The organism is Bacillus methanolicus, assembly GCF_028888695.1.
GTDB classification, from domain to species: Bacteria; Bacillota; Bacilli; order Bacillales; family Cytobacillaceae; genus Bacillus_Z; species Bacillus_Z methanolicus_B.
Window position 1 is genome coordinate 705,001 of the sequence record NZ_PNFF01000002.1, and the last position, 115,343, is coordinate 820,343.

Annotated in this window: 106 protein-coding genes, 18 tRNA genes, 3 rRNA genes, 9 pseudogenes and 3 riboswitches (2 of these 139 only partly in view); of the genes and pseudogenes, 110 read left to right on the top strand and 26 right to left on the bottom strand. The window is 39.8% G+C overall.

The window, feature by feature from the left end; translation table 11 throughout:
• The 8 genes from C0966_RS15150 to rocF form a co-directional block, all read left to right on the top strand.
• Window positions 1-45, top strand: a tRNA-Tyr gene (locus tag C0966_RS15150) (it extends 40 nt beyond the left edge of the window).
• 67 nt (window positions 46-112) lie between these two features.
• Window positions 113-187 (top strand) — tRNA-Gln (locus C0966_RS15155).
• A 6-nt stretch (window positions 188-193) separates the two neighbouring features.
• Window positions 194-266 (top strand) — tRNA-Lys (locus C0966_RS15160).
• Window positions 267-318: 52 nt separating this feature from the next.
• Window positions 319-393 (top strand) — tRNA-Gly (locus C0966_RS15165).
• Between the two features lie 3 nt (window positions 394-396).
• Window positions 397-472: transfer RNA gene (locus tag C0966_RS15170), tRNA-Ala, on the top strand.
• A 231-nt stretch (window positions 473-703) separates the two neighbouring features.
• A complete protein-coding gene (locus C0966_RS15175) occupies window positions 704-1,087 on the top strand; it encodes a GntR family transcriptional regulator (protein WP_274856539.1) in 384 nt (127 codons plus the stop codon).
• A 2-nt stretch (window positions 1,088-1,089) separates the two neighbouring features.
• The gene (locus C0966_RS15180) at window positions 1,090-2,196 is read left to right on the top strand and encodes a DUF1648 domain-containing protein (protein ID WP_274856540.1); all 1,107 of its coding nucleotides are present in this window, start codon (window positions 1,090-1,092) and stop codon (window positions 2,194-2,196) included.
• A gap of 306 nt (window positions 2,197-2,502) precedes the next feature.
• The gene (rocF, locus tag C0966_RS15185; protein ID WP_274856541.1) at window positions 2,503-3,399 is read left to right on the top strand and encodes an arginase; all 897 of its coding nucleotides are present in this window, start codon (window positions 2,503-2,505) and stop codon (window positions 3,397-3,399) included.
• Between the two features lie 132 nt (window positions 3,400-3,531).
• Here the strand turns inward: rocF and C0966_RS15190 are convergent, their stop codons facing one another.
• Complete coding sequence (locus tag C0966_RS15190; RefSeq protein ID WP_274856542.1) at window positions 3,532-3,690, bottom strand: aspartyl-phosphate phosphatase Spo0E family protein; 159 nt, start codon at window positions 3,688-3,690, stop codon at window positions 3,532-3,534.
• Window positions 3,691-3,868: 178 nt separating this feature from the next.
• On the opposite strand from C0966_RS15190, the gene sigW reads away from it, so the two are divergent.
• From sigW to C0966_RS15225, 7 genes are all read left to right on the top strand, one after another.
• Window positions 3,869-4,432 carry an RNA polymerase sigma factor SigW gene (gene sigW, locus C0966_RS15195; protein ID WP_274856543.1) on the top strand — a complete coding sequence of 188 codons (564 nt, stop codon included), beginning with the start codon at window positions 3,869-3,871 and terminating at the stop codon, window positions 4,430-4,432.
• A gap of 16 nt (window positions 4,433-4,448) precedes the next feature.
• Window positions 4,449-5,075 carry an anti-sigma factor family protein gene (locus C0966_RS15200; protein ID WP_274856544.1) on the top strand — a complete coding sequence of 209 codons (627 nt, stop codon included), beginning with the start codon at window positions 4,449-4,451 and terminating at the stop codon, window positions 5,073-5,075.
• A gap of 172 nt (window positions 5,076-5,247) precedes the next feature.
• Window positions 5,248-6,078, top strand: coding sequence for a diadenylate cyclase CdaA (cdaA, locus tag C0966_RS15205; RefSeq protein ID WP_274856545.1), 831 nt, complete (start codon window positions 5,248-5,250; stop codon window positions 6,076-6,078).
• Window positions 6,068-7,333 (top strand): CdaR family protein, encoded by a 1,266-nt coding sequence (locus C0966_RS15210; protein ID WP_274856546.1) that lies wholly within the window; start codon window positions 6,068-6,070, stop codon window positions 7,331-7,333. Before cdaA ends, C0966_RS15210 begins: the two co-directional genes overlap by 11 nt.
• 36 nt (window positions 7,334-7,369) lie before the next feature.
• Window positions 7,370-8,722 (top strand): phosphoglucosamine mutase, encoded by a 1,353-nt coding sequence (gene glmM / locus C0966_RS15215; protein ID WP_274856547.1) that lies wholly within the window; start codon window positions 7,370-7,372, stop codon window positions 8,720-8,722.
• A 472-nt stretch (window positions 8,723-9,194) separates the two neighbouring features.
• On the top strand, window positions 9,195-10,997 hold the full coding sequence (gene glmS, locus C0966_RS15220) for a glutamine--fructose-6-phosphate transaminase (isomerizing) (protein WP_274856548.1): 1,803 nt from the start codon (window positions 9,195-9,197) through the stop codon (window positions 10,995-10,997).
• A 135-nt stretch (window positions 10,998-11,132) separates the two neighbouring features.
• Window positions 11,133-11,297 carry a hypothetical protein gene (locus C0966_RS15225; protein WP_274856549.1) on the top strand — a complete coding sequence of 55 codons (165 nt, stop codon included), beginning with the start codon at window positions 11,133-11,135 and terminating at the stop codon, window positions 11,295-11,297.
• Window positions 11,298-11,800: 503 nt separating this feature from the next.
• Here C0966_RS15225 and C0966_RS15230 read toward each other — a convergent pair.
• The gene (locus C0966_RS15230; RefSeq protein ID WP_274856550.1) at window positions 11,801-12,532 is read right to left on the bottom strand and encodes a hypothetical protein; all 732 of its coding nucleotides are present in this window, start codon (window positions 12,530-12,532) and stop codon (window positions 11,801-11,803) included.
• Window positions 12,533-12,838: 306 nt separating this feature from the next.
• Here C0966_RS15230 and C0966_RS15235 point away from each other — a divergent pair, with 306 nt between their 5' ends.
• From C0966_RS15235 to C0966_RS15250, 4 genes are all read left to right on the top strand, one after another.
• A complete protein-coding gene (locus tag C0966_RS15235) occupies window positions 12,839-13,147 on the top strand; it encodes an AbrB/MazE/SpoVT family DNA-binding domain-containing protein (RefSeq protein WP_274856551.1) in 309 nt (102 codons plus the stop codon).
• Between the two features lie 29 nt (window positions 13,148-13,176).
• Window positions 13,177-13,605, top strand: a complete 429-nt coding sequence (locus C0966_RS15240; protein ID WP_274856552.1) for a PIN domain-containing protein — start codon at window positions 13,177-13,179, stop codon at window positions 13,603-13,605.
• A gap of 731 nt (window positions 13,606-14,336) precedes the next feature.
• Window positions 14,337-14,756 carry a GNAT family N-acetyltransferase gene (locus tag C0966_RS15245; RefSeq protein ID WP_274856553.1) on the top strand — a complete coding sequence of 140 codons (420 nt, stop codon included), beginning with the start codon at window positions 14,337-14,339 and terminating at the stop codon, window positions 14,754-14,756.
• A 761-nt stretch (window positions 14,757-15,517) separates the two neighbouring features.
• Window positions 15,518-16,279, top strand: coding sequence for an MBL fold metallo-hydrolase (locus tag C0966_RS15250; protein ID WP_274856554.1), 762 nt, complete (start codon window positions 15,518-15,520; stop codon window positions 16,277-16,279).
• A gap of 150 nt (window positions 16,280-16,429) precedes the next feature.
• Here the strand turns inward: C0966_RS15250 and C0966_RS15255 are convergent.
• The 4 genes and pseudogenes from C0966_RS15255 to C0966_RS15270 form a co-directional block, all read right to left on the bottom strand.
• Window positions 16,430-16,658, bottom strand: a pseudogene (locus C0966_RS15255) (MFS transporter); the annotation flags it as partial.
• 47 nt (window positions 16,659-16,705) lie between these two features.
• Window positions 16,706-17,437: a polymer-forming cytoskeletal protein gene (locus tag C0966_RS15260; protein WP_274856555.1), complete on the bottom strand. Its 732-nt coding sequence runs from the start codon at window positions 17,435-17,437 to the stop codon at window positions 16,706-16,708.
• 13 nt (window positions 17,438-17,450) lie between these two features.
• Window positions 17,451-18,161, bottom strand: coding sequence for a polymer-forming cytoskeletal protein (locus tag C0966_RS15265; RefSeq protein WP_274856556.1), 711 nt, complete (start codon window positions 18,159-18,161; stop codon window positions 17,451-17,453).
• A 3-nt stretch (window positions 18,162-18,164) separates the two neighbouring features.
• The gene (locus C0966_RS15270) at window positions 18,165-18,794 is read right to left on the bottom strand and encodes a YhbD family protein (RefSeq protein WP_274856557.1); all 630 of its coding nucleotides are present in this window, start codon (window positions 18,792-18,794) and stop codon (window positions 18,165-18,167) included.
• Between the two features lie 412 nt (window positions 18,795-19,206).
• Here C0966_RS15270 and C0966_RS15275 point away from each other — a divergent pair, with 412 nt between their 5' ends.
• The 11 genes from C0966_RS15275 (at window position 19,207) to C0966_RS15325 (ending at window position 29,201) form a co-directional block, all read left to right on the top strand.
• Window positions 19,207-19,350, top strand: a complete 144-nt coding sequence (locus C0966_RS15275) for a YjcZ family sporulation protein (protein ID WP_274856558.1) — start codon at window positions 19,207-19,209, stop codon at window positions 19,348-19,350.
• 78 nt (window positions 19,351-19,428) lie between these two features.
• Complete coding sequence (locus tag C0966_RS15280; protein WP_274856559.1) at window positions 19,429-19,533, top strand: YjcZ family sporulation protein; 105 nt, start codon at window positions 19,429-19,431, stop codon at window positions 19,531-19,533.
• Window positions 19,534-19,774: 241 nt separating this feature from the next.
• On the top strand, window positions 19,775-20,185 hold the full coding sequence (locus tag C0966_RS15285; protein WP_274856560.1) for a VOC family protein: 411 nt from the start codon (window positions 19,775-19,777) through the stop codon (window positions 20,183-20,185).
• A gap of 163 nt (window positions 20,186-20,348) precedes the next feature.
• A complete protein-coding gene (locus C0966_RS15290; protein ID WP_274856561.1) occupies window positions 20,349-20,480 on the top strand; it encodes a hypothetical protein in 132 nt (43 codons plus the stop codon).
• 545 nt (window positions 20,481-21,025) lie between these two features.
• Window positions 21,026-21,646 (top strand): polysaccharide deacetylase family protein, encoded by a 621-nt coding sequence (locus tag C0966_RS15295; protein WP_342456740.1) that lies wholly within the window; start codon window positions 21,026-21,028, stop codon window positions 21,644-21,646.
• A gap of 561 nt (window positions 21,647-22,207) precedes the next feature.
• Window positions 22,208-23,017 (top strand): alpha/beta fold hydrolase, encoded by an 810-nt coding sequence (locus C0966_RS15300; RefSeq protein ID WP_274856562.1) that lies wholly within the window; start codon window positions 22,208-22,210, stop codon window positions 23,015-23,017.
• 343 nt (window positions 23,018-23,360) lie between these two features.
• Window positions 23,361-24,827, top strand: a complete 1,467-nt coding sequence (locus tag C0966_RS15305) for a PTS mannitol transporter subunit IICB (RefSeq protein ID WP_274856563.1) — start codon at window positions 23,361-23,363, stop codon at window positions 24,825-24,827.
• 283 nt (window positions 24,828-25,110) lie between these two features.
• A complete protein-coding gene (locus C0966_RS15310) occupies window positions 25,111-27,234 on the top strand; it encodes a BglG family transcription antiterminator (RefSeq protein ID WP_274856564.1) in 2,124 nt (707 codons plus the stop codon).
• Window position 27,235: 1 nt separating this feature from the next.
• A complete protein-coding gene (locus tag C0966_RS15315; RefSeq protein ID WP_274856565.1) occupies window positions 27,236-27,673 on the top strand; it encodes a PTS sugar transporter subunit IIA in 438 nt (145 codons plus the stop codon).
• A 1-nt stretch (window position 27,674) separates the two neighbouring features.
• Window positions 27,675-28,832: a mannitol-1-phosphate 5-dehydrogenase gene (locus C0966_RS15320; protein WP_274856566.1), complete on the top strand. Its 1,158-nt coding sequence runs from the start codon at window positions 27,675-27,677 to the stop codon at window positions 28,830-28,832.
• Window positions 28,833-29,036: 204 nt separating this feature from the next.
• Window positions 29,037-29,201 carry a hypothetical protein gene (locus C0966_RS15325; RefSeq protein ID WP_274856567.1) on the top strand — a complete coding sequence of 55 codons (165 nt, stop codon included), beginning with the start codon at window positions 29,037-29,039 and terminating at the stop codon, window positions 29,199-29,201.
• A gap of 102 nt (window positions 29,202-29,303) precedes the next feature.
• Here the strand turns inward: C0966_RS15325 and istB are convergent, their stop codons facing one another.
• From istB to C0966_RS15340, 3 genes are all read right to left on the bottom strand, one after another.
• Window positions 29,304-30,050: an IS21-like element helper ATPase IstB gene (gene istB / locus C0966_RS15330; protein WP_274853113.1), complete on the bottom strand. Its 747-nt coding sequence runs from the start codon at window positions 30,048-30,050 to the stop codon at window positions 29,304-29,306.
• Complete coding sequence (istA, locus tag C0966_RS15335; protein WP_274853114.1) at window positions 30,047-31,606, bottom strand: IS21 family transposase; 1,560 nt, start codon at window positions 31,604-31,606, stop codon at window positions 30,047-30,049. The genes istB and istA overlap by 4 nt, the downstream gene beginning before the upstream one ends.
• Window positions 31,607-31,898: 292 nt before the next feature.
• Window positions 31,899-32,354 (bottom strand): hypothetical protein, encoded by a 456-nt coding sequence (locus C0966_RS15340; protein ID WP_274856568.1) that lies wholly within the window; start codon window positions 32,352-32,354, stop codon window positions 31,899-31,901.
• 338 nt (window positions 32,355-32,692) lie between these two features.
• On the opposite strand from C0966_RS15340, the gene C0966_RS15345 reads away from it, so the two are divergent.
• The 10 genes and pseudogenes from C0966_RS15345 (at window position 32,693) to kdpC (ending at window position 43,771) form a co-directional block, all read left to right on the top strand.
• A complete protein-coding gene (locus C0966_RS15345; RefSeq protein WP_274856569.1) occupies window positions 32,693-33,814 on the top strand; it encodes an IS110 family transposase in 1,122 nt (373 codons plus the stop codon).
• An 851-nt stretch (window positions 33,815-34,665) separates the two neighbouring features.
• Window positions 34,666-35,622, top strand: coding sequence for a DMT family transporter (locus C0966_RS15350; protein ID WP_274856850.1), 957 nt, complete (start codon window positions 34,666-34,668; stop codon window positions 35,620-35,622).
• 54 nt (window positions 35,623-35,676) lie between these two features.
• Window positions 35,677-35,782, top strand: a riboswitch (TPP riboswitch).
• A 92-nt stretch (window positions 35,783-35,874) separates the two neighbouring features.
• A complete protein-coding gene (gene tenI, locus C0966_RS15355) occupies window positions 35,875-36,504 on the top strand; it encodes a thiazole tautomerase TenI (RefSeq protein ID WP_274856570.1) in 630 nt (209 codons plus the stop codon).
• The gene (gene thiO / locus C0966_RS15360) at window positions 36,488-37,618 is read left to right on the top strand and encodes a glycine oxidase ThiO (RefSeq protein ID WP_274856571.1); all 1,131 of its coding nucleotides are present in this window, start codon (window positions 36,488-36,490) and stop codon (window positions 37,616-37,618) included. The genes tenI and thiO overlap by 17 nt, the downstream gene beginning before the upstream one ends.
• Window positions 37,619-37,622: 4 nt before the next feature.
• On the top strand, window positions 37,623-37,826 hold the full coding sequence (gene thiS / locus C0966_RS15365) for a sulfur carrier protein ThiS (protein WP_274856572.1): 204 nt from the start codon (window positions 37,623-37,625) through the stop codon (window positions 37,824-37,826).
• A gap of 1 nt (window position 37,827) precedes the next feature.
• Window positions 37,828-38,592, top strand: a complete 765-nt coding sequence (locus C0966_RS15370; protein ID WP_274856573.1) for a thiazole synthase — start codon at window positions 37,828-37,830, stop codon at window positions 38,590-38,592.
• Window positions 38,592-39,611 (top strand): thiazole biosynthesis adenylyltransferase ThiF, encoded by a 1,020-nt coding sequence (locus C0966_RS15375; protein WP_274856574.1) that lies wholly within the window; start codon window positions 38,592-38,594, stop codon window positions 39,609-39,611. Before C0966_RS15370 ends, C0966_RS15375 begins: the two co-directional genes overlap by 1 nt.
• Window positions 39,612-39,819: 208 nt before the next feature.
• On the top strand, window positions 39,820-41,361 hold the full coding sequence (gntK, locus tag C0966_RS15380) for a gluconokinase (RefSeq protein ID WP_274856851.1): 1,542 nt from the start codon (window positions 39,820-39,822) through the stop codon (window positions 41,359-41,361).
• Between the two features lie 494 nt (window positions 41,362-41,855).
• Window positions 41,856-43,186: pseudogene (gene kdpB, locus C0966_RS15385) on the top strand (potassium-transporting ATPase subunit KdpB); the annotation flags it as partial.
• A 29-nt stretch (window positions 43,187-43,215) separates the two neighbouring features.
• Window positions 43,216-43,771, top strand: a pseudogene (kdpC, locus tag C0966_RS15390) (potassium-transporting ATPase subunit KdpC).
• A 114-nt stretch (window positions 43,772-43,885) separates the two neighbouring features.
• Here the strand turns inward: kdpC and C0966_RS15395 are convergent.
• Window positions 43,886-44,902, bottom strand: a complete 1,017-nt coding sequence (locus C0966_RS15395) for a DUF3231 family protein (protein ID WP_274856575.1) — start codon at window positions 44,900-44,902, stop codon at window positions 43,886-43,888.
• A 237-nt stretch (window positions 44,903-45,139) separates the two neighbouring features.
• Between C0966_RS15395 and C0966_RS15400 the strand changes: the two genes are divergently transcribed.
• Window positions 45,140-45,607, top strand: coding sequence for a CBO0543 family protein (locus C0966_RS15400; RefSeq protein ID WP_274856852.1), 468 nt, complete (start codon window positions 45,140-45,142; stop codon window positions 45,605-45,607).
• Between the two features lie 275 nt (window positions 45,608-45,882).
• On the opposite strand, the pseudogene C0966_RS15410 reads toward C0966_RS15400, so the two are convergent.
• The 4 genes and pseudogenes from C0966_RS15410 to C0966_RS15425 form a co-directional block, all read right to left on the bottom strand.
• A pseudogene (locus C0966_RS15410) lies at window positions 45,883-46,933 on the bottom strand (ABC transporter permease/substrate-binding protein); the annotation flags it as partial.
• 57 nt (window positions 46,934-46,990) lie between these two features.
• Window positions 46,991-47,365, bottom strand: a complete 375-nt coding sequence (locus C0966_RS15415) for a hypothetical protein (protein WP_274856576.1) — start codon at window positions 47,363-47,365, stop codon at window positions 46,991-46,993.
• Between the two features lie 135 nt (window positions 47,366-47,500).
• Entirely contained in the window at window positions 47,501-48,880 is a 1,380-nt protein-coding gene (locus C0966_RS15420; protein ID WP_274856577.1) for a S8 family peptidase, read from the bottom strand.
• Window positions 48,881-49,030: 150 nt separating this feature from the next.
• Window positions 49,031-50,455, bottom strand: a complete 1,425-nt coding sequence (locus tag C0966_RS15425; protein WP_274856578.1) for an amino acid permease — start codon at window positions 50,453-50,455, stop codon at window positions 49,031-49,033.
• A 143-nt stretch (window positions 50,456-50,598) separates the two neighbouring features.
• Window positions 50,599-50,777, bottom strand: a riboswitch (Lysine riboswitch).
• A 335-nt stretch (window positions 50,778-51,112) separates the two neighbouring features.
• Between C0966_RS15425 and C0966_RS15430 the strand changes: the two genes are divergently transcribed.
• Entirely contained in the window at window positions 51,113-51,775 is a 663-nt protein-coding gene (locus C0966_RS15430; protein ID WP_274856579.1) for an SOS response-associated peptidase, read from the top strand.
• A gap of 123 nt (window positions 51,776-51,898) precedes the next feature.
• On the opposite strand, the gene mgtE is transcribed toward C0966_RS15430, so the two are convergent.
• The gene (gene mgtE, locus C0966_RS15435; RefSeq protein ID WP_274856580.1) at window positions 51,899-53,257 is read right to left on the bottom strand and encodes a magnesium transporter; all 1,359 of its coding nucleotides are present in this window, start codon (window positions 53,255-53,257) and stop codon (window positions 51,899-51,901) included.
• Window positions 53,258-53,647: 390 nt separating this feature from the next.
• Between mgtE and C0966_RS15440 the strand changes: the two genes are divergently transcribed.
• The 15 genes from C0966_RS15440 (at window position 53,648) to C0966_RS15510 (ending at window position 66,633) form a co-directional block, all read left to right on the top strand.
• The gene (locus C0966_RS15440; RefSeq protein WP_274856581.1) at window positions 53,648-54,424 is read left to right on the top strand and encodes a hypothetical protein; all 777 of its coding nucleotides are present in this window, start codon (window positions 53,648-53,650) and stop codon (window positions 54,422-54,424) included.
• Window positions 54,425-54,498: 74 nt separating this feature from the next.
• Window positions 54,499-54,682: riboswitch (cobalamin riboswitch) on the top strand.
• Between the two features lie 137 nt (window positions 54,683-54,819).
• The gene (locus C0966_RS15445) at window positions 54,820-55,797 is read left to right on the top strand and encodes an ABC transporter substrate-binding protein (protein WP_274856582.1); all 978 of its coding nucleotides are present in this window, start codon (window positions 54,820-54,822) and stop codon (window positions 55,795-55,797) included.
• Entirely contained in the window at window positions 55,760-56,818 is a 1,059-nt protein-coding gene (locus C0966_RS15450) for a FecCD family ABC transporter permease (protein WP_274856583.1), read from the top strand. The genes C0966_RS15445 and C0966_RS15450 overlap by 38 nt, the downstream gene beginning before the upstream one ends.
• Before the next feature lies 1 nt (window position 56,819).
• Window positions 56,820-58,286, top strand: a complete 1,467-nt coding sequence (locus C0966_RS15455; RefSeq protein WP_274856854.1) for an adenosylcobinamide amidohydrolase — start codon at window positions 56,820-56,822, stop codon at window positions 58,284-58,286.
• A complete protein-coding gene (cbiB, locus tag C0966_RS15460) occupies window positions 58,283-59,248 on the top strand; it encodes an adenosylcobinamide-phosphate synthase CbiB (RefSeq protein WP_274856584.1) in 966 nt (321 codons plus the stop codon). The genes C0966_RS15455 and cbiB overlap by 4 nt, the downstream gene beginning before the upstream one ends.
• On the top strand, window positions 59,223-60,299 hold the full coding sequence (gene cobD / locus C0966_RS15465; protein WP_274856585.1) for a threonine-phosphate decarboxylase CobD: 1,077 nt from the start codon (window positions 59,223-59,225) through the stop codon (window positions 60,297-60,299). The genes cbiB and cobD overlap by 26 nt, the downstream gene beginning before the upstream one ends.
• Window positions 60,281-60,889, top strand: a complete 609-nt coding sequence (locus C0966_RS15470) for a bifunctional adenosylcobinamide kinase/adenosylcobinamide-phosphate guanylyltransferase (RefSeq protein WP_274856586.1) — start codon at window positions 60,281-60,283, stop codon at window positions 60,887-60,889. Before cobD ends, C0966_RS15470 begins: the two co-directional genes overlap by 19 nt.
• Complete coding sequence (locus tag C0966_RS15475; protein ID WP_274856587.1) at window positions 60,855-62,366, top strand: cobyric acid synthase; 1,512 nt, start codon at window positions 60,855-60,857, stop codon at window positions 62,364-62,366. The genes C0966_RS15470 and C0966_RS15475 overlap by 35 nt, the downstream gene beginning before the upstream one ends.
• Entirely contained in the window at window positions 62,363-63,148 is a 786-nt protein-coding gene (gene cobS / locus C0966_RS15480) for an adenosylcobinamide-GDP ribazoletransferase (RefSeq protein WP_274856588.1), read from the top strand. The genes C0966_RS15475 and cobS overlap by 4 nt, the downstream gene beginning before the upstream one ends.
• Window positions 63,106-63,732 (top strand): histidine phosphatase family protein, encoded by a 627-nt coding sequence (locus C0966_RS15485; protein ID WP_274856589.1) that lies wholly within the window; start codon window positions 63,106-63,108, stop codon window positions 63,730-63,732. The genes cobS and C0966_RS15485 overlap by 43 nt, the downstream gene beginning before the upstream one ends.
• Window positions 63,684-64,124, top strand: a complete 441-nt coding sequence (locus C0966_RS15490; RefSeq protein ID WP_274856590.1) for a bifunctional adenosylcobinamide kinase/adenosylcobinamide-phosphate guanylyltransferase — start codon at window positions 63,684-63,686, stop codon at window positions 64,122-64,124. The genes C0966_RS15485 and C0966_RS15490 overlap by 49 nt, the downstream gene beginning before the upstream one ends.
• Window positions 64,125-64,137: 13 nt before the next feature.
• Window positions 64,138-64,722 carry a cob(I)yrinic acid a,c-diamide adenosyltransferase gene (locus C0966_RS15495; protein ID WP_274856591.1) on the top strand — a complete coding sequence of 195 codons (585 nt, stop codon included), beginning with the start codon at window positions 64,138-64,140 and terminating at the stop codon, window positions 64,720-64,722.
• Window positions 64,722-65,216: an ECF transporter S component gene (locus C0966_RS15500; protein ID WP_274856592.1), complete on the top strand. Its 495-nt coding sequence runs from the start codon at window positions 64,722-64,724 to the stop codon at window positions 65,214-65,216. The genes C0966_RS15495 and C0966_RS15500 overlap by 1 nt, the downstream gene beginning before the upstream one ends.
• The gene (locus C0966_RS15505; protein WP_274856593.1) at window positions 65,213-65,929 is read left to right on the top strand and encodes an ATP-binding protein; all 717 of its coding nucleotides are present in this window, start codon (window positions 65,213-65,215) and stop codon (window positions 65,927-65,929) included. Before C0966_RS15500 ends, C0966_RS15505 begins: the two co-directional genes overlap by 4 nt.
• Window positions 65,930-66,009: 80 nt before the next feature.
• Complete coding sequence (locus tag C0966_RS15510; RefSeq protein WP_274856594.1) at window positions 66,010-66,633, top strand: histidine phosphatase family protein; 624 nt, start codon at window positions 66,010-66,012, stop codon at window positions 66,631-66,633.
• Window positions 66,634-66,735: 102 nt separating this feature from the next.
• Here the strand turns inward: C0966_RS15510 and C0966_RS15515 are convergent.
• Window positions 66,736-66,822 (bottom strand): annotated as a pseudogene (locus tag C0966_RS15515) (AraC family transcriptional regulator); the annotation flags it as partial.
• Between the two features lie 662 nt (window positions 66,823-67,484).
• Between C0966_RS15515 and C0966_RS15520 the strand changes: the two are divergent.
• The 8 genes and pseudogenes from C0966_RS15520 to C0966_RS15550 all read left to right on the top strand — a co-directional run bounded on the left by C0966_RS15520 (window position 67,485) and on the right by C0966_RS15550 (window position 76,498).
• Entirely contained in the window at window positions 67,485-68,564 is a 1,080-nt protein-coding gene (locus C0966_RS15520) for a D-alanine--D-alanine ligase (protein ID WP_274856595.1), read from the top strand.
• A 74-nt stretch (window positions 68,565-68,638) separates the two neighbouring features.
• Window positions 68,639-70,024 (top strand): UDP-N-acetylmuramoyl-tripeptide--D-alanyl-D-alanine ligase, encoded by a 1,386-nt coding sequence (locus C0966_RS15525; RefSeq protein WP_274856596.1) that lies wholly within the window; start codon window positions 68,639-68,641, stop codon window positions 70,022-70,024.
• Between the two features lie 472 nt (window positions 70,025-70,496).
• A pseudogene (locus C0966_RS18700) lies at window positions 70,497-70,835 on the top strand (protoglobin domain-containing protein); the annotation flags it as partial.
• Between the two features lie 300 nt (window positions 70,836-71,135).
• Window positions 71,136-71,663, top strand: a pseudogene (locus C0966_RS18705) (methyl-accepting chemotaxis protein); the annotation flags it as partial.
• A 329-nt stretch (window positions 71,664-71,992) separates the two neighbouring features.
• Entirely contained in the window at window positions 71,993-72,718 is a 726-nt protein-coding gene (locus C0966_RS15535; protein ID WP_274856598.1) for an alpha/beta hydrolase, read from the top strand.
• Window positions 72,719-72,926: 208 nt separating this feature from the next.
• Window positions 72,927-74,393 carry a DEAD/DEAH box helicase gene (locus tag C0966_RS15540; protein ID WP_425535951.1) on the top strand — a complete coding sequence of 489 codons (1,467 nt, stop codon included), beginning with the start codon at window positions 72,927-72,929 and terminating at the stop codon, window positions 74,391-74,393.
• 196 nt (window positions 74,394-74,589) lie between these two features.
• The gene (locus tag C0966_RS15545) at window positions 74,590-75,069 is read left to right on the top strand and encodes a PH domain-containing protein (protein WP_274856600.1); all 480 of its coding nucleotides are present in this window, start codon (window positions 74,590-74,592) and stop codon (window positions 75,067-75,069) included.
• Complete coding sequence (locus tag C0966_RS15550) at window positions 75,062-76,498, top strand: PH domain-containing protein (protein WP_274856601.1); 1,437 nt, start codon at window positions 75,062-75,064, stop codon at window positions 76,496-76,498. The genes C0966_RS15545 and C0966_RS15550 overlap by 8 nt, the downstream gene beginning before the upstream one ends.
• A 115-nt stretch (window positions 76,499-76,613) precedes the next feature.
• Here C0966_RS15550 and C0966_RS15555 read toward each other — a convergent pair whose 3' ends face one another.
• Complete coding sequence (locus tag C0966_RS15555; RefSeq protein ID WP_274856602.1) at window positions 76,614-77,213, bottom strand: rhomboid family intramembrane serine protease; 600 nt, start codon at window positions 77,211-77,213, stop codon at window positions 76,614-76,616.
• Between the two features lie 113 nt (window positions 77,214-77,326).
• On the opposite strand from C0966_RS15555, the gene acpS reads away from it, so the two are divergent.
• The 14 genes from acpS to C0966_RS15625 all read left to right on the top strand — a co-directional run bounded on the left by acpS (window position 77,327) and on the right by C0966_RS15625 (window position 88,998).
• Window positions 77,327-77,686 (top strand): holo-ACP synthase, encoded by a 360-nt coding sequence (acpS, locus tag C0966_RS15560; RefSeq protein ID WP_274856603.1) that lies wholly within the window; start codon window positions 77,327-77,329, stop codon window positions 77,684-77,686.
• A gap of 283 nt (window positions 77,687-77,969) precedes the next feature.
• Window positions 77,970-78,983, top strand: coding sequence for a LolA family protein (locus C0966_RS15565; RefSeq protein ID WP_274856604.1), 1,014 nt, complete (start codon window positions 77,970-77,972; stop codon window positions 78,981-78,983).
• Window positions 78,984-79,180: 197 nt separating this feature from the next.
• On the top strand, window positions 79,181-80,341 hold the full coding sequence (gene alr, locus C0966_RS15570) for an alanine racemase (RefSeq protein ID WP_274856605.1): 1,161 nt from the start codon (window positions 79,181-79,183) through the stop codon (window positions 80,339-80,341).
• Between the two features lie 424 nt (window positions 80,342-80,765).
• Complete coding sequence (locus C0966_RS15575; RefSeq protein ID WP_003351271.1) at window positions 80,766-81,047, top strand: CopG family ribbon-helix-helix protein; 282 nt, start codon at window positions 80,766-80,768, stop codon at window positions 81,045-81,047.
• A gap of 4 nt (window positions 81,048-81,051) precedes the next feature.
• The gene (gene ndoA / locus C0966_RS15580; RefSeq protein ID WP_003348433.1) at window positions 81,052-81,402 is read left to right on the top strand and encodes a type II toxin-antitoxin system endoribonuclease NdoA; all 351 of its coding nucleotides are present in this window, start codon (window positions 81,052-81,054) and stop codon (window positions 81,400-81,402) included.
• A 476-nt stretch (window positions 81,403-81,878) separates the two neighbouring features.
• The gene (locus tag C0966_RS15585) at window positions 81,879-82,700 is read left to right on the top strand and encodes an RsbT co-antagonist protein RsbRA (RefSeq protein ID WP_274856606.1); all 822 of its coding nucleotides are present in this window, start codon (window positions 81,879-81,881) and stop codon (window positions 82,698-82,700) included.
• Window positions 82,682-83,053 (top strand): STAS domain-containing protein, encoded by a 372-nt coding sequence (locus C0966_RS15590; protein WP_425535959.1) that lies wholly within the window; start codon window positions 82,682-82,684, stop codon window positions 83,051-83,053. Before C0966_RS15585 ends, C0966_RS15590 begins: the two co-directional genes overlap by 19 nt.
• A 4-nt stretch (window positions 83,054-83,057) precedes the next feature.
• A complete protein-coding gene (locus C0966_RS15595; RefSeq protein WP_274856608.1) occupies window positions 83,058-83,459 on the top strand; it encodes an anti-sigma regulatory factor in 402 nt (133 codons plus the stop codon).
• A 10-nt stretch (window positions 83,460-83,469) separates the two neighbouring features.
• Window positions 83,470-84,480, top strand: coding sequence for a PP2C family protein-serine/threonine phosphatase (locus C0966_RS15600; protein WP_274856609.1), 1,011 nt, complete (start codon window positions 83,470-83,472; stop codon window positions 84,478-84,480).
• Between the two features lie 57 nt (window positions 84,481-84,537).
• Window positions 84,538-84,867: an anti-sigma factor antagonist gene (locus C0966_RS15605; RefSeq protein ID WP_274856610.1), complete on the top strand. Its 330-nt coding sequence runs from the start codon at window positions 84,538-84,540 to the stop codon at window positions 84,865-84,867.
• Complete coding sequence (gene rsbW / locus C0966_RS15610) at window positions 84,867-85,340, top strand: anti-sigma B factor RsbW (protein WP_274856611.1); 474 nt, start codon at window positions 84,867-84,869, stop codon at window positions 85,338-85,340. Before C0966_RS15605 ends, rsbW begins: the two co-directional genes overlap by 1 nt.
• A complete protein-coding gene (gene sigB / locus C0966_RS15615; RefSeq protein ID WP_274856612.1) occupies window positions 85,318-86,112 on the top strand; it encodes an RNA polymerase sigma factor SigB in 795 nt (264 codons plus the stop codon). Before rsbW ends, sigB begins: the two co-directional genes overlap by 23 nt.
• Entirely contained in the window at window positions 86,109-86,708 is a 600-nt protein-coding gene (locus tag C0966_RS15620) for a PP2C family serine/threonine-protein phosphatase (RefSeq protein WP_274856613.1), read from the top strand. The genes sigB and C0966_RS15620 overlap by 4 nt, the downstream gene beginning before the upstream one ends.
• Window positions 86,709-86,841: 133 nt before the next feature.
• The gene (locus tag C0966_RS15625) at window positions 86,842-88,998 is read left to right on the top strand and encodes a Tex family protein (RefSeq protein WP_425535960.1); all 2,157 of its coding nucleotides are present in this window, start codon (window positions 86,842-86,844) and stop codon (window positions 88,996-88,998) included.
• An 18-nt stretch (window positions 88,999-89,016) separates the two neighbouring features.
• On the opposite strand, the gene cmpA is transcribed toward C0966_RS15625, so the two are convergent.
• Window positions 89,017-89,130: a cortex morphogenetic protein CmpA gene (gene cmpA / locus C0966_RS15630; protein WP_003348416.1), complete on the bottom strand. Its 114-nt coding sequence runs from the start codon at window positions 89,128-89,130 to the stop codon at window positions 89,017-89,019.
• 95 nt (window positions 89,131-89,225) lie between these two features.
• Between cmpA and C0966_RS15635 the strand changes: the two genes are divergently transcribed.
• The 17 genes from C0966_RS15635 (at window position 89,226) to C0966_RS15715 (ending at window position 97,049) form a co-directional block, all read left to right on the top strand.
• The gene (locus C0966_RS15635) at window positions 89,226-89,699 is read left to right on the top strand and encodes a SprT family protein (RefSeq protein WP_274856615.1); all 474 of its coding nucleotides are present in this window, start codon (window positions 89,226-89,228) and stop codon (window positions 89,697-89,699) included.
• 414 nt (window positions 89,700-90,113) lie between these two features.
• Window positions 90,114-90,188: transfer RNA gene (locus tag C0966_RS15640), tRNA-Asn, on the top strand.
• A 4-nt stretch (window positions 90,189-90,192) separates the two neighbouring features.
• Window positions 90,193-90,283, top strand: a tRNA-Ser gene (locus C0966_RS15645).
• 15 nt (window positions 90,284-90,298) lie between these two features.
• Window positions 90,299-90,370 (top strand) — tRNA-Glu (locus C0966_RS15650).
• A gap of 77 nt (window positions 90,371-90,447) precedes the next feature.
• A tRNA-Asp gene (locus C0966_RS15655) sits at window positions 90,448-90,523 on the top strand.
• Window positions 90,524-90,583: 60 nt separating this feature from the next.
• Window positions 90,584-90,655: transfer RNA gene (locus tag C0966_RS15660), tRNA-Gln, on the top strand.
• Between the two features lie 185 nt (window positions 90,656-90,840).
• A tRNA-Lys gene (locus C0966_RS15665) sits at window positions 90,841-90,916 on the top strand.
• A 10-nt stretch (window positions 90,917-90,926) separates the two neighbouring features.
• Window positions 90,927-91,011 (top strand) — tRNA-Leu (locus C0966_RS15670).
• A gap of 61 nt (window positions 91,012-91,072) precedes the next feature.
• Window positions 91,073-91,158: transfer RNA gene (locus C0966_RS15675), tRNA-Leu, on the top strand.
• A gap of 57 nt (window positions 91,159-91,215) precedes the next feature.
• Window positions 91,216-91,292 (top strand) — tRNA-Arg (locus tag C0966_RS15680).
• An 11-nt stretch (window positions 91,293-91,303) separates the two neighbouring features.
• Window positions 91,304-91,380, top strand: a tRNA-Pro gene (locus C0966_RS15685).
• Between the two features lie 21 nt (window positions 91,381-91,401).
• Window positions 91,402-91,475 (top strand) — tRNA-Gly (locus tag C0966_RS15690).
• A 265-nt stretch (window positions 91,476-91,740) separates the two neighbouring features.
• Window positions 91,741-93,292, top strand: a 16S ribosomal RNA gene (locus C0966_RS15695).
• Window positions 93,293-93,445: 153 nt separating this feature from the next.
• Window positions 93,446-96,378, top strand: a 23S ribosomal RNA gene (locus C0966_RS15700).
• Window positions 96,379-96,597: 219 nt separating this feature from the next.
• Window positions 96,598-96,713, top strand: a 5S ribosomal RNA gene (rrf, locus tag C0966_RS15705).
• The 16S, 23S and 5S rRNA genes sit together here with 13 tRNA genes alongside, the layout of an rRNA operon.
• 157 nt (window positions 96,714-96,870) lie before the next feature.
• Window positions 96,871-96,944, top strand: a tRNA-Met gene (locus tag C0966_RS15710).
• A 29-nt stretch (window positions 96,945-96,973) separates the two neighbouring features.
• Window positions 96,974-97,049 (top strand) — tRNA-Asp (locus C0966_RS15715).
• Window positions 97,050-97,257: 208 nt separating this feature from the next.
• Here C0966_RS15715 and C0966_RS15720 read toward each other — a convergent pair.
• Window positions 97,258-97,587 carry an HXXEE domain-containing protein gene (locus tag C0966_RS15720; RefSeq protein ID WP_274856616.1) on the bottom strand — a complete coding sequence of 110 codons (330 nt, stop codon included), beginning with the start codon at window positions 97,585-97,587 and terminating at the stop codon, window positions 97,258-97,260.
• A gap of 518 nt (window positions 97,588-98,105) precedes the next feature.
• Between C0966_RS15720 and C0966_RS15725 the strand changes: the two genes are divergently transcribed.
• From C0966_RS15725 to tsaD, 5 genes are all read left to right on the top strand, one after another.
• Window positions 98,106-98,927 carry a helix-turn-helix domain-containing protein gene (locus tag C0966_RS15725; protein WP_274856617.1) on the top strand — a complete coding sequence of 274 codons (822 nt, stop codon included), beginning with the start codon at window positions 98,106-98,108 and terminating at the stop codon, window positions 98,925-98,927.
• A 253-nt stretch (window positions 98,928-99,180) separates the two neighbouring features.
• Window positions 99,181-99,636: a tRNA (adenosine(37)-N6)-threonylcarbamoyltransferase complex ATPase subunit type 1 TsaE gene (tsaE, locus tag C0966_RS15730; protein ID WP_274856618.1), complete on the top strand. Its 456-nt coding sequence runs from the start codon at window positions 99,181-99,183 to the stop codon at window positions 99,634-99,636.
• Window positions 99,633-100,337: a tRNA (adenosine(37)-N6)-threonylcarbamoyltransferase complex dimerization subunit type 1 TsaB gene (tsaB, locus tag C0966_RS15735; RefSeq protein ID WP_274856619.1), complete on the top strand. Its 705-nt coding sequence runs from the start codon at window positions 99,633-99,635 to the stop codon at window positions 100,335-100,337. Before tsaE ends, tsaB begins: the two co-directional genes overlap by 4 nt.
• Window positions 100,338-100,357: 20 nt before the next feature.
• Entirely contained in the window at window positions 100,358-100,813 is a 456-nt protein-coding gene (gene rimI, locus C0966_RS15740) for a ribosomal protein S18-alanine N-acetyltransferase (RefSeq protein ID WP_274856620.1), read from the top strand.
• Window positions 100,806-101,828 carry a tRNA (adenosine(37)-N6)-threonylcarbamoyltransferase complex transferase subunit TsaD gene (tsaD, locus tag C0966_RS15745; RefSeq protein ID WP_274856621.1) on the top strand — a complete coding sequence of 341 codons (1,023 nt, stop codon included), beginning with the start codon at window positions 100,806-100,808 and terminating at the stop codon, window positions 101,826-101,828. Before rimI ends, tsaD begins: the two co-directional genes overlap by 8 nt.
• Window positions 101,829-102,122: 294 nt before the next feature.
• On the opposite strand, the gene C0966_RS15750 is transcribed toward tsaD, so the two are convergent.
• Window positions 102,123-104,042 carry an ABC-F family ATP-binding cassette domain-containing protein gene (locus tag C0966_RS15750; RefSeq protein WP_274856622.1) on the bottom strand — a complete coding sequence of 640 codons (1,920 nt, stop codon included), beginning with the start codon at window positions 104,040-104,042 and terminating at the stop codon, window positions 102,123-102,125.
• A 141-nt stretch (window positions 104,043-104,183) separates the two neighbouring features.
• On the opposite strand from C0966_RS15750, the gene moaC reads away from it, so the two are divergent.
• A complete protein-coding gene (gene moaC / locus C0966_RS15755) occupies window positions 104,184-104,678 on the top strand; it encodes a cyclic pyranopterin monophosphate synthase MoaC (protein WP_274856623.1) in 495 nt (164 codons plus the stop codon).
• A 22-nt stretch (window positions 104,679-104,700) separates the two neighbouring features.
• Window positions 104,701-105,348: a redox-sensing transcriptional repressor Rex gene (locus tag C0966_RS15760; protein ID WP_274856624.1), complete on the top strand. Its 648-nt coding sequence runs from the start codon at window positions 104,701-104,703 to the stop codon at window positions 105,346-105,348.
• 92 nt (window positions 105,349-105,440) lie between these two features.
• Here the strand turns inward: C0966_RS15760 and C0966_RS15765 are convergent, their stop codons facing one another.
• Both C0966_RS15765 and C0966_RS15770 read right to left on the bottom strand, forming a co-directional pair.
• Window positions 105,441-105,641, bottom strand: coding sequence for a YdiK family protein (locus tag C0966_RS15765; RefSeq protein ID WP_274856625.1), 201 nt, complete (start codon window positions 105,639-105,641; stop codon window positions 105,441-105,443).
• The gene (locus C0966_RS15770; protein WP_274856626.1) at window positions 105,642-106,373 is read right to left on the bottom strand and encodes a CPBP family intramembrane glutamic endopeptidase; all 732 of its coding nucleotides are present in this window, start codon (window positions 106,371-106,373) and stop codon (window positions 105,642-105,644) included.
• 289 nt (window positions 106,374-106,662) lie between these two features.
• On the opposite strand from C0966_RS15770, the gene groES reads away from it, so the two are divergent.
• From groES to C0966_RS15785, 3 genes and pseudogenes are all read left to right on the top strand, one after another.
• Window positions 106,663-106,947: a co-chaperone GroES gene (gene groES, locus C0966_RS15775; RefSeq protein ID WP_003351248.1), complete on the top strand. Its 285-nt coding sequence runs from the start codon at window positions 106,663-106,665 to the stop codon at window positions 106,945-106,947.
• Window positions 106,948-107,036: 89 nt separating this feature from the next.
• A complete protein-coding gene (gene groL / locus C0966_RS15780) occupies window positions 107,037-108,659 on the top strand; it encodes a chaperonin GroEL (RefSeq protein ID WP_274856627.1) in 1,623 nt (540 codons plus the stop codon).
• Window positions 108,660-108,937: 278 nt separating this feature from the next.
• Window positions 108,938-110,154 (top strand): annotated as a pseudogene (locus C0966_RS15785) (ISL3 family transposase).
• On the opposite strand, the gene C0966_RS15790 reads toward C0966_RS15785, so the two are convergent.
• From C0966_RS15790 to C0966_RS15805, 4 genes are all read right to left on the bottom strand, one after another.
• Complete coding sequence (locus C0966_RS15790) at window positions 110,116-111,006, bottom strand: site-specific integrase (protein ID WP_342456741.1); 891 nt, start codon at window positions 111,004-111,006, stop codon at window positions 110,116-110,118. The pseudogene C0966_RS15785 and the gene C0966_RS15790 overlap by 39 nt on opposite strands.
• 117 nt (window positions 111,007-111,123) lie before the next feature.
• Window positions 111,124-111,348, bottom strand: a complete 225-nt coding sequence (locus tag C0966_RS15795) for an Arm DNA-binding domain-containing protein (protein ID WP_274856628.1) — start codon at window positions 111,346-111,348, stop codon at window positions 111,124-111,126.
• A gap of 12 nt (window positions 111,349-111,360) precedes the next feature.
• On the bottom strand, window positions 111,361-111,846 hold the full coding sequence (locus tag C0966_RS15800; RefSeq protein WP_274856629.1) for an ImmA/IrrE family metallo-endopeptidase: 486 nt from the start codon (window positions 111,844-111,846) through the stop codon (window positions 111,361-111,363).
• Between the two features lie 78 nt (window positions 111,847-111,924).
• Entirely contained in the window at window positions 111,925-112,188 is a 264-nt protein-coding gene (locus tag C0966_RS15805) for an excalibur calcium-binding domain-containing protein (protein WP_425535961.1), read from the bottom strand.
• A gap of 100 nt (window positions 112,189-112,288) precedes the next feature.
• Between C0966_RS15805 and C0966_RS18710 the strand changes: the two are divergent.
• The 4 genes and pseudogenes from C0966_RS18710 to C0966_RS15830 form a co-directional block, all read left to right on the top strand.
• Window positions 112,289-113,482 (top strand): annotated as a pseudogene (locus C0966_RS18710) (ISL3 family transposase).
• Window positions 113,483-114,129: 647 nt separating this feature from the next.
• Window positions 114,130-114,696 (top strand): tyrosine-type recombinase/integrase, encoded by a 567-nt coding sequence (locus C0966_RS15820; RefSeq protein ID WP_274856631.1) that lies wholly within the window; start codon window positions 114,130-114,132, stop codon window positions 114,694-114,696.
• Window positions 114,697-114,745: 49 nt separating this feature from the next.
• On the top strand, window positions 114,746-115,240 hold the full coding sequence (locus C0966_RS15825; RefSeq protein WP_274856632.1) for a cation:proton antiporter regulatory subunit: 495 nt from the start codon (window positions 114,746-114,748) through the stop codon (window positions 115,238-115,240).
• A 9-nt stretch (window positions 115,241-115,249) separates the two neighbouring features.
• Window positions 115,250-115,343, top strand: the 5' end (the start) of a protein-coding gene (locus tag C0966_RS15830; RefSeq protein WP_274856633.1) for a cation:proton antiporter. The gene runs 1,133 nt beyond the window's last position; only the first 94 of its 1,227 coding nucleotides appear in the window; the start codon lies at window positions 115,250-115,252; its stop codon lies off the right edge, out of view.

Consider the following 115,343-nt stretch of genomic DNA (forward strand, 5'->3'; position numbering starts at 1 on the left):
CCGCTCCCTCAGGGTTCGGCGGTTCGAATCCGTCCCCCTCCACCATTACATATAATCCAAAAATATGGACAAGTTAAAACTGTCCTCTTTAGTATGAGTTGAATCACACAAATGGGCTATAGCCAAGCGGTAAGGCAACGGACTTTGACTCCGTGATGCGCTGGTTCGAATCCAGCTAGCCCAGCCATTAATAGAGCCATTAGCTCAGTCGGTAGAGCATCTGACTTTTAATCAGAGGGTCGGAGGTTCGAGTCCTCCATGGCTCATCAAAACCCTGCAAAATTGTAGGGTCTTCATTCGATTATGAATAATTAAATTGCGGAAGTAGTTCAGTGGTAGAACACCACCTTGCCAAGGTGGGGGTCGCGGGTTCGAGTCCCGTCTTCCGCTCCATTCGGGGCCTTAGCTCAGCTGGGAGAGCGCCTGCTTTGCACGCAGGAGGTCAGCGGTTCGATCCCGCTAGGCTCCACCATCACTTTACATATGTTATCAAAGCTTCAGACCTATTTGGTTTGGGGCTTTTTTTATGTCAAAGTTGATATTTGTAAAAGATCAATGAGTTTGAGTTTTTTGTATTACGTTAAAGACAATATTGAAACTGAACGAAACAGAACAACATTGATCAAAACTTTTTATTATATTCGTTCTATACTTGTAGAACACTTTTGTTATAATAATAATAGAACAGTTAGGAGGAATTTATTTGTTCATTAAAATTGAACCGCATTCCGATATTCCTATTTATACACAATTGTCGAATCAAATTATCGAAGGTATTGCCAGTGGAATATTGAAAAGCGGCAATTCGTTACCGTCTGTTCGTTCGCTCGCAGCCGATCTCGGAGTGAATATGCACACCGTCAATAAAAGTTACCATGAGCTTGAGAAGAAAGGTTTTATTAAAATTGTTCCGAAATCTGGGGCAATTATCAATTCTCCTGTTGGAGGCGAACAGCGAGAAGTTCATGTTGAACGAATTGGAAATGAATTTAGGCCCATTATTGCTGAAGCACTTGCTCTAGGGATGAATGCTGATGAAATTCGCGAACAGATTTTATCTATCATTTCAGATATCCGGGGGGAGTAAAAATGATCTTACCAATTTTTCTTATCACAATTGGCTTTATCGTTATTCTGCAATCTGCTATTCCCTTTTTATTAAAACGAACAATTGCGTTTGGCGTTACAATTCCTGAAGGACATACGGATGATCGGACAATTGCTTCTTATAAAAAAATTTACTCAACTACTACTCTTCTTGTCGGTTTAATTTTGCTGGCTGCTTATTTCGTATGGACGAAATATGTAAATCCTACTGAAGAAAAGCTCGTCTTAACCGGGTTAGCAATTCAGTTTTGTGTCATTTTTGTAAGCATGGGCCTTTACTTTTTGTTCCATGCAAAAATGACTCGACTGAAACGGGATAATAAATGGGGGGCAAATTTGAAACAAGTAAAAATTGCAGATATCGCAATTCGGACGAAAGATGAAATGCTCCCTGAGTATGTATTCGCTATACCGATGGTCATTACAATCGGTCTTATTGCTTATACAGCAATACAGTACGATAACATCCCTGACAAGATCCCAACGCATTGGGGAGCCGACGGACAACCGGACGCATTTACTACAAAAACACCATTTTCATCCATTTCTCTTCTCTTCGTCCTTCTTATTATGCAGGCAATGATGCTCGGAATTAATGCAATCACTAAACAATCCGGTATTAATATAAGTGCGACAAGAAGCAATGCATCACGTGTACAACAGTTGTCATTTAGGAAATACACGAGTTGGTTCTTGTTCCTGTCAAGCGTCCTCTTAACTGTACTTTTTGGTTTTCTTCAACTAACGACAATACATGAAGGTATTGGTAATGAAGCATTAATGCTTGCCATGCCGATTGGTTTCTTATTGGTAAGTCTCATTGCTGCCGCAGTTTATGCGTTTAAAGTTGGCCAGAGCGGTTCACGTATCGATGTTGTACATGAAGACGAACCGGTTTCCGGGATAACGGATGTTGACGACGATAAATATTGGAAAGCAGGAATTTTTTATGTAAATAAAGACGATCCATCCATTTTCGTAGAAAAAAGATTCGGAATTGGCTGGACAATCAATTTTGCTCACCCAATCGGTTATCTTATTCTGTTTGGTCCGTTATTGCTCATTTTGCTCATCACTTTTCTTTTATGACGTACCAAACGGTGCTTTATTTTCACATAAAAATTTTTATCTATTAAATGAAAAAGGTCTTACTTTTGCAAAGAAGCGTGTCAAATAGGAAAAAAATCGTAATTTTTCAATCTCAGGTTCATAATGAGCTTGTGTTTTTTTGAGATACTCCTCCTCAGCCGTAAAACCAAATTGAAAACAATTGAAATCAGACTCTTTCGTTTATTTTTAAAATTGTGTATATATATTCACATTTTTGTCGAGTTGAGTCATTTTTATGAAAGCGGTTAAAATAGGTAAATAATAGGGATGAGGAGGTATCTGTTTATGAAAAAAATATCCATTATCGGCATGCCGATGGATTTAGGACAAATGAGACGCGGTGTTGACATGGGTCCAAGTGCAATGCGTTATGCTGGAATAAATGAAAGGCTAAGAAACTTAAAGTATGAGATAGAAGATCTTGGAGATATCCCAATCGGGAGGCCGGAAGTTGTACATCGATCAGATACGAACTTGCGCAACTTGGAGTTAGTAGCTGAAAAAAATGAAAAGCTGGCAGCACAAGTTGATGAAGTTGTTAGATCAGGGTCATTTCCGCTCGTGCTTGGCGGCGACCACAGCATTGCAATTGGTACATTAGCCGGGGTTGCAAAACATTATAAAAACCTGGGCGTAATCTGGTATGATGCACACGGGGATTTAAACACAGCAGAAACTTCACCTTCGGGGAATATACATGGAATGCCTCTTGCGGTCAGTATAGGGCTGGGGCATCCTATGCTGACGGAAATAGGCGGCTACAGCCCTAAAGTAAAGCCGGAAAACATTGTGATCATTGGTGCCAGATCTTTGGATGAAGGTGAGAGGGCTCTTATAAAAGAAAAAGGTATAAAAGTTTTTACCATGCATGAAATTGACAGGCTTGGCATGTCAAAAGTAATGGAAGAAACTATCGATTACTTGAAAGAAAAAACGGATGGAGTGCATCTTTCGCTTGACTTGGATGGATTGGATCCAAGTGATGCGCCCGGAGTCGGAACACCTGTTAACGGCGGAATCACCTACCGGGAGAGCCACCTTGCGATGGAAATGCTTGCGGAAGCACAGCTCATTACTTCAGCAGAATTTGTTGAAGTCAATCCAATCCTTGATGAAAAAAACAAAACTGCAACCGTTGCAGTTGCATTAATGGGCTCTTTATTTGGTGAAAAACTTTTATAAATAATTAAAAGGCTGACCTATAAGTACCTGTCCTTGGCTCCCCTGTTGCAGTTACTAAATATTGGAGAAACATTGATCATGTTTTCAATATTTAGTAACTTAGGGTGCCCGGCTCTCAGTTTTTGGTCAGCCTCACTTTTTTGCGGTTAAGAGGTAATATCGGTTAAGGAGCTTGTCCAATTCTGCACTTACTTCGATTACTTGCTGATTGGTCAAAGTAGAATGAGAAGCTAACTGTATCATTTTTCTTCGATGTGTTTCAATGTCTTCTAGTAATCTTTTGACATACATAAAACACTCCTCACTTCCTTCGTTAATTAGTCTTTTTATACCCTGTGGAAAATATTTTAAACATACTTCAGTAAATTTTTGTTAATATAAAATTGGTTGAAAAATTTTATATAAAAAGTGAAACCCTTTCCGCTATCGATTCGTATATCGTATAGCCGCATTAGAGCGGAGGTAACCAATGGAAGAGATCGTAAAGAAAAGGATAAAAGAAGTAATAAAAGGCGACCAAAATGCTTTTGGAGAAATCGTTGAACTTTATAAGGACAAGGTTTTTCAACTTTGTTACAGGATGCTTGGAAACAGGCATGAAGCAGAAGACATTGCTCAAGAAGCTTTTATTCGCGCATATGTAAATATTAACAGTTTCAACATAAATTTAAAATTTTCCACGTGGCTTTATCGAATAGCAACAAACCTGTGTATCGATCGTATAAGAAAGAAAAAACCGGACTACTATTTGGATGCAGAGGTTTCGGGCACGGACGGGCTTACAATGTATTCTCAAATTGCGGCTGATACAGCTCTTCCTGAAGAGGAGCTACAGAGTTTGGAGCTGCAGGAAACGATTCAAAAAGAAATTTCAAAACTACCCGAAAAATACAGAACGGTTATCGTATTAAGATATATCGAGGAACTTTCACTAAATGAAATCAGCGAAATATTAGATCTTCCGCTGGGAACGGTTAAAACGAGAATTCACAGAGGGAGAGAAGCGTTGAGACAACAGCTACGTTATGTTTAATGAGAGGGTGAGAGCTTTGAGTTGTCCAGCAGAGATTATTGAATATATGCATGAATACTTAGATGAAGTGATCTCAGCCGAGCATGAAAAAATTTTAAGAGAACATCTGCAAACATGCAGGGATTGTCAAACGCACTTTCATGAATTAAAAAAAGCGATTGCTCTAGTGCAGAGCACCTCCAATATAAAGGCACCTCCCAATCTTACGGCAAATGTGATGGCAAGATTGCCAAAGGAAAAGAAAAAAATTGGAGTGCAGCGCTGGTTCCGTCATCACCCTTTATTAACAGCTGCCTCTTTATTCTTCGTTTTAATGGTGGGAAGCCTTTTCTCAGCATGGAATGATCATCAATTTTCCGTTTCGAAGCAGCCTAATCTGAAAGTTGAAAATACTACAGTGATTGTTCCAAAAGGCGAAGTAGTTAAGGGAGATGTCGTTGTAAAGAATGGAACTTTAAAAATTGAAGGTGAAATACAGGGGAATGTGACAGTAATAAATGGAGAGAAGTATCTTGCTTCTGCCGGCCATGTTACAGGAGAGATTACAGTAGTTAATGAAATATACGAATGGTTATGGTTCCAAATAAAGAAAACAGGCAAAGATGTTATCAATATATTTGATGAAGAAAATGACAAAAATTAAAGCCACTCGAATAAGGGTGGCTGATTTTTTTAAAACTATTTTCAGCAGTAATTATTAAGAAATCATATAGCCGTATTATTCTTAAAAGCTTTTTGATTTATGGTATAATATGAGAGTTACATACGATACTTAAGCGGCCTAAGCTTTTTAATAAATTTATGGGGGAAGTACAATGCCGTTTTTTGATATACCAATACTAGAATTATTGGCAAATACTGTGGATATTCTCCTTGTATGGTACGTTATTTATAAATTGATTATGGTTATACGGGGAACGAAAGCCGTTCAATTGCTAAAAGGAATTTTTGTCATTCTCCTCGTAAAAATTATCAGCGATCTTTTATATTTAAAAACATTAAGCTGGATAATGGAGCAAGCTTTAACATGGGGATTTTTGGCCATCATAATCATTTTCCAGCCGGAACTTCGAAGAGCCCTTGAACAGCTTGGAAGAGGGAAGTTGTTTGCAAGAAGCGGAACCCCTGAAGAAGAAGAGCAGGAAAAAATGGTGGAGGCGATTATTAAAGCAACCGATTATATGGCAAAGCGGCGTATAGGGGCGTTGATTTCAATTGAACGAGAAACCGGGATGAGTGACTACATTGAGACAGGAATCCAGTTAAATTCAAAAATCTCCTCTGAATTGCTGATTAATATTTTTATTCCAAATACGCCTTTGCATGACGGAGCCGTCATCATACAAAAACATAGTGTTGCCGCAGCAGCATGCTATTTGCCGTTATCGGAGAGCCCATTCATCTCAAAAGAATTAGGTACCCGTCATCGCGCCGCACTTGGAATCAGCGAAGTGACTGACAGTGTAACAGTCGTTGTCTCAGAGGAAACAGGAAGCGTGTCTTTAACGAAAAACGGGGAGCTGCATCGTGATTTGTCTCCTGAAAAGTTCAAAGAACTGTTGAGAAGTGAATTGTTGTCACAAACGAGAACAAAACAAGCTTCTTCAGCCCGATGGAACTGGAGGGTGAGTAAAAGTGATCGATAGACTGATGGATAACCACTGGTTTTTAAAAATTATTTCCCTTGTTTTGGCTGTGTTGCTGTTTTCATCTGTTCCGGATATGGAAAAAGCGACAGATGAAAATGTTCCTTCTCAAAACAATGTTGAGACAATCACGGATGTGCCTGTAAAAAGCTATTATGATACAGAAAATCTCGTAGTGTCCGGGGTGCCTGATATAGTGAAAGTTACGATTCAAGGCCCCAAAAACATCGTACAAATGACAAAATCCCTTAGAAATTTTGAAGTGTACGTAGACTTGTCAGATGCGGAAATAGGCACTCAGCGAGTTCCCATTCAGATACGGGATATTTCCGACAAACTGAAAGTTACAGTCGAGCCAAGTTATGCCAATGTGACCGTTCAGGAACGAGTCACAAAGGAATTTAAAGTAGATGCTGAATTCAATAAAAAATTATTAGATGATGGTTATGTTTCCGAGGAGCCAGTCGTTGAGCCGAAAAAGGTAAAAATTACGGGTGCAAAGGATGTAATTGAAAGGATTAGCTTTGTCCTAGCAACTCTGGATATTGGAGGCTCTATAAATAGTACGGTGACAAGAGAAGCATCTGTTCAGGTGCTTGACAGGGAACTAAACAAGCTTGATGTTATCGTTGATCCTGAAACTGTTACAGTGACAGTGCCAGTAAAAAGCTCTAGTAAAACCGTACCGATCAAAATCGTCCAAAAAGGAACCCCTCCTGAAGGAGTTTCTATAAATTCTGTATCCATTGATGTAAAGGAAGCAACAATTTTTGCAAAACCGGAAAATTTGGGTCAAACAGAAAGTGTTAGAGTAGAGGTAGATGTAAGCAATATACAAAAAGACACGGAATTGACAGTGCCAGTCATCATTTCAGAAGGGATATCAAAAGTTGATCCGGAAACGGTAAAAGTCAGGATTAATGTAGATGTTAAAAAAGCAGATGAGAATAAAGACGAGAATAAAGAAGAGGAAAAAACACTGTCAAATCTACCTATTAAAGCGGAAGGCCTCAACGAGAATTATGAGGTAGCATTTCTTGATCCTGCTTCTGCTACTGCCAATTTGACCATAATAGGATCAAGCGACATAATCAAAACGTTAAGTGAAGATGATTTTAGTCTTTTTATTAATGCAGCCAACCTTTCGAAAGGAAATCATGAGCTCGATATACAAGTTAAAGGCCCAAATAACGTGAAATGGAAGCTTGCAAAAGAAACAGCAAAAATTTCAATTACGGAAAAAGAAGAAGCTTAATAAAAGCAATTATTCGATGAAGGAGAGATTCTTGAAATGGGAAAATATTTCGGGACCGATGGAGTACGCGGAGTTGCCAACAGTGAATTGACACCGGAACTTGCTTTTAAATTAGGGCGCTTTGGAGGATATGTACTAACAAAAGATAAAGAACGTCCCAAGGTGCTTATTGGCCGGGATACCCGCATTTCCGGACATATGCTGGAAGGTGCTCTTGTAGCCGGATTATTATCAATCGGGGCAGAGGTTATGCGGCTCGGTGTCATTTCTACTCCTGGAGTAGCGTATTTGACAAAAGCACTTGGCGCACAAGCTGGAGTCATGATATCCGCTTCCCACAACCCGGTAGCCGATAATGGAATAAAGTTTTTTGGACCGGATGGATTTAAGCTCTCTGATGAACAAGAGCATGAGATTGAAAAGTTGCTGGATCTTGAAGAAGACAATTTGCCTAGACCGATAGGAGCAGAACTCGGGCAAGTCAATGATTACTTTGAAGGCGGACAAAAATATCTGCAATATTTGAAACAAACAGTAGACGAGGATTTTTCAGGAATTCATATTGCCCTGGATTGTGCACATGGGGCTACCTCTTCATTGGCGACGCATTTGTTTGCTGATCTCGATGCAGACCTTTCTACGATGGGCGCATCGCCAAATGGTCTTAATATTAATGACGGAGTAGGCTCAACCCATCCGAAAGCTCTTGCTTCATTTGTATTAGAAAAAGGTGCCGATGTCGGTCTTGCGTTTGATGGGGACGGAGACCGCTTGATTGCAATTGATGAGAATGGAAATATTGTTGACGGCGACCAAATCATGTACATATGCGGCAAATACATGAAAGAACAAGGCCGATTAAAGCATTCAACTATCGTATCTACTGTCATGAGCAATCTCGGCTTTTATAAGGCGCTTGAAACTCTCGGAATTGAAAGTGTCAAAACCGCTGTTGGCGACCGTTACGTAGTAGAGGAAATGAAGAAAAACGGATATAACTTAGGGGGAGAACAATCCGGACATATCATTTTCCTTGATTACAACACAACAGGAGATGGCCTGCTAACAGGATTGCAGCTTGTCAATATTATGAAAATGACACAGAAACCTTTATCGGAACTGGCAGCGGAAATGAAAAAATTCCCGCAAATGCTTGTTAATGTAAGGGTTACGGATAAACATCACGTAACTGATAATGAGAAAGTCAAAAAAGTGATTAAGCAAATAGAAAATGAAATGAACGGCAACGGACGTATTCTTGTCCGTCCGTCCGGAACGGAGCCTGTGGTTCGGATTATGGCAGAAGCGCCAACAGAAGATTTGTGCCATGAATATGTAAACCGTATTGCTGAAGTAGTGAAAGAGGAAATGGGGTTAACAGGAGAGTAATGTTAGAATATGCATAGGGGAACGCTTCAAATCCCTTATGCATATTATTTATTATAGGAAAAAAGAGTATCCGGAAATATAGCGGGTATAATTGCCTATTAACAGCCGTTTTGATTGACGGATTGTTTATCAATGTTGTATGATAATCATGTTTATTCAAGAATAGAAAGGTGGGCAGTTAGAAAATTTTATAAGCGCCTGAACTAATCCGGAAGACGCCTGGATTAGTTGACGAGGAGGAGGTTTATCGAACATTCGGCGGATACCTCCCGGTTGTAAGCACAACCGAAAAATCCCTTCTTTAAAACATTGAGGCAACTTAATGGACAAAGAGAGGGGAATGCTATTATTAAGCAGGTTAGAAGTTTGGAACATGTTATCCGACTTCCTGCCTTTGAAAAAACAGAGATAAGGGGGCAAGTTTGCCCCCAAGGCTTCTTGCCCCCTTGAGTAAAGGGAGGAACAGAAGTTTATGTGTGGAATTGTTGGATATATCGGAAATAACGATTCGAAAGAAATTTTATTAAAGGGCTTGGAGAAGCTAGAGTATAGAGGTTATGATTCAGCAGGAATTGCCGTTATGAATGAAAACGGCGTTCATGTGTTCAAAGAAAAAGGCCGCATTGCTGATTTGCGCAGCATTGTGGATGAAACGGTTTCCGCAAATATAGGAATCGGCCATACACGCTGGGCAACTCATGGTGCTCCAAGCAAAAGTAATGCACATCCCCATCAAAGCGCATCCGGGCGCTTTACGATTGTCCATAACGGGGTAATCGAAAACTATGATATCTTAAAGCGCGAGTACTTGATGGACGTTCCTTTAAAGAGTGATACTGATACGGAAATCATCGTTCAACTTGTTGAACTGTTCGTGAACGATGGATTAAACACAGAAGAAGCGTTCCGCAAAACGCTCACTCTCTTAAAAGGTTCCTATGCACTTGCCCTTTTAGATCAACAAAACAATGAAACGATTTTTGTTGCAAAAAATAAAAGCCCGCTTCTTGTAGGTCTTGGTGACGGATTTAACGTAGTAGCAAGCGATGCGATGGCAATGCTTCAAGTTACGAACCGGTTTGTGGAATTAATGGACAAAGAAATGGTCATCGTAACAAAGAATGAAGTAACAATCCAAAAATTAAATGGAGAAGTAGTAACACGTGATCCGTTTATTGCTGAGCTTGATGCAAGTGACATCGAAAAGGGAACATACCCTTACTACATGTTAAAAGAGATTGATGAGCAGCCGCTTGTGATTCGTAAAATCATTCAAAATTACCAAGACAAACAAGGAAGCTTAACAATTGACCGGAATATCATTGATGCAATGAATGATGCCGACCGCATCTATATTATTGCGGCAGGTACTTCTTATCATGCAGGCCTCATCGGAAAGCAGTACATTGAAAAATTGGCAAAAATTCCGGTTGAAGTTCATATTGCGAGCGAATTTGGCTACAATATGCCAATGCTTTCTGAAAAACCGCTGTTTATCTTTATTTCTCAAAGCGGTGAAACTGCTGACAGCCGTGCCGTACTTGTTGAAATTAAAAATATGGGCTACAAAGCTCTTACCATCACAAATGTTCCGGGTTCTACGCTTTCACGTGAAGCAGATTACACATTGCTGCTCCATGCCGGACCGGAAATTGCCGTTGCTTCAACAAAAGCGTATACTGCCCAAATAGCAGTACTCGCGATTTTAGCGGAAGTAACTGCAAAGAGCCGTGGAATTAAGCTTGATTTTGATCTTGTCCATGAGCTTGGCATTGTGGCAAACGCAATGGAAATCCTTTGTGATGAAAAAGATGAGTTTGAAGAAATTGCCCGTGAATATTTAGCAACAACAAGAAACTGCTTCTTCATCGGACGCGGAATCGACTTCTATGTAGGGCTTGAAGGTGCATTAAAGCTGAAAGAAATTTCCTACATCCAAGCGGAAGGTTTTGCGGGCGGTGAGTTAAAGCACGGAACAATCGCTTTGATTGAAAACGGCACTCCTGTTATTGCCCTTGCAACTCAAAGTAAGGTAAACTTAAGCATCCGCGGCAACGTAAAAGAGGTCGTAGCCCGTGGTGCAAACCCATGCATCATCTCCATGAAAGGTCTTGAAACAGAAGAAGACCGCTTCGTGGTTCCGGAAGTACATGAACTATTAACACCTCTTATCTCTGTTATTCCGCTGCAATTTATTGCTTATTATGCAGCATTACACCGCGGCTGTGACGTTGATAAGCCAAGAAATTTGGCGAAGAGCGTGACGGTTGAATAAAGTATTAAATAATAAAAAATGATGTGTAAGTAATAAAAAAGATGTTAAAAAAACACACGTTATGGAGTAAAATGGAAGTAACTCCAAACGTGTGTTTTTTATTTTAGAGCGTCGAGAATACAGCGGGGTGGGCTAATGTCTCAAATAGAAACGGTAGCTATGGGGTGTCTAAGCAATCCGACTTGGCAAGGGCTAATGCGTCATACAAAAATGCCGGTTGCAATGACCTCAGCAAACTTGTCTGGTCAGGCTGATGGCGTTGTTGACGGAATTGATCATCCTATTCAATTGTATATATAGGTTTATGTTTTCCGCCAGTTGCAAAAGTGTGAATCCCTTATGTACCAAAGGCTTTGAGGAGTTTTTAGATTAAAAAATAACATTTTAGTTACTATTCGGTACAAGTTTGAGCAAAAGTGGGGAAAAAAGCGGGACAAACTTTTTTCTATTCCAATATGAAAACAAAAGGTGGAAAATGAAGGGCATGAAGTGAAAAGGTATTCAAAATTACTCCATATCCGCTTCATTATTTTTGTTAAAGGTTTCTCCCATTACGATAGATTTCTTATTCCCGCAAAAGGGTCAGGATTCACGAATGTAACTACCCAAAGTTTGTCATTTGATAGGTACTTTAAACCGAGTGAGACGTGATTATATAAAGTCATTCCACTTCTAACCTGGATATATAAAGTTTGTTCGTATACTCTGTTCAAATCATATAAATCCTTTTCAAGCGGAACTGACCCCCTCTGCTTAAAAATCTAATTTTCGTGGTCACATCTTAGTTAAGTTTTCTTAAATTATTATTCCCCATCTAAAGGTTGTTTTGGACTATGTTTTAATATGCTAAGTATTTCAACGGCCGCCTTTCTACGCCTATCAGGGTCTTCTGATTGCATTTCTTCTTCTAATATTTCTAAAGCGGTAGTTCCTAATGATTCAAGGCGGCTTAATAACTTCTCATGTTCCTTTTCATTAGGTGTTGGCTGTTTATCTTCTCCTTCCCAAATATCCAGTGGATGTATATGTTCAGACTGTGGAATTTTTTGTGTAGTTACCAAGCCTAATATTTCTCCAATACCAGATGTTATAAATGGGTGAGGGTATTTGGTAACCGTAGTCATATTTCTAAGTAGAGATTTTACCTCTTCTCTTAACTCGTCTTTTTTAACCATTTTTTTCCAAACACAAGAACGACGATGACAAGTTCCATCTTTTATTTTATCTGGATGGTATTCATAATCACCAATAATACCGATATGAACAAATCCATCTTGAGTTATTAATACAACGTCACCTTTACGCATAACATTTCTAAACGTATTTACAGTACCTAAGTTTGTTGATAATGAACGACCAGAGTAACCATATGCAGAAGCTAATGCTTCTCGAATATCTTCTTTAGACATTGAAGTCATATCAGGAACTTTGCTCCAACCAATAGCAATATATCCCTCGTTTAGAAACTCGGAAGCTCTTTCCTTACCCTCAGGTTTTGTTTTAAATTGAAAGAGATTAATATTGAAGATGTTCATTCGTATACCTCCTTATTCATTGGTATTTTTGTTTGTGAACTTATCTTATCATAACATATTTTCTCGTGTCAATTCGTATTTATGAAAAATATAATAGCATATGTATTCGTATCTTACCGTATTGGATTATACCTTTATTTTCTTATACCTTTAACGTGACACCTTTGAGTGCAACCCAGTTTTTCGTTTCTCCACGAAAAAGTAAATATCATGATTAAAGCAAAAGGATTATGGTAAAGATAATAAATAATTCTTTACCTTTTTATTAAGTAAAGGTATAATACAACTAAAGAGGGAGGTAGGAAAATGAATAAAAGGAAGGGGAATCAACCGCCAAAAGGAGTGAATATCTATTCCAGTGCTTACACTTCTACACTTTCCTCAAAATACCAAGTTACTGTTCCATCTAAAGTTAGGGAGATAATTAATGCGGAACCAGGGGATCAAGTGATTTTTGCTATCAATGCAAACAATGAAGTGGTAGTGAAAGTAAATAAAAAAAATTCACTACTTTCTCTATTTGGTAGTATGCCACCTAAAGGAAATTCCGAACCTATGGAGTGGTCTGATATTAGAGAACAGGCACGAGAAGAACGATTCACTCCTAATAATTAATGTTATTAGGAAAGGATAGAATTAGTTTTATGCAGCACTTACTTGACGCAAACGCTATAGTCCGATTTTTAACTAACGATGACCCAAAACAATCACCAGTAGCTTATCGCTTATTCGAGAAAGCTACAAAAGGGGAAATTCAGCTGGTTTTAACCCCTTTAGTAATTACTGAATGTTGTTGGGTACTTCAATCCAAAAGGTACGGCTATTCTAAGGCTGAAATTGCTGAAAAATTAAGCTTAATTATTTCAGCGAACGGAATTAAGACAACAGAAAAAGAGATTGTACAAAAAGCCTTATTTAATTACAGCACTCATAATGTAGATTTTGTGGATGCATATTTGAGCGCCACAGCACAGTTCAGTGAAGTAAATTCCATCATCACTTGGAACGAGAAGGACTTCAAACGTTTAGGTGTAGAATTTTATACTCCTGAACAAGTATTAAATACCAAATAGTATTAATAAGAGACAAAGGTAACATTTTTGCAGCATTTTTATTAGGTAATTCAAAAAATTGTAAAATAATTACACAACATTATCTTTACACCATTCCGGAAAAGGAACGGTGTTTAGCATGTTTGATTGGTTTCACAGTATACGACTTTTTGTCACAATACAAAATTGGTTGTGGCTTTGGAATAAAGTTTGATCATTCAAAAATAAGATTGATCATTTTTATTAAAGTTTGATAATAAATAACCTCTTGAGGTATGATTACCTTAAGGGGTTATTTTAATTTTCTGAACTTATTATTATGTATGAAAGGCATCTTTTAGTATTAATATAAAGGAAAAGAACGTTCGATAATGTTACAGATATCGAACGTTTAAGGATTGTCATATTCAGTTTATTTTGATTTGTTCGAGCTGTTTCAAATAAATGATATGACCGCAACAGATAAAATTATAATTAGAATACTGACACTTTTTAATTTTGATTTGTGCCACATTTGAAAATCACTTACTGCCCCACCTATTACTGAGAGGGTGACACCGATTATTTCAAGAGCAGTCAGTGATACTAACAACTTAGGTCTTTTTAAGTTTATGGTTGCATTGCTTTAAGAAAGAGTATTGCTTTTTTCTTATTGTGCAAATCAGATGTGTTGGATAAGAACAGGATTATATCTTTCTCAGATAGAAGATAAAAAATAGAAATGCAGCAAAAAATTTGTAGGGAGAGTTCATATGGACATAAAAATACATAGTGATTTTTCAGAAGCAAATATTAATGAAATTTTGGAAGTTTATTGTTCTGTCGGTTGTAAAAATCATACAAACGAGATTATTAAACAAGTTTTTGAAGCAAGTAATGTCATAGCATTGGCTAAAGTTAATGGTCGAATTATTGGATTTGGAAGAGCAATTTCAGATGGTGTTTTTAATGCTGCGATCTATGATGTTGTGGTCCATCGAGATTTTCAAAAACAAGGAATAGCTAAAAAAATTATGCAGTTTTTACTTGATAAACTGAAAAATGTTTTTTGTGTGCATTTAATCTCAACAAGTGGAAATGAAGAATTTTATCGGAAACTTGGATTTAAAAGAGTAAAAACAGGAATGGCAAGGTATTTGAATCCTGTGCTAAGTGATGAGTATTTAGAATAAGAAATGAGCTAACAGGTGCGATTCTTAAATATTAAGGATCGCTTTTCTTATTCCACAAACTTAGCAGGTTAGTTAAAGAACAAATCAAATGTGAAGCTGCGTGTCTTAAACTACGTCTACTTAAAAAAATGGCTCTAGAAGAAGGTGTATTATTAAGAATTGAAAATGTGAAGGTTCCAAGTATCGTTCTGCCAAAGGTGCTATTGGAATAGAGATTACTATTCATTTCAAAGGAGGGAAATGGCAAGTCAAAGAGTCCAAAGAGACATGGATTAGTTAATACAATGTATATTTTGATCATCTAAGGGGTGCAATAATTTGGAGTTCGGGGCTGTCATGTCCGGTTTTTCTTACCAAGCAAGGATATATCAACTTGACGACTCGCCCAATAAAAATCAAGTACAGCAAGGAGTTTTTCGAAGCACGAAGAAAACTTATTGCAGAGGATAGTACGTTTTCGTCCATACATATCAAAGAGCTTCCTAAAAATTGGCATACCTGCCATCTCAGTAGCTATATTTAAATAAAAACTTCAAAAATCTCATTCCGTTTTAGAGCCCATTTTTACAAATGTTTAAGTAAGTAAAAGGGTTTTTCTTACTTATCCAGTAAACGTATTGATAAGACGAGAGAAATAACTATTGAAAAAAATTTTATTTGTGTTATAATAAAATATTTATCGTTGATAATAATCCGTTTAGGTGTTAAATTATACTAAGCAATATTTAAAAAACTTACAGTAAATTAGGAGGATCAAAATAATGCGAGTAACTAAAGGAGTTGAAATACTTGAATTGGAAGCTGAGGGTTTTGGAGGTAGAGCAGTCTTACATCCTACACTTATCTGGGACGATAAAGAAGCTATTTTGATAGACACTGGTATGCCGGGACAATATGAGAAAATAATCTCAGCTATGAGTGGGTTAGGGATGTCATTAGATAAATTAAAAGCAGTAATATTGACACATCAGGATATTGACCATATTGGTAGCGTGCCTGAAATCATACAGGCTACCAAAGGACGCATTCAAGTATTTGCTCACGAGCTTGATAAACCCTACATTGAGGGGGAAATACCTCTAATTAAAACAAATCCTAGGAGTATGGCTAAAATTTTGGAGTCCCTTCCTGAAGACCAATATAGAAAAACTTTAGCCCTTTGCGAGAATCCTCCAAAAGCTAAGATAGATGATACTTTGTCGGATGGTCAAGAAATACCATATTGTGGGGGAATTAAAGTTCTCTTTACACCTGGGCATACACCTGGCCACATTAGTCTTTATTTAAAGAATAGTAAAACCCTTGTTGCTGCTGACGCAATGATTTGTGTAGAAGGAAACTTACGAGGACCTGTTGAGCAAACAACGCTTGATATGGATACTGCCCTTCGTTCACTAGAAAAATTTTTAGAATACGATGTTGAATTTGTGGTTTGCTATCACGGAGGTTTATGTAATATGAATGCGAAAGGCCAAATTCAAGATATAATAAGGAAAATAACTAATGTAATTGAGACAGATTGAAAATAAGTTTGTTTTATAACTTTTTATAGTAAAAATTGGTTGCAACTAACCAGAGGATATTATTAAGCTAACAGGTGCGATTCTTTCATAAGGAATCGCTTTCTTTATCCTTAGTCAAAGAACATTTAAGCTCAACTTTATATTACGAAATAGAATCGCTCTAGGATCTTTAAAGTTCATGTGTTGTGGAGCATGGGGCATCCCGCCGAGCAAGTCGGTTAATTTATTTGTAAAAAGATTTCTTTGTATGATTCCAAAACCGTGATACCAATTGTCATTCCGAGCGAGCGCATAAAGGAACTGGTAGAGATGGCTGCCCCGCACTCTGTCTCTAAAAATGGTGAATTGACGCCATACCTAACACTGAAAAAGAAGCTCCCCATACTAATCTCGTTTCTTTACTTTTCACCGGCAATAACCTCCCTTTTATACTTTTTTGCTTTCGGTAACTTTTGCTTTTTCATCTTGTTGAAAGCTTGTTTGATATTCTACGAGATCAATCTCACAACCCGGACCAATTATCACTTCGTTTCCTCTGACAACTTTCGCTTTCGTATACTCTAAATAAATCACGTCCCCTTCAATACATTCTGCTAAAAGCATAGCTGAATCGGGAGAGAATCGTTTTAAAAAGTTGAGGGCACTAAACGACTTGCTCTTTGCTACATGAATGTTTTCTCCACCTATTTCAGCGATTCGGCTATCTGCAAAGTGAAGAAAGAGCTCAATTTTTTCTGCATTTAATGTATTTTTGATGGTAAAAGCCCCTTTGATGGAAATAGAGTCGGCTTCACAATCGTTTTCAATCTTCATTTCTCCATACCCATGAATATTCCCGCCAACTAAATTTCCATTAATATGGATTCCTCCACGAAGGCTTAAATCCTTCAGTGTGACATGACCATGTATATCGGCTTCACCGAAAATCTTGACAGTATCTGCTTCTAAATTTCCCCTCATATTCGCCTGACCGAAAATATCAACTGACTTGGCTTTGACGATCCCGTTTACATCAGCATTTCCGAACACCTTCAATTGAACACAATGCAAATCTCCATTAATGGTACCATCTCCACGAATCTTTACTTTATTAAAATTTCCCCCAGAAGTAATGCTTGTTCCAGTCACCGTTAAATGACGCAACAGATCATTTTCCATCATTCTCACTCCTTTACAATTGTTTATAGCTGCCGACTTTTGATCCCTTGTCAAATTGAAAACTATTTTTATATTCCACCAATTCTATTTCGCAGCCAGGACCCAGTGTCACTTGATTTCCTCTTACTACTTTTGCTTTTGTATGCTCTAAGTAAATCTCGTCTCCTTCAATGCTATCAGCGTTTAATCCGATATGGATATTGAATAACAATTTTTTAATTAAATTCATTCTTTGTTTTTTCACTTCAATGTATTCGCCGCCAATTTCTTTTGCCTGACAACTTCCAAACATCGTAATTTGAATTTTTCCAGCATTTAATAATCCACCAATATGAAAACTGCCTTTTACCTCAAATATTTCTGCAGTACAATCCCCAATGATCTTTGATCCACCGTGAACGTACACCTCATCTCCCGATAAGTTCCCTTTCACTTTTCCGCTTCCTTGAAAGCGAATTTCTTTGCACTCCACATCACCGTCGATACTAGCATTGCCTTGGATTTTCATGATCTCTGAACGCAATGCACCTTGCATACGAGCCGTACCTGATACATGGGCTGCTTTTGCTTTCACGTTGCCATGAATTTTTGCATTTCCTTGAATGATCAAATCGATACAATCAATTTCACCGTTTAATGATCCGTTGCCGGCGATTTTTACTAGATTGTATTTACCACCGGAAGCATTTCCAATACCTGCAATCACTAAATCTTGCCTTTCCACCCGTTATCCCTCCAAGATTCTTATCTTTAATTCCTCCATACAGCTTGGTAAATGAAGGCGGACAACTACTTTGACACCGTCTTCCAAATAAATTTCATTTCCGTTCGCTGCTAACATACACGTCGAGATTCCCATTTTCCGTATCAAAATGAATTCACAACTTCGTCCTTGAATTTTTGGATAATGATTTTCTAAAACATTTAATAAATTTTTCCCCTCATCTAAACTGATGTCTCCTGTTTGAAGGAGCTTTTCAAGCACATAGAGTTGTAACAATTGATCAAATGAAAATTTTTCGTGTTCTCCTTTTTGTTCTTCATAAAAGCGAAATGTTGTTAATGAAACAATGTTTCGTTTTATGAGGTCGTCTTTGCTGACAGTGATATCTGCGGGGTTAGGAGAAAACATCCTTGCTAATTCATCCAGCGATAAATCATCTTTCATACTTTTAATTTTTTCTATTCTCGCTAATATTTTTTCTTTAGGAAAAAAAGTCTCTTGTCCAGTAAAAGTTGATTTTCGAATAAACCAATCTTCAGGAATTAATTTTTTTCGTTTCCAACGATAAAGCTGTCCGTAAGAAATACCAGTTAATTCGAGCAACTCTTTTTTAGAAATTAGATCTTGTTCCATTTGTAAGCACCTCCCCACATATTGAATGTAACATAACAATGTTACGTAGTAAATAAAAAATACAGAAATCATGTTCCATTTAAGAGCCCATTTTTCTAACCAATTGATGGCTTTTTTTTTATTATTTAGGGATTTTCACTTTTATAACGACATTCGTCTATCCTTTTTTCCCTTTGTGCATATCTTGTACAATAGATAAGAATATCTCCACATATCCATGATGAATCCCACCCATGTTGCATAATAGTTACCTCCGCAGAAGCGTGTGCTTATTGCAATCGCTTATTCTTTTTAAAGTAGATCTTTTTCAACAAAACCTAAGAGTTCTTTTATGGACTAGGATATTTGTCCAATCCTTTCTTTAAAAGTTACATAGGATAAAAATGAGACCAGCATATGGAGGTGAACTAATATGTGTTTCTTTGGTTGTGGATGTGGTAAAGGCTACGGCGGCTACGGCTACGGCGGTTACGGCGGCGGTGGCTCTAACTTTGCGTTAATTGTAGTATTGTTCATTCTATTGATAATTGTTGGTGCAGTTATCTGGAGCTATTAATTAAAAGGAAGCCCACATGTTGCAGTTTAGGGCTTCTAACAATAATTTATCATTATTATAGAAAAGGTGGTGTTAAATATGAGTGATGGATTCAGAAATAACGCTTTTGCTTTAGTCGTTGTTTTATTCGTTCTACTTATCATTGTAGGATGTTCTTGCTTTGGCGGCTATGGAGGTTACTAATAATAATAATAATAAAACCCTAATTTAACTCATATTAAAAAGAAGAATCTAAGTTAGAGAATATGATGTTAGCATAAATACAATTATTTTAGGCACCTGTCACCAGGTGCATTTTTATTTATTATATGTAAATATTATTGAATAGACAGAAAGTTGACAATTTGTTTTTGCTCAAAGATAATATAATGGGAACAAGTGTTTTGTTTAGTTACATATATAAATAAAAGGAGCAGATTATAAAGTGAAAAATTCAACCCAAAAAATTACTACGTTTTTAATGTTCGATGGTAAAGCTGAAGAAGCGATGAATTTTTACACTTCTTTGTTTAGGCAGTCAGAAATAATAAGTATTACTCGTTATGGAGCACATGAGGCTGGCAAAGAGGGAACAGTGCTGCATGCTACATTCACATTAAACGGACAAGAGTTTATGTGTATAGATAGTAGTGTAAAGCATGAGTTTACATTTACTCCGTCTATATCACTTTATGTAAAATGTGATACAGAGGAGGAAATTGATGAACTTTACGAGAAGTTATCTCAAGATGGAGAAGTTCTCATGCCGTTGGCAGCTTATCCGTTTAGTGAAAAGTTTGGTTGGGTGCAAGATAAATATGGAGTTTCATGGCAATTAAACCTTGCTAAAAACTAATACTATAACATGGGTCGAAGATACTTTTTAATCGTATCTTCGACCTTTTTTCTTGTACATATCACATGATCAGAAGGAAAAAAATGAGTTTTCGCTGCGGTTCTTAAACCTTCGTTTGGTGTTCCTATGTTGTCTTTCCCCAAGACAAGACGGGTGTTAAGCGGTGAGTAGTTCAATTAACAAAGATGAATTTGAGATTTTTAAAAAATTTGATTTAGAATTTGGACCGTTCTATGGAACGGATGGAAAAGAACTCTTTAAGGGTAAAACCGTGACGTTTTCTTTGCCGAGGTAAAATAGAAAAACAAAGCGTTGGGTAAATAAACAATAAGCTGCCCAGCGCTTTTTTTGTCTTGATAATCATTGTATTTAGCTTTTATTAATCAAACGTTTGATTAATAATTTACTTAGGGATAGGGTAGCTAAACAAAGAAAAAAACAAGAGGATTACTAAAAAATTCTGTTTTGCCGTTGTTCGAACTTGTATCATAGCCACAAACTTAATTCTATTTAAGTCTGAAACCAGAGTATTATAAGTTCGAACAACTTTGAGTTACGATTAATATTTTAATGAATCTTTGTTAAGAACTAATGAAAAAGTTATTAATAATGCCTAACAATTGATTAACAAGATAATTTCACTAGTCACTAACGAGTGATAATGTGCAAGTTACCAGGTCAACTATTTTTGATAATTTTTTCCTCTTGGAAAAGAAGAAAGAAATGATAAGTATTGATACAAAAGCATTTCTTTAATCAACGTAAAAATAATAATAGAATAAAAACTTTGAGTAACAATATATTAAAACGATACTCTTTGGATTAAAAGAAAGGAGTTCCATGAAAAAGATTACATTGCTTTTCTCATTTCTTCTTATGTTGGGGCTCCCATCAAATGCTTTTGGTAAGCTGGAAGTGCCTATCTTGATCTATCATTCGATCGACGATTATAAAGGCCATGGTTCAAGGGAGTTATATGTGGCGCCAGAGAATTTCGAAAAACAAATGATGTATCTTAAAAATCACGGCTATACATTATTAACGTTTGAGCGTTGGCAAGATATTAACAAAGTGAACAAACCCATTTTCATTACCTTTGATGACGGATACAAAAATAATATGAACACCCTTGCAATCTTTCAGAAGCTGGAAGACGAGCGTTTTCAACCTGCAGGCACCATCTTTGTTATTTCTGATTTTATCGGCCGGCCAAATCGATTATCGAAAAAAGAGTTAAAAAAGATGGATGAAACGGGCTTCTTTTCTATCCAGTCACATACCGCTACACATCCTGATTTGACGAAAACGAAAAAATACGAATATGAATTAAAAGAATCAAATCACAGGCAAACCGGTTATCGCTCTTGCATATCCGTATGGAAATTTCAATGCCAAAGTAGTGGCAGAGACGAAAAAATACTATCGATTTGGGGTTACGACAACACCCGGACCATTTTCTGAAAAGGGCATGGAAAACGAGTACTATCTCCTTCCGAGAATTTATGTCACGTATTCTACAACGCTTGAAGACTTTGCAAAAGCCGTAAAAGTAAAATGAAAAGCTGGCCGAAGATGAACAGCTTTTCATTGGGTTTCCAAGATCGGAGAAAAATCAGTTGAATTCTGGTTCTTCTTCGGTCTTTTTTATACTTTCAAGTATAAAGGATTAACAGAAAGGGCAGACGTATCAATCGTTTGAGTGACTCTTGATCTTGTTTTTTCCAAAAACTTCCTCATTTCCCTTTTATGATTAAGCATGTTTCTAAACAACGTCATGTTTCAAGTCCAAATTTCATAAATTAATAAATAAAGAAATAGTGGTTATGGGAGGGATAAAAATGTTTTATGCACGATTGGTACACTATAAATTAGGAACCGGGCAAATACACTTCTGATGGCGGAGGATTGCTGTTTTCTCATATCAAAAAATAAAATGCCTATTATGTCAACATATGAAGTTGGCTTTTTTTAATAGCAATTGGACCAAAGGGTGCAGAATTTTTATTTAGGGGGGACAGATGGGTGGGGTACTACATTACGGTTGAACAAAATGTAAATATTTACGTTGAGGATATAGACCCTGGGCATGGTAAACCAATCTTATTTTTACATGGCTGGCCGGTCAACCATAAAATGTTTGAATATCAGTTCAATCAACTTCCGAAAATGGGCTACCGTTGCATCGGGATCGATCTTCGTGGATTCGGGAAGTCGGATCGCCCTTGGAAAGGATATTCGTACAATCGATTGGCAGATGATATCCGTATAGTGATTGATACTTTAAAGTTGGAAGATGTTACCCTTGCCGGACACTCGATGGGAGGAGCAATTGCCATACGGTATATGGCCCGGCATGCAGGGTATAAGATCTCTAAACTAGCACTTTTGGCAGCAGCGGCACCTGTCTTTACCAAACGTCCAGATTACCCGTATGGACTAACAAAAGAGGCGGTCAATAAGTTAATCGAAGGTACCTACACAGATCGCCCTAAAATGTTGGATGATTTTGGGGATATCTTTTTCGCGCGTTTTTTAACTGAGAGTTTCAAAGACTGGTTCCACGGATTGGGAATAGAAGCGTCAGGCCATGCAACAGCAATGTGTGCCATTTCCCTTCGAGATGAAGATTTACGGCAAGATTTATCTATGATCAACGTACCGACTGGAATTTTCCATGGAAAACAAGATCAAGTATGCCCATTTGTGCTTGCCGAATTAATGCAGGCCGGAATTAGGGGATCGGAACCCATTCCCTTTAAGTATAGTGGTCATGGATTGTTTTATTGTGAGCTTGAAAAATTTAATCGAGAGCTTATTCGTTTCATTGGATAGCTTCGAAATAAGAACTTTGGAAATAAATTAAACTGTTCCATGGTGGTTAACAAATATGATAGTTAAAGAAATTTTGAGTCAGCATCTGATGCTGGCTTTTTTTATTGAATAAGAAATTGGAGAAAAAAATCAGGCAAATGCCCGGCTCTTCTTCGGTCTTTGTTGTTTTTCGCTGGCGAATAATATGATGATAAAGTTTATTTTAAATTTCAATTATGGCAACAATCACATTGACAAATTTATTTTTTCTATTAATTGATACGTTTATGAAAGCGCTTTATCATGAAAGTAGAAATGAAATATTTCTACGATGTTGATAGTGGATAAAGGAGTTGAAATAGAGATGACGAATACGAATCAGTCAAACTCAGGTGCTAAAGTAAAAATTCAGCGCTTCGGCAGTTATTTAAGCGGCATGATTATGCCAAATATAGGGGCATTTATCGCTTGGGGGATTATTACCGCTTTATTTATCCCAAAAGGATGGTTTCCAAATGAAGATTTGGCCAAGCTTGTTAAGCCTATGATTACTTATTTACTCCCCATCTTAATCGGATTTACTGGCGGAAGAATGGTCTACGATTTAAGAGGCGGAGTAGTAGGTGCAACCGCTACAATGGGAGTAATTGTTGGTTCACCAGATAACCCCATGTTTTTAGGTGCAATGATCATGGGTCCTTTAGGTGGCTGGGCTATCAAAAAATTCGACGAAGCCATTGATGGAAAAGTTAAATCCGGCTTTGAAATGCTGGTTAACAATTTTTCTGCAGGTATAATTGGCGGTCTTTTAACTTTACTTGCCTATAAAGGGATTGGTCCGGTTGTTTTAACGCTTAACAAGACATTTGCAGCCGGGGTTCAAGCAATTATAGATATGAATCTTTTACCTCTAGCAAGTGTATTTATTGAACCTGGTAAGGTGTTGTTCTTAAATAACGCGATCAACCATGGTATTTTAAGCCCGATTGGAATCGAGCAGGCAGCAAGTGCCGGTAAATCTATTTTATTCTTATTAGAGGCAAATCCTGGTCCGGGATTAGGAATATTATTAGCCTATATTTTGTTTGGGAAAGGCATGGCAAAACAATCAGCTCCTGGAGCAGCCATTATTCATTTCTTAGGTGGAATTCATGAAATTTATTTTCCTTATATCTTAATGAAACCGCTTCTCCTTGTTGCGGCAATTGCAGGGGGCGCAACGGGCGTTTTTACTCTGTTAGTATTTGATGCCGGTCTAGTAGCTGCTCCGTCTCCAGGAAGTATTTTTGCGGTAATTTTCATGACGCCAAAAGGTCATTATTTAGGTGTCCTTGCTGGAGTATTAGCAGCAGCTGCAGTATCTTTCTTAATTTCTGCAGTTATCTTAAAAGCTTCTAAGCATTCCAATGAAGACGATTTAGTTAAAGCAGCTGAAAAAACTGCTGCACTTAAAGGAAAAGAAAGCAAGGCTTCCACACTCATTAAACAAGAAGCAACGAAAGTCCAAACGACAGGGAATGAAACAAACGTACAAAATGAGTTGCCAAATAATATTCAAAAAATTATTTTTGCTTGTGATGCAGGAATGGGTTCAAGTGCAATGGGAGCTTCGATCCTAAAAAATAAAGTGCAAAAAGCGGGGATAGATGTAACGGTATCGAATACTTCCATTAACAATCTTCCTGCTGATGCAGATATTGTCATTACACATAAAGATTTAACAGATCGGGCAAAAGCGAAATTACCAAATGCACATCATATTTCAGTAGAAAACTTTTTAAATAGCCCTAAATATGATGAACTTATCGAAAAATTAAAAGTTAATAAGTGAAGATTTTGAGGCTGACTAAAAGCAAAGGGTCAGACCCCTCCAATACAATATACCATTCTATATATTGATTTTGTCGGAGGTGTCAGACCCTTATTAGTCAGCCTCTTTGTTGAAGACTATTTCAATAGTGGCAACAATGCTTTGGACGAAACTATAATTTCCTTTCATTGTAATAAAGGATGTAAACGTTTTATTATAGAAATGGCAGGTATAATATTTAAGTTTTGTCACCATTATAATAAGCGAATTGGATGATTCAAAGATCCTTAGTGGAGTGAATGCTATGTATATTTCTGCAAGAGAAAGACTGATACTTGAAATCCTGCTGGCAAAAAATGAAGAAATGACTGTCAGGGATCTTGCGGATGAAATTGATGTAAGCGTCCGTACGATTCATAGAGACTTAAAAGGAATTGAAAACATTTTAAAGGAATACGGTCTGAGTTTAGTCAAAAAATCAGGAGTCGGCATTCAAATTATTGGTGACAAGGAAAAGGTCGAAGAGTTAAAACTTACTCTTTTTAATCTATCATACAATGAATATACGCCTGATGAACGTCAGACGATTCTTTTATGTACTTTATTGGAATCAACTGAACCTGTTAAGCTCATTTCCTTGGCTAATGATTTAAACGTGACAATTGCAACAATTAGCAACGATTTAACGAAATTAGAGGAACGATTAAGGAATTTCAATTTGTCGCTAATGAGAAAAAGAGGCTACGGTGTTGAAATTATTGGTACTGAAACAGCGAAAAGAAGAGCGATGAGCAGCATCATCGCTGAGAATCTCAATGAAGTAGAATTTTTGTCCTTGGTGAGAGAGAACATTCAAAAAAAATCAACTCACCAAACAGATTCCATTTCTGAAAGACTATTAGGTCTTGTTGAGAAGAAAAAACTTCTCATTGTTGAGAAAACAATTGAAGAAATCAACGAAGAGTTGCCATATTCAATAGCGGACAGTGCCTATATCGGTTTAGTCGTCCATTTAGCATTGGCCATTGAACGCATTTTACAAGGAGAAAACATCAATATAGATCAAGTATATTTAGAAAGCTTGCAAGCTGCTCCGGAATACAAAATAGCTGAAAAAATTGTTCATAAATTATCAAAAGTTTTCAAAGTACCAATTCCGGTTGCTGAAGTTGGCTATATCACTATGCATTTGCAAGGAGCAAAATTGAGGCATGATAAAGAGTACCTCATTGAAGAGTCCGGTCTAAAAGTGGCAATGAACGCGAAAAACCTTATACGGTTTGTAGAGGATCAAGTAAATGTCGAATTAACTAGCAACGTTGATCTTTTTCAAGGGCTGGTCGCTCACTTAAAACCGGCACTTTATCGAATAAAACAGAATATGGGAATTACGAATCCATTACTGCAAAAAATTCAGGAAGACTACGAAGATCTGTTCGTTATCGTGAAAGAAGGAGCAGAGGAAGTCTTTCCGGATTTGTCTATACCGGATGAAGAGATCGGTTATTTGGTCATGCATTTTGGTTCCGCTTTATTGGGGAACAAGAAAGCTGAAGATTTAAGTGCTTTAATTATTTGCTCAAGCGGCATTGGCACATCGAAAATGCTGGCGACAAGACTTAAACAGGAATTACCCGAAATAAAGACACTTAAAAATGTTTCTTTATTTGAATTAAATCAAGTTAATATAGATGATTTTCATTTGGTCATTTCTACGATAAACCTGCCTAATTTTCAAAGAGAGTATATCGTAGTCAGTCCAATTTTGACAAAAGAGGAAATAAAAAAGCTTAGAAATTATATCCATAATCGCATTTACAATGAGGATATAAATAGGAAAGCTTCACTAATGGATCGCAAGCTCCCTAATTCGATACATGCAGAAAGAACGATCGAAAGAATGGAAAGCATTCATCAATACACAGCAACAATCTCCACTGTTTTAAAAGGATTTCAAGTGCTGGCTGCAACTGCTTCTCAGACGGCTGATCAAGTGTTAAAAGAAGCTTGTAAGTTTTTATATAAACAAGGTGTCATAAGGGATGTTGAGTTATTAATAAAAGCTTTATTGGAACGTGAAAAACTGGGCGGATTAGGGATACCTGATACTAAATTGGTTTTGTATCATTCCCGAAGTGAATATGTAGCACGTCCTTCCTTTACAATCTTAAGGTTAACGAAACCATTGCAAGTAAAAGCGATGGACCAATCCGAAATGGAAGCAGAAACCATCCTTTTATTATTATCACCTCAGCATTTATCAAGTCAGGGATTAGAAGTCTTAAGTTTTATTAGCACATTAATTATTGAAAATGAACAGAGTATAAAATTATTTGAATCGAAAAATGCTCATGACATTTCTTCTTATTTGGCTGCCAAATTTGTACAATTTTTTGATGAAAAATTAAATGAACTAAGGAGTGTATAACATGGCATTACCAATCTTATCACCAGAAAATATCTTATTAAATGCTGAAATTGAAAATAAAGAAAGTGCCATTCGATTAACTGGAAATGTATTAGTGGAAAATGGGTATGTAGATTCAGCATACATTGAAAAAATGCTGGAAAGAGAGGAGTTAAGCTCTACTTATATGGGGAACTTTGTTGCCATTCCACATGGTACGGAGGACGCTAAACAGTCTGTAAACGAATCTGGAATTGCGATTATCCAAGTTCCTGGCGGTGTAGATTTTGGCAACGGCAACATTGTTAAATTATTAATCGGGATTGCCGGCAAAGGAGATGAACATTTAGAGATACTATCAAAAATTGCGATTGTTCTATCAGAAGAAGAGAATGTGATGAAGATCGTAAACGCGTCTTCAAAAGAAGAGATTCTAGCAATCTTTGAAGGAGTGAACTAACATGCTGGCTGTCCATTTCGGAGCAGGAAATATCGGCAGAGGTTTTATCGGCAGTCTCTTATACCAATCAGGTTATCAAACATGCTTTGTTGATGTAAACAGTGAAATCGTTGATTTAATAAATCAAAAGCAGGAATATCGGGTGGTTCTTGCTGATCATTCCAAAGATGAGCTAATCATCAAAAATGTACGTGCGATTAATAGCCGGAAGAATCCTGATAAAGTGATTGACGCGATTGCCAAGGCTGAATTGGTTACAACTGCAGTAGGCCCGAATATTTTGCCGCATATCGCCGGTGTTATTGCGGAAGGATTGCGAAAAAGAATTCAAACAACGGATCAGCCATTAAATATCATTGCCTGCGAAAATATGATTGGGGGCAGCACTTTACTTAAAGAAAAAGTCTATGAAAAAATGAATAAAGAAGAAAAAGAAATTTTTGATCAACGCTTTGGCTTCCCGGATGCGGCCGTTGACCGAATTGTGCCAAATCAATCGAATGAAGACAAATTAATGGTGATGGTTGAACCGTTTTATGAATGGGCGGTAGATCAAACAAAAATTGTTGGAGAAAAGCCGCCTGTCGAGGGAATTACGTTTGTAAACGATTTAAAGCCTTACATTGAAAGAAAATTGTTTACTGTTAACACAGGACATGCTGTAGCAGCGTATTTTGGCTATTATGCCGGCATCCAAACAATCAATGAAGCAATGGAAAAAGAAGAAATCAAGACTCTTGTAGAGAAAACTCTTCAAGAAACAGGATTATTGCTGGTGAAAAAATACAACTTCGAGATGGAAAATCATCAACAATATATTTCTAAAATTATCAATAGATTTTCCAATCCGTATATTTCAGATGAAGTAACAAGGGTGGGTCGTTCTCCAATCCGCAAGCTTGGTCCGAATGATCGGTTAGTAAGCCCGGCTAAACAATTTGCAGAAATCGTTGGCGATCAGCCTGTTTACTTAGCAAAAAGCATTGCAGCTGCTTTGTTATATGACTTTCCACAAGATGCGGAAGCGGTTGAAATCCAAGAAAGCATCAATAATAACGGATTAGAGTACACGATTGAAAAATATACTCAGCTGGACAAAGACTCAAATTTAGCAAAATTAATCATAGAGCAATACAATTTATTAAAGGGCGAGAACTAAAATAAAGGTTATTCCGCTACAAGATTTAATGTTAAATAAATATAATTTACAATTCCTCTTTTGCTGTAATGCAAGAGAGGTTATTTTATTTAAAATAATGCAGATAAGTTTTAGATAAAGAAATTATTATACAGGAATTTACCAACAATGTATGGAAATAGGTTAGTGCTTAGTAAAGTTTGAAAGTGGAAGGGGAGTTCTACCGTGGAAATTATTATACCTTTATTATCTTTTGCATTGCTGGTGTTTATATTTTATTGGGTACATATTATTAAAGTCAATTCTGATGAGCAAGTTAAACAAAATAAAGAGATCATTTCCTTGTTAAAAAAAATTTATGATAACACAACAAATAGTGGCTTCCATTAAATAGTGCGACACTGCAAGATCAGTATCGTCTTTTTTGTTGAATCATTCGGTGTGACCGTCAAGTGAAATATTACAATTTCCGATAATTAATTTTTTACACTTTTAATTAAATATAGAGGATCTATGTTTCATTCTATAACTATCTTCATTTAGGTGAATAATTTCAGCTTTATGAAGAATTCTATCTAAGATGGCAGTGGTAATCGCTGGATCACCTAATAATTCCCCCCATTCCTTTGGCGCTTTATTAGATGTTAGTATAATAGACGACTTATTATATAAATCGTTAATTAGGTGGAAGAATAAGTTAGCTTCATGTTGGTCCATGGCCATAAACATAAGATCATCTATAATAATCAAATCTGCACTTCGGATTCTTTTTATTTTTGTTTGAGATTTACGTGAAATTTCTTCTGTTTTCAATGTATGTATCAGCTCTCCCATTGTAATAAACATCACTTTATAGCCTTGATTTATAGCTACAAATCCTAAACCCACCGCCAAGTGGGTCTTTCCGACACCTGGCGGTCCAAGGAAAATGATGTTATACAATTGTTCAATCCATGTTAATTCCTTAAGTTGATTCAATTGCTTCCTGCTTAATGATTGTTGCTCCTCTAAATTAAATTCATCTATTGTTCTTTGAAACGGAAAATTTGCCCACTTTAGTCGCTTTTCTAACTGCTTTTCTTCCCTTCTTTTTTGCTCGTATTCTAAAATGCAATTAAGAAAAGTGAGATATGAGGAATCGTTCGTTTCGGCTTCTTTAACTAAAGTTGGCAAATAATGAGCCGTTTCCTTCAAACGAAGAGCTTTTAAAAGCTCTTGTGATTTTGATAATGAGTTCATTTTTGCCCCTCCAATACAGATATGTATTTATTCACATCACGTTTTTGCGTATTGATTTGGTTGATTTGATTTTTACGTTCCACAACTGGTATTACCACTTGTTCCTTATCCTTACTGCTGCTGTTTATTTGTTTTTGTTGTTGAAGGTACTGAGCCATATCGGTAAAGTCGGTTGCTGTATAAAGCTTTTTATTCATGCATTCCTCCAAAGCTTTATCCACTACGGACTGCTTTATTAATCGGATTTGCTTCAAAATAATTTGTAATTGGTCCCGTATATAACGAGGTTTCTTTTTTCGAATTTCTTGTAAATAGGATTTGGCAAGTTCAGAATTTGTGAAATAACGTGAGACCGTTTCAATATAAGCATCAATACCTTTTGTTCGGTCTCGTGTATGCTGACGATCTTGGATTAATTGTCCTTTGCCAGGGAATATTTTATGTTTAGCTATCAAAGGACCGTCTGCTTTTTCATAAATAAACAAGTATCCATCAGATTCAGTTATATAAACTTCTTTTTGTTTGTTATATGTCCCAAGAGGGACTGAATAACGATTTGATTGATATCGTATAGTGTTGTCTTTACGAACAGCCCTTGTTATACTGGAGTAAGGATTTAAGTTAGATAATTTGTTGAGGACTGGTCTTAAGTATTGCTTTTCTTTCTGAAATACTTCGACTGGTCTTTTTTTCGTTGTATTGTGTATTTTATAATTACCAGTGCGGTTCAGCCATTCCCAGCCCGCCTCATTCCATTCATCAATATTTGTGAATTCCCGATGTTTAGCAAAGTTATGTTTGATATATCCTACAACATTTTCAATTTTCCCTTTGCTTTCCGGATCAGCTTTACGGCAAACTCTCAATTTTAATTTTCTTTCTTGTCGATAGGATTCAAACTCCTTTGTTAATATGAGATCTCCACCATTTTCACTAACAAGTATTAATGAATCCTGGTCATAAACAATTTCACGAGGGATGCCCCCAAACCATTGAAATGCATTTTCGTGACAACGTATGACATCACGAGTAGTAAAAGGTCGATCTAACCATTCCATATATTTATATCGTGAATGGGAAAGTACAAACGCTATAAAATATAGTTTTACTTTTTTCTTCCCTCGCGTATATTGATGAGTCTCCCCAAAATCAACTTGGACTTGTTCTCCCATTTCTACTTCTGGAACAGCTTCATAAGATCTGGGGAGTGTTTCCTTTGTAATTCCGTAATGAATCCTCAGTTCACGAACATAGGACCTAACGGTACCTTCGGAAACTTCCAAACTTGAATATCTTTCCTTTAACCAATCTTCCACTTGGGCAGCTGACATGTCAGGATGCTCATTAAGCCAAGTTAATATTTGGCTTTTATAAGGATCTAACTTTTTAGATCTTGTATTAGTAGAGTCAATCCATTCAACCATCTCCTTAGGGTTTTGATTAAGATACCGGTACAGTGTGGGCCTGGAGATTCCTAACTTCTTAGCCACTTTAGCCTTACTGAACCCCAATTCCAATAATTGTCGTATCTCTACATACACTTCAAACTTGTCCACCTTTCAAATCCTCCATCACCGTTAATATCTCGACAATAAAAATACTAACAGCGATAGAAAACTATTTTAATAGTTTGAACATGAAATGTGTAAAATTTTATTTATCGGAAACTGTCAATTATATTTTATCGGTTACATTCGGGCAGCATTATGCTAAATATTGTTGCAGAAGTTGCTCGAAAATATCCTACAACGGGTAGGATTACATTTGATAGATTGGAGTTGTGTAAAATTGATAAAACATAACGTTGATTTTTAGGTAATTTAAAACGCCTTTAGTAAGGCGTTTTAGTTAGTCTCCGCCGCCTCCACCATCTCCTCCGTCACTAGAATCACTTACGGAAGCATCTCCTCCACCCATACCATCAAAAAAGAAACTCCAAAAGCTAGATAAAGGGAGTGGATCAGTGATGTCTCCAAAGATAAAACTTAGGAAATAAAGAGAGCTCAATACGAGGTAAGCACCGATCTCCATAATCAGCCAATGGTTTAAATGACCAAATGGCATTCCAAAGAGCAGGTTATCAATGAAGGTTAGCAGTAAAAACGAGATAAAAACAATAGAGATAAAGTAAAAATGTTTAAGAGAATACTTTACTCTTTTTCCAGGTAACATACGTTTTCTTTTTTGTAAACCATTAATTGGTAACTTACGTTTCTTTTTTCGTAAACCATTAATGAATAATGGACAGTAAAAGCACATAAGAGAAAATGTCAATACGGCTGCTCCGACAATTACTACATCCATAATATATTTGATTGCTATCCCCCCCCTTAGTTTCTTTCTATGCTTTTAAGGTTCATAAAAAGTTTCTTCCCTAAAATAGCCTTTTTTTTATTATACTACTCCATTAACTTCGTTTTATCTTAAATTTTAATAGAGATTTTATCGAATTTTTAGCTGGAAGATAAGGGGTATTCGCTCTGAACCATGATCAAGGCAAGGTTATGAGCCTTCATTTGGATTTATGAGTTATCATGAACGAAACTAGCCCCATACTCGTAACAGCGTAGATTAATTTGGTACACTAATTGAAAGAAAAAACAAACCAAATCAGAGCTACATTACGGAAGGAGCTAGTTATTATGAAGGATACCATAAAATATGTTGGTTTAGACGTCTCAAAAGAAAAAATTGCTGTGGCAATTGCTGAAGAAGGAAGAAAGGATCCTGTTTACTGGGGCACCATCCCTCATACTCCAGAAGCGGTTAGGAAACTGGTCAGAAAACTTGGAGAACCTGCAAACCTTCGATTTTGTTATGAAGCAGGGCCTACTGGTTATCCACTTCACCGATTTTTACTTAGTTTAGGAGTGGAATGTGAAGTGATTGCACCTACCTTGATTCCAAAAAAACCTGGCGAGCGCGTGAAAACAGATCGGAGGGATGCTATACGGCTCGCACAGCTTTTCCGTGCGGGAGAGCTAACATCCGTGTATGTACCAACCCAAGAAGATGAAGCGCTTCGAGATTTAGTCCGAGCCCGTGAAGATACGAAAGAGGATGAGTTAAGGGCAAAGCATCGATTGACAAAATTTCTTTTGCGCCACGATATTAGACCTCCTAAAGGGGTTAAAAAGTGGACAGTACCGTATAGAAATTGGTTGAATACCCTAAAGTTTGATCATACTCCATCCAGAATTGTCTACCAAGAATATATGTATCAACTCCATGAGATTGAGCAGCGATTGAAACGGCTTGAAGAGGAAATTGAACGGCAGGCTACTGAAGGTTTCCATGCACCGATGATTCAGGCCCTTCAAACGTTAAGAGGGGTAGCCGTGATTACAGCTACGAGTCTAGTCGCAGAAATTGGATCATTTGAAAGGTTTGCGTCACCCAAGCAGTTAATGGCATATGCGGGACTGGTTCCAAGTGAAAGTTCTAGTGGTGAAGTTAGAAAACAAGGGAAGATCACCAAGACAGGGAATCGTCATGTGCGTCGCCTATTAGTGGAAGCTGCATGGAGTTATCGATATCAACCAGCTGTAAAGGGAAAATTAAAGAAAAGACAAATGGGACAACCACCCGGTGTTTTAGACATGCCATGGAAGGCACAAAATCGGCTTCACAAAAAGTATTTTCGTCTACTAGCACGAGGAAAATCAAGTGGAAAAGCGATGACAGCCATTGCACGAGAATTAGCAGGATTTATTTGGGCGATCACTCAAGAAATCGATCGATTGCAAGCCAAATTAACGAGTTAATCGAAGGGTTATTGAAAACTGGTCTACATTTAGCTTTATGAATCAAGGATAAAAGAAAAACTGAGAATAGGGCTCGGAGGCAAAGGAAACATCCGGTAAGGAGAACCCACGATAAAGGCTTGTGCCATGTCTCTATTAGACTAACGCACGATATGAGTTAGTGGAAGCTCCTTAGTACGGAAAGATAAAATGTGAGAACCCACGGATATCAGAATGCTTACCGTTGTAGAGAGATTTTTGCCTTCGTGCCGTGCGCTTAGCCCAATCTGAATGAAAAAGAAAGGAGGAAATTCATCCCTTTTCAGCTTTTGATATCGTCTCAATTCAAAGATCGACCGTCAAGGAAAGCACTTGACAGTCAATCTTTGAATTGAGGTAGGGTAGTCAAGCTGAAAAAGGAACATCTCTAGCTTATCCAAGCTAACTCCCTAAAAGAAGCCAAAAAAGCGCTTCTTTACTTAAAGTCGGCCAAAAACATAAAGATTAAAGAAATTTTGTGGGGGACTTGAAAGTTTCGTTCATATCAGCCTTTAATTTGATAAATGAGCTTTTATTTAGATAAATGAGTCTTTATTTTGAAATATGAGCCTTCATTCGAATATATGAGCTTTTATTCCAAAAAATGAGCCTTCATTTTCGTTTATGAGCCGTCGATCACATTTATGAGCTTTCCATCACCATCATTCCGCTAAAAAATATCCGAGACTTGTCCCGGTTTCTATATAACGAATCCCCCGGCAGAAACAAGATGTGTTCTTTGTGAATTCGATAAAAGGTTTATATTATTCTCACAATATAATGTACAATATAAATAGGATCAGCCAAGAGGGGGAACAGATGTGGGAAATTTCATAGGACAAGATCGTTACAAAGGTATTTTAATGGTAACTTTTGGAGCTACATTATGGGGATTATCAGGTACCGCGGCCCAGCAGCTTTTTCAAAATTATGGTGTTCCGATTGGGTGGCTAGTGACAATACGGCTGTTATTCTCGGGTGTAGCATTAATTGCAATAGGTCTGTTAAGTAAAGATAAAGAAAAGGTATGGGCGATTTGGAAAGATCGAAAGACACGACTCCAGTTATTACTATTTGGAATTCTTGGATTGTTAGGAGTCCAGTATACATATTTCGCTTCGATCGAAACAGGAAACTCTGCGGTTGCTACATTACTTCAATACTTAGCTCCGATATTTATAACTGTCTATTTTATTTTGAGACATCGTGTATTTCCTGGTCGTATTGACCTAACAGCAATTCTATTAGCACTTTTAGGAACTTTCCTTTTGTTAACGAACGGTTCAATTAAGAATTTCGCCGTTTCCAATATCTCTGTCGCATGGGGAATATTGTCCGGTATAGCCCTTGCTTTTTATACAATATATCCCGTTCGATTACTAAAAAAATGGGGTTCAATAGTCGTTGTTGGATGGGGAATGATTATAGGAGGAATTGGATTGAGTTTTATTCATCCCCCTTGGAAAATAGAAATTCAAGATTGGTCTATACATACACTTTCACTCATTAGCTTTGTCATTATTTTTGGAACGTTGATTGCATTTTTTCTTTATTTGGAAAGCCTTCGTTTTATTACCCCGAAAGAAACAAGTCTACTAAGCTGCACAGAACCGCTCGTCGCTGTTATTTCAGCAATTATATGGCTTCATGTTTCTTTTGGAGTGTTTCAAGCATTTGGCGCCCTGTGCGTGATGGCAATGGTAATTATCTTATCCTTTAAATCAAATGAACCTCAAAAAAAATTAACCGTCATTGAAGATGGAAGGCAATTCCAACGCAAACAAGCCTAAAAAAATGTTTCCACTTTTTCGGATTCGTGTTAAAATTTTAATAAATTAAATAATTCGCAACACTAGGGGAGCCTTTTAAAGGCTGAGATTGAACTTCGGTTCTAAACCCTTTGAACCTGATCTGGATTATACCAGCGTAGGGAAGTGGAGACTATTTTTTAGACTAGGGTATTTTTATGTACTTTAACCACTCTTTATGCTGGAGAGTGGTTTTTGTTTTGCCAAGTTTACGTCCAAGGGCAGGTGTGGACGATGGAAAAAGAAATTCATGTCATTTCGAACGGTATACAGAAAACCGATCAGTTTGTGAAGATAGCTTCTGAGATTCATCCGTATGTTACCGCCATTCACATTCGCGAAAAAACTGCAACAGCCAAAGAGGTCTATACCATCATTAAGGCAATGATCGATCAAGGAATCCCGTCCGGAAAAGTAGTTGTAAATGACCGTGCAGACGTTGCAAGAGCAGTTCATGCACAGGGTGTTCAACTAACATACCAAAGCCTTGATGTACAACTTGTTAAAACGAGTTTTCCGGAATTGCGCATCGGGAAATCGGTTCACTCGATACAAGAAGCTGTTGAAGCTGAAGAGCAGGGAGCAGATTACCTTTTGTACGGACATATTTTCTCCACTTCTTCAAAGCCTGGATTGGCCCCAAGAGGTCTAGGTTCATTGCGGCAAATAGTAAAGGAGGTGGCAATTCCGGTAATCGCGATAGGAGGTATAGTACCTAATAATGCGAAAGAAGTTTTGTCGACAGGTGCGGCCGGCATTGCCGTCATGTCATTAATATGGGAAGCTCATTCACCGTTAGAAGCAATAAAAGAATTATATACGTTTGTAAATGGAAAGAGGGTTTCAAATGACAACCAGTTATGACGTTATTATTGTCGGAGGCGGAGTGATTGGCAGTTCAATAGCCTTTCATTTGGCAAAAAAGAAACGAAAGGTCCTGTTAGTCGAAAAAGACCGGATTGGATGCGAGGCATCAAGCGCGGCAGCGGGAATGCTTGGTGCACAGGCGGAAATAACAGAAGCCGGTCCTTTTTATGACATGGCGCAAAAGAGCAGAAGTCTGTTTCCTGCCATAGCAGAGGAATTAAAAGAATGTTCCGGTATTGATGTTCATCTAGTAAATAAAGGGTTATTAAAGGTAGCTAGATCAGAAGACGAAGGAAACGAGTTAAAGAGACTCAAATCATTCTACCAGAAGCAAGGACAAAGAGCCGAATGGTTGTCTGATGCAGAGCTGCTTGAAAGAGAACCGAACCTTTCCCGTGATCTTATAGGCGCTATGTATCTGCCGGATGATGGACATGTGCTTGCTCCGGAATTAACTTCTGCTTTTGCGAGGGCAGCCTCCATTTTAGGTGTGAGTTTACGAGAGTACACAACAACAACAGGAATCATTATTCAAAAAGACCGGATTATTGGCGTTGAAACGAATGGCGGTAATTTTTACAGTGATACGGTAGTAGTGGCATCAGGTGTCTGGTCAGGAACCTTGCTGCAGCAAACCGGTCTTCATCTTCCGTTATATCCTGTGAAAGGGGAATGTTTTTCTTTACTGTATCCGGCAGCACCGATTACTGCTACCGTTATTTCGGAAGGATGCTACATTGTGCCAAAACAACGGGGCCGTCTTATCGTTGGCGCTACTATGGCAGAAGGACAATACGATAAAAAGGTGACTCTAAAAGGAATTCGAGACCTTTTAACAAAGGCAGAAACGATATTACCGAACATTGTAGAGGGCGAATGGGAAAAAGCTTGGACAGGCCTTCGTCCCCAAACTCCTGATGGATTGCCTTATATGGGCAAGCATCCTGAAATTGAAGGGCTATTTATTGCTGCGGGCCATTTTCGCAACGGAATATTGCTTAGCCCGATCACAGGACAGTGGATGACAGAGCTGATCGAAGGCGATCGGCAGGAAGAGACGTTGCAGCCGTTTCGGGTAGACCGGTTTTCAAAAACGCTGATAGCGAGGTGACAAAATGAAGCTCATTATAAACGGAGATGTAGTCGAACTGTCTAATGAAGTACGTACGATTCAGGATTTGTTGGCTCACTTCAACTTGCAAGACAAAGGAGCCATTGTTGAACTGAATCGGGAAATTCTTGAGAAAAGTGCACATGCAGAAGCATATTTGTCAGATGGCGATAAAATAGAAATTGTTCATTTTGTGGGAGGCGGTTAACATGTTAAAAATTGGTCCTTATCAGTTTGAATCGAGGTTGCTGCTTGGAACAGGGAAGTTTCCTGATTTTGATGTACAGAAAGAGGCGGTAAAAGTATCAGGTGCTGAAATTCTAACATTTGCGGTTCGCCGTATGAATATTTATGAGCCGAACCAGCCGAACTTTTTGGAAAAGCTGGAAGTTGCAAATTTTACTTTGCTGCCGAATACGGCAGGAGCAAAAACGGCGGAAGAAGCGGTAAGAATTGCAAAACTGGCAAAGGCGTCCGGTTTGTGTGATATGATAAAAGTAGAAGTTATTGGTGATGATAAAACACTTCTTCCGGATCCGATTGAAACGTTAAAGGCATCTGAAATGCTTCTGGAGGAAGGATTTATCGTTCTCCCTTACACTTCTGATGATGTAATATTAGCAAGAAAATTGCAGGAGCTTGGCGTGCATGCCATTATGCCCGGAGCTTCACCGATTGGTTCCGGTCAAGGAATTGTGAATCCGTTAAATTTAAGCCTGATTATCGAGCAAGCAGCTGTACCTGTCATTGTTGATGCAGGAATCGGTTCGCCGTCAGATGCGGCTCTCGCAATGGAGATGGGTGCAGATGGTGTTCTATTGAATACTGCTGTATCGGGTGCCAAAGATCCGGTGAAAATGGCTCTTGCAATGAAGCTGGCCATTGAAGCAGGACGAATGGGATATGAAGCAGGCAGAATTCCGAAAAAAAGGTATGCAACCGCCTCGAGCCCGCTGGAGGGAATGATCGTTTAATGAGCGAGCGGTATTCCAGGCAAGAATTATTTGCCGGAATTCAAAAAGAAGGACAGAAAAAGCTTTCGTCTAAACATGTATTGATCATCGGCGCCGGCGCTCTCGGTACCGGCAACGCTGAAATACTGGCACGTGCAGGTGTCGGGAGAATAACGATCGTTGACCGCGACTATGTTGAGTGGAGCAATCTTCAACGACAACAGCTTTTCAGCGAAAAAGACGCGGAAAATCGAATGCCGAAAGCAATTGCGGCAAGGGAGCGGCTTCTGCAGATCAACTCGGACGTTCAGATCGAATCGTATATTATGGACGTAGGCATTCAAGAAATAGAAGAATTAACTGAAGATGTTGATCTTATTCTTGATGCTACTGATAACTTTGATATACGCCTGTTAATTAATGACATTTCACAAAAACGAAAGATTCCTTGGATATATGGAGCATGCGTCGGCAGTTATGGTTTAAGCTATACAATCATACCCGGAAAAACGCCATGTTTAGGCTGTCTTCTTGAAAGTGTTCCTATGGGTGGAGCAACTTGCGACACAGCGGGAATTATCGCACCTGCTGTGCAAATGGTTGTAGTCCATCAAACGTCAGAAGCGTTAAAAATTTTAGTAGAGGACATAAAAGCATTACGGAATACGCTCGTTTCGTTTGATCTTTGGAACAATCATTATGTGGCGATGAATGTTGATAAAATGAAAAAAGCAGATTGTCCTTCGTGCGGAGAAGCTCCCATCTATCCGTATTTGCAACCTGAAAACCAAATGAAAACAGCGGTTCTTTGCGGAAGGAATACGGTGCAAATCAGGCCCGCAGAACGAATTGAAAGAGATTTGAATCAGTTGGCAGAAACTCTTTCCCGTTCAGGCGGAAAGGTTGAGAAGAATCCATACCTTGTTTCGTTTATACAAGGCGATCACCGTCTAGTCGTTTTTAAAGACGGGAGAGTGCTTGTCCACGGTACAAAAGATATTGCAGAGGCGAAAAGCTTGTATCATCGCTTTATTGGATAGACAAATTTAAAACAAAATAAACAGTTAAGCCCCGGATCGAAGGAATATCAGATATAATTCTGGTTTATCCTCCGGTCTTTTTTTTAAGCTGATGTAATCATTAATTTTAAAAATTTTCAAAAAGAACCTTAGTTAAAATAAAAAACTGAAACCATTGAAACTAGCCCACAAAAGTAATAAGATTTTTCATCAATAGAAGGAGAATGAAATAGTGAGTACAAAATATGTTATCGGTGTTGACATTGGAACAACAAGCACAAAATCAGTTCTGTTTCAAGTTGATGGCACAGTTATATCAAGTTCTTCAGTTGAATATCCACTGTTATCGCCTGCTCCTGATGCTGCAGAGCAAGATCCGGAAGAAATTTTCCAAGCTGTGATCAAATCCATTAAGCAAACGATACAATCAAGTCATGTGGCCCCAACTGATATTCTATGTGTATCTTTTAGTTCCGCTATGCATAGTGTCATTGCAGTGGACAAAAAGGGAAGGCCATTAACGAAATGCATCACATGGGCGGATAATAGAAGTTCCATGTGGGCTGAAAAAATAAAAAATGAGATGAACGGACACCAAATCTATCTCCGTACGGGAACGCCGATTCATCCGATGTCCCCATTTTCAAAGCTAACTTGGCTTCGACATGAGCATCAAGAACTTTTTTCAAGAAGTTATAAATTTATTTCTATGAAAGAATATGTCTTTTATAAACTTTTTAAGAAATATATTATTGATTATTCCATTGCTTCCGCTACCGGGATGTTTAACCTGACTTCTTTAAAATGGGATGAGGAAGCACTGGCTGTTGCCGGTGTTACAGAGAAACAGCTTTCTGAGCCCGTTCCAACTACATATCGTTTGACAGGAATGGACGAAACATTTGCAAGAGAAATGAATTTGCCAACAGATATTCCTTTTGTTGCAGGAGCCGGTGACGGAGTATTGTCAAATTTAGGTGTCAATGCGATAGAGCCTGGAGCAGTGGCTGTCACCCTTGGAACAAGCGGGGCCATTCGGACGGTAACGGATCGGCCAGTAACAGACCCACAAGGAAGGATCTTTTGTTATGCTTTAACGGAAGATCATTGGGTGATTGGCGGACCGGTTAATAATGGAGGTATGATTTTTAGATGGGTTCGCGACCAGCTCTGTTCTTCTGAAATGGAGACTGCATTACGTTTGGGAAAAGATCCGTATGAAGTTCTTACTGAAATGGCAGCAAGAGTTAAACACGGTTCGGACGGTTTATTATTCCATCCATATTTAGCGGGGGAAAGAGCTCCTTTATGGGATGCAAACGCACGAGGGTCTTTTTTTGGATTAGGCTTGTATCATAAAAAAGAGCACCTGATTCGGGCTGTTATGGAAGGTGTAATCTTCAATTTATATACGGTTCTTATTGCCATAAAAGAACGAATCGGAGAGCCTGAGAAGATTCAAGCAACCGGCGGCTTTGCAAGGTCAGAACTATGGAGACAAATGATGGCAGACATCTTTAACCGGGAAGTCTATGTACCCGAAAGTTTCGAAAGCTCATGTCTGGGAGCGGCTATCATTGGCTTATACAGTCTCGGTGAAGTAAATACATTAAATGTCGTTTCTGATATGGTAGGAGCTATTTACCACCATCGACCGAATAAAGAAAATGCCGCAATCTATCAAGAGCTAATTCCTATCTATATACGACTTTCTCAACTTTTAAGAGAAGAATATGAAAGCATTGCTGCTTTCCAAAGGAAATGGATTTAAATCATGGAATTGAAAAGTTAAATTGAATTTTTGCTTGCACTTTTCTTTTGAAAATTTTTAATACCCGTCTTTCGCTTGTTTTTGGCAATAACAAAGCGCCTGTACTATCATTGTCGAAAAATAGGCCGTCTGCTTTTGACAATTTCCGCTCCTATTTCCCGGGAAAATGTAAGAGACCCAAGCAATTTTCCAATCTTTAATCAAACGTTTGATTAATAACTTGTATGTCACATTTTGTAAAAAATAAGAGCGATAAAAAGGATATTGGGATTTATGGAGCGGCCGTCCGGGAAAAACTCAGCTTGGAAGAGTACTAGTATGTGGTGTTTGTGGCAGAGGTTCGAATCTTGGCATTTTCAAAGAGACTGTCTCATAAGGGTCAGACCCTTAAGAGACAGTCTTTTTTTGTTTAATTAATGAAATATGATGTACAAAAATATAAATTCTTTGAAATGAAGCTAATTGCGGTTACGATTTTGATTCATCCGTTCATCACAATTGTCCCGATTGCCTCCTATGTAGGTGCGGAGTTGCTGGTTGCAACATTAATTGCTTTACTTGTTTGTTTAATCCCGACAACGATTGGAGGGCTGCTTTCGGCTATCGGCATCGCGGGAATGGATCGTGTCACGAAATTTAATGTCATCGCAAAGTCAGGGAAGGCAGTAGAAGCAGCTGGAGATATTAATACCATCATTCTTGATAAGACAGGAACGATTACACATGGGAACCGAATGGCGTCATCTTTTATCCCGGTAAAAAATTCTTCCCAGGAAGAGTTGAACCGGGTTGTTCTTCATAGTTCTCTCCATGATGAAACGCCTGAAGGAAGTTCCGTTATTGAATTAGCGAAGAATTTAGGTGTTCCCGAAAGTGAATTTAAAACGACCGGGTCAGAGGGAGTGGAATTTAGGGCGGAAACCAGAATGAGTGGAACAGATTTTGCTGATGGCCGTAAAGTTCGAAAAGGTGCTGTAGACGCGATTAAAGAATATCCCTGGAACATGGCGGTACTGTTCCGGTCGATCTGGAGGAAAAAGCGGAACAAATTGCAATGGAAGGCGGTACTCCGCTTGCCGTAGCAGACGGAAATTGCTTGTTAGGGTTAATTTATTTAAAAGATACTGTAAAACCGGGAATGAGAAAACGGTTTGACGAATTAAGAAAAATGGGGATCAAAACAATCATGTGTACGGGGGATAACCCTCTGACGGCAGCCACCATTGCCAAAGAGGCGGGTGTGGATGACTTTATCGCAGAAGCAAAGCCGGAAGATAAAATAGTAATCATTCGCAAAGAACAAGCCGAAGGGAAGCTTGTCGCAATGACAGGCGACGGAACGAACGATGCCCCTGCGCTAGCACAGGCGGATGTCGGTCTTGCCATGAATAGCGGTACGATTGCTGCCAAGGAAGTAGCAAACATGGTAGATCTCGATTCTGATCCGACCAAGATTATTGAAGTTGTAGCGATTGGAAAACAGCTTTTAATGACAAGAGGAGCCTTAACTACGTTCAGTATTGCAAATGATGTAGCGAAATATTTTGCCATAATTCCGGCAATGTTTATGATGGCGATTCCGCAAATGAAGGCGCTTAACATTATGAATTTGGCAACACCTGAAAGTGCGATCCTTTCAGCGCTTATCTTTAACGCCGTGATTATTCCTTTGTTAATTCCGCTGGCCATGAAGGGTGTTAAGTATGTTCCGATGAGTGCAACGAAATTATTAAACCGCAATTTGTTTATTTATGGTATGGGCGGGGTGCTGGCGCCGTTTGTTGGCATCAAACTGATTGATATGCTATTAAGTTTGTTTATTTAAAAAATTAAAGTTAAAGTGGTGACGAAAAAATGCTAAAAGCTTTAAGAATCAGCCTTGTATTGTTAGTCGTTTGCGGTTTAGCCTATCCACTCATTGTTACAGGCATTGCGAATCTGATAATGCCCGCAAAGGCAGAAGGAAGCTTAATTGAACGAGATGGGAAAGTGGTTGGTTCAGAACTGATCGGCCAGATGTTTAAAGATCCAAAATATTTCAGCGGCCGCGTTTCTTCTATATGAATATGATGCTGCCGGATCGGGTTCAAACAACTATGCCCCTTCCAATAAAGAATGGATTGAACGGACAAAGAAAGATATAGAGGCGTTCCTCGCTGCCAACCCTGAAGTGAAAAAAGAAGATATTCCGGCAGATTTATTAACAAACTCTGCTTCGGGCCTTGATCCGCATATTTCTCCGTTAGCAGCGGAAATTCAAGTTCCGCGAATTGCCAAGATAAGAGGAGTAGATGAAGAGGAACTTTATAAATTAGTTAAGGAACATACGGAAGGGCGCCAATTAGGTATTTTCGGTGAACCTAGAGTCAACGTTTTAAAATTAAACATGGCTCTTGACGAATTGAAATAGGTTTGAAAAGGAGAGTGAGTTACTCTCCTTTTTCTGATGGGTACGGTGAGTAATGAATCATATATGTAGCATAAAAGCTCTTTCTGCTCATTCAGAAGGACGAAACACAATATTTTATTCAAAATTCTTCTTTGCAAGATCTTTTCTGTTAGAAGCAAGCGGGGGCTGTTCCAGCCATTTGTTTTTAATCATGATATTCGCTCCATCCTCAGAATAAAACTGAATTTCCACTAACATTTTGTTATACATGACCCCTAAATCTAATCTGGGACTTTGGGAAATTGCAGTGCCATAAAATCCTAACCCGATAGAGATTAAAGTAGAAACAAAATACATCATTAATTTTTCAGAAAAAACATAGGCAGTGGTATTTGTTACCTCTGCTTCCAATGGTACAGAAACAGGAAGGTGTTCTTGTTTTAATTTTTGATCAAATAATTCAATATGCTTTTGTGCAATTTCGATACCCTTGAGAAAATATTGTGTAACTTCCTTTGATTTAGCTACTTGGCTAAAACCAATTAAAGTTGCAATTCCTAACGCATTCCTTTGAGAATTGGCATAGAGGTTACTTACTTCCAAAGCTGAAAGAGGTCTTTTTTCTCCAAAGAAGTCGATGATAAAGCTTTGCTTCACCACAAAATCAACATGCTCAAGATTTGGGAAATATGGAGACCTGACATACAGACCTTTTTCCAACAACATATTTTTTGACATCTCATACAATTTCATGATCTCTGACATACATTGTTTATAATGATCTGTAATGTCTTGCCTTACTGATAAAGATAGGCTATTCGCATAGGCTGTCAAACCAATTTTAGACATTTGATGAATAAGGTGTAATACATATGTATCAGAAAATAGTCGTGGAGCTGTTACATCAACATTATCCTCTTGTCGAAAACCTTGTGGGACTATATTTTTTTCCTCAGTAAGCATTTCGCTTATTTTTTGTAAATGTGTATTTGAGAGCTGTAATGCATATTCAATGATCGGCTTAATTTCTCCATCCTCAACTTTTTCCAAGAAATAACTTAACATACACATGATTGCACTATCATTTAAGTATTGAGACCAAAGCTGAGCTATTTCTGCTGATGTGAGTCTAATCTGCTTTTCCTGTTGCATGTAAAAACCCTCCATAACAAGATAGTCTTCATTAATCATTCCCAATATTTACTTGTTATATGAATAAAAAAATATAGTGTCCAATATGCTAACTTATCGTATATACATTCTTGATACATAAATTTTTTTGGATAGGAAAGAAGCTTGGTATCCCATTAAATTTTATGGAATAATAAAGATTTTGTTTTTTTGGGGGCATAATAAGTGAAAAGCGAATTACTAATAGGAGACTTATCCATGGATAAAACTATTTTGTGGGTATTGTTTATAATTGGAATTATTTTATTGATATTCAGTTTAAGGAAACCGTTAATTAAAGATACGATTTTAGTTTTCTTAATGAAAGCCTATTTTTCATCAATTTTTGGCATAGTTGTTGTAGAGGAAAAAATGATTGAATATCCTGTAAGGTTTTTAAGTAAATATTTCGATCAAAGTCTTCTTTTTGAATACTTTTTATATCCAATTGTTTGTGTATACTTTTATCAAACAACTTATCAATCAAGAATTTCAGGCATTATTATACAATGTGCATTGTATTCCGGTGCTATAGCGGTCATTGAGGTTCTTTGCGAAAAATATACAGATTTAATTAGATACCATAAATGGACTGGGATGTACTCGTTTATTACCGTTTTTCTTCTATCATTGTTTGTCCGTATCATTATGCAATTGATTAACAAAATAGAAAAATCAAAGGTATAGTGGCTATAAAACATTCTTAGGCTAATCTTCGGTTCTTGGCGGCTGTAATGACATTTTTGACGGCACCTGATTTCTCATCTATTTCTTCAATGGTTCAAACTTAATTATGAAATTCGGATTTGTATAATACTGTTTATAACCTTATTTGAAGTGAATTTTCATGGTGAAGGAATACTTTGAAATAATAATCGAGCAGGAAATGACTCCTGCTCGTAAAATCTGTTCAAATAGTCATTATGCCGGATGCCCAAATCATAAGGAGTTTACAGAAGACCGGTTCTTTCTAAATATTCTCTGGCAACTTCTTCAGCACTTACACCTTCAACATTTACTTTATAATTCATCTCACGCATTTCGTCGTCAGTGATTCTAGCTTGCTCATAAACTTCCATTCTGTCTGTGCTTACAGCTGTTTCCTTTAAAAATTCTGATATGGCTGTTCCGGTAAACTCAGGATAAATATCGATTCTGCCTGATTTCAATGCATTGAATACAAAAGATGTCTTTCCAAAACCCGGTTTCAGTTCAACATTCAAATCAGTATGTTCTTCAATGAGCAGCTTATACATATTAATTAAAATTTCAGGCTCTGAACCAAGCTTCCCTGCGATCACGATATCTTTCTTTTCTTCTCCCGATAATAACGGAAGAATCATGAAGAAGATGCCTGCGGTTGTCAATACTCCCATCGTTGTGATAGTCTTTTTGAAAGAAATTCGTTCGAACTTTCACAGCAAAACATCAAAGAGAATGGCTAACAGAGCAGCGGGAATAGCCCCAAGCACGATAAGGGATGTGTTATTTCGATCAATGCCCAGCAAAATGATGTCTCCCAAACCGCCTGCCCCGATAAGGGCAGCAATGGTAGCTGTACCAATGATTAATACCATGGCAGTCCGGATTCCGGCCATTAGAACAGGCATAGCCAGCGGAAGTTCGACCTTTAGCAACCTTTTTCTGCCGTTCATTCGCATTGCCTTAGCAGCTTCTATTAATGAGGGATCTACTTCTTTGATGCCTGTATACGTATTTCTTAAAATAGGAAGCAATGCATAAACAACAAGGGCAATTATGGCAGGCACTTTTCCGATTCCAAATAAAGGAATTAAAAGTCCCAGCAGGGCAAGGGAAGGGATTGTTTGCAGCACGGCTGTAATACCAATCATCCCTTCGGCTAGTTTTTTATTTCTTGTTAGGAAAATGCCGAGCGGAATGGCTATAATGACTGCGAAAAAGAGAGCAATAAAAGGAAATTTGAATATGTTCAAATAAAGCGCTTATAAGCTGCGACTGTCTTTTTTTTAGAATTTCAGCAAAATTATTCATTTCCTCCCTCTCTTTCTCCGATTCTTTCGGCAAAATGCTGAATTATCATTTTTCTGTTTATTGTTCCGATGATCTCGCCATTTTTTCTACTGGCACTTCATCATGTTGAACCAGCAATTCAAGTAATTCTTTTAAAGGTAGGGAGGAAGGAATCGTTATGCTGTAATTGCCGGAAAGCTCTTCTGAATAGATTTCGCGCACAATTTTTTCAACCGTAATATTTTCATTGTATCGATTTTCATGGATTCCAATAAATTCTTTTACAAAATCATTAGCTGGGTGATGAAGAATATCGTCCGGCGTTCCCACTTGTACAATTTCTCCGTCTTTCATAACACAAATCCGGTCTCCAAGCTTTAGGGCTTCCTGTATATCATGAGTGACAAACACAATTGTTTTCATAATGTTTTGTTTACGGGAATTTTTATTCAATTTAAATCAGGATGAATCCTCATTGTGGGAGAAGAAGGGGATGGAGAAGAATCAATAAAACTGGCTATGAGAGAGATTCATGTGGTATTTGTAAACACTGCTTAAAAAAACAGTTTAACAAAGGGGGCCAGCCCCTTATTGGCCAGCCCCTTCGTCTATTTTGCTATTAACAGCTTGAAGTGCTTTTTTTACATCAATTAATCCGCTGCCGAAATCAATATCCTTTCCCGGGGATCCCAAATCATAGGCAGTATTTTTGATGATGTCCATAACTTCCTTGTTTGTTAACTCAGGGTTTGCAGACAGGATCAGCCCTGCAAGCCCTGCGACATGGGGAGATGCCATCGAAGTACCGGACAAGGCCGCATACTGCTGGTTGAAGTATGTGCTAGGGATTTGCACTCCCGGAGCAGATACATCAATATAATCCCCATAATTCGAGAAAGGTGCACGTTGGCCGGTGTAGCTGACTGCTGATACGCCAAGGACTTCAGGATATGCAGCCGGAAAGCTGGGCTGGCTTGAGTTATCATTGCCCGCAGCTGAAATAATGACAGCATTTTTCTCATAAGCGTATTTGACCGCTTCTTTCATGAGTGAAGAGGGCTGATAATTTCCCAAGCTCAAGTTTATTACGTCGGCTCCATGGTCTGCTGCCCAGATGATCCCTTTTGCTATATCAAAGGTCGTACCGTATCCTTCAGCTCCCATTGCTTTTATAGGCATGATTTTGTTATACCAGGTGATGCCGGCGACTCCTTCCCGGTTATTTGTTTCTGAAGCGATAATACCTGCTACGTGGGTGCCATGGCCATTATCATCATCCGGATAATCATTGTTTTCCAGCACATTGTAACCTTTTGTCAGCCGCTTGCGCAAATCCGGATGATTCAAATCAACTCCCGTATCCACAACCGCAATGATGATCTTTTCGTCGCCTCTCGTAACATCCCAGCCGGCTTCAGTTTGAATAACAGGCAAATTCCATTGATATTGCTCACGATAGAGCAGATCATTTGGAAAATCAATTTTGTTTTGCAGGTAAAGATAATTCGGTTCAGCATATATGACATCCGGCTGGCTGTTAAAATACTGGATCAGCTCTGAAGTGCTAAGTTCATTTGATCGAAATACGATCGTCGAATCCAGATATTTAACGACATTTCCTTTAATGTCACTTGTCATTTTGGCAATTTCCAAATCACTGGGATGGTGCGTAAATTTAACAGTTACTTCTCTTTGATTATAATGGCTTTCATTTTTTTTATTATGTTTAATCAGAGAGATGGAAGGGTCATTTCTCAAGTGGCTTTTAATGGTTTCCCCCATTGCAATGCTGTTGATTTGAAGAACATTCTTGCCATGTTCAACATTTTGTATATTGGCAGAAGCATTAAATCGGTCAAGGTTTGATTGGCCATTGGTATCTTTCCGATTCTGGAGCAGAAAAATTGATCCAATCAATAAAAGAATAACAATTGAAACGGTAAGTAATGGTTTTGAAATTTTTGACATAATTCCACCCCTATTATTGTTATATGATTAGCTTGTTTTTGTATGGGGGAATTTACAAAGGGAATTGATGGGAAAATAAGTGTGGAGAAACAAAAAAGAGGCTGTCTCAAACCTAAGGGTCAAACCTTTATGAGACAGCCTCCATTTGTTTTATGCTGGAATTTTATTCTTATTTCTTAATGCTGAAGGTTGTTTTTTAAGCTGGTTATAAAACAAGATACCGCTTGCCAAGAGCAGCATTCCGAATGTAAAGGTTTTAATATCAGCTGTTCCGGCAACGATTACAAATGTTGAATAAATGGTCGAGAGAACAGCAATGACAGCGTCGACTATTCTGCTTCTTTTGTTCGTGTATGTTTTGCCTGTTACTACGAGCTTCAACTGGAAGATTGACGAAATAAAGTATGGCACAAGATATGAAAGTGTAGCGATGTAAATCACGAAATCAAACGCTGCTGAAATGGAATTCGAGATCGTTGAGAATATAAACAACTGGCCAATACTGTTTGTGACAATAAGTGAAAAGATCGGAAGCCCGTTTTTGTTTTCTTTTAAAAAGGCTGGGATAAATAATCCTTGTTTTGCTGCTTGGTATGGAATTTCGGCACTTAGCATTACCCAGCCGAGCGTAGATCCAAAAAGGCTGATTAAGCCGACTCCGGCTAAAAACTTGCCTCCAATTGGTCCGAGAACGGTTTGAATGGCGTCAATTAACGGTTTTTCAGACTTGATCAGCGCTTCCTGGCTTAACATTCCCATAACAAGTGTGCTTATGCCGATATAAAGGGCAAGGGCGATAAACAATCCAAGAATTGTCGCCCGTTTTACATCAATTTGCTTTTTAGCTCTTGATGCAAATACAACAGCTGATTCTACTCCTACAAATGCCCATAATGTTGAAAGGGCAGCATTGTTAATTTGTCCAAATAGCCCGATTGTTTCACCGTTTTCACCCATTCTCGGTGCAACAAACGGAACGATGTTTGCTTTTTGGAATGCGAAAAGACCAACCAATATGAATACAAAGAATCCGAGCACTTTGGCGGATGTCGCAGCGAAATTCAGCTTTCCGGCATTTTCTAACCCTCTTAAAATAATAAAGTGCGTTCCCCACAAAAGAAGCGTACAAATTAAAAACGTTAATGCGTTGCCTACTTTTAAAGTAAAGGAACCAATTGTGAACAGCTCTGCCTCATTTGTCAGGACAGGGAAAAAGGTTGACAAGTAACCGGCGAAAGTCGTAATAATCGCAATGTTGCCGGCTAAATTCCCAATCCAGTATCCCCATGAAGCCATAAAGCCGGAAAGAATAGATGTTTTAGAGCCTGGTTTAAACAATTCTTTTGCGTAAATTTGCGGTCCGCCTGTAAGGTTTGGCTTTCTTAAGGCCAAATTTCCAAATACTAAAGAAGTCATGAGAACTCCAAAACCTGTCAGTATCCAGGCGCCAATAACCCCTGCCGGACTAGCTGCTTCTGATAACGTCCGAGGCAGCATAAATATACCTGAACCTACCATATTGCCCACTACAAGAGCGGTAAGGATCCATAAACCTAATTGATTATTTTTCCCCATATTTCTTCTCCTCTCATGTTGTCAATGTCCTCTTTGCTCAAAATAGGGGAACTATCTGCATTCGCGAATTGTCAGATCGGCAAGAAAACAAAAAAACACACCGGATGTCGGTGTTCCGGTGTGCCGTATACAACCGCATCAGACAAATGGATAGTTCATCATAGCAGCCGCTATGACAGTTCTGCACCTGTTCGGATACAGCCCCAGCTTCCATAACCAGAGAAATTATGGCGCTTCGGCGGTGGTTCCTTTCAATTGCTTCATTGAGTTTCTCTGACTCTCCGGCAATTTACTAATAAACACCGCGACCTCTACCTCATCTTGAGCTGATGAGGAACGATCTATGAAGTTACCACGAAATAGAATAAAGGCTTAGCCCAAGAAAGTCAATGAAAAAAGTATCCATAAAAACCAGGCGCTGCTTAATACGTTTACTTAAGGTTTTTTATAGTAATATTAAAATAATCGCGGTAATATTGAAAAAATCGCAAAAATAATCAAATTAACGCAATTATATTTGAAAAATCGCAATTATCTATAAAAAATCGCAAATATATGCAAAGAATAGCTGTAATATCAAAAAAATAAATGAAGAAGAAAAATGATTTGACTGAAATTGTGGTATAAAAGAGATAAACAGAGAAGAGGGTGATTGGTATGTGCGGACGATTTTCTTTGGCGGAGGATATTCATCGGTTGCAGATGCAATTTCAGTTTGAATACGAAGGCGAATTTTACCCAAGATATAATATTGCGCCGAGCCAGAATATTTTAACCGTAATACAAGGAAATAAAGGAAGGGTAGGGAAGCAACTGCGATGGGGTCTGATTCCGTTCTGGGCGAAAGATGAAAAGATTGGCTATAAACTGATCAATGCAAGAGCAGAAACGGTGGATGAAAAAGCTAGCTTTAAACATTCTCTAAAAAAACGAAGATGTTTAATCTTAGCCGACGGCTTTTATGAATGGAAAAAAGACGGAAAAACGAAGCAGCCATACAGATTTGTCCTAAAAAATAGGGAACCGTTTGCATTTGCGGGATTATGGGACCGCTGGGAAAAAGGAAATGAAATCATCTATTCATGCACGATTATCACAACTCGGCCCAACGAGTTAACAGAAAAAGTTCACGACCGTATGCCAGTTATTTTAACGAGGGAAAATCAAGACGCCTGGCTGGATCGAACGATTGAAGATACGGAATACTTGAAATCCCTTCTTGTCCCATACGATGCCGGAGAGATGGAAACATATGAAGTTTCAACATTAATTAACTCTCCTAAAAATGAAACAAAGGAAGTCATTGTCCCTCTTAATTAAAAAAGGGGCCTGCTCATAAGCAAAGGATCTGCCCCCTCCAAAACAATATACAGAGATGTGAAAAAACTGCCTCCTGCAATATGAGCTTCGGTGGCACACGATTGCAAGAGGCAGCTTGCGTTTTCACATCAAATGATTGATAAACATAGAGGCAAGTCCAAAATACGTAATAAGCGAGAAGATATCGTTCAATGTCGTAATCAGCGGGCCTGAAGCGACAGCAGGGTCAACTTTGCATCGATACAAGATCAATGGGATAATCGTTCCGGCCAACGTTCCGATAATAAGAGTAAGAAACAGCGAGCAGCCGACAACAAGTCCCAAAATCGCATTGCCTTGCCAGACAAAAGCGATCAGCGAAATTAATAGGCCGCATATCATGCCAATGATAAATCCTACTCCGAGTTCACGCATAATTAAACGGAAGATGATTTTTTTATTAATGTCGTGCGAGATCAAACCTCTTACGACAACAGCAAGCGACTGTGTTCCGGTATTTCCGGTCATTCCGGCAATCATGGGCATAAAAAAAGCAAGGGCTACTACTTTTTGAAGCGTTTCTTCAAAGCCGCTAATGATTTTGCCTGAAACAAGCCCAATAAACAAAAGCAATATTAGCCATGGGAGGCGGCGAAAAGCTGCAGTAAATGATTTCGTCTCAAAATCAATTGATTTCCCTGTTGCGGACAGCTTTTCTATATCCTCATTCGCTTCTTTAATAAAAACGTCAATAATATCATCGACAGTAACAATTCCGATTAATATGTTTTCTTCGTTTACAACAGGCAGGGCCAAAAAATCATACCGCTCGATGAGCCTTGCAACTTCTTCCTGGTCAGTCGTAACATTAACTGAAATGACGCGCTCGTACATAATGTTGAGGATAATTTCATCAGGTTCAGCGAGAAGCAAGTCCCGGTAAGATACGACACCGACAAGTTTCCGTTCCTGGTCGACTACGTACAAGTAGTTAATGGTTTCCGCAAATTCGGCAAATTCTTTAAGTTTTTCTACGGCTTCTCTTACTGTATAATTATTCCTGATCCAAACAAACCGGTTTGTCATTAAGCGTCCAGCTGTTTCAGGAGGGTATTTCATAATGTCCTGGACAATCTTTGATTCTTCCTGTTTCATTCCGGCCAGCAAGCCTGAAATTTTTTCTGGCGACAGGTCATCTAAAAGAGAAGCAAGATCATCATTGTCCATTAAATCGAGAACCTTTCCGGTTTTCTCGATTCCAAGTTTATTTAAAACCTCGATTTGTTTTTCTCTGTTTAATTCTTCTATTAAATCAGCAAGCTGGTCGATGTTTAAATAAAGAAGAAAACGTGTTCTATGCTTCTCCGGCAGATTTTCATATAACTGAGCAATATCGTATGGCTGGAGTTCGTCCATTATAGCTTCGAATACTTTCTTCTTGTTTTCTTTCAATGATTTGATGATTTGAAGAGTAATTTGATCCTCTGTCATGTTTTTAATCATGCTTTTCACGCTCCTTCCGCCGGTTTTTCTGCTTCCTAGTTATTATAAGGAATTTATCTTTTAATGGAAACGATAGTATAAGAATAATATAAAGTAAATAATGGATTGCTTTATCTACAGTTTATGAGCTCGAAAAGGAATGGCTCATATCCGTACACGCTTTTTGAAAATAATTGGCATTGAATACAATAAGTTTTTTGAAAACTGCATGAATGAGATAAGATATTTTTTTCAATTTTTGTTAAAATATTAGATACGATGATTGATCGTTTATATAAACAGTGTTTCCGGTGGATTCGTTTTTTTCTGGCAGCAGTCCGCTTTTTTTATATTTAAAAACAGAATTTTATCGGAAAATATATTTATTCATTACGCTCGGAGGTTTCGCCAGTGAAAAAGCACAATCAAGAGTTTCGCGATCTTATCTATGTTCATTTAAATGAAAGTGACCGTTATGTTATTACGTACGGAATCGAATTTTTTGAGTTTGCCCGGTCACTTTCAGATTTAATGAACAATTTATTATTGTTGAAACATCGTTTTGATGACGGTGATTTTAACATGCATACGCTTTTAGAATATGTTCCCAAGGAGAGGCTGAATAGATTGGTAAAAGACGATGTCTACGGATACGGAGATTTTTGCTGGATCGACTTTGCAGAAGTGGAAAGCCTTGACGAGCTGTCAGGAAGGGAGATTGCTGAACTCTTATACCTTGGCCATCTAAAGCAGCATCTAAAGCCGCCGTTTTATAACCATCTCGGCAATCAATTTGTGTACTTGGCTCATGATGACGGATGGTTTAATAAAACTTATTACCGCCATTTAAACCATTTTTACCGAATGCTTGGTGAAGTCATTGCCATGAAATTGAATCAATTGAAAATTGATAAGACCCTTTTGGGAATCAAGAAAAAACGCTCGTACCCTCCTGTTACGAAAGAACTTCTGATGTCGTTGTCAGGGTTTATGAAGGAAGGTGCTGTTTTGTCGTTGAAAAATCTTGCAAAAAACCGAAACCGCCTGGAAATTCCTATATGGGCAATTGGAGATTTTGACAATATGGATGATATGTATGAAGAATTTGAAAAAGTAAAATTGCAAAAAAGTGATGCAAAGCTTGTCTTTGATAAAAAAACAAGAGAATGGCAGCTTTTTGCGACATAAGACCTTTAGCCTTTATCAAAAAATTTTACTGTTTCTTATGACAAATAGTGTATAATACGATTTGACGGAAAATTTCATACATACAAGGAACAGGTGTCTTATTTTTAAGACTTAAAAGGGAAGTTGGTGAAAATCCAACGCGGTCCCGCCACTGTAAATGGGAGCGAGCTGCGATCAGCCACTGTACAGAGATTGTATGGGAAGGTGCAGCAAGTGATGACCATAAGCCAGGAGACCTGCCTGTTTCTTTAGCACCAAATACCTACGAGGATAGGGAGGTGTGGGAAGGCCTTATTATGTCTTTTTTGCATTTCTGAATAATTGGCCAATACTGCATCTCTATACCTGTTATTAGAGATGCTTTTTTATTTGTATTAAAAAGGGGGAGAAACACAATGAAAAAATTATATTCATTATTATTGGCGATGCTTTTTGCAGCAGGCATCCTTGCCGGTTGCGGCGGGGAAGAAAAACCTGATAATAATACATCTTCAAATGAACCGAAGCAAGAGCAAAAATCAGAAACTGAATTTCCGGTGACAATCAAAGACGCAACTGGCGAAGAGGTTGTCATTCAATCAAAACCGGAAAGAATTGTGTCGCTTATTCCGAGTAATACCGAAATTGCGTTTGCTTTAGGTTTGGGAGAAGAAGTGGTTGGAGTATCTGATCATGATAATTATCCCGAAGAGGCGACAAAAAAAGAAAAAATTGGCGGCATGGAAATAAACGTTGAGAAAATTATTTCATTAAATCCAAACCTTGTTCTTGCCAGCCCATCAATTGCTCAAAGTTCCAAGGAAGGCTTGCAGCAGTTGAAAGATGCCGGAATAACTGTTCTCGTTGTTAATGATGCGCAAAATTTTGAACAAGTATACGACTCCATTGAAATGATCGGCACTGCGACAGGTGAAATGGATGAAGCAGAAAAAATCATCCAAAATATGAAAGAACGGATTTCAAAAATAAAAGAAAAAGCTTCTAAAATTGAAGAGAGCAAACAAAAGACAGTATTTGTTGAAATATCGCCTGCTCCCGAAATTTATACACCGGGAAAAAACACGTTTATGGATGAAATGCTCACAATCATCAATGCAAAAAATGCTTTCGGGGAATTAGAAGGATGGGCAAAAATTGATCAGGAAGCCGTGATTGAAAAAAATCCGGATGTGATTGTGACAACATATGGTTTTTATGAAAAAGACCCTGTCGGAAACGTCACAAGCCGCAAGGGCTGGGAAAATATAAATGCCGTAAAAAATAAACAAGTATTTGATGTCCATTCAGATTTGGTTTCCCGTCCGGGTCCGCGTCTTGCCGAAGGAGTAGAGGAACTTGCGAAAGCTGTTTATCCGGAAATTTTTGCTAAGTAACAAAACGATTGCGTATGTTCTTGCAATCTTATTTTTCCTTTCGGCAATGCTGATCGGAATTGCACTCGGGACCGTTTCAGTTCCGGCCTTTACGATTATTCAAATTATTGGTGCTGAAATTTTCCGTTTACCGCCAATCGATCCAATTGATCCGATGTTTTCAAATATTGTGATGAATATCCGTCTGCCGCGGGTTCTCCTCGCTGGTCTTGTAGGGGCATCTCTTGCGATTGCAGGAGCTGCCTTTCAAGGCCTTTTGCGCAATCCGCTTGCTGATCCTTATACTCTTGGGGTATCTTCGGGTGCATCTGTTGGAGCGGTGATCGCGCTGTTTTTTCAAATCACGCTTCCAATTGCCGGCTTGTATACGCTGCCGGTGTTAAGTATAACAGCGTCTATTATCACCGTCTTTTTTGTGCTTTTTTTCGCACAAAAGATTGAACGAACCATGAAAGTTGAAACGATTATTTTAACAGGAATTATTTTCAGCTCATTTCTCGGTGCACTTATTTCCTTAATGATTGCGCTCACAGGGGAAGAGCTTCGGCAAATTATCGGCTGGCTCTTGGGAAGTGTTTCTATGCGAGGCTGGGAATATATTAAGATTATTTTTCCTTTTTTTATTCTTGGCTCTTGCTTGCTGATTATGAATACGAATGAATTAAATGCGCTGTCCTTCGGTGAAGAACGGGCGCAGCATTTAGGTGTTAATGTACTTCAGAGAAAACTGCTTATTTTAATTTCAGGATCCGTTCTTACCGGTGCGGCTGTAGCTGTTTCGGGGACGATTGGGTTTGTCGGACTTGTTGTTCCCCACTTTGTCAGACTGTTGTGGGGGGCTGATCATCGCCACTTATTGCCGCTATCGATGATGATAGGCGGGGGTTTATTAATTCTTGCCGACCTTGTTTCACGGACGATTATTGCGCCATCAGAACTTCCAATCGGCGTGATTACAGCTTTAATAGGAGCTCCGATGTTTGCTGTTATTTTAATAAGAAGAAGGGTAAGAAATGGATAATATGCTAGTTGTCAGCAATCTTTCTGGTGGTTATGATAGCCAAAATATTATAAATGACATTTCTTTTTCAGTTGGGAAAGGGGAATTATTTGGCATTCTCGGCCCAAATGGCAGCGGGAAAACGACTTTATTAAAAATGATCAGTGGTATTTTACCTTATAAAAAGGGAGATATAACGATTAAAGATCGTCCGTTATCAGCGTTTTCTTCTAAAGAGCTTGCGAAAGTAATAGCCGTTTTGCCTCAAGCGATCGGAGACACTTTTTCCTATACGGTAAAAGAAACGGTATCGCTTGGAAGATATGCACATCAAAAAGACTGGTTTCAAACTTGGACAAACGAAGATGAAGCCATTGTCAGGACCGTAATGGAGCAGACAGGAATAAGACGTTTTCATGATCAACCAATCAATCAGCTGTCCGGAGGGGAACGGCAAAGGGTATTTCTCGCTCAGGCGCTTGCCCAAGAGCCGGAAATTCTTCTTCTTGATGAACCGACTAACCACCTTGATTTGTCTTATCAAAAAGAATTGCTAGATCTATTAAAGAGTTGGACGAAGGAACGCAAACTAACCGTCATCTCGATATTCCATGACTTGAATCTTGCCAGCTTGTATTGCGACCGTTTAATGCTGATGGACAAGGGGAGAATCCGTATTAACGATACTCCCAATGAAGTATTAAAAGAAGAGCGTATTCGGGAAGTTTATCATACGGCGATCCAAAAGCAGCCCCATCCGAAAGTGGCTAAGCCGCAAATGGTCTTGCTTCCTGATCAGGAAGAAAATCAAAAATCATTTCAGATTGATGAACGATATTTGACTATCTCAAAGGAATTTATCGGGCTTGTCTCTCCGATCCCGCTCAGAACGATGTCCTCAGGGGTGACTGGTTCGGGAACAGGCTGGCACCGAATGTTCATAAACAGGCATGTCAGTCAAGATTATGATTGCAGCGACCACCGGAGAGAAATGAAAGATTTCTTAAAACAAAACGGTTTTGAACCGGTCGATACTGTTGGAATGATGACGGCTGTCAATCTGGAAGATGCCGCTTACCGGCTTTTCAAAGGCGACGGATTTTCTGTCTTTATTGTGGTTACTGCAGGTGTAGGTCATGCAGTGGATGCATCAAGAAGCAAAGCGCACCAAATGACAACGACTCCCGGAACGATCAATACATGGATCTTCGTAAACGGAAACATGACGGAAGAGGCTTTCATCCAAGGGATTATGACGGCAACGGAGGCAAAGGTTAAGGTTTTGCATGACATGGAAATCTATGATTCAAAAACCGGGACGCTGGCGACCGGAACCTCAACTGACAGCATCTTAATTGCTGCTACCCAGCAGGGCCGGTTATTGGATTTTGCAGGCACGATTACACCTCTTGGAAAGCTGATCGCCAAGGGAATATATGAGTGCATGACAGAAGCCATTCACAAATATCAAAAGAGGAAAAAGCAATGATCATTCACCATTTAGCGGCTGTTATCCTTGCTTTTTTCCTTGATTTGATTATTGGTGATCCGCCGGGGTGGCCTCACCCTGTAAGGTGGATGGGCGCTTTGATAGCTTTCTTAGATAAAAAATTAAATAAGGGCAATCACCGCCTGGCAAAAGGGGTTGTCATGCTTTTTGCAGTGCTTCTCATTGTGATGGGGGTGACAGGCATAAGCGTGTTTGCTGTCTATCAGCTTCATCCTTTGGCGGGCATTGTCTGGGAAGGTGTCCTCATATCGACTGCCATTGCACAAAAAAGCTTAAGGGAAGCAGCATTGGCCGTTTACGAACCGTTACAAAATGGCAATATAGCGGAAGCCAGGGTGAAATTGTCATATATTGTTGGCAGAGACACGGATCATTTGCCGGAAAGAGAGATTGTTAGAGGTACGGTTGAAACGGTCGCAGAAAATACAAGCGACGGAGTGACTGCACCGCTGTTTTGGGGAATGCTTGGCGGGGCAGTTTTCGCCCTTGCCTATCGTGCAGTCAATACATGCGATTCCATGGTAGGATACCTCAATCAGAAATACGAAAGATTTGGCTTTGCGTCGGCAAAACTCGATGACTTGCTAAACTGGCTTCCGAGCAGACTGACGGCTATAGCGATGCTCTTAAGCATGAAACCGAAGAAAGTAAGCCGGAAGAAGGCGGTTTCTATTGTTTTGCGTGATGCTAAAAAACATCCGAGTCCTAACAGCGGCTGGGGAGAGGCGGCATTTGCTGCTATTTTTGGCATTCAGCTCGGGGGAACGAATTATTATAACGGTGTTGTTTCTCACAGAGCAAAGATGGGCGACCCTAAGTTTGAGCTTCAAACAAACCATATCATCGATTCTATCAATCTTATGAAACGATCAGCTTTTTTATTTTTATTGTTTTTATGCCTTGGAGGGGTGGCGTTTGAAATGGCCGTTGCATGGTTCTAATCCGCAATATTTATATCAATCAATGGAAATTCCTCTTCCGGACCACTATATCGATTTTAGCGCCAATATCAATCCACTTGGCCCGCCTCTTACATTAAAAGAAAAATGGGGACAAGCCTTTGAGTTGATCAACGATTATCCTGATCCAAAAGCTTATCAATTTTCTATTAAAGCAGCTGAAAAGGAAGGCCTTCCGGTGAACTGGATTCTTCCGGGCAATGGGGGAGCGGAACTCATTGCGTTAATTGCCAGAATGCTTGCCGGCAAAAGAGTATTAATTGTTCAGCCTGCCTTTTCCGAATATGAAGAAGCATGCAAAGCAAACGGGTGCCAGATCGGCTATCACGTTCTTGAAGAGGGAAAGTGGGAACTTAAGAGCGAAAGTATCATACCTAAACTTGATGATTATGATGCTCTTTTTCTTTGCAATCCGAATAATCCGACAGGAACATCTTTTTCCCGGCACGCCATTTCCCTTGTGCTTGAAGAATCTGCTGCAAGGAATTGTTTTGTGATCATTGATGAAGCTTTTTATGATTTTCCTGAAGAAGTGCACTCTTTTGCTTCTTCTATTCAGACCTATCCGAACTTACTGGTTCTTCGGTCGATGACAAAAATGTACAGCATTCCGGGGATAAGGCTCGGGTACGCGATTGCACAACCGCATGTTCTTAAGGAAATGGCTGTTTTCCAGCCTCACTGGAGCGTCAATGCTTTAGCATTAATGGCCGGGGAAGAATGCTTAAAGGCGAACGAGCACGTTCAGAAAACGAGGCGATATATTGGCATGCAGCGTTCTCGATTAGTAAAGTTTTTTCAAGAAAATGGTTATGAAGCCTCCGATTCTAACGTGAATTTTTATTTGTTAAGAGATCCAAATCATAGAGAGCAGCTTCCTCTTATCCGATTTTTGCTCGAGAACGGGATTGTTCCGAGGCATACTTATCATTTTCCCGGTCTTGAAGGCAGATGGCTCCGGCTGGCAATCAAACGAGAGGATGAAAATGACCGGTTAATGGAGGTATTAACGAAATGGCGCTCGGTAAAATAATGTTTATTACCGGCGGAGTCCGGAGCGGGAAGAGTTCCTTTGCTGAGAAAACGGCTGTTACGATTGCGGAAAAAACCGGCGGGGATCTTCATTATCTTGCATGCGGCCGATCCTCAGACCCGGAAATGAGTGAACGGATAAAAAGGCATAAAATGGACCGGGAAAACAGCCCTATTCCGTGGAATACGTGGGAATTTGCAACAAATATTCAGCAGGCCAGTTCTCATTTTAGTAAACATTCTGTCGTTTTGCTTGATTGTTTAACGACATTATTAAATAATGAGCTTTTTTCAAATAGAGAAGCATGGGTCCGGCTTGATTTCCAGGAGGAAGTGAAAAGGTCGATTAAAGAAAGGGTTTTGGAGATTCAAAAAGCATGCGGCCATTTGCTTATAGTCAGTAATGAAGTGCTCAATGAACCGATTAATGAAAGTCTTGTCGTGTTTACATATGGAAAAATTCTCGGCGAGCTTCATCAATGGCTCGTCCAGAGATCAAGCGCTGCTTATTTAGTTGAAGCAGGTATTCCCCGGCTGATGAAAGGAGATCGGACACATGAAAGGCATTATGATTCAAGGGACAGCTTCTGATGTCGGAAAAAGTTTGATCACAACCGCAATTTGCAGGATTCTCGCAAAGGAAGGATACAAAGTTGCCCCTTTTAAATCACAAAATATGTCCAATAATTCTTATGTTACGATGGACGGTAAAGAGATTGGCCGTGCCCAAGGTATTCAAGCGGAAGCAGCCGGGACAGAGGCAACGGTCTGGATGAATCCGATATTATTAAAACCGAGGTCCGATCATCAATCTGAAGTAGTTTTATTAGGCCGGCCGTTTACAACCGTTTCCGGCAAGGAGTACCGAGATTCATTTTATCAAAAAGGATTGGAAACAATTGAAACTGCGCTAAAAAAACTGCAAGAGGAATATGAACTGATCGTAATTGAAGGAGCGGGAAGCCCGGCGGAAATCAATTTAAAAGACAGAGAACTTGTGAATATGAAAGTTGCGGAACTTGCCGATGTACCCGTTGTTTTAGTAGCTGATATTGACCGGGGCGGAGTGTTTGCCAGTATCGTCGGAACACTGGAGCTTCTGGAAGAAGAGGAACGGAGCAGGGTAAAGGGTGTGATTATTAATAAATTTCGCGGCGATCCCGAGTTGTTTCAAGATGGCATCACGTGGCTTGAGGAACGAACGGGTATTCCGGTTCTTGGGGTTGTTCCCTATTTAGACCGGCATATGATAGAAGGAGAAGATTCTCTCTCCCTTCATGACAGGTTTTCAAACCGCCTGCAAAAAAGCATTGATATTGCTGTTATCAAACTTCCGTATCTTTCAAACTACAGTGACATGGAACCGTTCTTGTATGAAGAGGATGTTTCGGTTCGATGGGTGAGCAGCACGGAACGATTCGGGAATCCTGATGCTGTGATCATTCCCGGCACGAAAAGTACGATTGAAGATTTGCGATACCTTAAAGATAATGGACTGGCTGAAGCACTTAAGAAATACGCAGCCAACAAAGGGACAATCGTTGGCATTTGCGGCGGATATCAAATGCTGACCCGTATGCTTGTGGATGAGGCAGGATCTGATACAGGGAAAGCCGGAATAAGCGAAGAAGGTCTCGGAATGATTCCGGGAAATACGTTTTTTTACAGTGAAAAGCTGACTGTTCGAACGAAGGGAACGGTTCACCCTAATGTCGGCGTGGGAGAAATTCCGGTACATGGCTACGAAATTCACCTTGGGAAAACTGATTTTGAACCTTCCGTAAAGAGAAGCCCGTTTTTATTGCTTGAGAACGGCGAGGAAGAGGGGTATTGCAGTGACAATGGCTCGATCATTGGCACGTATTTGCACCACCTTTTTCATAATGATCAGTGGCGGAGCGAGTGGTTGAATCGATTGAGGAAAAGAAAAGGGCTTTCTGTTCGTCATCCCGTTTTTATTGGAGAGCTGAAGGATGCAAAATATGATGAATTGGCTACCGGCATAAAGCCGTTTTTAAACTGGGAGCAAGTGAAAAACATTATTTTCACGGGAGCGGGAAGCGAATGATAAAAGGGTTCTTGATTAACCTCCAATTTTTTACGTCTATTCCTGTTCGGCTAAAACTCCCAATGGATCAATCTCATTTGAAAAAAGCGATTCAAACTTTTCCTTTATTAGGAATTTTTCAAGGCTTTGTTTTTTCTCTAGTATTGTATTTGTTGCAACATTATACGCCCTTTTCTGATCTTGCTGCTGCATTTTTTCTTTGGCTATTGACTATTATTCTCACAGGCGGGATTCATCTCGACGGTTGGATTGATGCTAGTGACGCTTATTTTTCTTTTCAGGATAGAGAGAAACGGCTTGAAATTATGAAGGATCCCCGGACAGGGGCATTCGGGGTTATTTCGGTTATCATTCTGTTGAGCAGCAGATTCATATTTTTATACGAAATTACCGTTATGGCTAATTTGTTTTCATATTACTTAATGATGTTTATCCCTTTTTTGGGAAAAAGCGCGATGGGTTATTTTCTTACCGGCTTGCCGTCTGTGAGAAAAGAAGGGCTTGCCTTTTTCTTTCAGCAAGCAGCGGATGTTCGTTCATTATGGATATACCCATTGTATCTGCTGTTTTTTCTCGGGCTGGCTTTTCTTTTATCTATTAAGCTCTTTCTTTTTTTTGCTGTAATCCTTTTTTCTGCAGTTGCCGCAGTTATTTTTTTAAAGTATAAAATAATGAAATGGTTTGGCGGAGTAACAGGAGATGTGTTAGGGTCCGCCGTGGAAGGAGTGGAGCTTTTATTATGGGCAATTCTGTGGTTGTTGCACTATTTCGCCATGGCTTAACGGCATATAATCAGCGAAAAGCGATTATCGGCTGGTCCGATTTTCAGCTGAGCCATGACGGCCGGATGCAGTTAAAGGAAATAAAGGATAAACTTCCGGAGTATGAGAAAGTGTTTAGCAGTGATTTGCAAAGATGTATGGAAACTGCCAGACTGCTGTTTCCAGCAGCTGATCCAATTCTGATTCCTGATCTGCGTGAACTGAATTTTGGAATATGGGAAGGAAAAACTCATCAAGAGCTTGAAAAGGACGGTGTTTATCAAAGCTGGTTGGACGATTATTTATCCGTCCGGCCGCCTGAAGGTGAATTATTTCCCGAGTTTGCCGAAAGAGTTGACCGAGGCTGGAATAAGTTGAAGGAGGAAATGTTACAAAACGGTGTGAACAGGGCCATTGCCGTGACGCATGGAGGAGTTATTAAGTATTTGCTGTCTAAGTTCGCTCCTTATGAACAGACTTTTTGGGAATGGAAGGTGAAGCACGGGCATGGCTACGAATTAGAATGGGAAAACAATGCCTTTAGGAGGGGGGAACGGTGCACTTTATTACGGGAGGTTCCTTTAACGGAAAAGCAAAATGGGTAAGGAGCTTTTATCATATTGAAGAGAGAGAAGACGTACTATGGATTTCGGCTTATAAACATCAGCCACTTCCAATCACGCTCCATGATTTAGGAAAAGATTTCGTTGTCCTGGAGGGAGCGGAACAATGGATAAGAGAAATCTCGGCACGGTCTGATTCCAATGGTTTCCGGGAGCAATGGAAGAATGTATTAAGGAATTGGTATCTTTGGGAAAACGAAAGACCGGATCGGACACTCGTAATTATCGGAGCGGATATTACAAAAGGGATTGTACCGGTTGAAAAGGAGCAGCGAAACTGGCGGGATTGCACTGGCTGGGCTTTTCAAGAGATTACCGACCTTGCTGGCCGCATCGACCTTATTTGGTATGGAATTGGTCAAAGACTTAAATAGGGAGGAAATGATAATGAGAATTTATACGCGTACAGGTGATAAAGGACAAACGAGTTTAATCGGGGGCCGTGTAGATAAAGATGATATCAGGGTAGAAGCTTATGGAACGGTTGATGAAGTGAATTGCTTTGTCGGCCAGGCCATGGCGGAACTAGACCCCGGTCTTTTCAAAGACGTTTTGGAAGATCTTGAAAAAATTCAACACGAGCTTTTTGACTGCGGCGGAGACCTCGCCAATATTTCCTCCAGAAGGCAATTAAAGCTTACAGCAGAAGCTATTGAACATCTTGAAAAAAGAATTGACGAGTTTACCGATGAAGCGCCGAAACTTGAGAAATTTATTCTTCCGGGTGGAACAAAACCTTCCGCGTCAATCCATATAGCCCGGACAGTAACCCGGCGGGCTGAAAGACTAATTGTAAAACTGAAGAAGAAAGATCCGGAAGTTCCGGATCTTGTATTGAAATATATGAACCGTCTTTCTGATTATTTTTTCGCGCTTGCGAGAATCGTAAATTTTCGCCTCGGTGTAAAAGATGTAGAATACATTAGAAGTGCGAATGTATTTCGGGAAGGGAAACGGAAGGAGGAAAAGTAATGTTTGGCAGAAAAATTGTTTTGGCAGCACTGTTTACTGCTTTGTCGGTTGTTGGCGCCTCTATTAAAATACCGGCCGTCATAGGAAGCATCGCCCTTGATTCTTTCCCCGCACTTTTGGCCTCTGTACTTTTAGGAAATGGAGCAGGTGCAGTGATAGCTGCATCGGGGCATATTCTGTCTGCATTACTCGGTGGAATGCCGTTAGGTCCTTTACATTTTCTTGTTGCGCTTGAAATGGCGGTTCTTGTATGGATATTCGGAAACATTTATCGGACGGGATCGAAGAAAATGGCAGGTTTTATTTTTTTATTTAGCAATGCTTTTCTCGCTCCCCTGCCTTTTCTTTTTATAATGGGAAAAGAATTCTTTTTTGCGATTCTGCCTTCGCTATTCATAGGATCTCTGTTTAATTTAGCAGCTGCATTGTTGATGGCTCCCCGTCTCGTTTGGTTAAAAGGCGGCAAAACAGACTCTTTGGAGGCTAACCGATGAGAGATGTTGCGATCGTTCCGATAAATGAAAACGAATCACTCGTTATTGCGGCTGATAACAGCGGCGGAATCGGGATGAAAGACAGTGATCATGTGAAAGTTCCATATGACATTCTCTCGTATTATTCTTTTCGGGTCGCGGTGATGGAGTGTATGGCGGCCGGAGCAAAACCTGTTGCGGTTGCAATGCAAAATTTTTGCGGAGATGATGTATGGCCGCTGCTCAAAATCGGAGTGGAAAGAGGACTTTGTGAATTGGGGATCAATGGAATTTCCATAACGGGAAGTACGGAAAGCAATTTTTCTCTCCTTCAATCGGCACTCGGCATGGTTGTGGTGGGACGGAAGGCGCGAAATGACGATCATGATTGGCTGCTGAGGGAAATGGATGTAGCGGTTATCGGGTTCCCGCTTGTAGGGGAAGAAGTCATTAACAATCAGGAACGGATCGCACCTCTTTCGCTGTTCAAATGGTTCTGTGAACAGGAAGAAGTGGAGGCTATTCTCCCTGTTGGATCAAAAGGAATTATGTACGAGCTTCAACAGCTTTTTCATGATCGGGTGATCGAAGAAAAACAAGTTTCTTGCAGTTTGGATCTATTGAAATCAGCCGGCCCGGCAACGTGCTTTCTTGTTGTCTACCGGCCGGAAGTTGAAGAAAAACTGCGCAGGAAAGCAGGAAAATTGTTTCACCCTATTAAGATAATAGATTGATAAAATAGAATTGTCAGGAAAATATGGTATTATAATAGAATAATAAATAGTATGGCAAAAAAATAAAGGGATGAATGAAAATGCTAACTTTATATATCACGCGACATGGGGAAACGGTATGGAATGCAGAAAACAGAATGCAAGGAAGGTTAGATTCGAGTTTAACGGATAAAGGCAAACTGCATGCACAATTATTAGGTGAAAGGCTTAAGAATACTGAATTTGCGGCTATAATCGCAAGCCCGAGCGGAAGAACAGTCCAAACGGCAGAACTCATTAAGGGAGACCGGCAAATTCCGATTGTAAAAGATTCAAGATTGATGGAAATTCACTTTGGCAGCTGGGAAGGAAAAACTCATGATGAGATTAAAGAAATAGATGCTCATCAATTTGATTGTTTTTGGAACAAGCCGCACCTGTACCAAAATTCAGAAGGCGAAAGTTTTCAAGACATTCAGGACAGGGTGCTATCTGTTTTGAAAGATATAGAACAAACGTATTCTTCCGGAAATGTGCTGATTGTCACCCATGCGGTCGTTATTAAAACAATGTATATGGTGATGAAACAACTTCCCCTTGATGATTTTTGGTCACCGCCGTTCATTCATGGAACGAGTTTGACGGTTGTTGAATGTGACAATGGAAAAAAGAACTTTTTATTAGAGGGTGACCTCGCCCATATAGAACAGGAAGCTCATTTATAACATGTAATCTATTTACACGGCCCCCTTATTGAGAAGGGGGTTTTTCTATAAGCCGATCCCTCTTCTTCAACTAAAGCTCTAATAATTCAACATCTTTTGTAATTATTTAATTGCTATGTGAATCTCAATTTCCCCAGTAGGATAGTATTTTTCAAAATCATATGAGTAAGCTCTCTCTAATAAACCTGCTTAATCACCCACATCTTTTTCTAATCGAAGGGTTTTCACAATTGTTCTTCTGCCAAACTTAATTTTTATATCTCTACTATTAATTCTCTTAACGTCATTTCAAATCCTCCAAGGGTCTGTCCAAAAAATCAGGGTAACTGACTTTTTGGACAGACCCGTTTTGCTAATTTTTATTACGGGTAATTTTGAAACACCAACATACTTTGGAGTATGTGAAAATAGCGAAAGAGATTAAAATGTTTAAAAATACTAAGGAAAAGAGGATTAAAAATGATCATTTTCATTTTATGCAGCCTATTATTAATTTTCATTTGTTTATATTTTTATAATCGTGTAGAAGTCGAAAAAGGAGAAAGAGCCTTTCCACAAATAAAATTCAATTTAACTGTAAGAGAAGGAGATGCACAGCGACTTAACTTAATGAGGAATAATCCTTCATCACGTTAAAGCATTGAGGGCCAGACCCCCAATGCTTTAACGCGTCACCGTATTGAGGGTCTGGCCCGCGAATAAAGCAAGCTGTGGGTTTCATACGTATAGAATAGATGAATAGGCGGAAAGAATGTGAAAAATTTCATTAGAAACATTTTGTTATTTCTCCCTTTCTTTTCTTTGAAAGTGTTAAAATAAACGTGTGGAATCAACAAAATGGAGGTTCAATAATGAAAACAAAAATCGGTTTGTTATATGGCGGAAAATCCGCTGAACATAAAGTGTCAATGCAAACAGCAATGGCTGTTATCAAAGCCCTTGATCTTGAAAAATTTGATATTTATCCAATTTACATAACCGAAGAAGGTCAATGGGTTAAGGGTCCGCAGCTTACCGGACCCGTTGAAAATGTCAAAGCGCTTGAGTTCACGAAGGAAGATCCTCAAGCTGGCGCTCCTTTAGCTCCAACCCTTTTTCAGGCAGAAGGAGAAAAGCAAAAGCCGCTTGATGTGATTTTTCCTTTGCTTCACGGTCCAAACGGAGAAGACGGAACCGTTCAGGGGCTGCTTGAAATATTAAATCTCCCGTATGTAGGAAACGGTGTTCTTGCTTCGGCTGCAGGCATGGACAAAGTTATTATGAAAAATATTTTTGCCCAAGCCGGGCTTAACCAAGTAAATTATGTCTGGTTCATCCGAAGCGAGTGGGAAAAAGCAAAGAAACAAGCGTATGAGAAAGTTGAAAAAGAATTGGGTTATCCATGCTTCGTAAAACCTGCAAACCTTGGATCAAGCGTCGGAATCAATAAAGCAACAAACAGAAGCGAGCTTGAAGCAGCTTTCCAGGAAGCGTTCCAATTCGACCGGAAAATCATTATTGAAGAAGGCGTGACGGCAAGAGAAATTGAAATCGGCGTACTTGGAAATGACGAACCGGAATGTTCGGTTGCCGGCGAAATCGTTCCGAAGAAAGAATTCTATGATTACAAAGCAAAATATGAAGACGGCGATACTGCCCTCATTATCCCGGCTGATTTAACGGAAGAAGAATACGCCAAACTAAAAGAAATGGCAATTAAGGCTTTTAAAGCATTGGATTGTTCAGGCCTTGTCAGGGCAGACTTTTTCTTAACAAAAGACGGCGAATTATACATTAATGAGGTAAACACGATGCCGGGGTTCACTCCTTTCAGTATGTTCCCTCTTCTTTGGAAACACTCTGGAGTTGAATATCCTGAACTGATCGAGCGCCTTGTCAAACTGGCAAAAGAAAGGCATGCTGAAAAACAAAATATTAAACATACACTATAACGATTACACCTGGACACGGCGAAACATGCCGTGTCATTCCTTTTCACCATAAGACGGAAAGAAGGGAGCAGACGATGATTCAAAAAACGATCAAACAAATAAAAGAAATGATTAAGGTCGAAAATGATCTTTCTAATTTTGAAAATATAGAGATTAATGGTGTTGCCATTGATTCCCGGAAAATTACAAAAGGAAATCTGTTTATTCCTTTCAAAGGGGAGAATACAGACGGGCACCGTTATGTAGAAGAAGCAATTAAGAAAGGTGCTGCTGCCGCACTTTGGCAAAAAGATGTGCCGAATCCGCCGCTCGATTTACCTGTTTTGATAGTAGAAGATACATTAAGAGCATTACAGGAGCTGGCACGAAGCTACCGTAATGAATTAAACATTAAAATTGTCGGAATTACCGGCAGCAATGGGAAGACGACTACAAAGGACATGACGGCCAATCTGCTTTCCGTAAAATATAAAGTTCAAAAAACGGAAGGCAATTTTAACAACCATATCGGTCTTCCGTTGACGGTCTTAAGCTTAAAGCCGGAAACAGAGATGGCCGTACTCGAGATGGGAATGAGCGGTCGGGGCGAAATTGAATTTTTAACAAAACTCGCAAGGCCAAACGCTGTCATCATCACCAATATCGGAGAGTCACATCTTTTAGACCTCGGTTCAAGAGAAGCCATTGCCGACGCTAAATTAGAAATCATTAAAGGTCTTGAGGACGGCGGTTTAATCGTTTATCACGGAGATGAACCGCTTTTGAAGGAGCGCCTGAAAAATTTTAGCGGCAATGCGATTTTAAAAACGTTTGGAAGAAGCGAAAGGAATGACTTGTATCCGATTGAAATCCAGCAAAGCGACAAGGGAAATGAGTTTAAAACCAATGCATCTGCAGAGGTTTTCTCTTTGCCGGTTCTTGGCACCCATAATGTGTTAAATGCCCTTGCAGCTATGCTGGCAGCGGAATATTTCGGCATTTCATTTGAAAAAATGAACGAAGGATTTTCAGGCTTAAAACTGACCAATATGCGCATGGAAATTGTTGAAGGAAAAAATGGCGAGAAAATCATCAATGACGCTTATAATGCCAGCCCAACTTCCATGAATGCCGCGATTGAACTCGTTTCGAATCTTTCCGGTTATATAAATAAAATATTAGTGCTCGGCGATATGCTTGAGCTGGGACCGCAAGAAGAGCAATTCCATTACAATGTCGGAGCCCAATTACATCCTGAAAAGGTTGATTTTGTATTTACGTATGGAAAGCTGGGCAGCCATATTGCAGAAGGTGCCAAAACGGTTCTTCCGGAAGAAAGAGTATTTGCCTTCTTTGATAAAAATTCGTTAATCAATGAATTATCGAAACACACAAACAATGAGACATTAATTTTAGTGAAAGCATCAAGAGGAATGAAGCTCGAGGACGTTGTATCAGAATTGCAAAAGAAAGAGCAGTAAAAATCCGTAGGAACAGAATAAAAGAGGCTGGCTCATAAGGGTCTGACACTTTCCAAAATGACAATATATAGAATGGCTTTATGACTGTTTGTCTATATATTGCATTCGAGAGGTCTGACCCTTAGTTTTTGAGCAAGCCTCTTTTCTATATAAAAAAGTTTGATTGTGTTCAGCGGTTAGAAAAATAAAAACCTTTTATCTTTCTTATAGGGAAAATTCATAATATTGTTAAATGACTTAAGCAACGAAGCAAAAAATTTGCGCTATACTGACTTTATAACAGGAAAAAAGTAGGAGGTTCGTGTATGAAAACCCTTCCATTTAAGAAGCTTCATGGAAATGATCAGGGACCAAGCTTCTCAGAGAAAGAGCCACAAGCCGATGCAGGTTTTAATATTAAATTGAAGTAGAAGGAATTGAAGCTTCACAAATAAAATTTGTTGGCCTGGAAGAAAAAGATATTGCAAATCTTGTGAAAATCAGGCCGATTATCGAGAGAAATAAAGAACAAATTGTCGATGCCTTTTATCAGCGGGTATTGGAAATTCCAAACCTTAGAATGATTATTCAAAACAACTCAACGGTAGATAAGCTGAAAGTAACTTTTAAACAATACTTGATTGAAATGGTATCAGGAGAAATCGGTGATAAATATGTAAAACGCCGGAGAACGGTGGGAAATGTTCATAATCGGATCGGGCTGTTTCCGGAATGGTACATTGGATCATTTACTTTGCTTCAAATTGAAATATTAAAAGTTTTGGCCGAAGAACTTGATCATTGGGAAGAAGTATTGGAATGTTATATATCATTTCAGCGCCTTTGTTCATTTGATATGCAGATAGCGATCGATACGTATATTCAATCGTATACGTCTTCGATGATGAAACTGAATGAAATTAAAGAGCTGCAATACCGCTTAAACGAATCGGCCGCCACACTGGCAGCAAGTGCTGAAGAAACAACTTCATCAATTATGGATAAAGAAAAAATGGTTGAACATATGCTTAAGGAAATACTGCAGATACAAAATTCATCGCAAGAAGTTATCCTTAATTCCGAAAGAGGCAAACATAACGTTTCCACTGCGTTAGCAAAGGTGGATAAAGTTGCAGATTTAATTGAAAATACAAAAACTTTAACCCGTGAATTGATTGAAAGTTCTTCAAATATTGGACAGGTTGTAAAAACGATTCGCGGAATATCAACTCAGACAAATATTTTATCGCTAAATGCGGCTATTGAGGCAGCACGGGCAGGAGAGCATGGAAGAGGTTTTTCTATTGTCGCCCAAGAAGTAAGAAAATTGGCCAAACAGACCGAAGATGCCCTTGACCACATCCAGCACCAGATCGGCACTGTTCGTGATACGATTGAAAAATTTGAACATAGCTTTCAGATGATCGTTGAAGAGACTAGTGTATTCAGGGAATTGAATCAAAACATTATTACCGTTCTTGAAAATTCCATTGCAGGTATGAAAGACAGCGGTGAAAGAATCGCAAACTTCAGTGCATTTATTTCCGATTTCAAAAAGACTTTTCAGGATATATCGGTAGCTTCGAGCCAAGTTGCGGGGCTGGCTGAGGAGCTGAACAACTTAAACAATGAGCTGACAGCCAAATTTCGGGATGAATAAACAGGCAGAACAAAAATCCTTATGCTGGACAAATCAGCATAAGGATTTTCTTATTGTTAAAGAAAGTTTAACTTTGTTAAAGCAGGAAAGCGTCTTTGTATTAGATACGCAGTCTAGCTCCAGCGCCTAGCCCCTCGAGGTCGCCTCACGCCTGCCAATGAAGTCAAAAAGCGACTTCATTGGCAGGCCCGCAAGCAGCTGTCGGGGCTAACCAAGGCGCTTGCGCTTTTCTTATTGGCGAGGAAGAACCGTTTTAATCCTTTGTATGATATGTGTAAAAAAGTATAAAATAGGATAAGAGCTTAATGAAAATATACGGAGGAACAAGTATGATAGGGTGCTTATGCATACATGGATTTACCGGTTCTCCGTATGAAGTGGAACCGCTGGTTGATTTTTTAAAAAAACATACAGATTGGGAGATTGCTGCACCGACTTTGCCGGGCCATGGAGAAACACTTCAGTTAAAAGGCGTCCGATATAAAGATTGGATTAAGCACGCTGAAGAAGAACTTAAGAAACTGATGGTGAAATGCGAGACGGTTTATGTCATTGGTTTTTCGATGGGAGGATTGATCGCGGCCTATCTTGCTGTCAACTATCCTGTAAAAAAACTGGTTTTACTTAGTCCTGCAGCCTATTATGTAAATCCAAAACAGCTCGCAGCAGATATTAGAAAAATGGTAAAAGATACATTTCGGGGAGAACTGCAAAACAATGACTTGTATCTCCGCTATAAGAAAAAAATCAAGGATACCCCTATTTCGGCAACATTTCAATTTCGCAGCCTAGTTTCAAATATCCGTCCTATTCTGGAAAAAATAGAAATTCCAACGTTTATCGCCCAAGGAGAAGCAGACGGGATTGTTCCTCCTAAAAGCGCGAAATATATATATGAAAAGATTGGCACTGATCATAAAAAAATTAAATACATTAAGAAATCGGGGCATATGATTTGTCATTGCGATGAAAATAATGAGCTTTTTACCGATATTTTTGACTTTTTATCAACAGAAACAGGCACCGGTATATACGAACGTTCAATGAATCATTAGAAGTAAGAAAAATTTACTGATGAAACTTTCACTTTATTGCAATAAAACTTCTTAAATGTTAAGATAATCTTCAAAGTGCCTAAGAGAGAAAGTCTTTGACAATCGGACATCCTCCAAGAAGGAGAATGTCTTTTTTTGCGACTCATTTAACTTTTGCCACTGTTTATCACTTGTTTTTAAGATCATATATACTGATTTAGTAAGGAGAATGGATACATTGACGAAGTTTCAAGATTTGGGTTTAAGCCCTGCAATGATGAAATCGATAAAAAAAATGGGATTTGAGGAAGCTACCCCTATTCAAGCTCAAACGATCCCGTTAAGCTTGGAAAATAAAGATCTGATTGGCCAAGCGCAGACCGGAACAGGAAAAACAGCGGCCTTCGGAATTCCGCTTATTGAAAAAATCGATATTGACAAAGACGTTATTCAAGGGATTGTAGTAGCGCCTACGAGGGAGCTTGCCATTCAAGTTTCTGAAGAATTATTTAAAATCGGATATGGAAAGAAAGCTCGTGTCCTTGCGATTTTTGGCGGCCAGGACATTAGCAGGCAAATTAAGGCGCTTAAAAAACGCCCGCACATTATTGTGGGAACTCCCGGAAGGATTTTGGACCATATTAACCGGAAAACAATTCGCCTCGACAACGTAAAAATGGCTGTCCTTGACGAAGCAGACGAAATGCTGAACATGGGATTTATCGATGATATTGAATCGATTCTCGCCCAGATTCCGGAAGAGCGCCAGACGCTGCTATTCTCCGCAACAATGCCGGCACCGATTCAAAGAATGGCTGAGAAATTCATGAAAAATCCTCAAATTGTCCGAGTACAGTCAAAAGAAATGACCGTTCCGCAAATTGAACAATTCTACCTCGAAGTACAGGAGAAAAACAAGTTTGATGTACTGACGAGATTATTGGATATTCAATCACCTGAATTGGCGATTGTTTTCGGAAGAACAAAGCGCCGTGTTGATGAACTATCTGAAGCGTTAAATTTAAGAGGCTATATGGCAGAAGGAATACATGGTGACTTAAGCCAGGCGAAACGCATGTCTGTCTTGCGGAAATTTAAAGAAGGTTCGATTGATGTTCTTGTAGCTACGGACGTTGCGGCTCGTGGGCTTGATATTTCAGGCGTTACTCATGTTTACAATTTTGATATCCCGCAAGACCCTGAAAGCTATGTTCACCGGATTGGACGGACTGGACGTGCAGGAAAAACCGGTATGGCGATGACATTTGTCACTCCGAGAGAAAAAGCGTATTTGAAAATCGTTGAAAAAACGATCAAGAGACGCATGGACAAAATGAAGCCGCCAACTCTGGATGAAGCATTGGAAGGACAGCAAAAGGCGACAATCGAAAAAATTATTCAAACAATTGAAACAAACAATCTTCAGTTTTACAAACAGGCTGCAGAGGAGCTGCTTGAACAGCAAGATGCCGTTACGGTTGTTTCTGCCGTTTTGAAAATGTTGACAAAAGAGCCGGATACAACTCCTGTAAAGCTTACGGAGGAAACGCCTCTTCCGCCAAAGCGTGATCGTGAACGAAGCTCAAGTGATAAGAGACTCGGCGGCCATGAAGCTTATGGAAGAAAAAAAGGCTCATTAAAAGCGCGTTCCGGCGCAAAAAGAAATAGTTCTTCAAATTCAAGAAGCTACCGGTAAGAGAGCGATGTGCTCTCTTTTTTTGCCCCCTTTTTCCTGGCTTAGGAGCGAAAAGATCGATTTATTTGATGAAGACGATTTTCTTACTTGTTAGCGAAAAATGAAACCATTTTGAAAAAAATACGTCTTACAATTACCAGCCTCTTTTGTATACCAGGTGAGGTGTTTTAGTGATTAAACACAGGAGGATTTTGTCATGATTTCAGAACCGGAAAAAAGAATATCTGAGCGGGCATTAAAGGTTTGGAGAATCTCAGGAGCTATTCTATCTGCTTTTATGTGGATGTTTGCTGTCGGAGTGACAATTTTAACAATTATTTTTCATTGGCCGATCTGGATCCCGATAATACTTTTCATTATTTCAATCATTAGTTCTTATTTGTTAATCATTCTTCTTCCTACTTTGCGCTGGAAAAGATGGAGATACGAAGTCAGGGAGCAGGAAATCGAACTTCAGCATGGAGTATTTATTATAAAACGGACGCTAGTGCCGATGATTCGTGTCCAGCATGTTGATACAGAACAAGGCCCACTATTAAGAAAATATCATTTAGCTACGGTTACCGTCTCAACAGCAGCAACCGTACATGAAATTCCTGCTTTGGATATGGAGGAGGCGGAGGAACTGCGTTCTTCAATCTCAAGGTTAGCAAGGGTGGCTGATGAAGATGTCTGAACCGAAGCGGCTTCACCCCATTTCAGCAGTGTATCATTTTCTTAAGCAGCTGAAAGAAATGATTATTCCGATTATTGTATTTTTTTTCCTGAGCGGAAAAGGAAGCGCTGGAGAGCTATTTTCCTTATTTATTTCGGTCGGTGCCGTTTTGCTTATTTTAATTGGCGGCATTTTATCATGGCTCAGGTTTACCTACAGAATTGAAGAAGATGAACTTCGAATTGAATACGGGCTTTTTATTCGGAAAAAACGTTATATCCCATTTGAGCGCATCCAAAGTATTGATTTTTCAGAAGGTATATTGCACCGCCCGCTTGGTCTCGTAAAAGTAACAGTCGAGACTGCCGGATCGGGCGGTATGGGGTTGAATGATGCGGAGGCTGTATTAACCGCCATCGCAAAAACGGATGCAGAAGCCATTAAGGAATTTTTTACCTCTGTTAAAAACTCCAAGAAGGTGGAGAACGGGGCAGAAACAAAAATTGAAGAAGAAATTATTTATAAAATATCTCCTCCTGAATTGTTTTTGCTTGCTTCCACATCAGGTGGAGCAGGAGTTGTGATTTCGGCAGTTTTCGCTTTTCTTTCTCAGCTTGAAGAGTTCATTCCATATGAAAAGATATTTTCAGGATTTGAACAATTAATAAAAAGTGGGATTCTCTTTGTTGCGATAATTGTGTTTTTTGGCTTTTTAATAGCCTGGCTGATCGCTGTGATCGGAACGATGGTGACATATGCTGATTTTACAGTAAAAAAAGTGAATGATGATATCATTATCTCAAGAGGATTGCTTGAAAAACGGCAAATTACCATGTCTCTTCATCGGATCCAAGCAATTAAAATTAGTGAAAACCTTATTAGGCAGCCTCTAAAATATGCCACTGTCATCATTGAAAGCGTCGGCGGCTCTGCAGTGAATGAAGAGAGAGCAAGCGTTGTTTTGCTGCCGATAATAAGAAAGGGAAAAATTTCAGGAATTTTACAACCATTCTTTTCCGATTATAACCTTTTAGCCGATTTTAAGCCTGCACCGAAAAGAGCGTTAAAAAGGTATTTAATAAGGGGCTGGTTGTTCATTGTTCCTTTCGTGGTTTTGCCGATCATTTTCTTTCGTCCATGGGGATATTTTTCTTTGCTTCTTATTCCTGTTATTTCTATTTGGTCATTCCTCAAATATAAGGATGCCGGCTGGAGCATTGACAATCAACAGCTTACCTTAAGGTATCGGGGAATTAGCAGGAATACTGTTTTTATGAAAAAAAACAAAATCCAATCATTAACTGTTAAAGAAAGTTATTTTCAAAAAAAGAAACAGCTTGCCACCTTGGATGCGGTTGTAAAATCAGGCGCCGGAGGCTCTGGAGGAACGGTTGCCGATTTGCAACAGGAAGATTGTTATTATGTTTATCGATGGTATCAAGGAAAATAAAAGAGTACTTACTCTCGTTCAGCGGGTGTTCACTCCCGTTCGGCAGGTGATTGCTCTCGTTCAAGGTACTTTTACTCTTCAAGCGCCCGCGGGCGCTTTTTTATCTTCTTTACAGCTAAAATACGGCCTTTTCGGTCTTTGAAAAAACAGCGCCTATGATAATACCAACAATCATTCCGAAAATATGTGCGGTAACATTGATATTGGGCTGGACAAAGGTCATAATCAAGCTTATAGCAGAGATGGTTAAAATAATTTGGGTGTTTTGCCTCGAAAGCAAATGCCTTTTAAATAGGGTCATGGCAATGTAGAAGCCGAATAGCCCGAAAATGGCACCGCTTGACCCAACATGGATGTAGACAAGCGGCTTTGCGAGAAAAGTGGCGATGTTAGCGGCAATCCCTGTTGAAAAATATAAAAGCACGAATTTGTTCTTGCCAATGATTCGTTCAAGAGCGGGGCCAAACAGAACAAGAGAAAAACTGTTGAATAGCATATGGGGAAACCCGCTGTGCAAAAGGATTGGGGTGAACAGCCGCCAATATTCCCCGTCTGCAATGTACAAATTAACACCTGCCAGTTTTTCGAATAGAAGCCGATTTGGAAAGATAGGCAGAATCGTGAGAAGATATAATAATACATGTACTCCGACAATAATGGAAACAACAGGATAGTACCGAATAAATTCACGAAAGCTCTCCGTTCTTGTAAACATACTGAACCTCCCACTGGATGATACAAACATCATAGCCTGAAACGTTGCATAAAAAACATACTTGTACACTCATGAATATGCATATGGAAAAATAATTAGAAGGAAGATGAAAAATGATTTCTGGCATTGGGATTGATATTGTTGAGTTAGACCGAATAAAAAGAATCTCAGAACAACAGGAGAAATTTATCGACCGGATTTTAACTGAGACAGAGAAGGTTGAATACAAAAAGCTTTCAGATAAAAGAAAAACAGAGTTTCTGGCAGGCCGATTTGCGGCAAAAGAAGCTTTTGCAAAAGCGCACGGAACGGGGATTGGACATGAGCTTTCGTTTTTAGATATTGAAATAGCGACAGATGCTAAAGGGAAACCTTATATTGTCAAACCTTATCAGGATGGTGTCCATTTATCCATCTCTCACAGCCGAGATTTTGCGGTTGCTCAAGTGGTCATAGAGGAAGATTATCAGTGAACTACCATCACTTAGCTAACGCTTGAAGTGATGGCTTCTCAGTTCCACGACGAAAGCAGCCTTTCATCTCCCTGAGCGTTAAATTTTTTACAAGCTTGTTATCCTGTGGACATATTCGTTCAGGTTGTCTCATATATTCATAGTGCAATAGGAGAGACGAGGCCAGGCGGCGGGAACATTGGCGATCTCGAACAGATAAGCGGACACGGATGCCAATGTCTTAACCCTGCGCTTATTCTCTATTTCCGTGTTGAAATGAGACAAAAGGGGCTGAAAGGGAAAAATGAAAAAAAAGTTGTTGCTGCTTCTCGCCGGGCTTATGGTAATTTTTGCATTAACCGCTTGCGGTTCGAAATCACAGGAAGATGTTGTTAAAGAGCTTGACAGTAAAGTGGGGGGAATGAAAGGCTACAAAGCTGAAGCAAAAATGACTTTGCAAATGGGTACAGAGCCGCAAGTGTATGATGTGCAAATTTGGCATAAGGAACCGAACTACTACCGTGTAAACTTGAAAAATGAAAAGAAGGATCAAAGCCAAATGATTCTTCGAAATGATGAGGGTGTATTTGTACTGACTCCTGCACTTAACAAAAGCTTCCGGTTCCAAAGTGAATGGCCGCAGAACAGCAGTCAAGCGTACCTTTATGAGTCTTTGGTAAAGGATATTTTGGAAGATAAAGAATCAAAGTTTTCTGCAACGAAAGATCATTATGTATTTGAAACAAAAACACGTTATCAAAATAACAGAATGCTACCGTTTCAAGAAATTACTCTTAACAAAAAAGATTTGTCTCCGGTTAGTGTAAAAGTGATGGATACGGACCGGAATGCTCTCGTAACTGTTACGTTTTCGGAAGTAAATTTCAATGCTTCCTTTGATAAAAATGATTTTGATATGAAAAAGAATATGACCGGTGCGCAATTAAACGTTCCTGTAATGGCAGATTCGGATGATAAGGAGTTTACTGTGAAGTATCCAACTGCCGAAATTCCGGGCGTAAGTCTAGTAGATGAGAAAGTAGTGAAAACAGAAGACGCGAAACGCGTTGTCTTAACATATGATGGGGAAAAATCTTATACACTTATCCAAGAGAAAGCGAAAGTAATGCCGGCTCAAGCTTCTGCTACCTATGTAAAAGGAGAACCTGTTGATTTAGGATTTACAGTCGGTGCATTATCAGAAAAAATGGTGACCTGGACGCATCAAGGAGTTAATTATACGATTGCATCGAACGAATTATCACCTGAAGAATTATTATCAGTAGCCCGTTCCGTATCCGAAAGTATGGTTAAATAAATAAAAACTTCAGAGAAACAGGCTCAGTAAACCGAGTCTGTTTTTTTCTTTACAACTTGGCCGATACCAATTTATGTTGTTGACAAGTTCACAAAGGAGTTTAATAATCAAACTATTATCATATCTGCAACTACAGTGCGGACAATTTTTCAAACACAGTTATAACTCGAACGGATGCAGAAGGAAGTGGAAACAGGTTGGAAGGTCAAGTTTTATTTTTTCGAGATACCTGGGCTGAAGTGGATTTAGATAAGATAACCGATAATTTAAAGGCAATTAAAGAGATTTTGCCTTCCGGAACAGAAATGATGGCAGTTGTTAAAGCAAATGCTTATGGTCATGGAGACAGGCAGGTAGCCGAAACAGCTCTTCGGGCAGGAGCTTCTTATCTCGCAGTTGCATTTTTGGATGAAGCAATTGCATTAAGGAAGAAAGGGATCACCGCGCCTATTCTTGTTTTAGGAGCAAGCCGCCCTGAAGATGTCAACTTGGCTGCAGAAAAAAAGATTACACTGACGGTTTTTCAGGAAGAATGGTTAAAGAAAGCGCAGGACATTCTAGATCTAAATGCAAAATTAAAAGTTCACATGAAGCTTGATACAGGAATGGGAAGAATCGGAATCCGCAGCAAAGAGGAGATAAAGGCTGTAGAGTCTTTGATCCAGAAAGATGACCGTTTTCTATTTGAAGGGGTTTATACTCATTTTGCGACAGCGGATCATTTGGACCATTCTTATTTTGAAAAACAACTCGAGCGATTCAATCAAATGATCGAATGGTTGGAGGTGCGTCCGCGTTACGTCCATTCGAGCAATAGTGCCGCTGCACTCCGGTTTCCTGCTGCTTCATTTAATGCGGTGCGGATCGGAATTACGATGTACGGCTTAACCCCGTCTCTAGAGATAGAACCGCATCTTCCTGTCGTTTTAAAGGAAGCTTTTTCACTGCATTCAAAGCTTGTTCATGTCAAAAAACTTCAAAAGGGCGATAAAGTAAGCTACGGCGCTACTTATGAAGCAGCAGGGGAAGAATGGATCGGTACTCTCCCGATCGGCTATGCTGACGGCTGGTTAAGAAAACTGCAGGGCCAGGAAGTATTAGTTGAAGGAATTCGGGCGCCGATTGTCGGGCGCATATGCATGGATCAGTGCATGATTAAGTTGCCATATTATGTACCGCCGGGGACAACATGTACGTTAATCGGCCGGCAAAAAGAAGAGTTTATTTCTGTCAATGAAATAGCTCAAAAGCTTGAAACGATTAATTACGAAATCCCTTGCATGATTTCGGCCAGGGTTCCGAGAATTTACAAATGGAACGGAGAAAAGGTCGAAATAAGTAATTCTCTTCTGAAATAATGAGTACTATTTGATATGAATCTTTTTTACTTTGTAAAAACAAATTTAACTAATAATGAAGCCAGATGCATAAAAGGGTAAAAATTTGGACGATAATACAGAAGAATTGCCAAATTGTCTTTGCATTAAGGCTGATTAATGATAATATTAAAACTGTTAGGGATTACAAAAGAAACACCATCAGTTTCCCTGCTGATGGAAAGTTGAACCAATCGCGCTCATAATTGCCACGTCCTCGAAAAGCTATCGTTTTTTTCGTGCGATGGTCGTTGCCGAAGCTTTCTTTGTCCAGTGGCATTCGCCCGACTAGGACGTTCTGTCTGCCGTCGGGTTTCTTAGCGTTCGTTTCTCCCAACTAGAGAGACAGGGAACGGTTAGAACGGAATAAAAAATAGGTGTGTAGTGATGGTGGAGGTGCATGTTTGTGTCTGAGTCCAGCGCAACAACGGAGATCTTGGTAAAATTACCGCAACATCTTTTAACCGAATTAGATTGTTTTGTAAAACAAGAAAATGTAAACCGCAGTGAACTTATTTATCAAGCGACAAAAGCGTATTTGCGCGAACGGAAAAAGAGACAAATTCGTGAATCAATGAGGCGTGGCTATATGGAAATGGCCAAAATTAATCTGACGATTGCATCAGAAGCATTCCAAGCAGAATATGAGGCAGAACACACAGTTGAACGTCTAGTTAGCGGGGGATAAACCTTTGATTGTCAAACGTGGTGACGTTTATTTTGCGGACCTATCCCCAGTTGTTGGGTCAGAACAAGGCGGAACCCGTCCTGTACTAGTCATCCAAAACGACATCGGGAATCGGTTTAGTCCCACAGTTATCGTAGCAGCGATCACTGCTCAAATCCAAAAAGCGAAGCTGCCCACACACGTTGAAATTGATGCGAAACGTTACGGTTTTGAACGAGACTCGGTCATCCTATTGGAACAAATTCGTACAATTGATAAACAGCGATTAACCGATAAGATTACTCATCTCGATGACGAAATGATGGAAAAAGTGGATGAAGCCCTGCAAATCAGTTTAGGTCTCATAGAGTTCTAGCCGAAGCACGCTCTTTATAAAGAAAAGCCGCAAGCGCCTTGGTTAGGCCTGACGGGTATAAGCAAAACGGCGAGGAAGCAGCCTATAATCCCGAGTGACCTGGGCGCTGGAGCTAGACAACATAAATAAGGTGTTTTTACTAAAGGCTGGACAAAGGCGATTATCATGATTGAAACTGCCGTTGCTATTGATGTCAGTAAACGGTGAGTTTCTTTTACATAACATCACTATAATTTCATATTCATACAACCGTGATTCTGCAAAGGCAAGCTGGATAGTAGCTTGTCTTTTTTTATTATGAAAATTTAACTATGTTCTTAAATGTTATCATTTGACTGTCTACAATCTGATATCATTAAATGGTTATAGGAGATTGATAATTGCGAATATTCTTTCGTCACATAGTTTTGTTTTTATTGTATGAATAAAAATTGAAAACGGTAACCAAATGTGAAAAATGAGGAGGATTAGGATAGATGAATAAAGCGATTGTAGACTATATACAAAGGAATAGAGACGCAATTCTCGAAAAATGGATTGAGGAAATTAAGAAACTGTCGGATGAACGGCTGATTAAGGTAGTTTCTGATCATGCATTTGTTGGGACAAGCAGGGAATTTATTGATCTTGTCATTTCAAACATAAGGGATTCCAATGAAACATTTACAGAAAAATTGTCTGATTTTGCTGAAAAAATTGTTCGATTAGGATGGCCTTTAACTTTTGCTACAAAGGGTCTTCAAACCTTTGGGAATATTGTGTTTGAAGGAATGGTTGAAAAAGGGATCGTGACAAAGGAAAAACATTATGACTTTGACAGTTGGTTAAACCCGATGCGAAATGAAATTGTCAATATGTATGCACCTACTTGGGAAAGAACGGTGTCCATGCAAAAAATCGCTCTTCAAGAGCTTTCAGCGCCTGTGATTCCAGTTTTTGAAGGAATTACGATTATGCCGCTGATCGGTACTATTGATACGGAACGGACAAAACAAATTATGGAAAATTTATTGAGCGGGGTTGTGAAGCATCGTTCTGAAGTAGTGCTGATTGATATTACCGGCGTTCCGGTGGTTGATACAATGGTCGCTCATCATATTATCCAGGCAGCAGATGCTGTTCGCCTGCTTGGTGCACAATGCATGATCGTTGGAATCCGTCCGGAAATTGCTCAGACAATTGTTAATTTAGGAATTGATTTAAATCAAATTACGACGAAAAGTACTTTAAGAAAAGGAATGGAAGCAGCGTTGGAATTGACGAATCGAAAAATTGTCAAATTGGAGGGAGAAGAGTGAGAATACCGATATTAAAATTACACGATTGTCTGCTCGTCTCCATCCAATGGGAGTTAGATGACCAGACGGCATTGCAATTTCAGGAGGACTTGCTTCATAAAATACATGAAACAAGTGCAAATGGAGTTTTGATTGACCTTAGCTCCATTGATTTTATTGACTCTTTTATTGCAAAAGTTTTAGGTGATGTCATCGATATGTCCAAATTGATGGGGGCAAAAGTAGTTATTACCGGGATTCAGCCGGCCGTTGCCATTACACTAATTGAATTAGGAATAAGTTTGAATGATGTTTTGACAGCTTTAGATTTAGAAAAGGGTTTGGAGAAACTTCATCAGGAATTGGAGGACTAATTGTATGGGAATCCAATCCTGTGTGAAAATCATGAACGAGTGGGACATTGTTGCAGCACGCCAGCTTGGGCGCAATGTTGCAAAAGAGCTTGGTTTCGGAACAGTCGACCAGGCCAGGATTACAACTGCCATAAGTGAATTGGCACGGAACATTTATTTATACGCCGGAAAAGGACAAATTTGTATCGAAAAGATACACGATGGCGGAAAAAAGGGAGTGCGAATTGTTGCAGTTGACAGCGGTCCTGGAATTGCTGATATACGCAAAGTAATGGAAGACGGATTTTCTACATCTGGCGGATTAGGAGCCGGCTTGCCGGGTGTTAAACGATTAATGGATGAATTTGAGATTGACTCTGTTCCAGGGAAAGGAACAGATATAAAAGCAACTAAATGGCTCCGTTAGGGGGAAGGTTATGGATTTTCGTGAAGTGATGCAGTCAGAATACCGGGATATTTTGCAAAAATATATTAATGATAAATCAGAACAAGCTTTGTATGCAGGGCAAATGTTCAGCAGAACTTTGATGGAACACAAAATTGCCCCGGAAGAAATTATCAGCATTCATAAAAATTTGCTTCATGAAATGTATCCAGACCTTCGAGCGGAAATTATGGACTCATTTGATATTTTACTTGAAGTGATGATCGGGTACGGAATCGCATACCGCGAGCATCTGAGCCTAAGGCACAAACAGAATGAACTTCGGACGGAGATGGAGATTGCTGCTTCCATGCAGCAATCTTTGCTCGGATCGAAAATCCCTAAAGTAGATTACCTGGATATCGGTGCAATCAGTGTACCTGCGAAACACATGAACGGGGATTATTACCATTTTGTGCAGGATGAAAATGGTTGCTTAAGTGTAGCCATTGCGGATGTAATCGGGAAAGGCATACCAGCGGCGCTTTGTATGTCAATGATTAAATATGCGATGGACAGCCTTCCTGAAAATCGAAACGAGCCGAGTGAAATCCTCGAGAACATTAACAGAGTTGTTGAACAAAACGTAGATCCCAGCATGTTTATTACGATGTTTTACGGAAAATATAACCCGAAATCTGATATGTTTTATTATGCTTCTGCCGGTCATGAACCGGGAATTTATTATTGCGCAGAAAAAGATGAATTCTCTGAACTGGAAGCAAAAGGGTTGTTATTAGGGTTTGATAAACGCACGAAATACCTTCAATTCAAGCAAAAAATATCTCCCGGCGACATGATTATTTTATTGTCAGACGGTGTGACCGAATGCAGGACAACCGAAGGATTTGTTGAAAGAGAAACGTTGATCGGATATGTCAAAAAATATTTACACTTACGTGCACAGGAAATCGTCAATCATATTTTTAAAGAACTTGAAAAACTTCAGCACTTTCAATTACGAGACGATTTTACTTTAATCATACTGAAAAAAGATGTTTAGAACTTTATTAAAAAGGGTACCAGTTAAAAGCGATTGATTTTTAAAGAGGTGGATCAAATGAATATGACGATCGAAGTGGAAGATAAAGAATCTTTAGTGGAAGTGAAAGTTAGCGGTGAAATAGATGCATATACAGCTCCGCAACTCCGGGAAAAACTTTTTCCTATTTCTGAAAAAGCAGGAATTGAAATGATTGTTGATCTTTCTGAAGTCTCTTATATGGACAGTACGGGTCTCGGAGTATTTGTGGGTGTATTTAAAAAGGTGCGCTCCAACAATGGAAAGTTTCAACTTATAGGTTTATCGGGCAGGTTAAAGAGGCTATTTAAAATTACAGGCCTTGCAGATATTATTGAGATAAACAGCAAGATTGAGGGTGGAGTGTAATGAATCAGCCATTTGACTATATAGAAATGAAAATTCCGGCCAGGCCGGAATACGTTGGAGTCATTCGTTTAACTCTTTCCGGTATTGCAAGCCGAATGGGGTTTTCTTATGACGACATTGAGGATTTAAAAATTGCCACTAGTGAAGCTTGTACAAATGCAGTACAGCATGCCTATAAACAAACGGGGAAAGGCGAAGTGGTACTTGGTTTTGGCCTGTATAAAGATCGGTTGGAAGTCATGGTTGCAGACAGTGGACAGAGCTTTGATTTCTATACCGCTCGAGAAGGTCTTGGACCATATAATGAAAATGATTCCGTTGAATTCCTGCGAGAAGGAGGATTGGGACTTTACCTTATTGAAACTCTGATGGATGAGGTAAGAATCCATCACAAAGAGGGTGTCACGGTATTTATGACTAAATACCTTGAAAGAGAGCAGGTGGAGAGGGATGCAGAAACAATCTCAACCTAATCTAATATCGAATCAGGAAATTAACGATTTGATTAAAGCATATCAAGAGCATAAGGATGAAGAAGCTCTAAATAAGCTTGTGCTTCATTACCAGAACCTTGTTGCAACGATTGCCCGTAAATACTCAAAAGGCGGGTTATATCATGAAGATATCGTTCAAGTCGGCGTGATTGGGTTGTTGTGCGCGATCCGCCGTTATGATGAATCATTTGGCAAAAGCTTTGAAGCGTTTGCGGTTCCAACTATAATCGGTGAGATTAAACGTTTTTTGAGGGATAAAACGTGGAGTGTCCATGTTCCGCGGCGGATTAAAGAACTTGGGCCTAAAATAAAAACGAAAGTGGAAGAATTGACAACAAAGCTGCATCGCTCCCCTAAAGTGAAAGAAATTGCAGAAGCCTTAGATGTTTCTGAGGAAGAAGTATTAGAAGCAATGGAAATAGGAAAAAGTTATCAGGCTCTATCTGTGGACCATTCTATTGAAGCTGACTCGGATGGCGGAACCGTTACATTGCTGGATATCGTAGGTACGGTTGATGAGGGATACGAAAAGATTAACCAAAAACTAGTTTTAGAAAAGGTTCTTCCTGTCTTAACAGATCGGGAAAAGAAAATTATCCAATATACCTTTTTGGAGAATATGAGCCAAAAGGATGCTGGAGATAAATTAGGAATCTCACAAATGCATGTATCCCGCTTGCAGAGAAGAGCTATTAAAAAACTTCAGGAAGCGGTACATACTGATATAAACAACACGGAGTGTCTTTCATGATTTATAGTATTAAAGAAAAAATTGAGCTTATTGTCCACCAATCCTCTAAACAGGGCAAGACTGAATGTGGAGACAGTTATTATTTTACAGCTACAGATGACTACTTTGTCTGTGTCTTAGCAGATGGACTTGGCAGCGGACCTAATGCCCGTGAAGCTTCTGAGGCAGTTGTCTCTGTCGTTGAGCAGAACCACCACAAAGATGTTGAAACGCTTATGAAAGAGTGCAACAATTCTTTGATGCAAAAAAGGGGTGCAGCTGTAGCAATTTTTAAGGTTTATTTTAAATCAATGGAATTTGAATATTGCTGTGTAGGCAATATTCGTTTTTTCCTCTATTCTCCTTCCGGCAAGCTGACTTATCCCCTTCCGGTAACAGGTTATCTTTCTGGGAGGCCTCAAGTTTTCCAGACACAGCGGTTTTTCTATGAACCAAACTCAAAATTCCTCGTTTTTTCAGATGGCCTGAATCTTCAAGGAACAAAAACTTTGCTAAACGGCTATCTTCCCGTTGAATCTATTGCGAATGAAATATTAACAAAACATGTGACGACTAGTGATGACACTACTTTCATCGTAGGAAGCTTACTTGGATAACGGTAAGCTTCTTATGATTTGTACCGTTTCGTGCAAACGGTATAAACATTTTGTTAAAATGAAGGTAAGAACTAACTGATGGAATAGGGAGGATATATTTTTGGAACAGACGATCAATAAACAGGAGCAATTAATGAAACTTATTGCTTCCGAGCAATCTTTATCTTTAAAACAAGTTCGAAATGTCATTTCTTTAATTAATGAAGGAAATACCGTTCCATTCATTGCCCGCTATCGGAAAGAACAAACAGGTGCGCTTGATGAGGTGCAGCTGCGAAATATTATTGAAAGATGGCAATATCTTCAGAACCTTGAACAGCGAAAAGAAGAAGTGATTCGATTAATCGCTGAACAAGGCAAACTAACCGACGAACTTCAAAGCCAAATCGAAAAAGCAATTAAGCTTCAAGAAGTTGAAGACCTTTATCGCCCTTATAAACAGAAACGCCGGACAAAAGCAACAATCGCGAAGGAAAAAGGGCTTGAACCGTTAGCTGAATGGCTTCTGACTTTTCTAAAAACAGGATCTGTTGTAGAGAAAGCGAGCGAATTTTTATCAGGGGAAAAAGAAGTGAACAGTATCGAAGACGCACTTGCCGGAGCAAAGGATATTATTGCTGAATGGGTATCAGATGATCCGGAAAGCAGAAAATGGATCCGTGGAGAAACAGCAAAATCCGGAACAATTGTATCCGAGGTAAAAGAAGCTGAAAAAGACGAGAAAAAAGTGTACGAAATGTATTATGAATACGAAGAGCCTATCGGAAAAATCGTTCCTCACCGCATCCTTGCCTTGAATCGAGGCGAGAAAGAAGAGGTACTTCGCGTTCAAATCAAGCCTGACATTCAGAAAATCCTTCAATTTTTACATAAAAAATGGATTAAAGATCAGCAATCCATTACAGCATCACTTGTGGCAGAAGCGGTAGAAGACGGATACAAACGTCTTATTCAGCCGTCAATCGAACGGGAAATCCGAAACGAACTGACGGAAAAAGCCGAAGAGCGTGCCATTCATATCTTCTCTGAAAATTTACGCAACCTATTGCTGCAGCCTCCTTTAAAAGGAAAAATTGTGCTTGGTGTAGATCCCGCTTACCGAACAGGATGCAAACTTGCTGCAGTGGATGAGACAGGGAAAGTTTTGCATATTGACGTAATCTATCCTCATCCGCCTGTATCGAAAACAAAAGAAGCGAGGGAAAAATTCATAAAAGTTCTTAAAGACTTCAAGATTGAGGTGGTTGCCATCGGAAATGGAACCGCGTCAAGAGAAACAGAACAATTTGTTGCAGAAACTTTAAAAGAAGTAAATGAAGAGATTTTTTATTTAATTGTCAATGAAGCAGGCGCAAGTGTTTATTCAGCATCAGATCTTGCGAGAGAGGAATTTCCTGATTTGCAGGTAGAAGAGCGAAGTGCCGTTTCGATCGCCCGGAGATTGCAAGATCCTTTGGCGGAACTTGTTAAGATTGATCCTAAGTCGGTTGGTGTTGGACAATATCAGCACGATGTTTCGCAAAAAAAGCTTTCTGAATCGTTAACCTTTGTTGTCGAAACTGCTGTTAACCAGGTAGGAGTCAATGTAAATACTGCGTCTTCCTCCCTCTTGCAATATGTCGCAGGCTTGTCTAAAACAGTTGCAAATAATATTGTTAAACAGCGGGAAGAGCAAGGGAAATTTACAACAAGAGCACAGCTCAAAAAAATCCCGAGACTTGGTGCAAAAACTTATGAACAAGCGATAGGGTTTTTGCGCATTATTGATGGAGATGAGCCGCTTGATCGGACAGGCATTCATCCGGAAAATTACCCGGAAGTTAAAAAACTGCTTGCAAATCTGGGCTTTAAAACTGTAGATATAGGAACAGATGATTTAAAGAATGCTCTGACTGGATTGGATTTGAAAGAAACTGCTGCTCAACTGGATATCGGGGAATTAACTTTGAAAGACATTATTGATGCCCTAATCCGGCCGGGAAGAGATCCACGGGACGAGCTTCCAAAACCGCTTTTAAGGAAGGATATTTTAAAACTTGAAGATTTAAAGCCGGGAATGGAGCTTCAGGGAACGGTCAGAAATGTAGTGGATTTTGGTGCATTTGTTGATATCGGGGTAAAACAGGATGGGCTTGTTCATATATCAAAGCTCAGCCGGCAATTTGTCAAACATCCTTTAGATATTGTTTCAGTCGGCGATGTCGTGACTGTATGGGTGGATAACGTGGACACAAATAAAGGAAGAATTGCGTTAACGATGTTGGCGCCTTCTGAAAATAACGATCAATAATGAGTGAAGAAGACACTGCTATGAGCAGTGTTTTTTTCTGTAAAAAAACCAGCATTGATTTAAAATCTTTATTTGATATCGATCCTTTTCGTAGAATGCTTTCTTCATTTGGTTTTGAAACCAGGTTGGCATACTAAAACCTCCCGAAAAGTAAATCTTCTAAATAGGTATATATAATGTATGCTATAATAGGTTGTCATGTTTACAGAAAGAGGAGCGGAAAAAACATGAAAGAGTCAGAACTGCAAAAACTTGTAGAAGAATTGTCCCTTATCTATTTCAATAAGCCATTCCGCCATCGCGCATTGTTCAACTCACGGCTTCGGACAACGGGAGGGAGGTATTTGCTCCATACCCATAACATTGAAATCAATAAAAAATATTATGAACAATTTGGCGAAAAGGAACTGGTAGACATAATTAAACATGAACTTTGCCATTATCATTTGCACCTTGAGGGGAAAGGGTACCGCCATCGTGATCCGGACTTTCGAAAACTGCTAAAAGAAGTGGATGCTCCCCGTTTTTGCAGTCCCCTTCCTGAGTATAGAAAAAGAAGAAAATCGAGCAAAATAATCATCTATTCCTGTAAAAGCTGCAACCAGGTTTATAAGCGGAGAAGATCTATTAATATATCAAGATATGTATGCGGAAAATGCAGAGGTAAATTGATAAAAATAAAGGAGTTGACGTCAGAGTAAAACCATGATAAATTATTGAATCGTGACAGGTTTGAAAGTGTGTTTTTCAATAAAAAATCATCTTGACATTCTGAGTACACGTCTCTATAATATAAAGAGTCGATAAGATGGTGAATATTCCGCAGCAGCTCAGTGGTAGAGCAACGAGCAAAGCTTCAGTGAAAAAGCTGCGAGTTGTACCCATCGAGCCGCAGCTTGAGTAAGCATACTGAGATGGGGACATTCGGCTAAGCTAAACACATACTTTAGGAAGTAATACTAATTATTCCGCAGTAGCTCAGTGGTAGAGCAACGAGCAAAGCTTCAGTGAAAAAGCTGCGAGTTGTACCCATCGAGCCGCAGCTTGAGTGAGCTTACTGAGATGGGGACATTCGGCTAAGCTAAACACATACTTTAGGAAGTAATACTAATTATTCCGCAGTAGCTCAGTGGTAGAGCATTCGGCTGTTAACCGAACGGTCGTAGGTTCGAATCCTACCTGCGGAGCCATTATGGGGAAGTACTCAAGTGGCTGAAGAGGCGCCCCTGCTAAGGGTGTAGGTCGTGCAAGCGGCGCGAGGGTTCAAATCCCTCCTTCTCCGCCAGAGATATTCCAATATGGCCCGTTGGTCAAGTGGTTAAGACACCGCCCTTTCACGGCGGTAACACGGGTTCGAATCCCGTACGGGTCATCACAAGTGCTAAAGCGCCTTGCCACTTATTGCTTATTCTCGTGGCAAGGCGCATATGGTTTATTATCTTTGAGTCAGGTTCCGTGGTGTAGCGGTTAACATGCCTGCCTGTCACGCAGGAGATCGCGGGTTCGATTCCCGTCGGGACCGCCAGTATTTACTAGTTGTATTTTTTCTTTTTTTTGTTATAAACTACTACAGTTGTTTTCATATTGGGCTATAGCCAAGCGGTAAGGCAACGGACTTTGACTCCGTGATGCGCTGGTTCGAATCCAGCTAGCCCAGTTATTTAAAAGAGCCATTAGCTCAGCCGGTAGAGCACGACCGAAAAGGCTGCTTGAATCGGCGTCAGCGTACCGATCGAGCCGCTGCTTGAATAAGCTTGCCGAGATCGGGACGTCGTTGAACCTAATGATGAGTTGCTTCGTAGAAGTAACATCGAAGAAAAACATGGAGTGTAATAGAAACAAGAGCCATTAGCTCAGTCGGTAGAGCATCTGACTTTTAATCAGAGGGTCGGAGGTTCGAGTCCTCCATGGCTCACCATTATATTTGCGCGGGTGTGGCGGAATTGGCAGACGCACCAGACTTAGGATCTGGCGCCGCAAGGCGTGGGGGTTCGACTCCCTTCACCCGCACCATTAATTTACTAGTTGAAAATCGAAGTGATTTATGGTAATATAAAATTCGTCGTTTTAATAAGCGGTCGTGGCGGAATGGCAGACGCGCTAGGTTGAGGGCCTAGTGGGGGCAACCCCGTGGAGGTTCAAGTCCTCTCGGCCGCACCAAAAATATAGTTGACAACAACTTAAAGTCATGATATTATAATATAGTTGCTTTTAAAAGCGCCCGTAGCTCAATTGGATAGAGCGTCTGACTACGGATCAGAAGGTTATGGGTTCGACTCCTGTCGGGCGCGCCATTAATATTAAACGGGAAGTAGCTCAGCTTGGTAGAGCACATGGTTTGGGACCATGGGGTCGCAGGTTCGAATCCTGTCTTCCCGACCATTCGAGTACACAATTGAAAACGCGGGTGTAGTTTAGTGGTAAAACCACAGCCTTCCAAGCTGTTGTCGTGGGTTCGATTCCCATCACCCGCTCCAAAAATTGTTCCTTGAAAACTGAACAAACAAAAGCGTCAACAATTAAAAGTGGAGGCGACCGGTTAGCTTCGAAGGGCATTGGAGCTTCTGGCGGAAAAGTCCTTAAAGACTTTGACAGAAGAAGCGAAATGACCTCGCTGCTTAAACCATCACCTAAAGGTCATGCTTTGCGCAAAATTGCGAAGAAGCTAATTCAAGCAGCTATTTAGCTGGGAGCCGAAACTAGCCAGAGTTAATTCTATTATTTATGAGCATATCTTACTCTTTTTTGGAGAGTTTGATCCTGGCTCAGGACGAACGCTGGCGGCGTGCCTAATACATGCAAGTCGAGCGGACTGATGGGAGCTTGCTCCCTGAAGTCAGCGGCGGACGGGTGAGTAACACGTGGGCAACCTGCCTGTAAGACCGGGATAACTTCGGGAAACCGGAGCTAATACCGGATAATCCTCTTTCCCGCATGGGAAAGAGCTGAAAGATGGCTTCGGCTATCACTTACAGATGGGCCCGCGGCGCATTAGCTAGTTGGTGAGGTAACGGCTCACCAAGGCGACGATGCGTAGCCGACCTGAGAGGGTGATCGGCCACACTGGGACTGAGACACGGCCCAGACTCCTACGGGAGGCAGCAGTAGGGAATCTTCCGCAATGGACGAAAGTCTGACGGAGCAACGCCGCGTGAGCGAAGAAGGCCTTCGGGTCGTAAAGCTCTGTTGTCAGGGAAGAACAAGTACCGTTCGAATAGGGCGGTACCTTGACGGTACCTGACCAGAAAGCCACGGCTAACTACGTGCCAGCAGCCGCGGTAATACGTAGGTGGCAAGCGTTGTCCGGAATTATTGGGCGTAAAGCGCGCGCAGGCGGTTCCTTAAGTCTGATGTGAAAGCCCACGGCTCAACCGTGGAGGGTCATTGGAAACTGGGGAACTTGAGTGCAGAAGAGGAGAGCGGAATTCCACGTGTAGCGGTGAAATGCGTAGAGATGTGGAGGAACACCAGTGGCGAAGGCGGCTCTCTGGTCTGTAACTGACGCTGAGGCGCGAAAGCGTGGGGAGCAAACAGGATTAGATACCCTGGTAGTCCACGCCGTAAACGATGAGTGCTAAGTGTTAGAGGGTTTCCGCCCTTTAGTGCTGCAGCTAACGCATTAAGCACTCCGCCTGGGGAGTACGGCCGCAAGGCTGAAACTCAAAGGAATTGACGGGGGCCCGCACAAGCGGTGGAGCATGTGGTTTAATTCGAAGCAACGCGAAGAACCTTACCAGGTCTTGACATCCTCTGACAATCCTGGAGACAGGACGTTCCCCTTCGGGGGACAGAGTGACAGGTGGTGCATGGTTGTCGTCAGCTCGTGTCGTGAGATGTTGGGTTAAGTCCCGCAACGAGCGCAACCCTTGACCTTAGTTGCCAGCATTCAGTTGGGCACTCTAAGGTGACTGCCGGTGACAAACCGGAGGAAGGTGGGGATGACGTCAAATCATCATGCCCCTTATGACCTGGGCTACACACGTGCTACAATGGATGGTACAAAGGGCTGCGAAACCGCGAGGTTGAGCCAATCCCAAAAAACCATTCTCAGTTCGGATTGCAGGCTGCAACTCGCCTGCATGAAGCCGGAATCGCTAGTAATCGCGGATCAGCATGCCGCGGTGAATACGTTCCCGGGCCTTGTACACACCGCCCGTCACACCACGAGAGTCTGTAACACCCGAAGTCGGTGAGGTAACCTTTAAGGAGCCAGCCGCCTAAGGTGGGACAGATGATTGGGGTGAAGTCGTAACAAGGTAGCCGTATCGGAAGGTGCGGCTGGATCACCTCCTTTCTAAGGAATTTAAACATGAGAAGTTGATCGCTTTTGTTTGTTTAGTTTTGAGGGAGCAATTCCTCAGAACTTCGTTCTTTGAAAACTAGATAATCGTATTGAAGAAGGCAAAAGAAGAACCGAGTATCGCCATTTTAAGTTTCAAACCTTTTAGGTTAAGTTAGAAAGGGCGCACGGTGGATGCCTTGGCACTAGGAGCCGATGAAGGACGGGACTAACACCGATATGCTTCGGGGAGCTGTAAGTAAGCATTGATCCGGAGATTTCCGAATGGGGAAACCCCCTATCCGTAATGGGATAGGATCCTAACCTGAATCCATAGGGTTAGGAGGGCAGACCCGGGGAACTGAAACATCTAAGTACCCGGAGGAAGAGAAAGCAAACGCGATTCCCTGAGTAGCGGCGAGCGAAACGGGAACAGCCCAAACCAAGAGGCTTGCCTCTTGGGGTTGTAGGACACTCTGTATGGAGTTACAAAGGAACGGGGTAGACGAAGAGGTCTGGAAAGGCCCGTCAGAGAAGGTAACAACCCTGTAGTCGAAACTTCGTTCCCTCCTGAGTGGATCCTGAGTACGGCGGGACACGTGAAATCCCGTCGGAAGCAGGGAGGACCATCTCCCAAGGCTAAATACTCCCTAGTGACCGATAGTGAACCAGTACCGTGAGGGAAAGGTGAAAAGCACCCCGGGAGGGGAGTGAAAGAGAACCTGAAACCGTGTGCCTACAAGTAGTCAGAGCCCGTTCATGGGTGATGGCGTGCCTTTTGTAGAATGAACCGGCGAGTTACGATCACATGCAAGGTTAAGTCGAAAAGACGGAGCCGCAGCGAAAGCGAGTCTGAACAGGGCGAATGAGTATGTGGTCGTAGACCCGAAACCAGGTGATCTACCCATGTCCAGGGTGAAGTCCAGGTAACACTGGATGGAGGCCCGAACCCACGCACGTTGAAAAGTGCGGGGATGAGGTGTGGGTAGCGGAGAAATTCCAATCGAACTTGGAGATAGCTGGTTCTCTCCGAAATAGCTTTAGGGCTAGCCTCAAGTGTAAGAGTCTTGGAGGTAGAGCACTGTTTGGACTAGGGGCCCTCATCGGGTTACCGAATTCAGACAAACTCCGAATGCCAAAGACTTATCCTTGGGAGTCAGACTACGAGTGATAAGATCCGTAGTCAAAAGGGAAACAGCCCAGACCACCAGCTAAGGTCCCAAAGTATACGTTAAGTGGAAAAGGATGTGGAGTTGCTTAGACAACCAGGATGTTGGCTTAGAAGCAGCCACCATTTAAAGAGTGCGTAATAGCTCACTGGTCGAGTGACTCTGCGCCGAAAATGTACCGGGGCTAAACGTATCACCGAAGCTGTGGGTGGACACCGTTGGTGTCCGCGGTAGGAGAGCGTTCTAAGGGCGTTGAAGCTAGACCGCAAGGACTGGTGGAGCGCTTAGAAGTGAGAATGCCGGTATGAGTAGCGAAAGATGGGTGAGAATCCCATCCACCGAATGCCTAAGGTTTCCTGAGGAAGGCTCGTCCGCTCAGGGTTAGTCGGGACCTAAGCCGAGGCCGAAAGGCGTAGGCGATGGACAACAGGTTGATATTCCTGTACCACCTCTTTTCCGTTTGAGCAATGGGGGGACGCAGGAGGATAGGGCAAGCGCGCTGCTGGATTAGCGCGTCCAAGCAGTTAGGCCGCTGACGAGGCAAATCCCGTTAGCATAAGGCGGAGCTGTGACGGCGAGGGAAATGTAGTACCGAAGTTCCTGATTCCACACTGCCAAGAAAAGCCTCTAGCGAGGAAAAAGGTGCCCGTACCGCAAACCGACACAGGTAGGCGAGGAGAGAATCCTAAGGTGAGCGAGAGAACTCTCGTTAAGGAACTCGGCAAAATGACCCCGTAACTTCGGGAGAAGGGGTGCTTTTCTGGGTGCATAGCCCGGAAAAGCCGCAGTGAATAGGCCCAGGCGACTGTTTAGCAAAAACACAGGTCTCTGCGAAGCCGCAAGGCGAAGTATAGGGGCTGACGCCTGCCCGGTGCTGGAAGGTTAAGAGGAGGGGTTAGCTTACGCGAAGCTCTGAATCGAAGCCCCAGTAAACGGCGGCCGTAACTATAACGGTCCTAAGGTAGCGAAATTCCTTGTCGGGTAAGTTCCGACCCGCACGAAAGGCGTAACGATCTGGGCACTGTCTCAACGAGAGACTCGGTGAAATTATAGTACCTGTGAAGATGCAGGTTACCCGCGACAGGACGGAAAGACCCCGTGGAGCTTTACTGCAGCCTGATATTGAATTTTGGTACAGCTTGTACAGGATAGGTAGGAGCCTGAGAGACATGAGCGCCAGCTTGTGTGGAGGCGTCGGTGGGATACTACCCTGGCTGTATTGAAATTCTAACCCGCGCCCCTGATCGGGGCGGGAGACAGTGTCAGGTGGGCAGTTTGACTGGGGCGGTCGCCTCCTAAAAGGTAACGGAGGCGCCCAAAGGTTCCCTCAGAATGGTTGGAAATCATTCGCAGAGTGTAAAGGCAGAAGGGAGCTTGACTGCGAGACCTACAAGTCGAGCAGGGACGAAAGTCGGGCTTAGTGATCCGGTGGTTCCGCATGGAAGGGCCATCGCTCAACGGATAAAAGCTACCCCGGGGATAACAGGCTTATCTCCCCCAAGAGTCCACATCGACGGGGAGGTTTGGCACCTCGATGTCGGCTCATCGCATCCTGGGGCTGTAGTCGGTCCCAAGGGTTGGGCTGTTCGCCCATTAAAGCGGTACGCGAGCTGGGTTCAGAACGTCGTGAGACAGTTCGGTCCCTATCCGTCGCGGGCGCAGGAAATTTGAGAGGAGCTGTCCTTAGTACGAGAGGACCGGGATGGACGCACCGCTGGTGTACCAGTTGTCTTGCCAAAGGCATCGCTGGGTAGCTATGTGCGGAAGGGATAAGTGCTGAAAGCATCTAAGCATGAAGCCCCCCTCAAGATGAGATTTCCCATAGCGTCAAGCTAGTAAGATCCCTGAAAGATGATCAGGTTGATAGGTCTGAGGTGGAAGCGTGGCGACACGTGGAGCTGACAGATACTAATCGATCGAGGACTTAACCAATGAAAAAGCGGAAGAAGCCCGCTTGATTAAAATGATACTCATTGTTCTTCATGCTTCTTCATGCATTATCTAGTTTTGAGAGAATGAAAAAATTCTCTTCTACATAATGAATATATAAAACATTGTTGATTTAAGCCTGCTCCTGCGGCATAGCATATTCGAAGGTGAAACTGTTCACCTCGTCGCAAGCCAGCAGGGTTGATGATTCAATGATGAAGGCTTGGTGATGATGGCGAGAAGGTCACACCCGTTCCCATACCGAACACGGAAGTTAAGCTTCTCAGCGCCGATGGTAGTTGGGGCATTGCCCCTGCGAGAGTATGACGTTGCCAGGCTTTTGTATTTATCGACGCGGGGTGGAGCAACAAGCATTACTTCACCGAATAACTGCGAGTTGTACCGACCGAACGGCTTCTCGGTTTAGCTTACTGAGGTCGGGACAGTCCGAAAGCTAAAATAGGCGCATGGACTAACAAGATTAAATAATATTACCGCGGGGTGGAGCAGTCCGGTAGCTCGTCGGGCTCATAACCCGAAGGTCGCAGGTTCAAATCCTGCCCCCGCAATAAATCCATATTCTTGAATACATAAGTTAGGTCCCGTAGTGTAGCGGTTAACATGCCTGCCTGTCACGCAGGAGATCGCGGGTTCGATTCCCGTCGGGACCGCCAGTTTATAGGATGCTGGAATAACTGAACGAAACGATGTTTCTTTTTAAAAGCAAAGATATAAAATTCTGGATCTACCACAGCCTCTAAAGCTGTGGTATTTTGATTTATGAAAACAAACATTTTAAAAAAATCTTTATGGAATGCCTATTTCATTGTTAAGCTGTTATAAAAGTTTCTGGTGTGTATCCTCGAAAAGCTATGCACTGTCCTAGATGAGTAAAAACATTGAGAACATGGTTAATAGTGCTGTGAATAATGTCATCCTTACACGTGAACGTAGAGATCGAAGCAACATAAATGTTGCAAAAGAAAGTATAATAAACTCAACAAAAACTGCAATTGCAATCTGAGGGGTTGCCAAATGAACGGATTCAATAACGAACTGAAGCCTTGTTGGCACAACAGAGTAGAGATAGGCAATATTATTATCCACCCATTTTCCCATAGTAATAATTTCTTCAGAATCATGAATCAAAAACATGATGGGAAAGAGCAAGATAACGGTTTTTAGTTCCAATTTATCATTTAACTTTTCCAACATGTCGTTCCACCTCAATAAGAAGTCTCTATTAAGCTCTGTTTTTTGAGTTCTTGATTTAGGACATTAGATTCACCTATATTTTCTTTTCTTTGAAGATGATTCACATGTTTTAACTTCTCATTTAATTCAGCCATACGTAAATCATGAATCTTTTTAATAATATAATCATTGTAAAACACAAAAATCACCTCGGATTTATTTTTTATTCCTTATATAAGGGAGCCGTATGGGTTTTCGGTAAATATGAAATTTACAAAATTACGAGATTAAGGATTGTGCGTGACATAAGTTTCTTAATATTATGAACATAAGCCAGATCAGATCGGTTTAAAATATTTTTTCATAATAAACCCTCCAAGCACTGTAGTATTCAAGAGAAATTAATTTTTTATTGAACTTTATATAAAGATTAACAATCTGTACTTTATATTGCTGTTCATTAATTGCGATTTCTTTAATAGCAATTTTTTAACGACAATCAAAACACAGCACTAGTTAGAATGGGGTCTTTTCATATGAGGTATCTTAATTTAAAGTTAGAAAACAGTAAGTTTATGATGATTCATCTTAAACCAAACTCATCTGATCCTTTAGAGCATAGTCATGGAGACGATTTTCAAATCAGTATTCCTTTGTTTGGGTCTACATTTATTGATATAAATAACAAAACCGGCATTTTAGAAAAACAACATCGATTTATAACTGCCCCGGGAGAAAAACATATTCATTTTACGGATAAAGATGAGGGGAAAGTTCTTTTAATTAATATAAAAAAGGAATTTTTGGAGAAAGTGTATATTGAACGTCTAGCCGGCCAATCAAACGAAATTTCATTTTCTTCTATGAATGTGGGTTCATCTGATTTATTTATAAAAATTGCTGAAACAGCAGTCAGACAAAATCTTTTTGGCAATACAAATAAAATTGAAATCCAACAATTAGAATGGGAATTAGCAAATTTAGTATTTTCTCAACATGAAGGCCCTCACAATGAGCTTTGGAGGAAAGAGGTTACGTTGCCGAATCACCCAATGTTAAAACGAGCAGTGGATTTCATTCATGAGCAATATAATAGTGAAATTACATTAGATCAAATTTCTGAGGAATCTGGAATCAGTAAATATTACTTCCTTCGTTTGTTTAAAGAAGTAACAGGCTTTACACCAAGCCAATATATAACAAAGGTAAGGTTGGACCATTCATTACACCTATTGAAGCATACGAAAAAAGACATCACGATGATTGCCTATGAAGTTGGGTTTGGCAGCTTAGGAAGCTTTGAGAGGGCGTTTAAAAAACGATTTGGGATAAATGCGAGTGAATTTAGAAAAAAATAAATCAATAGAATACGGCAGTTTTATTCATAACGTTTCTTTTTGAGATACGGAAAAGATTAATATTGAGGGGCACATCTAATTATTTAGCAAGCAGGAAATGTCATATACGGTATGCACATTTTTGCTCATCTTCATAAAATCATGTAAACTAATATAGAGTAAGCTCCTTAGGAAGATTCCTAAGGTTTTTTTGTATAAAAATAAACCGTTCTAAACAATCATGTAAACAAAAGGTAGCAAAGGTGATTACCATATGAATCAATATGAATTCCTCTCCGGAGGACCGAGTGAAACGCTGGAATTTTCCAAACGGCTTTCAACATTTTTAAAACCAGGTGATGTTCTTGCTCTTGAAGGAGATTTAGGAGCCGGAAAAACGACTTTTACAAAAGGGCTGGCAGAAGGACTGGGAATAAAGAAAAATGTAAATAGCCCAACATTCACAATAATAAAAGAATACCATGGAAGGCTGCCTCTTTATCATATGGATGTATACCGGGTCGAAGACGCTAATGAAGACTTGGGTTTTGATGAGTATTTTGAGGGCGATGGAGTAACCGTTGTTGAGTGGGCTCATCTTATCGAAGAACAGCTTCCATCTGAATTATTAACGATTTCGATATTCAGGGAAGATAATGAAAAAAGGCGGATTGTTTTACAGCCAAAAGGGAAGCGTTACGAGGAATTATGTAAGGAGATTTTTTCATGAAAGTACTGGCCATTGATACATCTAATTATCCTTTAGGGATTGCCATTATCAATGAAGAGAAAGTAATGGGCGAATATATTACGAATGTTAAGAAAAACCATTCGATCAGAGTAATGCCGGCAATTGAAGCTTTAGTAAAGGAATGTGATATAACTCCCGCAGACTTAACAAAAGTGGTTGTTGCAAAAGGACCGGGGTCTTATACGGGAGTTCGAATCGGAGTGACGATTGCTAAAACACTTGCATGGACATTAAATATTCCGCTTGTTGGAGTTTCAAGCCTGGCGGTGATTGCTTCAGGAGTAGGCAGATATTTTAATGGGTACGTATCACCAATTTTTGATGCGAGAAGAGGGCAGATCTATACCGGGTTGTATCAATATCAGAATGGGAAGCTAGTTGCCATTAAAAAAGACGGGATCATCTTAACTGAGGATTGGGTAAATCAATTAAGGGAACTTGATAAACCGATTCTTTTTGCAGGAAATGACCTCCCTCTCCATAAGGATTCAATTCAAGCAAATCTTGAAGAAAAGGCTGTTTTTGCCGAAATAACGGAACATAATCCGCGGCCTTCGGAGCTGGCGTTTTTAGGAAAGGATCAGCCGGGAGAAGATATTCATTCTTTTGTACCGAATTATATCAGGCTGGCTGAAGCCGAGGCAAAATGGCTTGAATCGAAGAAAACGAATAACGGGTAGTTGGATAGGAAGAAAATTGTATGAATGAATCTATAACTTTTCGATTTATGGAAGAAAAAGATATTGACCAGGTATTGGAGATTGAACATGCATCTTTTACTCTCCCTTGGAGCCGCGAAGCATTTTATAATGAGCTAACAAAAAATCAGTTCGCTGTTTATATCGTTCTCGAAGATCATGAAAAAGTCGTTGGCTATTGCGGAGTGTGGGTTGTTGTTGATGAGGCTCACATTACTAATATTGCTCTCCTTCCTGAATATAGAGGGAAAAAGCTTGGAGAAGCTTTATTGCGAAAGGTAATGGAGCTTGCAAGGGAGCTGGGGGCTAAGACGATGACGTTGGAAGTCAGGGTAACGAATTATGTTGCACAATCATTATACCGAAAGCTTGGGTTTCAAAATGGAGCAATTCGAAAAAATTATTATACAGATAACCAGGAAGATGCATTAGTAATGTGGGTGAAATTAGATGAATAAAGATCAATGGATTATGGGAATTGAAACGAGCTGTGATGAAACAGCGGTGGCGATTATTAAAAACGGCCGGGAGATTGCGGCTAATGTAGTCGCATCGCAAATTGACAGCCATAAGAGATTTGGCGGAGTGGTTCCTGAAATAGCTTCCCGCCACCATGTCGAACAAATAACCATCGTCTTAGAAGAAGCGATGAAACAGGCAGGCATTTCATACAAAGATCTGGATGCGATCGCTGTTACGGAAGGGCCCGGCTTGGTTGGAGCGCTTTTGATAGGAGTAAATGCAGCAAAGGCTATTTCTTTTGCCCATTCAATTCCGCTTGTTGGGGTGCACCATATTGCCGGACATATTTATGCCAATCGGCTTGTAGCTGAAATGAAGTTCCCGCTTTTGTCCCTTGTTGTATCGGGCGGCCATACAGAACTTGTTTATATGAAAGAACACGGGCATTTTGAAGTGATTGGAGAAACGAGAGATGATGCTGCCGGCGAGGCATATGATAAAGTGGCAAGAACATTAAATTTGCCTTATCCGGGAGGGCCGCATATCGACCGGCTTGCACATGAAGGCGAACCTAAAATCGAACTGCCGCGAGCTTGGCTTGAAGAAGACTCATATGATTTCAGTTTCAGCGGATTGAAATCAGCTGTTATTAACACGGTTCACAATGCGGAACAGCGCGGTGAAACGATTGCACAGGAAGATTTGGCATCCAGTTTTCAGGCAAGTGTGATTGATGTTCTTGTAACCAAAACGGTAAAAGCAGCGCAAGCATACGAAGTAAAACAAGTGCTATTAGCAGGCGGAGTAGCCGCCAACAAGGGCTTAAGGACTGCTTTAGAGGAAGCATTTAAGGAATTGCCACATATCGAATTAATAATACCTCCGCTTTCGCTTTGCACGGATAATGCTGCCATGATTGCGGCGGCAGGAAGCGTGTTGTTTGAAAAAGGAATACGGGCCGATTTGGCTTTAAATGCAAATCCGGGCTTAGATATAACAATCCACAACTAATATGGAAAACTCCCTTTAAACAGGGAGTTTTTTTGTGGATAATTTTTTAAAAATTGTTAGTTTTGTGGATAAAAAAATCAAAAATTGTGGATATTGTGGAAAAAATGATAAAAACTTTTTAAATAAGTAATCGTATTGTGGATAAAATTGTGGATAAATATTCAAGAATTGTTGAGAAATATAAAACAGAAAAAATAAAAAAGGTCAGACCCCTCCAATATTGTGATTGTCGGAAGGAATCAGACCCTTATAAGTCAGCACCTTGTAATCGGGCACGATCGTGGCACTATTTTTCTATTCGGCCAGCTCTGCCCATTCCTCCAATAGGGCTTCAAGCTCTGACTTCGCTTTTTCGTTTTGCAAATTGATTTCCATCACTTTTTCATGATCTTCGTAGATTTCAGGTTCACAGAGAAGCTGGTCATTCTTTGCTATTTGTTCTTCCAGCGACTCAATCAGGGCTTCAATCTCCTCAATCCGCCTTTTGCGCTGCCTTTCAAGCTTTTTGGCTTCTTTGTCTTGCTGGTACGTGTTTTTTTCTTGTTTTATAGGTTCAGCTGCGCCTGTTTCCTGTTGTTCAAGCGCACGAATTTCTTCTTTTTCCTGCTTCTTTTCTAAAAAATAATCATAATCGCCTAAATACTCAACGGCTCCATTTTGATTGAGCTCCAGAACTTTCGTTGCAATCCGGTTAATGAAATACCTGTCATGGGATACAAATAGAATGGTTCCCGGATAGTCAATTAAAGCATTCTCAAGAATTTCTTTACTGTCCAAGTCTAGATGGTTAGTCGGCTCATCGAGAACAAGAAAGTTTGCTTTTTGCATCATTAATTTTGCCAGCGCGAGCCTTGCTTTTTCTCCTCCGCTCAAGGAAGAAACGGGCTTTAGTACATCATCCCCGGAAAATAAGAAATTCCCGAGCACTGTACGGATCTCTTTTTCAGTTTTTAACGGATACTCATCCCATAATTCATTTAAAACGCGCTTATTTGATGTCAGCTCAGCTTGTTCCTGGTCATAGTAGCCAATTGTTACATTTGAGCCGTACTGTATTTCCCCTGAAAGCGCTGGAAGCTTTTTGACGATCGTTTTTAATAAAGTAGATTTGCCGATTCCGTTTGGACCGACTAAAGCGATGCTTTCCCCGCGGGTGATCCGGAATGAGATGTTGTCTGATACCTTATTCCCTTTGTATCCTACGGCCAGCTCATGTACTTTGAGGACGTCATTTCCGCTTTGCCGTTCAATGTCAAAAGAAAAAGAAGCAGATTTCTCATCGCCGAGAGGCCGGTCCATGATCTCCATTTTTTCAAGTTGTTTACGCCGGCTTTGCGCCCGCTTTGTTGTTGAAGCCCGGGCCAGATTTCGCGCAATAAATTCCTGTAATTTGGCTATTTCTTCCTGTTGTTTTTCATACTGCTTCATTTCTCGTTCAAAGTTTTCGGCTTTTTGCTGAAGGTATGAACTGTAATTGCCATGATATTTTTGGATTTGATGCCGAGAAATTTCATAAACTTGTGTCACGACCTTATCTAAAAAGTATCGGTCATGGGAAACGATCAATACCGCTCCATCATAGTTCTGCAAATATTGCTCAAGCCACGTTAATGTTTCAATATCAAGGTGGTTGGTAGGCTCGTCCAAAATTAAAATATCGGGCTTTGTTAAGAGCAGCTTTCCGAGAGCAAGTCTTGTTTTCTGGCCTCCGCTCAGACTTGAAATCTTAGTGGAATAATCGTACTCATGAAAATTGAGCCCGTGAAGGACAGAACGGATATCCGCTTCATATTGATAACCGCCTTGCTCTTTAAACTGAACTTGTAAAAGATCGTACTCTTTGAGAATGCGTTCGTAGGCAGCTGCATTTTCAAACACCGCCGGGTCTGCCATTTTTTCTTCTAATTTTCGCAGCTCTTTTTCCATTTTTTGCAGCGGTTCAAAAACAGTCATCATTTCATCCCAAATGGACAATTCGGATTCAAGCCCGGTATTTTGTGCTAAATACCCGATTGAAACGTCCTTTGGTTTTATTATCTCGCCTGAATCATACGACAGGTGCCCGGCAATGATTTTTAATAGAGTAGACTTACCCGCGCCGTTTCTTCCGACAAGGGCAATTCTGTCACGGTTTTGAACTTCAAGCTTTATATTCGATAAAATAAGATCAGCACCATAATATTTCGTTAATTGATTAACTTGTAATAAAATCATTTGCTCTCACCTCAGGTTACCATAAAACTAGTGTATCTTATTCACATTGTGTCGGCAATACATGTGATTTTGTGAACAATGTTACAAAGTTATCACACAGAAATGTCAAAATAGTGTATGATTTGTTGTGAGGTGTTTTTTATGGCTGAGTTTACTCATTTCAACGAAGAAGGCAGAGCGAAAATGGTAGATGTCAGCAGTAAGCCGGAAACGGTGCGAACTGCATTAGCACGTTCGAGTATTACTGTAAATAGAGAGTTATATGAAAAAATTACGAATAATAAGATAAAAAAAGGGGATGTTCTGTCAGTTGCTCAAGTTGCCGGGGTAATGGCAGCAAAAAAAACATGGGAAATCATTCCGATGTGCCATCCTATTCCTCTTACTGGAGTAGATATTTCATTTTTCTGGGAGAATGATCAGGAAAACTATATTCTAAATATTGAAGCCTCGGTTAAAACAAAGGGGAGTACAGGAGTAGAGATGGAAGCATTAACCGCAGCTTCCGTTTGTGCTCTAACGATTTACGATATGTGTAAAGCCGTTGACAAAGGCATGGTTATTGGAGAAACGTATTTGGTTGAAAAAACAGGCGGAATAAACGGAGATTATTTTAGGGAGAAAGGACGTAAATAAACAAAAAGGCGGTGAATGAAAGATGTCAAACGAAATGGTGAAAATACCCCAAGCAACGGCCAAAAGGCTGCCTTTATATTATCGCTTTTTGAAAAACCTTCATTCTTCCGGAAAACAAAAGGTTTCATCTGCTGAACTGAGTGAAGCAGTAAAAGTAGATTCAGCAACGATCCGCAGGGATTTTTCTTATTTTGGCGCTTTAGGAAAAAAAGGTTACGGCTACAATGTGAACTATCTGCTGTCTTTTTTTCGCAAAGCGCTTGATCAGGATGAGTTGACAAAGGTTGCTTTAGTCGGAGTCGGGAATTTAGGAACCGCATTCTTAAATTATAATATTCTTAAAAACAATAACACGAAAATTGAAATCGCTTTTGACATTGATCAAAACAAAGTGGGAAAAAAGATAGGGCAAGTACCTGTCTATCATATGGATGATCTTGAAAAAATAATGATGGAAACGGATATACAGGTTGCCATCTTAACCGTTCCTGTACCGGAAGCTCAATCAGTTACAGACCGGCTTGTTAATGCGAATGTAAAAGGTATTTTAAACTTTACACCGGCAAGATTAAATGTTCCGTCATCGGTCCGTGTCCATCATATCGATTTACTGGTCGAATTACAGTCATTAGTTTATTTCTTAAAGCATTATCCGCCGGAAGAAGATTAGCGAAGAAATTGTTCTTAATAATAATGCCAATGCAAAATAAGGGGTCTGAAGATCAGACCCCTTGTAGTTGCGCCACTGTTTGGCTAAGATTTTTATAATTTATTTGCATTTTTGATCTTAAAATGAAAAGTAATCATTCTGATTCCTGATCCAATATCAAATGTTGCTAATAACACGAGCAAGTAAGTAAAAAATCCCCAGCCGGTTTCATTCACATGTCGGATGGCAAAAAAAGTGAACAAAGTGCCCAGCAGAATATAAAAGATGCCTGAAATCAAGGGAGACTGCCTCATCTAAAATCCTCCAATAAAACTTTGAATTTTTTCCGCTTCGCGCAGAATTCTCTCTATATCTTCCCTGTATACGGACTGAATTAATACGACGAATGTATTCATTGCCACATGGGCAATGATAGGAACGATAATCCGTTTGGTTTTAACATAAAGAAAAGCAAATGTAAAGCCCATTGCAGAATATAAAATGATATGCTCAGGTTCAGCATGGGCCAGAGCGAATATTAAAGAACTGATCAGTGCGGATAGAAAGAAGTTCAGCCGCTTATGGAGCGCTCCGAAAATAATTTTGCGAAAAACAATTTCCTCTAAAATCGGACCAATTACTGAACTTACTAAAATAACAAAGGGAAAAGACTCAATAATATTAATAATTTGCTGAGTATTTTCCGAACCCATTTCAATTCCGACGATTCTTTCAATATTGGCTGCAATGTATTGGGCAAAAAGGGCCATGAAGACGCCGCCCACAGACCAATAGACAGATGAAATCGCGGAGGCTGCATTCCTTTTATTTGAACCCGCTTTGATTTCTTTTCTCAAAAGTAAAAGAACAATAATGAATGTAAAAGTAAAACTGAAAACCAGCCAATAAGGGACTGCGAGCACTTCCATTTCCTTGATACTTTTGCCGAAGAAAGCTCCTAAAAAAGTGATAAGCGGAATCCCAAACAGACCGGACAGATGCATGGCAATATACGTTATTAATATGAACCAATATTCTTTTTTCAACAGCATTTTACTCCTTTTGTTAAAAACTAATGGACTCTGTACCATTCTACTATTGACGGCAGGCTGTTTCAAATTCTATGGATTAAAGGAATAATTTAGAATCATTGAAGCATAATCTTATATGCAGCAAAAATCGATGAAGAAAATCGGGATTCCAATATCAAAAATTTTTTTCTTTAGGCTTGCAAAAGAGATTTGATTTATTTAATATAATAATTGTGTTAGCACTCAACGGGTGCGAGTGCTAATAATGATAATAATATATTTAAATTTGAGGAGGTTGTTTCCCTTGTTAAAGCCACTAGGTGATCGCATTGTAATTGAGCTTGTCGAATCCGAAGAAAAAACTGCAAGCGGTATCGTTTTACCGGACACAGCAAAAGAAAAGCCTCAAGAAGGTAAAGTAGTAGCTGTTGGAACCGGCCGTGTTCTTGACAGCGGCGAGCGTGTAGCACTTGAGGTATCTGTAGGCGATCGCATTATCTTCTCAAAATACGCTGGTACAGAAGTAAAGTATGATGGTAAGGAATATTTAATTTTGCGCGAAAACGACATCCTTGCTGTAGTAGAGTAAAATGAGATAGCCGTTCCAACTCATGGAGGCCAGATCAAACTACTCGGCTAGAATAACGATATGATAAAAATTAGGGGAGGTTTTTCATCATGGCAAAAGAGATTAAATTTAGTGAAGATGCGCGTCGTGCGATGCTTCGCGGTGTAGATGCTCTTGCAAATGCAGTAAAAGTAACTCTTGGACCAAAAGGACGCAACGTGGTTCTTGAGAAAAAATTCGGTTCTCCGTTAATTACAAATGACGGTGTTACAATTGCGAAAGAAATTGAATTAGAAGATCCATTTGAAAACATGGGCGCTAAGCTTGTTGCAGAAGTAGCAAGCAAAACAAATGATATTGCCGGTGACGGTACAACTACTGCTACTGTTCTAGCTCAAGCAATGATCCGTGAAGGGCTTAAAAACGTAACAGCCGGAGCAAACCCAATGGGTATCCGCAAAGGTATCGAAAAGGCGGTAGCTACTGCTGTTGAAGAATTGAAAGCTATTTCCAAGCCAATCGAAGCAAAAGAATCTATCGCACAAGTTGCTTCTATTTCTGCTGCTGACGAAGAAGTCGGTGAATTAATTGCTGAAGCAATGGAGCGCGTTGGCAAAGACGGCGTTATCACAATCGAAGAATCTAAAGGCTTTACAACTGAGTTAGATGTTGTAGAAGGTATGCAATTCGACCGTGGATATCTATCTCCTTACATGGTAACTGATTCTGACAAAATGGAAGCAGTTCTTGAAAATCCTTATATCTTAATCACTGACAAGAAAATCTCCAACATTCAAGAAATCCTGCCTGTTCTTGAGCAAGTTGTTCAACAAGGCAAATCGTTATTGATTGTTGCTGAAGATGTTGAAGGTGAAGCACTTGCTACATTAGTAGTGAACAAACTTCGTGGAACATTCAATGCAGTAGCTGTTAAGGCTCCTGGCTTCGGTGACCGTCGTAAAGCAATGCTTGAAGACATTGCAATCTTGACTGGCGGTGAAGTAATCACTGAAGAGCTTGGCCGTGACCTTAAATCTGCAACAATCAATTCTTTAGGACGCGCTGCTAAAGTTGTCGTATCAAAAGAAAATACAACAATCGTAGAAGGTGCCGGCGATTCTGCACAAATTGCTTCTCGCGTTAACCAAATCCGTGCTCAATTAGAAGAAACTACTTCTGAATTCGATCGTGAAAAATTACAAGAGCGCTTAGCAAAATTAGCCGGCGGTGTAGCGGTAATCAAAGTTGGTGCTGCTACTGAAACTGAGCTAAAAGAGCGCAAACTTCGTATCGAAGACGCATTAAACGCAACTCGTGCTGCAGTTGAAGAAGGTATTGTAGCCGGTGGTGGTACTGCACTTCTTAACGTATACAACAAAGTTGCTTCTATTCAAGCTGAAGGCGATGAAGCTACTGGTGTTAACATTGTATTACGTGCAATGGAAGAGCCTGTACGTCAAATCGCTCAAAACGCCGGCCTTGAAGGTTCTGTGATCGTTGAACGCTTAAAAGGCGAAGCAGTTGGAACAGGCTTCAACGCGGCTACTGGCGAATGGGTAAACATGATCGAAGCTGGTATTGTTGACCCAACAAAAGTAACTCGTTCAGCTCTTCAAAACGCAGCATCTGTTGCGGCTATGTTCTTAACAACAGAAGCAGTTGTTGCTGACAAGCCGGAAGAAGACAAAGGTCCTGCAATGCCTGACATGGGCGGAATGGGCGGCATGATGTAATTAATGAATAAAACCCCTTGAAATCAAGGGGTTTTATTCATTACTATGCCATTTTTGATGCCGTTTTGGTGCCGAAATTGAAAAAATAATGCCATAAACCAAAAAATCAGAGGCTTCTCATAAGTTCGCCGAACTTTTGGGAAGCTTCTTTTTTTGGCTCTATAATATTTGTTGGGGTTTAAACACACTTTCGTTTGCATAAAAAATACACGCAAACATCCAATTCCTTTATACTTGAATTGTCCAGAAACAAGTTTAAAGAATGGAGTTGCGTGTATATGAATCTTATCATGAATATTCCTGGTTTAAAAGAGGTTGTCCTGACCAAAGTGGAACAAGTTGGGGAAGTTGTACAGTTTCATGTGGAGATGGAACGAAAGATGCATCGTTGCCCCCGTTGTAACAGAAAGACAAGCCGTGTTCATGATTACCGGATCCAGAAAATCCAGCATTTGAAATGGTTTGAGCGAAAGACCCAGATTTTTTATAGACGGCGGAGATATGTATGCAGCTGCGGGAAACGTTTCTCTGAGAAAAACTCCATAGTCGAGCGCTACCAACGCACTTCCATTGAGTGGAACCAGGCCGTATCCATCCGCGGGCCATCAAAGGAAAGACCTTCAAGGAAACCGCTGAGAACTATGGCACTTCTGCGTCGACGGTAGTCCGTCGGTTTGACCGCTTGGCGAGCAGTGAAATCCGTGCGGTTGAGGAATTGCCGAAAATCATTGCCATTGACGAATACAAAGGCGATACGAAGGAAGGCAAATACCAATTAATCATAGCCGACGGGGTGACAAAAAAGCCATTGGATATCCTCCCCAATCGGTATAAAAAAACCATTAAGCAATACCCTCAAAAGCACGGAAGCCAGGTCCAAGTGGTCATTATGGATATGAACCAATCGTTTAAAGCAGCCGTCCAGGCAGCACTAGGCCGTCCGGTTATTATCGCAGATCGATTTCACTTCTGCCGATATATCTACTGGGCGCTTGATGCGGTGAGAAGGCGAGTCCAACAGGATTTTCACGACTATGACCGTAAAAAGTGCAAGCGAATGAAACATGTCTTCCACAAGGCCAGTGACCGCCTTACAGAAGAGGAACGCTGGTATTTAGAGCGTTATCTGGAGATGTCCGAGGAGCTCAGGAAGGCATACGAACTCAAAGAAGCCTATCGAGATTGGTTTACACGTGCCAAAGAGATTGGCAGGGATCAAATTGCCGTGGTGAAAGAGGAGTTAAAAGCGTTTTACCGATTGGTTGAAGCTTCGGAAATCCCAGAGATGGAGAAGGCCATAAAGACCTTTCAAAACTGGCAGACAGAAATCCTTAACAGTTTTGTTTATGACTGTTCCAACGGATTTTTGGAAGGGATCAATAATTTAACCAAAGTACTAAAACGGAATGCCTTTGGCTTCAGAAGCTTCAAACGCTTCAGGGCTAAAATTTTATTATCACATCAGTATAAAGGAATTGGGGTTCACATTGGATAGGGGTGAGGACACAAAGTCATCACCCAAACATTTGACGGAGAACCCTTTTTTTCTGTCTTTGGTAATGTGCAAGTATACTTGAGTTGTTGTTTCATCGTCTGTATGACCGAGACGATCCATGATCTGCAACAAGTCTACCCCAGCTTCAGCAAGTAACGAAGTATGAGTGTGTCGTAGGGAATGCGGAGTAAGGTGTTTCTTAATAGAAGGCAATTTTTTTAATACGGCTTCCATACGATTTTCAACAGTCTTAATAAAATGTGGATAACCGTAATATGGCGGTTTCATTCGAGCGAATACAAAATCTTGATCATAATAATCCCGGCCGACTTCCAGTTTCACTGCTTTCTGACGGATTTGATGTTTCTTCAAAACGCTGATGACTTCATCCTCCACAGTAATCTTGCGGATGGATCCCTCTGTTTTTGGTGGAAGTAACTGAAATTTCTTTGTATTGTTAGTTGGATTGTAATAAGTCTTTGTAATGTTAATTGTTTTCTCTTCAAAATCGATGTCCTTCCACTTCAATGCAACCAATTCTCCAGCACGCAACCCGGTCCATGCTAAAACAAAAAGCATGGTATAGGTTTCTTCGTCCATTTCTTTTGCCTTGTCCAAAAATAGCTTCAATTCGTGTTTTGCGAGATATTTCTCTTCGATTTTTGTGTTTTCAATATCCTCGACCGTTTTCTTGTCTTTAGGGATAATAGCATATTCAGAAGGATCAACAAGCAGCAAGTCTTGTTCCATCGCTCTCTTAAATATCATCCGTGCCGTACCGTGAATGCCAGATATTGTCCTGTATGAAAGTCCTTTCTTATTTTTAAGATCGATAAGAGCATTCTGATACATATTTTTTGTGATGTCTTTTAGCTTGTATCGGGCAAAGTAGCTGTTTAAATGACCGATTTCATGACGTCTTACCCTAATTGTGCTTATTTTTACATCGGCCGATCCGTAGACGGATAATCACTCTTCGGCCATTTCTTCGAAGGTAATATTCCCTTTAGTATCTAACTTTCTTAAACCTAACTGATATTCCAGTTCCTTAGCTGCATCCTTCGCGTCTTTTTGTTTTAAAAACCCTCGACGAACGACTCTCCGCCGGTTCCCGGTTTGCGGATCAATGCCATTTTCAATGACAAACATCCATCGTTCGCCTTTTTTTGTTTCATACTTTTGAAACCGTGCCATTCTTATTCCTCCTCAACTAATTAGTTTGTTGATGTAAATTCGATTTCTTATTTGTAAAAGCCTTTCCTGGCAAAGTTCCTGAGTAACACAGAATGTTTTTGATGCTTTTTTTATTATTTCAGGATCGTCCAAATCCCAATCCTTCACCATATCAAACGGAATAGCTGCACACTTCACAAAACGTTTAGCATCAAGTTCCTGCCATTCACGAAAAGAAAAGGGAACAATTGATTGACTTCCAACATGCCGAAGAACATGACACAATTCATGAAAAAATTGTTCACGCTGTTTTTTAGGACTGTCACGTGCATCTACATAGTTTGCATCGACTCCACAAACGCGAGTGTGAAAAGCAGGACCATTATTCCGGAAAAACAAGATTCCAAGTTTTGCTGCAATATCTTCTTCTGATATCTGGTGAGGCTTAAAAATGCCAAGGCTTTTGTAAAGATTTGAGATGAATTCTTCTAAATATGTTTGAGTATATGTTGTTTTCATGATGAGCACCTCAATTATACGAATATACGTTCGGTTTTATGTTTGAAAGAAAAGCCCTAAAAGGGCTATTGAAACAATCTATCGTTCACAAGCGATATAGTCTTTATCTCGATCCAGTTTTTTATTGGCGTCATAGAGTTCTTTTGAAACATAAGGCTTGTATTTCGTTTTTCCACCTTTGTTTTTAGCAGAAGAAGAACGAGCAACCCCGCCTTTGTATGATTTATTAAGCTCTGTGCAGTTTTTGAATTTCTTTGCTGCAGCTTCTGTGTCATGGCTAGGGATAACAGATAAGCCTAAAATTAGACAAACAGAAGCAAAGATTCCAATTAATTTTTTGATTCATCACCACATTTTGTGATTTAACTAATAAAAATGAAAACACTCACAGATTCCTGGCAATAATGTTAGCGCCTACTTAACATAACAGGAGGTTCTGTAAGTGTTTTCTGTATCACTAGATTTGCCAGAATTTGAAGTTGTTAAACAAGTATTTCTTGAAGATTGCAATCTGTTACATGTTGAGAAAAATACGATGGAAGAACGTTGTACTTTTTGCGGCTTTTTTACCAGTAATGTCCACGACTGGCGGACAAGAAAAGTTCGTGATCTATCTATATTAGGCAAACCCCTTTTTTTATTTGTCAGAGTGAACAGATACCGTTGTCACAACTGTAATGAGGTATTTTCCCAAACATTTGAATCGATTAGCCCTAAAAAACATCAGACCAATCGATACAGAGAATATCTGTATCAAATGTGCAATGGATCCACTATTCAAGAAGTAAGTCGAAAGGAAAAAGTTCCTTATACGACAGTAGAAAGAATTTTTTATTCCATCGCTAAAGAAAAAGAAATGGAGCATTTAGAACATCTTGATAGTGCTTTAGAAAACAATGAACTAGTCCTTAGCCTTGATGAAGTCGCTGTTTGAAAGGGTCACCGATATGAAACCGTTCTAATGGATGCCCAATCCGGCAGTGTTCTTGGTATGGAACATCAACGTAGTTATGATTCTACTCTAACCTTACTCTCCAAGGAGATCCTGGCTAATAAGTGTGTTCAAACCGTTGTCATGGATATGTGGGATCCCTTTCATAAAGCTGTTAAATCCGTATTTCCAGAGGCCTGTATCGTCATTGATAAGTATCATGTAGTGCAAAAAGTTACCCAAGCACTTGATCAAGTAAGGAAGAATATTCCTGGCCTGAAAAAAGAACGGTTTAAGCTCTTGAAAGGTTCTGAAAAGCTAACGGCTAATGAAAAACAACAATTAGACGAAATGCTCGAAGAGCACCTAGAGTTGTCATATGCCTATTTTCTAAAAGAGCTATTTAGAGAAGTTTACCAAGCACCGGACTTTGATACAGCTGATTCACTCTTGGAAGAATGGATCCAACTTGCATGGAGCAGCCCATTTCCGTCATTCCATCAAGTAGCCAAGACCTTAGAAAATTGGAAAGCACAAATTTTGCAATACTTTCTTACACCCTTCACAAATGGCCGGATTGAAGGCACAAACAATAAAATCAAGAATATCAAAAGACGTGCATTTGGTTTTAAGAATTTAGACAGATTTAGACTCCGTGTATTTTTAGAATGTACAGGTAAAACTTATAAAAATCAGGCTGCCTGACCTTGTCCTTCATCAGCTTTCCACAGTGTAGTTGGTAGAAAGGAAGCCGTCAAGGAAAGCACTTGACAGCTTCCTTTCTACCAACTAAGTGGTCACTAAGCTGACGAAGGGGCTACTCTAGATTGAGTACCAATCTTGCTAACTTATTTCAGGAATTGTGTGGACATCACAGAATATGGTGAAGAGACTTAATTTTTTTGTCCAGTTAAGTGTAGCCGATTCATGTCTTTTCTAGGCTTTCCATTTTCATATAGTTTGACCATTTGAGCTTTAAATTCATGAGTAAATGTTCTTCTAACTCTTGTTATATCGGTGCACCTCCATTAACTGAATGAGATGAAGTAGACTTCCAAATGTAGTGGGTAACCACCGCAACTTGACAAGGAGCCTCTACGGGCATGCTTTCCCAGCCAGGAAACCAGATGATGAAAATATCTGGCTTGCCAAACAGGCTAGCATACCCGCCTCTCCTAGTAAAGTTGCTGGTATGGGATCTCTTATGCTTGATTAGCAGTATACCCAGATTGGATGGTTAGTCTACCTGACCTTAATTTTTTTGTCCAGTTAAGTGTAGCCGATTCATATTTGCATGTTACATAACAATAATATAATATAGTATTAAGTGACATGGATTAAGGAGAACACATATGGAATATGTAGAAGCTTTAAGAGATATAAAACAAATTAATTCCATGAAAAGATATTTAAAAAAACATTCTGAAAGAGACTATGTTCTCTTTGTTTTTGGGATAAATACCGGATTAAAGATCACGGAAATGTTGGATATTAAAGTAAGAGATGTTTTGGAAAAAGAAGGCTGCATAAGTGATTTCTTTTTGCTTCCTTCTAAAGAATCTAGAATCACTAAGGAAGTGTATCTCAATCATAAAGTAAAAAAGGCTACTCTAAACTATATCCAAGCTAATCATTTGAACAGTGATGACTATTTATTTCAGTCAACTAAAACAAAAAAACCAATCACGCGTCAACAAGCTTATCGTATTATTCATCATGCTGCAGAAGCTGTTGGCGTACAGGGGAAAATTGGCACTAATTCTATGCGCAAAACTTTTGGGTATCATGCCTATAAACGGGGAGTTGCCATTTCTCTGCTTCAGAAACATTTTAATCATTCTACGCCTTCTGAAACTCTTAAATATCTTGGAATTTCTAAAAATGAAAAAATTAGAACGGAAATTGATGTAAACCTTTGAGATAAAAAAACCTTAATCCATGAACAATTTAAAGGAGGAAATCTGAGAAATGAATATTAGAGAAAGCGAACTTCCTGGAATTGGATGGAAGTTTGAAATCATTACAAAAAATCAAGATAAACTGGTTATCGTTATTCATGATGATGGACGGAGAGAAATCTATCATTTCAATTCAGATGATCATGATGAAGTGATCAGTAATGTTACATTAAACGATTCAGAAGCCAGACAAATTGCAGGAATTTTAGGTGGGATGGCATATAAACCTAAAGCATTAGAAACAGTGGACTTCGCATTTGATGATTTAATAATTGAATGGTATCAAGTAGAACCTAATGCACCTGCTGTTAATAAAACGATTGGTGAGATTGATATTAGAAATAACTTTGGAGTTAATGTCATCGCTATAAAGAAAAAAAATACAAAAAAGTCCCACACACCAGGTCCAGATACAGTTATTGAAGCAGGTGACACATTAGTTATCTCGGGAGAAAGAAACCAATTAAAAGACTTAATAAAAAATTTATTATCGAGCAGGGGGTGAGGGATATAGATGGGTCATTTAGTATTTGAAGTCGGCACTGCATTTGTCCTTATTGCCATCGGATCAATTATTGCGAACAAACTAAAGTTTTCAATTATCCCAT

Excerpts from the sequence above, each read along its gene's own strand:
- C0966_RS15180 (WP_274856540.1), top strand. The coding sequence starts at position 1,090 with ATGATCTTACCAATTTTTCTTATCACAATTGGCTTTATCGTTATTCTG.
- rocF (WP_274856541.1), top strand. The coding sequence starts at position 2,503 with ATGAAAAAAATATCCATTATCGGCATGCCGATGGATTTAGGACAAATG.
- C0966_RS15190 (WP_274856542.1), bottom strand. The coding sequence starts at position 3,690 with ATGTATGTCAAAAGATTACTAGAAGACATTGAAACACATCGAAGAAAA.
- sigW (WP_274856543.1), top strand. The coding sequence starts at position 3,869 with ATGGAAGAGATCGTAAAGAAAAGGATAAAAGAAGTAATAAAAGGCGAC.
- cdaA (WP_274856545.1), top strand. The coding sequence starts at position 5,248 with ATGCCGTTTTTTGATATACCAATACTAGAATTATTGGCAAATACTGTG.
- glmM (WP_274856547.1), top strand. The coding sequence starts at position 7,370 with ATGGGAAAATATTTCGGGACCGATGGAGTACGCGGAGTTGCCAACAGT.
- glmS (WP_274856548.1), top strand. The coding sequence starts at position 9,195 with ATGTGTGGAATTGTTGGATATATCGGAAATAACGATTCGAAAGAAATT.
- C0966_RS15225 (WP_274856549.1), top strand. The coding sequence starts at position 11,133 with ATGTCTCAAATAGAAACGGTAGCTATGGGGTGTCTAAGCAATCCGACT.
- C0966_RS15230 (WP_274856550.1), bottom strand. The coding sequence starts at position 12,532 with ATGAACATCTTCAATATTAATCTCTTTCAATTTAAAACAAAACCTGAG.
- C0966_RS15235 (WP_274856551.1), top strand. The coding sequence starts at position 12,839 with ATGAATAAAAGGAAGGGGAATCAACCGCCAAAAGGAGTGAATATCTAT.
- C0966_RS15240 (WP_274856552.1), top strand. The coding sequence starts at position 13,177 with ATGCAGCACTTACTTGACGCAAACGCTATAGTCCGATTTTTAACTAAC.
- C0966_RS15245 (WP_274856553.1), top strand. The coding sequence starts at position 14,337 with ATGGACATAAAAATACATAGTGATTTTTCAGAAGCAAATATTAATGAA.
- C0966_RS15250 (WP_274856554.1), top strand. The coding sequence starts at position 15,518 with ATGCGAGTAACTAAAGGAGTTGAAATACTTGAATTGGAAGCTGAGGGT.
- C0966_RS15260 (WP_274856555.1), bottom strand. The coding sequence starts at position 17,437 with ATGGAAAATGATCTGTTGCGTCATTTAACGGTGACTGGAACAAGCATT.
- C0966_RS15270 (WP_274856557.1), bottom strand. The coding sequence starts at position 18,794 with ATGGAACAAGATCTAATTTCTAAAAAAGAGTTGCTCGAATTAACTGGT.
- C0966_RS15275 (WP_274856558.1), top strand. The coding sequence starts at position 19,207 with ATGTGTTTCTTTGGTTGTGGATGTGGTAAAGGCTACGGCGGCTACGGC.
- C0966_RS15280 (WP_274856559.1), top strand. The coding sequence starts at position 19,429 with ATGAGTGATGGATTCAGAAATAACGCTTTTGCTTTAGTCGTTGTTTTA.
- C0966_RS15295 (WP_342456740.1), top strand. The coding sequence starts at position 21,026 with ATGAAAAAGATTACATTGCTTTTCTCATTTCTTCTTATGTTGGGGCTC.
- C0966_RS15305 (WP_274856563.1), top strand. The coding sequence starts at position 23,361 with ATGACGAATACGAATCAGTCAAACTCAGGTGCTAAAGTAAAAATTCAG.
- C0966_RS15310 (WP_274856564.1), top strand. The coding sequence starts at position 25,111 with ATGTATATTTCTGCAAGAGAAAGACTGATACTTGAAATCCTGCTGGCA.
- C0966_RS15315 (WP_274856565.1), top strand. The coding sequence starts at position 27,236 with ATGGCATTACCAATCTTATCACCAGAAAATATCTTATTAAATGCTGAA.
- C0966_RS15320 (WP_274856566.1), top strand. The coding sequence starts at position 27,675 with ATGCTGGCTGTCCATTTCGGAGCAGGAAATATCGGCAGAGGTTTTATC.
- istB (WP_274853113.1), bottom strand. The coding sequence starts at position 30,050 with ATGAACTCATTATCAAAATCACAAGAGCTTTTAAAAGCTCTTCGTTTG.
- C0966_RS15340 (WP_274856568.1), bottom strand. The coding sequence starts at position 32,354 with ATGGATGTAGTAATTGTCGGAGCAGCCGTATTGACATTTTCTCTTATG.
- C0966_RS15345 (WP_274856569.1), top strand. The coding sequence starts at position 32,693 with ATGAAGGATACCATAAAATATGTTGGTTTAGACGTCTCAAAAGAAAAA.
- tenI (WP_274856570.1), top strand. The coding sequence starts at position 35,875 with ATGGAAAAAGAAATTCATGTCATTTCGAACGGTATACAGAAAACCGAT.
- thiO (WP_274856571.1), top strand. The coding sequence starts at position 36,488 with ATGACAACCAGTTATGACGTTATTATTGTCGGAGGCGGAGTGATTGGC.
- thiS (WP_274856572.1), top strand. The coding sequence starts at position 37,623 with ATGAAGCTCATTATAAACGGAGATGTAGTCGAACTGTCTAATGAAGTA.
- C0966_RS15370 (WP_274856573.1), top strand. The coding sequence starts at position 37,828 with ATGTTAAAAATTGGTCCTTATCAGTTTGAATCGAGGTTGCTGCTTGGA.
- C0966_RS15375 (WP_274856574.1), top strand. The coding sequence starts at position 38,592 with ATGAGCGAGCGGTATTCCAGGCAAGAATTATTTGCCGGAATTCAAAAA.
- C0966_RS15395 (WP_274856575.1), bottom strand. The coding sequence starts at position 44,902 with ATGCAACAGGAAAAGCAGATTAGACTCACATCAGCAGAAATAGCTCAG.
- C0966_RS15400 (WP_274856852.1), top strand. The coding sequence starts at position 45,140 with ATGGATAAAACTATTTTGTGGGTATTGTTTATAATTGGAATTATTTTA.
- C0966_RS15420 (WP_274856577.1), bottom strand. The coding sequence starts at position 48,880 with ATGTCAAAAATTTCAAAACCATTACTTACCGTTTCAATTGTTATTCTT.
- C0966_RS15425 (WP_274856578.1), bottom strand. The coding sequence starts at position 50,455 with ATGGGGAAAAATAATCAATTAGGTTTATGGATCCTTACCGCTCTTGTA.
- C0966_RS15430 (WP_274856579.1), top strand. The coding sequence starts at position 51,113 with ATGTGCGGACGATTTTCTTTGGCGGAGGATATTCATCGGTTGCAGATG.
- mgtE (WP_274856580.1), bottom strand. The coding sequence starts at position 53,257 with ATGATTAAAAACATGACAGAGGATCAAATTACTCTTCAAATCATCAAA.
- C0966_RS15445 (WP_274856582.1), top strand. The coding sequence starts at position 54,820 with ATGAAAAAATTATATTCATTATTATTGGCGATGCTTTTTGCAGCAGGC.
- C0966_RS15455 (WP_274856854.1), top strand. The coding sequence starts at position 56,820 with ATGCTAGTTGTCAGCAATCTTTCTGGTGGTTATGATAGCCAAAATATT.
- cbiB (WP_274856584.1), top strand. The coding sequence starts at position 58,283 with ATGATCATTCACCATTTAGCGGCTGTTATCCTTGCTTTTTTCCTTGAT.
- C0966_RS15470 (WP_274856586.1), top strand. The coding sequence starts at position 60,281 with ATGGCGCTCGGTAAAATAATGTTTATTACCGGCGGAGTCCGGAGCGGG.
- C0966_RS15475 (WP_274856587.1), top strand. The coding sequence starts at position 60,855 with ATGAAAGGCATTATGATTCAAGGGACAGCTTCTGATGTCGGAAAAAGT.
- cobS (WP_274856588.1), top strand. The coding sequence starts at position 62,363 with ATGATAAAAGGGTTCTTGATTAACCTCCAATTTTTTACGTCTATTCCT.
- C0966_RS15485 (WP_274856589.1), top strand. The coding sequence starts at position 63,106 with ATGGGCAATTCTGTGGTTGTTGCACTATTTCGCCATGGCTTAACGGCA.
- C0966_RS15495 (WP_274856591.1), top strand. The coding sequence starts at position 64,138 with ATGAGAATTTATACGCGTACAGGTGATAAAGGACAAACGAGTTTAATC.
- C0966_RS15500 (WP_274856592.1), top strand. The coding sequence starts at position 64,722 with ATGTTTGGCAGAAAAATTGTTTTGGCAGCACTGTTTACTGCTTTGTCG.
- C0966_RS15505 (WP_274856593.1), top strand. The coding sequence starts at position 65,213 with ATGAGAGATGTTGCGATCGTTCCGATAAATGAAAACGAATCACTCGTT.
- C0966_RS15510 (WP_274856594.1), top strand. The coding sequence starts at position 66,010 with ATGCTAACTTTATATATCACGCGACATGGGGAAACGGTATGGAATGCA.
- C0966_RS15520 (WP_274856595.1), top strand. The coding sequence starts at position 67,485 with ATGAAAACAAAAATCGGTTTGTTATATGGCGGAAAATCCGCTGAACAT.
- C0966_RS15525 (WP_274856596.1), top strand. The coding sequence starts at position 68,639 with ATGATTCAAAAAACGATCAAACAAATAAAAGAAATGATTAAGGTCGAA.
- C0966_RS15535 (WP_274856598.1), top strand. The coding sequence starts at position 71,993 with ATGATAGGGTGCTTATGCATACATGGATTTACCGGTTCTCCGTATGAA.
- C0966_RS15540 (WP_425535951.1), top strand. The coding sequence starts at position 72,927 with ATGGATACATTGACGAAGTTTCAAGATTTGGGTTTAAGCCCTGCAATG.
- C0966_RS15545 (WP_274856600.1), top strand. The coding sequence starts at position 74,590 with ATGATTTCAGAACCGGAAAAAAGAATATCTGAGCGGGCATTAAAGGTT.
- C0966_RS15550 (WP_274856601.1), top strand. The coding sequence starts at position 75,062 with ATGTCTGAACCGAAGCGGCTTCACCCCATTTCAGCAGTGTATCATTTT.
- C0966_RS15555 (WP_274856602.1), bottom strand. The coding sequence starts at position 77,213 with ATGTTTACAAGAACGGAGAGCTTTCGTGAATTTATTCGGTACTATCCT.
- acpS (WP_274856603.1), top strand. The coding sequence starts at position 77,327 with ATGATTTCTGGCATTGGGATTGATATTGTTGAGTTAGACCGAATAAAA.
- C0966_RS15565 (WP_274856604.1), top strand. The coding sequence starts at position 77,970 with ATGAAAAAAAAGTTGTTGCTGCTTCTCGCCGGGCTTATGGTAATTTTT.
- C0966_RS15585 (WP_274856606.1), top strand. The coding sequence starts at position 81,879 with ATGAATAAAGCGATTGTAGACTATATACAAAGGAATAGAGACGCAATT.
- C0966_RS15595 (WP_274856608.1), top strand. The coding sequence starts at position 83,058 with ATGGGAATCCAATCCTGTGTGAAAATCATGAACGAGTGGGACATTGTT.
- C0966_RS15600 (WP_274856609.1), top strand. The coding sequence starts at position 83,470 with ATGGATTTTCGTGAAGTGATGCAGTCAGAATACCGGGATATTTTGCAA.
- C0966_RS15605 (WP_274856610.1), top strand. The coding sequence starts at position 84,538 with ATGAATATGACGATCGAAGTGGAAGATAAAGAATCTTTAGTGGAAGTG.
- rsbW (WP_274856611.1), top strand. The coding sequence starts at position 84,867 with ATGAATCAGCCATTTGACTATATAGAAATGAAAATTCCGGCCAGGCCG.
- sigB (WP_274856612.1), top strand. The coding sequence starts at position 85,318 with ATGCAGAAACAATCTCAACCTAATCTAATATCGAATCAGGAAATTAAC.
- C0966_RS15620 (WP_274856613.1), top strand. The coding sequence starts at position 86,109 with ATGATTTATAGTATTAAAGAAAAAATTGAGCTTATTGTCCACCAATCC.
- C0966_RS15625 (WP_425535960.1), top strand. The coding sequence starts at position 86,842 with ATGAAACTTATTGCTTCCGAGCAATCTTTATCTTTAAAACAAGTTCGA.
- cmpA (WP_003348416.1), bottom strand. The coding sequence starts at position 89,130 with ATGCCAACCTGGTTTCAAAACCAAATGAAGAAAGCATTCTACGAAAAG.
- C0966_RS15635 (WP_274856615.1), top strand. The coding sequence starts at position 89,226 with ATGAAAGAGTCAGAACTGCAAAAACTTGTAGAAGAATTGTCCCTTATC.
- C0966_RS15725 (WP_274856617.1), top strand. The coding sequence starts at position 98,106 with ATGAGGTATCTTAATTTAAAGTTAGAAAACAGTAAGTTTATGATGATT.
- tsaE (WP_274856618.1), top strand. The coding sequence starts at position 99,181 with ATGAATCAATATGAATTCCTCTCCGGAGGACCGAGTGAAACGCTGGAA.
- tsaB (WP_274856619.1), top strand. The coding sequence starts at position 99,633 with ATGAAAGTACTGGCCATTGATACATCTAATTATCCTTTAGGGATTGCC.
- rimI (WP_274856620.1), top strand. The coding sequence starts at position 100,358 with ATGAATGAATCTATAACTTTTCGATTTATGGAAGAAAAAGATATTGAC.
- tsaD (WP_274856621.1), top strand. The coding sequence starts at position 100,806 with ATGAATAAAGATCAATGGATTATGGGAATTGAAACGAGCTGTGATGAA.
- C0966_RS15750 (WP_274856622.1), bottom strand. The coding sequence starts at position 104,042 with ATGATTTTATTACAAGTTAATCAATTAACGAAATATTATGGTGCTGAT.
- moaC (WP_274856623.1), top strand. The coding sequence starts at position 104,184 with ATGGCTGAGTTTACTCATTTCAACGAAGAAGGCAGAGCGAAAATGGTA.
- C0966_RS15760 (WP_274856624.1), top strand. The coding sequence starts at position 104,701 with ATGTCAAACGAAATGGTGAAAATACCCCAAGCAACGGCCAAAAGGCTG.
- C0966_RS15765 (WP_274856625.1), bottom strand. The coding sequence starts at position 105,641 with ATGAGGCAGTCTCCCTTGATTTCAGGCATCTTTTATATTCTGCTGGGC.
- groL (WP_274856627.1), top strand. The coding sequence starts at position 107,037 with ATGGCAAAAGAGATTAAATTTAGTGAAGATGCGCGTCGTGCGATGCTT.
- C0966_RS15790 (WP_342456741.1), bottom strand. The coding sequence starts at position 111,006 with ATGTATCAGAATGCTCTTATCGATCTTAAAAATAAGAAAGGACTTTCA.
- C0966_RS15795 (WP_274856628.1), bottom strand. The coding sequence starts at position 111,348 with ATGGCACGGTTTCAAAAGTATGAAACAAAAAAAGGCGAACGATGGATG.
- C0966_RS15800 (WP_274856629.1), bottom strand. The coding sequence starts at position 111,846 with ATGAAAACAACATATACTCAAACATATTTAGAAGAATTCATCTCAAAT.
- C0966_RS15820 (WP_274856631.1), top strand. The coding sequence starts at position 114,130 with ATGGAATATGTAGAAGCTTTAAGAGATATAAAACAAATTAATTCCATG.
- C0966_RS15825 (WP_274856632.1), top strand. The coding sequence starts at position 114,746 with ATGAATATTAGAGAAAGCGAACTTCCTGGAATTGGATGGAAGTTTGAA.